The sequence below is a fragment of the Geopseudomonas sagittaria genome, from assembly GCF_900115715.1.
In the GTDB taxonomy this organism is placed as follows: domain Bacteria; phylum Pseudomonadota; class Gammaproteobacteria; order Pseudomonadales; family Pseudomonadaceae; genus Geopseudomonas; species Geopseudomonas sagittaria.
The window spans coordinates 1-113470 of the sequence record NZ_FOXM01000011.1 but is presented as its reverse complement, the minus strand read 5'-3'; the positions used below and the strand labels follow the sequence as shown (position 1 = coordinate 113470).

General features: G+C 68.3%; 104 protein-coding genes, 8 tRNA genes and 2 pseudogenes (1 of these 114 cut by a window edge). 30 read left to right on the top strand and 84 right to left on the bottom strand.

From position 1 onward, the window contains the following. The 11 genes from BM297_RS14325 to BM297_RS14275 form a co-directional block, all read right to left on the bottom strand. Nucleotides 1-1059: the 5' portion of a heme lyase CcmF/NrfE family subunit gene (locus tag BM297_RS14325; protein WP_092432659.1), read on the bottom strand. Its footprint begins 915 nt before the window's first position; only the first 1059 of its 1974 coding nucleotides appear in the window; its start codon is at nt 1057-1059; the stop codon falls past the left edge of the window. Continuing rightward, the gene (gene ccmE / locus BM297_RS14320; protein WP_092432657.1) at nt 1056-1532 is read right to left on the bottom strand and encodes a cytochrome c maturation protein CcmE; all 477 of its coding nucleotides are present in this window, start codon (nt 1530-1532) and stop codon (nt 1056-1058) included. Before ccmE ends, BM297_RS14325 begins: the two co-directional genes overlap by 4 nt. Continuing rightward, nucleotides 1529-1705, bottom strand: coding sequence for a heme exporter protein CcmD (gene ccmD / locus BM297_RS14315; protein WP_090310120.1), 177 nt, complete (start codon nt 1703-1705; stop codon nt 1529-1531). The genes ccmE and ccmD overlap by 4 nt, the downstream gene beginning before the upstream one ends. Next, entirely contained in the window at nt 1702-2445 is a 744-nt protein-coding gene (locus tag BM297_RS14310; RefSeq protein WP_092432655.1) for a heme ABC transporter permease, read from the bottom strand. Before BM297_RS14310 ends, ccmD begins: the two co-directional genes overlap by 4 nt. Nucleotides 2446-2476: 31 nt before the next feature. Continuing rightward, on the bottom strand, nt 2477-3148 hold the full coding sequence (ccmB, locus tag BM297_RS14305; RefSeq protein ID WP_092432653.1) for a heme exporter protein CcmB: 672 nt from the start codon (nt 3146-3148) through the stop codon (nt 2477-2479). Beyond that, nucleotides 3141-3836, bottom strand: a complete 696-nt coding sequence (ccmA, locus tag BM297_RS14300; RefSeq protein ID WP_092432650.1) for a cytochrome c biogenesis heme-transporting ATPase CcmA — start codon at nt 3834-3836, stop codon at nt 3141-3143. The genes ccmB and ccmA overlap by 8 nt, the downstream gene beginning before the upstream one ends. 127 nt (nt 3837-3963) lie before the next feature. Continuing rightward, nucleotides 3964-4806: a P-loop NTPase gene (locus BM297_RS14295; protein ID WP_245768262.1), complete on the bottom strand. Its 843-nt coding sequence runs from the start codon at nt 4804-4806 to the stop codon at nt 3964-3966. 32 nt (nt 4807-4838) lie between these two features. Then, nucleotides 4839-6311, bottom strand: a complete 1473-nt coding sequence (locus BM297_RS14290; RefSeq protein WP_092432648.1) for a sigma-54-dependent transcriptional regulator — start codon at nt 6309-6311, stop codon at nt 4839-4841. 152 nt (nt 6312-6463) lie between these two features. After that, a complete protein-coding gene (locus BM297_RS14285) occupies nt 6464-7864 on the bottom strand; it encodes an MFS transporter (protein ID WP_092432646.1) in 1401 nt (466 codons plus the stop codon). A gap of 124 nt (nt 7865-7988) precedes the next feature. Further along, a complete protein-coding gene (locus tag BM297_RS14280) occupies nt 7989-9332 on the bottom strand; it encodes a glutamine synthetase family protein (RefSeq protein ID WP_092432644.1) in 1344 nt (447 codons plus the stop codon). 210 nt (nt 9333-9542) lie between these two features. Continuing rightward, a complete protein-coding gene (locus BM297_RS14275) occupies nt 9543-14408 on the bottom strand; it encodes an NAD-glutamate dehydrogenase (RefSeq protein ID WP_092432642.1) in 4866 nt (1621 codons plus the stop codon). A gap of 179 nt (nt 14409-14587) precedes the next feature. Here BM297_RS14275 and BM297_RS14270 point away from each other — a divergent pair, with 179 nt between their 5' ends. The 14 genes from BM297_RS14270 (at nt 14588) to BM297_RS14205 (ending at nt 31153) form a co-directional block, all read left to right on the top strand. Next, nucleotides 14588-15553: an AAA family ATPase gene (locus tag BM297_RS14270; RefSeq protein WP_092432638.1), complete on the top strand. Its 966-nt coding sequence runs from the start codon at nt 14588-14590 to the stop codon at nt 15551-15553. 7 nt (nt 15554-15560) lie between these two features. Then, nucleotides 15561-16508, top strand: coding sequence for a DUF58 domain-containing protein (locus tag BM297_RS14265; RefSeq protein ID WP_092432636.1), 948 nt, complete (start codon nt 15561-15563; stop codon nt 16506-16508). After that, nucleotides 16505-17011: a DUF4381 domain-containing protein gene (locus BM297_RS14260; RefSeq protein ID WP_092432634.1), complete on the top strand. Its 507-nt coding sequence runs from the start codon at nt 16505-16507 to the stop codon at nt 17009-17011. Before BM297_RS14265 ends, BM297_RS14260 begins: the two co-directional genes overlap by 4 nt. Beyond that, nucleotides 17004-18014: a vWA domain-containing protein gene (locus BM297_RS14255; protein ID WP_092432632.1), complete on the top strand. Its 1011-nt coding sequence runs from the start codon at nt 17004-17006 to the stop codon at nt 18012-18014. The genes BM297_RS14260 and BM297_RS14255 overlap by 8 nt, the downstream gene beginning before the upstream one ends. Beyond that, complete coding sequence (locus BM297_RS14250) at nt 18011-19789, top strand: VWA domain-containing protein (protein ID WP_092432630.1); 1779 nt, start codon at nt 18011-18013, stop codon at nt 19787-19789. Before BM297_RS14255 ends, BM297_RS14250 begins: the two co-directional genes overlap by 4 nt. Nucleotides 19790-19836: 47 nt before the next feature. Then, on the top strand, nt 19837-21474 hold the full coding sequence (locus BM297_RS14245) for a BatD family protein (protein ID WP_394328019.1): 1638 nt from the start codon (nt 19837-19839) through the stop codon (nt 21472-21474). Nucleotides 21475-21728: 254 nt separating this feature from the next. Beyond that, the gene (locus tag BM297_RS14240; protein WP_092432626.1) at nt 21729-22208 is read left to right on the top strand and encodes a VOC family protein; all 480 of its coding nucleotides are present in this window, start codon (nt 21729-21731) and stop codon (nt 22206-22208) included. 303 nt (nt 22209-22511) lie between these two features. Beyond that, nucleotides 22512-23849 (top strand): purine-cytosine permease family protein, encoded by a 1338-nt coding sequence (locus BM297_RS14235; protein ID WP_092432624.1) that lies wholly within the window; start codon nt 22512-22514, stop codon nt 23847-23849. Nucleotides 23850-23980: 131 nt separating this feature from the next. Then, entirely contained in the window at nt 23981-25171 is a 1191-nt protein-coding gene (locus BM297_RS14230) for a hypothetical protein (protein ID WP_092432623.1), read from the top strand. Between the two features lie 207 nt (nt 25172-25378). Beyond that, entirely contained in the window at nt 25379-27124 is a 1746-nt protein-coding gene (gene capB / locus BM297_RS14225) for a caprolactamase subunit beta (protein WP_092432621.1), read from the top strand. Nucleotides 27125-27145: 21 nt separating this feature from the next. Continuing rightward, nucleotides 27146-29230, top strand: a complete 2085-nt coding sequence (capA, locus tag BM297_RS14220; protein WP_092432619.1) for a caprolactamase subunit alpha — start codon at nt 27146-27148, stop codon at nt 29228-29230. Between the two features lie 98 nt (nt 29231-29328). Continuing rightward, nucleotides 29329-30294: an AraC-like ligand-binding domain-containing protein gene (locus tag BM297_RS14215; protein WP_092432618.1), complete on the top strand. Its 966-nt coding sequence runs from the start codon at nt 29329-29331 to the stop codon at nt 30292-30294. A gap of 158 nt (nt 30295-30452) precedes the next feature. Beyond that, nucleotides 30453-30749, top strand: coding sequence for a type II toxin-antitoxin system MqsR family toxin (locus tag BM297_RS14210; RefSeq protein WP_092432616.1), 297 nt, complete (start codon nt 30453-30455; stop codon nt 30747-30749). A 2-nt stretch (nt 30750-30751) separates the two neighbouring features. Beyond that, on the top strand, nt 30752-31153 hold the full coding sequence (locus tag BM297_RS14205; RefSeq protein ID WP_092432614.1) for a type II toxin-antitoxin system MqsA family antitoxin: 402 nt from the start codon (nt 30752-30754) through the stop codon (nt 31151-31153). Nucleotides 31154-31254: 101 nt separating this feature from the next. Here BM297_RS14205 and BM297_RS14200 read toward each other — a convergent pair whose 3' ends face one another. From BM297_RS14200 to glaH, 4 genes are all read right to left on the bottom strand, one after another. Then, entirely contained in the window at nt 31255-31698 is a 444-nt protein-coding gene (locus tag BM297_RS14200) for a GNAT family N-acetyltransferase (RefSeq protein WP_217648267.1), read from the bottom strand. A gap of 230 nt (nt 31699-31928) precedes the next feature. After that, nucleotides 31929-33287 carry an aspartate aminotransferase family protein gene (locus BM297_RS14195; RefSeq protein ID WP_092432612.1) on the bottom strand — a complete coding sequence of 453 codons (1359 nt, stop codon included), beginning with the start codon at nt 33285-33287 and terminating at the stop codon, nt 31929-31931. Between the two features lie 40 nt (nt 33288-33327). Beyond that, the gene (lhgO, locus tag BM297_RS14190) at nt 33328-34557 is read right to left on the bottom strand and encodes an L-2-hydroxyglutarate oxidase (protein WP_092432610.1); all 1230 of its coding nucleotides are present in this window, start codon (nt 34555-34557) and stop codon (nt 33328-33330) included. Between the two features lie 86 nt (nt 34558-34643). Continuing rightward, nucleotides 34644-35618, bottom strand: a complete 975-nt coding sequence (gene glaH / locus BM297_RS14185; protein ID WP_092432609.1) for a glutarate dioxygenase GlaH — start codon at nt 35616-35618, stop codon at nt 34644-34646. Nucleotides 35619-35796: 178 nt separating this feature from the next. Between glaH and csiR the strand changes: the two genes are divergently transcribed. The 5 genes from csiR to BM297_RS14160 all read left to right on the top strand — a co-directional run bounded on the left by csiR (nt 35797) and on the right by BM297_RS14160 (nt 40885). Further along, nucleotides 35797-36504, top strand: coding sequence for a DNA-binding transcriptional regulator CsiR (gene csiR / locus BM297_RS14180; RefSeq protein ID WP_092432607.1), 708 nt, complete (start codon nt 35797-35799; stop codon nt 36502-36504). A gap of 151 nt (nt 36505-36655) precedes the next feature. Continuing rightward, on the top strand, nt 36656-38212 hold the full coding sequence (locus BM297_RS14175) for a diguanylate cyclase domain-containing protein (protein ID WP_092432606.1): 1557 nt from the start codon (nt 36656-36658) through the stop codon (nt 38210-38212). A 42-nt stretch (nt 38213-38254) separates the two neighbouring features. Beyond that, nucleotides 38255-38575 (top strand): hypothetical protein, encoded by a 321-nt coding sequence (locus BM297_RS14170; protein ID WP_092432605.1) that lies wholly within the window; start codon nt 38255-38257, stop codon nt 38573-38575. Nucleotides 38576-38755: 180 nt separating this feature from the next. Beyond that, a complete protein-coding gene (locus BM297_RS14165; RefSeq protein WP_092432602.1) occupies nt 38756-40399 on the top strand; it encodes a tetratricopeptide repeat protein in 1644 nt (547 codons plus the stop codon). A 39-nt stretch (nt 40400-40438) separates the two neighbouring features. Next, on the top strand, nt 40439-40885 hold the full coding sequence (locus BM297_RS14160; RefSeq protein WP_092432599.1) for an SRPBCC family protein: 447 nt from the start codon (nt 40439-40441) through the stop codon (nt 40883-40885). A gap of 56 nt (nt 40886-40941) precedes the next feature. Here the strand turns inward: BM297_RS14160 and BM297_RS14155 are convergent, their stop codons facing one another. The 6 genes from BM297_RS14155 to BM297_RS14130 all read right to left on the bottom strand — a co-directional run bounded on the left by BM297_RS14155 (nt 40942) and on the right by BM297_RS14130 (nt 47459). Beyond that, complete coding sequence (locus BM297_RS14155; protein WP_092432596.1) at nt 40942-41658, bottom strand: ABC transporter ATP-binding protein; 717 nt, start codon at nt 41656-41658, stop codon at nt 40942-40944. Further along, nucleotides 41655-42530, bottom strand: a complete 876-nt coding sequence (locus tag BM297_RS14150) for an ABC transporter ATP-binding protein (RefSeq protein WP_092432594.1) — start codon at nt 42528-42530, stop codon at nt 41655-41657. Before BM297_RS14150 ends, BM297_RS14155 begins: the two co-directional genes overlap by 4 nt. Next, entirely contained in the window at nt 42527-43804 is a 1278-nt protein-coding gene (gene livM / locus BM297_RS14145) for a high-affinity branched-chain amino acid ABC transporter permease LivM (protein ID WP_092432593.1), read from the bottom strand. The genes BM297_RS14150 and livM overlap by 4 nt, the downstream gene beginning before the upstream one ends. A gap of 2 nt (nt 43805-43806) precedes the next feature. Beyond that, on the bottom strand, nt 43807-44721 hold the full coding sequence (locus BM297_RS14140; RefSeq protein ID WP_092432591.1) for an ABC transporter permease subunit: 915 nt from the start codon (nt 44719-44721) through the stop codon (nt 43807-43809). A gap of 180 nt (nt 44722-44901) precedes the next feature. Further along, nucleotides 44902-46026 (bottom strand): branched-chain amino acid ABC transporter substrate-binding protein, encoded by a 1125-nt coding sequence (locus BM297_RS14135; protein ID WP_092432763.1) that lies wholly within the window; start codon nt 46024-46026, stop codon nt 44902-44904. A 209-nt stretch (nt 46027-46235) separates the two neighbouring features. Continuing rightward, nucleotides 46236-47459 (bottom strand): benzoate/H(+) symporter BenE family transporter, encoded by a 1224-nt coding sequence (locus BM297_RS14130; RefSeq protein ID WP_092432589.1) that lies wholly within the window; start codon nt 47457-47459, stop codon nt 46236-46238. A gap of 134 nt (nt 47460-47593) precedes the next feature. On the opposite strand from BM297_RS14130, the gene BM297_RS14125 reads away from it, so the two are divergent. After that, entirely contained in the window at nt 47594-48484 is an 891-nt protein-coding gene (locus BM297_RS14125) for a LysR family transcriptional regulator (protein ID WP_092432588.1), read from the top strand. An 87-nt stretch (nt 48485-48571) separates the two neighbouring features. Here the strand turns inward: BM297_RS14125 and pepN are convergent, their stop codons facing one another. The 6 genes from pepN to BM297_RS14095 are packed head-to-tail and all read right to left on the bottom strand — an operon-like array spanning nt 48572 to nt 55091. Further along, nucleotides 48572-51229: an aminopeptidase N gene (gene pepN / locus BM297_RS14120; RefSeq protein WP_092432587.1), complete on the bottom strand. Its 2658-nt coding sequence runs from the start codon at nt 51227-51229 to the stop codon at nt 48572-48574. A gap of 11 nt (nt 51230-51240) precedes the next feature. Next, a complete protein-coding gene (locus tag BM297_RS14115; protein WP_092432585.1) occupies nt 51241-52071 on the bottom strand; it encodes a DUF2797 domain-containing protein in 831 nt (276 codons plus the stop codon). Further along, a complete protein-coding gene (locus BM297_RS14110; RefSeq protein WP_092432584.1) occupies nt 52071-52334 on the bottom strand; it encodes a YeaC family protein in 264 nt (87 codons plus the stop codon). The genes BM297_RS14115 and BM297_RS14110 overlap by 1 nt, the downstream gene beginning before the upstream one ends. 29 nt (nt 52335-52363) lie before the next feature. Continuing rightward, the gene (locus tag BM297_RS14105; RefSeq protein WP_092432582.1) at nt 52364-53233 is read right to left on the bottom strand and encodes a rhomboid family intramembrane serine protease; all 870 of its coding nucleotides are present in this window, start codon (nt 53231-53233) and stop codon (nt 52364-52366) included. Further along, nucleotides 53230-54201, bottom strand: a complete 972-nt coding sequence (locus BM297_RS14100) for a metallophosphoesterase (RefSeq protein ID WP_092432761.1) — start codon at nt 54199-54201, stop codon at nt 53230-53232. The genes BM297_RS14105 and BM297_RS14100 overlap by 4 nt, the downstream gene beginning before the upstream one ends. A gap of 2 nt (nt 54202-54203) precedes the next feature. Beyond that, nucleotides 54204-55091, bottom strand: coding sequence for an NAD(+) kinase (locus BM297_RS14095; protein ID WP_092432580.1), 888 nt, complete (start codon nt 55089-55091; stop codon nt 54204-54206). Between the two features lie 104 nt (nt 55092-55195). On the opposite strand from BM297_RS14095, the gene BM297_RS14090 reads away from it, so the two are divergent. Then, nucleotides 55196-56155 carry a DUF1853 family protein gene (locus BM297_RS14090; RefSeq protein WP_092432758.1) on the top strand — a complete coding sequence of 320 codons (960 nt, stop codon included), beginning with the start codon at nt 55196-55198 and terminating at the stop codon, nt 56153-56155. 2 nt (nt 56156-56157) lie between these two features. Here BM297_RS14090 and BM297_RS14085 read toward each other — a convergent pair whose 3' ends face one another. From BM297_RS14085 to BM297_RS14045, 9 genes and pseudogenes are all read right to left on the bottom strand, one after another. Next, a complete protein-coding gene (locus tag BM297_RS14085; protein ID WP_092432578.1) occupies nt 56158-57102 on the bottom strand; it encodes a 1-aminocyclopropane-1-carboxylate deaminase/D-cysteine desulfhydrase in 945 nt (314 codons plus the stop codon). After that, nucleotides 57102-58487: a chromosome partitioning protein ParA gene (locus BM297_RS14080; protein ID WP_092432576.1), complete on the bottom strand. Its 1386-nt coding sequence runs from the start codon at nt 58485-58487 to the stop codon at nt 57102-57104. Before BM297_RS14080 ends, BM297_RS14085 begins: the two co-directional genes overlap by 1 nt. Nucleotides 58488-59122: 635 nt before the next feature. Continuing rightward, nucleotides 59123-59199, bottom strand: a tRNA-Asp gene (locus BM297_RS14075). A 103-nt stretch (nt 59200-59302) separates the two neighbouring features. Then, nucleotides 59303-59379 (bottom strand) — tRNA-Asp (locus tag BM297_RS14070). 45 nt (nt 59380-59424) lie between these two features. Beyond that, nucleotides 59425-59500: transfer RNA gene (locus BM297_RS14065), tRNA-Val, on the bottom strand. Nucleotides 59501-59596: 96 nt separating this feature from the next. Continuing rightward, nucleotides 59597-59760 (bottom strand): annotated as a pseudogene (locus BM297_RS22125) (SDR family oxidoreductase); the annotation flags it as partial. Between the two features lie 73 nt (nt 59761-59833). Continuing rightward, the gene (locus tag BM297_RS14055) at nt 59834-61045 is read right to left on the bottom strand and encodes an O-succinylhomoserine sulfhydrylase (RefSeq protein ID WP_092432574.1); all 1212 of its coding nucleotides are present in this window, start codon (nt 61043-61045) and stop codon (nt 59834-59836) included. 124 nt (nt 61046-61169) lie between these two features. After that, the gene (gene purF, locus BM297_RS14050) at nt 61170-62675 is read right to left on the bottom strand and encodes an amidophosphoribosyltransferase (protein ID WP_092432571.1); all 1506 of its coding nucleotides are present in this window, start codon (nt 62673-62675) and stop codon (nt 61170-61172) included. Between the two features lie 25 nt (nt 62676-62700). Next, entirely contained in the window at nt 62701-63228 is a 528-nt protein-coding gene (locus BM297_RS14045; protein ID WP_092432756.1) for a CvpA family protein, read from the bottom strand. Nucleotides 63229-63582: 354 nt separating this feature from the next. Here BM297_RS14045 and BM297_RS14040 point away from each other — a divergent pair, with 354 nt between their 5' ends. Next, nucleotides 63583-65466 carry a multicopper oxidase family protein gene (locus BM297_RS14040; protein ID WP_092432568.1) on the top strand — a complete coding sequence of 628 codons (1884 nt, stop codon included), beginning with the start codon at nt 63583-63585 and terminating at the stop codon, nt 65464-65466. Nucleotides 65467-65522: 56 nt separating this feature from the next. Next, nucleotides 65523-66173, top strand: a complete 651-nt coding sequence (locus tag BM297_RS14035; protein WP_092432566.1) for an SCO family protein — start codon at nt 65523-65525, stop codon at nt 66171-66173. A gap of 31 nt (nt 66174-66204) precedes the next feature. Here BM297_RS14035 and BM297_RS14030 read toward each other — a convergent pair whose 3' ends face one another. From BM297_RS14030 to leuC, 11 genes are all read right to left on the bottom strand, one after another. Then, a complete protein-coding gene (locus BM297_RS14030) occupies nt 66205-66819 on the bottom strand; it encodes an SPOR domain-containing protein (protein WP_092432565.1) in 615 nt (204 codons plus the stop codon). Nucleotides 66820-66849: 30 nt separating this feature from the next. Further along, nucleotides 66850-68142, bottom strand: coding sequence for a bifunctional tetrahydrofolate synthase/dihydrofolate synthase (gene folC / locus BM297_RS14025; RefSeq protein ID WP_092432563.1), 1293 nt, complete (start codon nt 68140-68142; stop codon nt 66850-66852). Continuing rightward, nucleotides 68139-69035 (bottom strand): acetyl-CoA carboxylase, carboxyltransferase subunit beta, encoded by an 897-nt coding sequence (gene accD, locus BM297_RS14020; RefSeq protein WP_092432561.1) that lies wholly within the window; start codon nt 69033-69035, stop codon nt 68139-68141. The genes folC and accD overlap by 4 nt, the downstream gene beginning before the upstream one ends. 264 nt (nt 69036-69299) lie before the next feature. Continuing rightward, the gene (locus BM297_RS14015) at nt 69300-69920 is read right to left on the bottom strand and encodes a phosphoribosylanthranilate isomerase (protein WP_092432558.1); all 621 of its coding nucleotides are present in this window, start codon (nt 69918-69920) and stop codon (nt 69300-69302) included. A 75-nt stretch (nt 69921-69995) separates the two neighbouring features. Continuing rightward, nucleotides 69996-70844, bottom strand: coding sequence for a tRNA pseudouridine(38-40) synthase TruA (gene truA, locus BM297_RS14010; protein ID WP_092432755.1), 849 nt, complete (start codon nt 70842-70844; stop codon nt 69996-69998). Nucleotides 70845-70849: 5 nt separating this feature from the next. Further along, nucleotides 70850-74020 (bottom strand): motility hub landmark protein FimV, encoded by a 3171-nt coding sequence (locus BM297_RS14005; RefSeq protein ID WP_092432556.1) that lies wholly within the window; start codon nt 74018-74020, stop codon nt 70850-70852. A gap of 136 nt (nt 74021-74156) precedes the next feature. Then, a complete protein-coding gene (locus BM297_RS14000) occupies nt 74157-75152 on the bottom strand; it encodes an aspartate-semialdehyde dehydrogenase (protein ID WP_092432554.1) in 996 nt (331 codons plus the stop codon). Nucleotides 75153-75335: 183 nt separating this feature from the next. Next, the gene (asd, locus tag BM297_RS13995) at nt 75336-76448 is read right to left on the bottom strand and encodes an aspartate-semialdehyde dehydrogenase (protein WP_092432550.1); all 1113 of its coding nucleotides are present in this window, start codon (nt 76446-76448) and stop codon (nt 75336-75338) included. Nucleotides 76449-76508: 60 nt separating this feature from the next. Further along, the gene (gene leuB / locus BM297_RS13990; protein ID WP_092432548.1) at nt 76509-77591 is read right to left on the bottom strand and encodes a 3-isopropylmalate dehydrogenase; all 1083 of its coding nucleotides are present in this window, start codon (nt 77589-77591) and stop codon (nt 76509-76511) included. Between the two features lie 60 nt (nt 77592-77651). Continuing rightward, nucleotides 77652-78299, bottom strand: a complete 648-nt coding sequence (gene leuD / locus BM297_RS13985; RefSeq protein ID WP_092432546.1) for a 3-isopropylmalate dehydratase small subunit — start codon at nt 78297-78299, stop codon at nt 77652-77654. 11 nt (nt 78300-78310) lie between these two features. Continuing rightward, the gene (leuC, locus tag BM297_RS13980; RefSeq protein WP_092432544.1) at nt 78311-79735 is read right to left on the bottom strand and encodes a 3-isopropylmalate dehydratase large subunit; all 1425 of its coding nucleotides are present in this window, start codon (nt 79733-79735) and stop codon (nt 78311-78313) included. 123 nt (nt 79736-79858) lie between these two features. On the opposite strand from leuC, the gene BM297_RS13975 reads away from it, so the two are divergent. Continuing rightward, nucleotides 79859-80746 (top strand): LysR family transcriptional regulator, encoded by an 888-nt coding sequence (locus tag BM297_RS13975; RefSeq protein WP_092432542.1) that lies wholly within the window; start codon nt 79859-79861, stop codon nt 80744-80746. Between the two features lie 105 nt (nt 80747-80851). On the opposite strand, the gene BM297_RS13970 is transcribed toward BM297_RS13975, so the two are convergent. The 14 genes from BM297_RS13970 to moaB form a co-directional block, all read right to left on the bottom strand. Next, on the bottom strand, nt 80852-81841 hold the full coding sequence (locus BM297_RS13970) for a tRNA dihydrouridine synthase (RefSeq protein WP_092432541.1): 990 nt from the start codon (nt 81839-81841) through the stop codon (nt 80852-80854). 95 nt (nt 81842-81936) lie between these two features. After that, nucleotides 81937-82377 (bottom strand): acyl-CoA thioesterase, encoded by a 441-nt coding sequence (locus BM297_RS13965; protein WP_092432539.1) that lies wholly within the window; start codon nt 82375-82377, stop codon nt 81937-81939. Further along, nucleotides 82374-83024 (bottom strand): bifunctional 4-hydroxy-2-oxoglutarate aldolase/2-dehydro-3-deoxy-phosphogluconate aldolase, encoded by a 651-nt coding sequence (locus tag BM297_RS13960; RefSeq protein ID WP_092432538.1) that lies wholly within the window; start codon nt 83022-83024, stop codon nt 82374-82376. The genes BM297_RS13965 and BM297_RS13960 overlap by 4 nt, the downstream gene beginning before the upstream one ends. A gap of 2 nt (nt 83025-83026) precedes the next feature. After that, entirely contained in the window at nt 83027-84838 is a 1812-nt protein-coding gene (gene edd / locus BM297_RS13955) for a phosphogluconate dehydratase (RefSeq protein WP_217648268.1), read from the bottom strand. A gap of 127 nt (nt 84839-84965) precedes the next feature. Then, nucleotides 84966-85649, bottom strand: coding sequence for a 6-phosphogluconolactonase (pgl, locus tag BM297_RS13950; protein WP_175526658.1), 684 nt, complete (start codon nt 85647-85649; stop codon nt 84966-84968). Nucleotides 85650-85719: 70 nt separating this feature from the next. Next, nucleotides 85720-86127, bottom strand: a complete 408-nt coding sequence (locus BM297_RS13945) for a bacteriohemerythrin (RefSeq protein ID WP_092432531.1) — start codon at nt 86125-86127, stop codon at nt 85720-85722. Between the two features lie 236 nt (nt 86128-86363). Next, nucleotides 86364-86439 (bottom strand) — tRNA-Glu (locus BM297_RS13940). A gap of 39 nt (nt 86440-86478) precedes the next feature. Beyond that, nucleotides 86479-86554 (bottom strand) — tRNA-Ala (locus BM297_RS13935). Nucleotides 86555-86598: 44 nt separating this feature from the next. Further along, nucleotides 86599-86674: transfer RNA gene (locus BM297_RS13930), tRNA-Glu, on the bottom strand. 48 nt (nt 86675-86722) lie between these two features. Beyond that, nucleotides 86723-86798: transfer RNA gene (locus tag BM297_RS13925), tRNA-Ala, on the bottom strand. 177 nt (nt 86799-86975) lie between these two features. After that, complete coding sequence (gene gltX, locus BM297_RS13920) at nt 86976-88457, bottom strand: glutamate--tRNA ligase (RefSeq protein WP_092432529.1); 1482 nt, start codon at nt 88455-88457, stop codon at nt 86976-86978. 147 nt (nt 88458-88604) lie between these two features. Beyond that, entirely contained in the window at nt 88605-89681 is a 1077-nt protein-coding gene (locus tag BM297_RS13915; RefSeq protein WP_092432527.1) for an NAD(P)-dependent alcohol dehydrogenase, read from the bottom strand. Between the two features lie 104 nt (nt 89682-89785). Beyond that, nucleotides 89786-90982, bottom strand: a complete 1197-nt coding sequence (locus tag BM297_RS13910; RefSeq protein ID WP_092432526.1) for a molybdopterin molybdotransferase MoeA — start codon at nt 90980-90982, stop codon at nt 89786-89788. Beyond that, nucleotides 90979-91518, bottom strand: a complete 540-nt coding sequence (gene moaB, locus BM297_RS13905; RefSeq protein ID WP_092432524.1) for a molybdenum cofactor biosynthesis protein B — start codon at nt 91516-91518, stop codon at nt 90979-90981. Before moaB ends, BM297_RS13910 begins: the two co-directional genes overlap by 4 nt. Nucleotides 91519-91705: 187 nt before the next feature. Between moaB and BM297_RS13900 the strand changes: the two genes are divergently transcribed. Next, a tRNA-Pro gene (locus BM297_RS13900) sits at nt 91706-91782 on the top strand. A gap of 163 nt (nt 91783-91945) precedes the next feature. Here BM297_RS13900 and BM297_RS13895 read toward each other — a convergent pair. The 11 genes from BM297_RS13895 to BM297_RS13845 form a co-directional block, all read right to left on the bottom strand. Beyond that, nucleotides 91946-92488: a flavodoxin gene (locus tag BM297_RS13895; RefSeq protein ID WP_092432522.1), complete on the bottom strand. Its 543-nt coding sequence runs from the start codon at nt 92486-92488 to the stop codon at nt 91946-91948. A gap of 227 nt (nt 92489-92715) precedes the next feature. Next, the gene (clpX, locus tag BM297_RS13890; RefSeq protein ID WP_092432519.1) at nt 92716-94047 is read right to left on the bottom strand and encodes an ATP-dependent Clp protease ATP-binding subunit ClpX; all 1332 of its coding nucleotides are present in this window, start codon (nt 94045-94047) and stop codon (nt 92716-92718) included. Then, complete coding sequence (gene nifM / locus BM297_RS13885; protein ID WP_092432516.1) at nt 94040-94909, bottom strand: nitrogen fixation protein NifM; 870 nt, start codon at nt 94907-94909, stop codon at nt 94040-94042. Before nifM ends, clpX begins: the two co-directional genes overlap by 8 nt. Further along, complete coding sequence (locus tag BM297_RS13880) at nt 94899-95369, bottom strand: nitrogen fixation protein NifZ (RefSeq protein ID WP_092432515.1); 471 nt, start codon at nt 95367-95369, stop codon at nt 94899-94901. The genes nifM and BM297_RS13880 overlap by 11 nt, the downstream gene beginning before the upstream one ends. A gap of 19 nt (nt 95370-95388) precedes the next feature. Further along, entirely contained in the window at nt 95389-95736 is a 348-nt protein-coding gene (gene nifW, locus BM297_RS13875) for a nitrogenase-stabilizing/protective protein NifW (RefSeq protein ID WP_092432513.1), read from the bottom strand. Beyond that, a complete protein-coding gene (locus BM297_RS13870) occupies nt 95733-96272 on the bottom strand; it encodes a tetratricopeptide repeat protein (protein ID WP_092432510.1) in 540 nt (179 codons plus the stop codon). The genes nifW and BM297_RS13870 overlap by 4 nt, the downstream gene beginning before the upstream one ends. Before the next feature lie 11 nt (nt 96273-96283). Further along, the gene (gene cysE / locus BM297_RS13865) at nt 96284-97069 is read right to left on the bottom strand and encodes a serine O-acetyltransferase (RefSeq protein ID WP_092432508.1); all 786 of its coding nucleotides are present in this window, start codon (nt 97067-97069) and stop codon (nt 96284-96286) included. Next, a complete protein-coding gene (gene nifV, locus BM297_RS13860; RefSeq protein WP_092432506.1) occupies nt 97066-98220 on the bottom strand; it encodes a homocitrate synthase in 1155 nt (384 codons plus the stop codon). The genes cysE and nifV overlap by 4 nt, the downstream gene beginning before the upstream one ends. A 52-nt stretch (nt 98221-98272) precedes the next feature. Continuing rightward, a complete protein-coding gene (gene nifS / locus BM297_RS13855; protein ID WP_092432504.1) occupies nt 98273-99481 on the bottom strand; it encodes a cysteine desulfurase NifS in 1209 nt (402 codons plus the stop codon). A 1-nt stretch (nt 99482) separates the two neighbouring features. Beyond that, nucleotides 99483-100454 (bottom strand): Fe-S cluster assembly protein NifU, encoded by a 972-nt coding sequence (gene nifU, locus BM297_RS13850; protein WP_092432502.1) that lies wholly within the window; start codon nt 100452-100454, stop codon nt 99483-99485. 57 nt (nt 100455-100511) lie between these two features. Next, a complete protein-coding gene (locus BM297_RS13845) occupies nt 100512-100835 on the bottom strand; it encodes a HesB/IscA family protein (protein WP_092432501.1) in 324 nt (107 codons plus the stop codon). Nucleotides 100836-101253: 418 nt separating this feature from the next. On the opposite strand from BM297_RS13845, the gene BM297_RS13840 reads away from it, so the two are divergent. The 5 genes from BM297_RS13840 to BM297_RS13820 all read left to right on the top strand — a co-directional run bounded on the left by BM297_RS13840 (nt 101254) and on the right by BM297_RS13820 (nt 105113). After that, entirely contained in the window at nt 101254-102066 is an 813-nt protein-coding gene (locus BM297_RS13840) for a TOBE domain-containing protein (protein ID WP_092432499.1), read from the top strand. 14 nt (nt 102067-102080) lie between these two features. After that, complete coding sequence (modA, locus tag BM297_RS13835; RefSeq protein WP_092432497.1) at nt 102081-102842, top strand: molybdate ABC transporter substrate-binding protein; 762 nt, start codon at nt 102081-102083, stop codon at nt 102840-102842. 19 nt (nt 102843-102861) lie between these two features. After that, nucleotides 102862-103545 (top strand): molybdate ABC transporter permease subunit, encoded by a 684-nt coding sequence (gene modB / locus BM297_RS13830; RefSeq protein WP_092432495.1) that lies wholly within the window; start codon nt 102862-102864, stop codon nt 103543-103545. Between the two features lie 41 nt (nt 103546-103586). Further along, a complete protein-coding gene (gene modC / locus BM297_RS13825) occupies nt 103587-104714 on the top strand; it encodes a molybdenum ABC transporter ATP-binding protein (RefSeq protein WP_217648266.1) in 1128 nt (375 codons plus the stop codon). Nucleotides 104715-104894: 180 nt separating this feature from the next. Continuing rightward, complete coding sequence (locus BM297_RS13820) at nt 104895-105113, top strand: Nif11-like leader peptide family natural product precursor (protein WP_092432491.1); 219 nt, start codon at nt 104895-104897, stop codon at nt 105111-105113. 137 nt (nt 105114-105250) lie between these two features. Here the strand turns inward: BM297_RS13820 and BM297_RS13815 are convergent, their stop codons facing one another. The 12 genes and pseudogenes from BM297_RS13815 to BM297_RS21875 all read right to left on the bottom strand — a co-directional run. Continuing rightward, nucleotides 105251-106000, bottom strand: a complete 750-nt coding sequence (locus BM297_RS13815) for a DUF364 domain-containing protein (RefSeq protein ID WP_175526657.1) — start codon at nt 105998-106000, stop codon at nt 105251-105253. Further along, complete coding sequence (locus BM297_RS13810; RefSeq protein WP_092432489.1) at nt 105997-106374, bottom strand: hypothetical protein; 378 nt, start codon at nt 106372-106374, stop codon at nt 105997-105999. Before BM297_RS13810 ends, BM297_RS13815 begins: the two co-directional genes overlap by 4 nt. Then, the gene (locus BM297_RS13805) at nt 106371-106871 is read right to left on the bottom strand and encodes a hypothetical protein (RefSeq protein WP_092432487.1); all 501 of its coding nucleotides are present in this window, start codon (nt 106869-106871) and stop codon (nt 106371-106373) included. The genes BM297_RS13810 and BM297_RS13805 overlap by 4 nt, the downstream gene beginning before the upstream one ends. A 5-nt stretch (nt 106872-106876) precedes the next feature. Then, nucleotides 106877-107200 carry a 2Fe-2S ferredoxin gene (locus tag BM297_RS13800; RefSeq protein ID WP_092432485.1) on the bottom strand — a complete coding sequence of 108 codons (324 nt, stop codon included), beginning with the start codon at nt 107198-107200 and terminating at the stop codon, nt 106877-106879. An 11-nt stretch (nt 107201-107211) separates the two neighbouring features. Next, entirely contained in the window at nt 107212-107508 is a 297-nt protein-coding gene (gene fdxB / locus BM297_RS13795; RefSeq protein WP_090313053.1) for a ferredoxin III, nif-specific, read from the bottom strand. 418 nt (nt 107509-107926) lie between these two features. Then, nucleotides 107927-108136 (bottom strand): CCE_0567 family metalloprotein, encoded by a 210-nt coding sequence (locus tag BM297_RS13790; RefSeq protein ID WP_092432482.1) that lies wholly within the window; start codon nt 108134-108136, stop codon nt 107927-107929. Nucleotides 108137-108151: 15 nt separating this feature from the next. After that, complete coding sequence (locus tag BM297_RS13785; protein WP_092432479.1) at nt 108152-108634, bottom strand: NifX-associated nitrogen fixation protein; 483 nt, start codon at nt 108632-108634, stop codon at nt 108152-108154. A gap of 28 nt (nt 108635-108662) precedes the next feature. After that, nucleotides 108663-109139 (bottom strand): NifB/NifX family molybdenum-iron cluster-binding protein, encoded by a 477-nt coding sequence (locus BM297_RS13780; protein WP_092432477.1) that lies wholly within the window; start codon nt 109137-109139, stop codon nt 108663-108665. A gap of 3 nt (nt 109140-109142) precedes the next feature. Beyond that, nucleotides 109143-110519, bottom strand: a complete 1377-nt coding sequence (nifN, locus tag BM297_RS13775; RefSeq protein ID WP_092432474.1) for a nitrogenase iron-molybdenum cofactor biosynthesis protein NifN — start codon at nt 110517-110519, stop codon at nt 109143-109145. Between the two features lie 11 nt (nt 110520-110530). Continuing rightward, nucleotides 110531-111925 carry a nitrogenase iron-molybdenum cofactor biosynthesis protein NifE gene (gene nifE / locus BM297_RS13770; protein ID WP_092432472.1) on the bottom strand — a complete coding sequence of 465 codons (1395 nt, stop codon included), beginning with the start codon at nt 111923-111925 and terminating at the stop codon, nt 110531-110533. A gap of 301 nt (nt 111926-112226) precedes the next feature. After that, a complete protein-coding gene (locus BM297_RS13765; protein WP_092432751.1) occupies nt 112227-112880 on the bottom strand; it encodes a peroxiredoxin in 654 nt (217 codons plus the stop codon). Nucleotides 112881-113154: 274 nt separating this feature from the next. Continuing rightward, nucleotides 113155-113470, bottom strand: a pseudogene (locus BM297_RS21875) (IS4 family transposase); the annotation flags it as partial.

Here is a 113470-nt window from a genome sequence, read left to right as displayed (position 1 = left end):
CAGCAGCAGGGTCTCCCGCGACCACAGACCGAAGCCCACGGTGCTCTTGACCACCGGTGCGCGCAGGGCGAACAGGGTCAAGGAGCTGCCGACCACGAACAGCAGGAAGATCAGGATGAAGGTGCCGCGCTCGGGGTCGGCGGCGAAGGCGTGCACCGAGGTCAGCACCCCGGAGCGCACCAGGAAGGTACCGAGCAGGCTCAGCGAGAAGGCGGCGATGGCCAGCAGCACCGTCCAGCTCTTGAACACGCCACGCTTCTCGGTCACCGCCAGCGAGTGGATCAGCGCGGTGCCGACCAGCCAGGGCATGAACGAGGCGTTCTCCACCGGGTCCCAGAACCACCAGCCGCCCCAGCCCAGTTCGTAGTAGGCCCACCAGGAGCCGAGCACGATGCCGATGCCGAGGAAGGCCCAGGCGACGATGGTCCACGGCCGCGACCAGCGCGCCCAGGCGGCGTCGAGGCGACCGCCGAGCAGCGCCGCGATGGCGAAGGCGAAGGCCACCGAGAAGCCGACGTAGCCCATGTAGAGCATCGGCGGGTGGACGATCAGGCCGAAGTCCTGCAGCAGCGGGTTGAGGTCGCGACCATCCGCCGGTGCGTTGGGCAGCAGGCGCGCGAAGGGGTTGGAGGTGACGATCAAAAACAGCAGGAAGCCGACGCTGATCATGCCCATCACGCCGAGCACGCGGGCCAGCATGACTTCCGGCAACTGGCGGGAGAACACCGCCACCGCGAAGGTCCAGCCGGCGAGGATCAGCGCCCACAGCAGCAGCGAGCCCTCGTGGGCGCCCCACACCGCGCTGAACTTGTAGTACCAGGGCAGCGCGCTGTTGGAGTTGCTGGCCACGTAGGCCACCGAGAAGTCGTCGACCAGGAAGGCGTTGGTCAGGCAGGCGAAGGAGAACAGCAGGAACAGGAACTGCCCCCAGGCCGCCGGCTGGGCCAGGCCCATCCACAGGCGGTCGCCGCGCCAGGCGCCGACCATCGGCAGGGTCGCCTGCACCACGGCCAGGCACAGGGCGAGGATCATGGCCAGATGGCCGAGTTCGGGGATCATTGCGCTGCCTCCGTCTGGCCGGCCGCGGCAGGCATGCCGCCCGGCAACTTGCCGCTCTTCTCCAGGGCCTGGGTGACTTCCGGCGGCATGTAGTTCTCGTCGTGCTTGGCCAGCACCTCGTCGGCCACCAGCACGCCGTCCGCGTTGAGGCGGCCGAGCGCGACGATGCCCTGCCCTTCGCGGAACAGGTCGGGGAGGATGCCGCGGTAGCGGATGGTGACGTCGGCGGCGTAGTCGGTGACCACGAAGTCGACGTCCAGCGAGTCGTTGGAGCGCACCACCGAGCCTTCCTTGACCATGCCGCCGGCACGGATGCGGGCATCCAGTGGGGCCTCGCCGGCGGCGATCTGCGTCGGGTTGTAGAACAGGTTGATGTTCTGCTGCAGGGCGCTGAGCGCCAGGCCCACCGCCACACCGACGCCGACCAGCAGGCCGAGGATGATGAACAGGCGTTTCTTGCGTTGCGGATTCATGGCTTGCTCTCCCGGCGCAGACGGCGCGCCTCGTCTTGCAGGTAACGCCGGCGCGCCAGGATCGGCAGCGCCACGTTCAGGGCCAGGACCGCCAGGCTGATGCCGTAGGAGGTCCAGACGTACAGGCCATGCTTGCCCATGGCGAGGAAATCGGCGAAGGACTCGAAACTCACAGGCTGCGCTCCACTTCGGCTTTGACCCAGCTGGCCCGCGATTCGCGCTTGAGCACCTCGAGGCGCATGCGCAGCAGCAGGCTGACGGCGAAGAAGCAGTAGAAACCGAGCACCATGATCAGCAGCGGAATCCACATCTCCGGCGGCATCGCCGGCTTCTCGGTGATCTTGAAGGTCGCCGGCTGGTGCAGGGTGTTCCACCAGTCCACCGAGTACTTGATGATCGGGATGTTGATCACCCCGACGATGGCCAGCACGGCGCAGGCCTTGGCGGCGCTGTCGCGGTTGCTGATCGACTGGCCGAGGGCGATCACCCCGAAGTACAGGAACAGCAGGATCAGCATCGCGGTCAGCCGCGCATCCCACACCCACCAGGCGCCCCAGGTCGGCTTGCCCCACACCGCGCCGGTGAGCAGGGCGACGAAGGTCATCCAGGCGCCGATCGGCGCGGCGCACTGCAGGGCGACGTCGGCCAGCTTCATCTTCCACACCAGGCCGACCACCCCGGCCACCGCCAGCATGATGTAGCAGGACTGGGCGAGGATCGCCGCCGGCACGTGGATGTAGATGATCCGGAAGCTGTTGCCCTGCTGGTAGTCCGGCGGCGCGAAGGCCAGCCCCCACACCGTGCCGACGCCGAGCAGCAGCGCCGCCGCCACGCTCAGCCAGGGCAGCCAGCGGCCGCTGATCTCGTAGAACCATTTGGGCGAGCCCAGCTTGTGAAACCACGTCCAATTCATAGCAACCGCCTCGAAACTGCTGCGCGTTCTTTCATTCGCCGACACTGATTTTCAGGCCGGCGGCGATGGCAAAGGGAGTCAGGGTTACCGCCAGGGCGGTGAGGCTGGCCAGCCACAACAGCTGGCCGGCCGCCGGCAATCCTTGCAGGGCCGCCTGCAACGCCCCGCTGCCGAGAATCAGCACCGGGATGTACAGCGGCAGGATCAGCAGCGCCAGCAGCAGGCCGCCGCGCTTGAGACCGACGGTCAGCGCCGCGCCGACCGCGCCGAGCAGGCTGAGGATCGGCGTGCCGAGCAGCAAGGAGAGCAGCAGCACCGGCAGGCAGCGCGCCGGCAGGCCGAGCATCAGCGCCAGCAGGGGCGCCAGCAGGACCAGCGCCAGACCGGAAAACAGCCAGTGTGCCAGCACCTTGGCCAGCACCAGAAGGGGCAGCGGGTGCGGCGAAAGGACCCACTGTTCCAGCGAGCCGTCCTCGAAATCGCTGCGGAACAGGCCGTCCAGCGACAACAGCACGGCGAGCAGCGCGGCGACCCACACCAGCCCCGGCGACAGGGTTTCCAGCAGCTTGCTCTCCGGCCCCACGGCCAGCGGGAACAGCGCCACCACGATGGCGAAGAACACCAGCGGATTGAGCAGCTCGGCCGGGCGACGGCACAGCAGGCGCGCCTCGCGGGTCAGCAGCTGGGTGAACACGTTACTCATCGGCGGTGCTCCCGGCCTGGGCCAGGTCCAGCTCGCGGTAGCCGGCCGGCTTGCGGGTCAGCGTGTGGTGGGTAGTCAGCACCACCATGCCGCCCTGCTCGCAGTGGCGGGCCAGGTGCTCCTCGAGCTGGGCCACGCCGTGCTTGTCGAGGGCGGTGAAGGGTTCGTCGAGGACCCACAGCGGCGGCGCATCCAGGTACAGGCGCGCCAGCGCCACGCGGCGCTGCTGGCCGGCGGACAGGGTATGGCAGGGCACGTCCTCGAAGCCGCGCAGGCCGACCGCGGCCAGCGCCTGCCAGATCGCCTCGCGGCTTTCGGCGGTATGCAGGGCGCACAGCCAGGCGAGGTTCTCCTCGGGACTGAGCAGGCCCTTGATGCCGGCGGCATGGCCGACCCACAGCAGGTTGCGGGTCAGCTCGTCTCGCTGCTCGGCCAGCGGCTTGCCGGCCAGGCGGATCTCGCCTTCGGTGGGCTGCATCAGCCCGGCCAGCAGGCGCAGCAGACTGGTCTTGCCGCTGCCGTTGGGGCCGGCGATCTGCAGCATCTCGCCGGCGTGCAGGGCGAAGTCGAGCCGCTCGAACAGCATGCGCAGGTCCCGCTCGCAGGCGAGCGCAACAGCTTCGAGAAAGGGACTGGTCACTGCATGGCTACCCGTCGGCGGAGCAATCGAAAGCGGCGACCGGGGCATGCCCCAGCCAGGTCGGGGCGCATTATACATGGCGTCCCAGAGGGCCGGAGATCGTATTTTCGACAGCTTGTGACGGTCCTGAGGAGGAGCTGCGACCGACTGTCGCAGCTCCTCCTCGAGGCTGAAATCAGCCGCCGAGCCGCGGCATCGCCTGTGCGGCGATCATCTGCTCGACGAAGAACTCCAGGTGGCCGCGCGGGTTGGCCGGCAGCGGCCAGCCGTCGACCTTCTCGGCCAGGGCCGCGAAGGCCAGGGCGGCGCGGCTGCGCGGCAACACCTCGAGCAGCGGACGCTGGCGCTGCACCGCGCGGCGCAGGGCGTCGTCGAAGGGGATCGCGCCGACATAGTCCAGCACCACCCCGGCCAGCGGCTCGGTGAGACGCAGCAGGCGCTCGTGCAGCGCCCGGCCTTCCTGCTGGGCGAAGGTCATGCTGACCAGCAGGCGGAAACGGGTCATGCCGTATTGCTCGTTCAGGCGCCGCAGCAGGACCAGTGCATCGGCCTGGGCAGCCGGCTCGTCGTTGACCACCAGCAGCGCCTCGCTGGCCGCCTGCAGCATGCTCGACACGCCGAGACCGATGCCCGGCGCGGTGTCGATCAGCAGCACATCCGGCAGCTCCGCCAGCTCGCTGAAGGCGCGGATCAGGCCAGCCAGTTGCCGCGCGCTCGGCTCGGCCACCGCGCCGGGCGCGGTCGAACCGGCGATCACCTGCACGCCGCCCGGCCCGTTCAGCAGCGTATCGGCCAGGCGGCAGCGCCCGGCCAGGACGTCCTGCAGCGTGTAGCGCGGGGTCAGGCCGAGCGCGGTATCGACGTTGGGCAGGGCAAAGCTGGCATCCAGCAGCATCACCCGCCGCCCGCGCGCCGCCAGCGCCCCGGCGAGGTTGATCGCCGCCTGGGTCTTGCCGACGCCGCCCTTGCCGCTGGCGATGGCGATCACCTGCACGGGCTTGGGCAGCGCCTTGGCCAGACCCACACGCGCTCCCACAGACTGGCAGCCCACTAGAGTTCCCCTTCCTCGTCGTCGCGCCGGCCCATGCCGTACTTGCGCATCTTCTCCACCAGCGTGGTACGTCGCACCCGCAGGTGTTCGGCGGCGCGCGCCACCACGCCACCGGCATCGTCCAGCGCCTGCTGGATCAGCGAGCGCTCGAGGCTGTTCAGGTAGTCCTTGAGATCCAGGCCACCGACCGGCAGCAGCGCCGGCACATCCAGCCCCGGCAGGGTGCCTTCCGCCAGCCCCCGTGACTCGGCGACCGCGCCATAGGCGCCGTCGCTCTGCTGCGCGGTCTCGTCGTCGATATGGCGAAACTTCTTCGGCAGCTCGGCGACGCCGATCACGCCGTAGGGGTGCATGATCGCCAGGCGCTCGATCAGATTGGCCAGCTCGCGCACGTTGCCGCGCCAGTCGTGGCGGCACAACGACATCAGGGCCGCCGAGCTGAAGCGGATCGAGCCGCGCTTCTCATGCTCCAGGCGGGCGATCAGCTCGTTGATCAGCAGCGGGATATCCTCGATCCGCTCGCGCAGTGGCGGCAGCTCGATGGAGAACTGGTTGAGGCTGTAGTAGAGATCGTCGCGCAGACTGCCCTCGGCCACGCGCTGGTCCAGGTCGTGCCGGCTGGCCGCGATCACCCGCACGTCGATCGGATGCTCTTCCTCGCTGCCCAGGCGCTTGAAGCGTCCCTCCTGCAGCACACGCAGCAGGCGCACCTGCAGCTCCGCCGGCAGGTCGGCCACCTCGTCGATGTACAGCGTGCCCCCCGCCGCCAGCTCGAGGCGCCCCTTGTGGGTGGAGATGGCGCCGACGAAGGCGCCGGGCTCGTAGCCGAACAGCTCGCTCTCCACCAGCTCGGGGGCGATCGCCGTGCAACTGAACGGCACGAACGGGAACTCGCGGCGACTGGAGTGGTAATGCAGGTTGCGCGCCACCACCTCCTTGCCGGTGCCGGGCTCGCCGAGCAGCAACACGCCCGCCTCGGTGCCGGCCACCTGCTGCATCTGCTGACGCACCTGGAGGATCACCCGGCTGGTACCGACCAGACTGCGGAACAGGTTGGACTCGCGCTGCAGCCCCCGCTCGCGGGCGACGTCGAACACCTGCTGGTAGACCTGGGCGCGATGCAGCGAGTCGAGCAGCTGGTTGTAGCTCGGCGGCATGTCGAGGCGCGCCAGCACGCGGCGGCGCAACGCCTCCGGCCAGTCGGCCGTGGCCTGCTCGCCAAGCAGCAGCAGCGGCAGATTCTCCGTCTGCGTGCCCAGCTGCTTGAGCAGGCGCGGGGCGCCGCCCTTGCTGTCGACCTGGCCGAGCAGCACGCAGGACAGCTGGCGGGACTCCAGCGCTTCCAGCACGGCGGCGCAGTCGCCGCTGCCGCAACTGCTGCAGGGCTCGCCGAGAAAGTCGAAGATGACCGCCAGGTCGTGGCGACGTTGCAGGTTGTCGTCGATCAGCAGAATTCGGGATTCACGCCACATGATTGCTCGATTCGAGGCAGAAGGGGGTGCACGAAGCACCCCGTTGGCGGCATGCCCAGTGGCACGCGCACTTGAAAGGTGCACGCAGTAAAGCCAAATTCCGGAGGCGTGTCAATTTAATGACGTAGATTAAGCACCCCGCGCCAGCCGCTCTATTCTGTACCTCGCAAGCCGTCCGCAGGCAATGGTCCGGGCTGCTCGGCATCGCCGTCGGCAGCGTCCACCGCATCCGCCGCGGTGGGCTCGGCATCGGCATCGGCGTCAGGCTGCCCTCCTGCGCCGTCCGTAAACGCCTCGCCCTGCATCTGCTCCTGCACCACCGCCTCGTCGACGCGCGGGTCGAGGGCCACCGACAGCGGCGAGCCGGCCATCGCCACCGGCACGGCGACGTGCCCGAGCGGCGCCTCGTCGACCCGGTGCAGGCCGCGCACGTCCTGCGGGCGCACCCGCCAGACCAGCACCAGCGCGCAGCCACCGATGAACAGGTACAGCAAGCGGGGCACGCCGCGGCTCATCAGCTCGCCGGCCAGTAGCGGGCCGAGGCAGGCGCCGACGCCGAACACCACCAGCAGCATCGCCGACAGGGCGACGCGGCGCTCCTGCTCGACGTGGTCGTTGGACAGCGCCACCGCCAGCGGATAGAGGGCGAACAGCAGCAGGCTGACGACGAAGCCCACGACCAGCATCACCGGCAGCGGCGGCCGGGGCAGCAGCCCCAGCGGCAGCACGCTGAGCACCAGGGCCACTGCGATCAGGCGGATCAGCAGGCTGCGATCGAAGCGGTCTGACAGACGGCCGAGCGGCGCCTGCACCACCAGTCCGGCGAACACGCAGACGGTCATGAACAGACCGACCTCGCGGGTATCCAGCCCCTGGGCCTGGGCGTAGATCGGCCCCAGACCGTAGAAGGCGCCGATCGCCAGGCCGGCCATGGCCACCGTGGTCAGCGACTGCGGCACCCGGCGCAGGAAGAAGCGCGGCTCCAGCGGCGCCGGATGGAGCGGCGCGGGGTGGATACTACGGGTGGTGGCCACCGGCACCAGACACAGCGCGAAGCACAGCGCCACCATCAGCAGGGGCTGCACGTCGAGGCCGGGGCGCAGCACCAGCACCAGCTGACCGAGCGCAAGGCCCAGGTAGCTGGCCGTCATGTACATCGAGAACACCCGACCGCGCTTGCGCGGCTCGGCCCGCTCGTTGAGCCAGCTCTCCACCACCATGAACTGGCACATCATGCTCAGGCCGATCAGAAAGCGCAGCGGCAGCCAGGCGCCGATCCATTCGAGCAGGCCATGGGCGATCACCGCGGCGGTCACCACGCCGCCGGCGGCGACGTAGGCGCGCACGTGACCGACCTGGGCGATCAGCCGATGACCGAACTTGCCGCCCAGCACCAGCCCGGCGTAGTGGGCCGCCATCAGCCAGCCGGCCTGGCTGGCCGCACCCTCGGCGGCCAGGCGCAGGGCCAGGTAGGTGGTGAGCAGGCCGGAGCCGAGCAGCATCAGCAGGGTCGCGGTGTACAGCGAGGGAAAGGCGAACATCGAACGGGGCATGCATCCTCCATGGGGCAGCCGGCCAGCGCCGGCGCTTCGGCCCGCGGGCCGGTGATCCGTGACTCCCCCGCAGGCCTCGCGCGACAGTCCGGGTTGGGTTCCGACCGGCGTCAGACGCGGCGGTTCACAATTGCGGCGCCAGCACGCGCCGCTCCCAGGGGCTGACTTCCTCGAGGAAGTTGTCCAGCTCCAGGGACTTGGTCGCCAGATAGCCGTCGATGAACTCCTCGCCGAACAGCTCGCGTGCCAGCGTGCTGCGCTGCAGGCGCTGCACGGCCTCGCTCATGCTGGCGGGCAGGCGCAGGGCGTCGGGCACCTGGAACTCGCCGCGTGCCGGCGGCGCCGGCTGCAGGCCCTGCACCAGGCCGTAGAGCCCGGCGCCGAGGCTGGCGGCCAGGGCCAGGTAGGGGTTGGCGTCGGCGCCGGGCAGGCGGTTCTCTACCCGCCGCGCCTCCGGGCCGCTGGCCGGGATGCGCAGGCCGGCGGCGCGGTTGTCGTAGGACCAGCAGGCATTGTTCGGTGACGCGTAGGGGTGTGCCAGGCGGTGGAACGAGTTGACGTTGGGCGCCAGCAGCAGGGTGAAGTCGGCCAGCGCCGCCTGTTGGCCGGCGATGAAGTGGGCAAAGGCCGGCGTCGGCTCGCCCTCGGCGTCACTGAACACGTTGCGGCCGTCCGCATCGACCAGGCTCTGGTGGATGTGCATCGAACTGCCCGGCACGTTGCCCAGCGGCTTGGCCATGCACACCACGATCAGCCCGTGCTTGAGCGCCACCTCGCGCAGCAGGTGCTTGAACAAGAAGGTCTGGTCGGCCAACTGCAGGGCGTCGCCATGCAGCAGGTTGATCTCGTACTGGCTGGGTCCCATCTCGTGCATGAAGGTGTCGCGTGGCAGGCCGAGGGCGGCCATGCACTGGTAGACCTCGGCGAAGAACGGGCGCAGGCCGTGATTGGAGGCGACGGTGAAGGCCGAGGCGCCCACCTCGCGCCGCCCGTCCAGGCCCAGCGGCGGCTGGAACGGCTCGCGCGGATCGGGGTTGGGGGCGAAGACGAAGAACTCCAGCTCGGTGGCCACCACCGGCGTCAGGCCCAGCTCCGCGTAGTCCTCCAGCACCCGGCGCAGCAGGCCGCGGGTGGACAGCGCACAGGGACTGCCGTCGATTTCCAGCGCATCGCAGATGGCCAGCGCGCGCGGCGGCTCGCTCCACGGCAGGATGTGCACCTGCCGCGGATCGGCGCGCAGGGCCAGGTCGCCGTCATCGCTGCCGTAGAAGCGCGTCGGCGGATAGCCGCCCATCAGGCACTGCAGCAGCACGCCGCGCGCCAGCTGCAGACGGCGGCCTGAGAGGAAAGCCTCGACGGTCATCGTCTTGCCGCGTGGGATACCGTTGAGATCCGGCGTCACGCACTCGATCTCCTCGACCGCCGTCAAGCGCTCGGCGAACTGCAACAACTCTTCCGGGCTTTTCATCGTTTCCCTCCCTGACGCCTCGACACCGATACATGACGAACCCGTAGGGTGGGTTAGCCGCGCGGCGTAACCCGCCACGGATGCCACCAGGCATCCCCTTGCCGGCCTGGCGGCCGGTCGGTGGGTTACGGCCGGCAGCCTAACCCACCCTACGCCCCTCGATCGTGCAGAATCTCTCACCAGCCGTGCACAATTTCAACCACTCTCGCCCTACGGGATTCCCGCCCCCGCCTGCGTACTCTGCGCCAGATCCTGCAGTTCGCGGTTGGCCACCGCGTACACCGCGTAGTCGCTGGCACTGGCGGCGCGCAGCTCGGCGAGCAGGTTGCGCCAGCGCGCCACCAGCGGCTGGTTCTGGGCCAGCCACAGGGTCAGGCGGTTGTCGATTTCCAGCGGCCCGTCGGCCATCTGCAGGACCGCGATGGTGATCGCCCGCTGCTGCCAGTCGAGGTCGTCACGCAGCGACTCGCGGGCCAGCGCCTGCCAGTTGTTCTCCACCGGCAGGGCGTTGAGCTGCTGCAGGTACCAGCCCAGTTCCAGCTCGGCGCCGACGCCGAAGTAGCAGGCGGCCACGCGCATCGGCGGCTGCCCGGTGACATCGGCCGCCTCGATGATCGGCAGCAGGGTGTACAGGTGACTGCAGCCGGCCAGCCGCCGGGCCAGCTCGGCCGGCACGCCGGCTTGCGCCAGCTCCTCGCGGCGCAGCTGACAGGCCTCGCGGGCCGGGCCCTCGAGCAGCTCCTCGAGGTTCGCGGTCAGCTCCCTGACGCAGGGCGCAAAGTGCGCGACGTCGCGCGCCAGGTCCAGCTCGCTGCGACGGTTGCGCAGCAACCAGCGGGTGGCGCGCCGCCCCAGGCGCATCAGCTCCTCCATCAGCCCCAGCTGCAGCTCGGCGTCGACCCGGTAGTCGAGCGCCTCGATCTGCTGCCAGTAGTACGGCAGGTCGAAAAGGTCGCGCACCACCACCCAGCCGCCGGCGATGTGCGCCGCCGACAGCCCGGTGGACTCGTTGAGGCGCTGCACGAAGGTCACCCCCATGTGATCGACCAGGTCGTTGGCGATCCGTGTGCTGACGATCTCGCGGCGCAGGCGGTGGTGCTCCAGGGCCGTGACGAAACGCTGCACCAGCGGCGGCGGGAAGGCCTCGTGCAGCTCCTCGCACAGGTAGGCGTCGTCCACCAGCAGCGAATGCAGCAACGACTCCTTGAGGTCGAACTTGCTGTAGGACAGCAGCAGCGCCAGCTCCGGGCGGGTCAGCGCCTGGCCCTGCGCGGCCCGCGCGTTCAGCTCGTCGTCGGCGGGGAGGAACTCCAGGGCGCGATCGAGACGACCGCGGCTTTCCAGATCAAGCATCAGCCGGCGGAACTCGCCGATCCGGCCGCGGGCATGCCGCTGCGCCAGCGACAGGGCCTGGGCCTGCCGGTAGCTGGTGGTCAGCACCAGCGTCGCCACCGCCTCGGTCATCTCGCGCAGCAGCGTGTTGCGCTGCTGCAGGGTCAGCTCGCCGGCGCGCACCACCTCGCCGAGGAGGATCTTGATGTTGACCTCGTGGTCGGAGCAGGTCACCCCGCCGGCATTGTCGATGAAGTCGGTGTTGCAGGCGCCGCCGTGCAGGCAGTATTCGACCCGCCCGAGCGGGGTCAGGCCGAGGTTGCCGCCCTCGCCCACCACCTTGCAGCGCAGCTCGCGACCGTCCACGCGCAGGGCGTCGTTGGCCTTGTCGCCGACCTCCATGTGGCTCTCGCGGCTGGACTTGACGTAGGTGCCGATGCCGCCGTTCCACAGCAGGTCCACCGGCGCGCGCAGCAGGGCGCTGATCAGCTCGTTGGGCGCCAGCCGCTCGGCGTCGATGGCCAGCCGCGCGCGCACTTCGGGACTGATCTCGATGCTCTTGGCGCTGCGCGCAAACACCCCGCCGCCGGGCGAGATCAGCGCGGCGTCGTAGTCCGTCCAGCTCGAACGCGGCAGCGCGAACAGGCGCTGGCGCTCGGCGAAGCTGGTCGCCGGGTCGGGATCGGGATCGAGGAAGATGTGCTGGTGGTTGAAGGCGCCGATCAGTTGCAGCTGCTCCGAGCGCAGCAGGCCGTTGCCGAACACGTCGCCGGCCATGTCGCCGATGCCGACCACGCTGATGCGCTCGCGCTGCACGTCGATGCCGCGCTCGCGGAAATGCCGCTGCACGCCGACCCAGGCGCCGCGCGCGGTGATGCCCATGCCCTTGTGGTCGTAGCCGGCCGAGCCACCGGAGGCGAAGGCATCGCCGAGCCAGAAGCCGTAGTCGGCGGCCAGCGCGTTGGCGATGTCGGAGAAGCTGGCGGTACCCTTGTCCGCCGCCACCACCAGGTAGGGGTCGTCGTCGTCGTGGCGCACCACCTGCGGCGGCGGCACCACCAGGCCGTCCTTGAGGTTGTCGGTGAGGTCGAGCAGGCCGCTGATGAACAGCCGGTAGCAGGCGATCGCCTCGGCCTGGATCTCGTCGCGCGTGCCGCCCGCCGGCAGGCGCCGCGGCACGAAGCCGCCCTTGGCGCCGACCGGCACGATCACCGCATTCTTCACCTGCTGGGCCTTGACCAGGCCGAGCACCTCGGTGCGGTAGTCCTCCTCGCGGTCCGACCAGCGCAGGCCGCCGCGCGCCACCTTGCCGCCGCGCAGATGCACGCCCTCGACCCGGGGCGAGTAGACGAAGATCTCGTAGCGCGGCACCGGCCGCGGCATCTCGGCGATCTGCTGCGGGTCGAGCTTGAAGCTGAAGTAGTCCTTGGCGCCGCCGTCGGCCGCGCTCTGGTAGAAGTTGCTGCGCAGGGTGGCGCGGATCAGTTCCAGGTAGCGGCGCAGGATGCGGTCCTCGTTGAGCACCTGGACCTGCTCCAGGGCACCGAGGATGGCCTGCTCCAGACGCTGCTGCTTGTCGACCAGCGCCTCGGCGGACAGCTTGCGCGCCAGGTAGAAGCGGGTCTTGAACAGGCGCACCAGTTCGCGGGCGATGTCGGCGTGATTGTTCAGGGTCGCCGCGATGTAGCCGAGATCGAAGCCCAGGCGGATCTGCTTGAGATAGCGCCCGTAGGCGCGCAGCAGCGCCGCCTCGCGCCAGGGCAGGCCGGCGTTGAGCACCAGGCGATTGAAGCCGTCATTCTCCGCCGCGCCGCGGACGATATGGATGAAGGCGTCCTGCAGGGTGTCGTTGAGCTGCTGCAGATCGACGCTGAGCCCCTCGGCGTAGGTGAAGCTGTAGTCGTGGATCCAGAACTCGCGGCCGTCCTGACGGCACAGGCGGAAGGGATACTCGCCGTACACCCGCAGGCCGAGGTTCTCGAGGATCGGCAGCAGGTCCGACAGCGGCAGCGGCGCGCCGGCATGGTAGATCTTGCAGTGCAGCAGCGCATCGTGCTGCAGCGACGGCTGGTAGAAACTCATCACCAGCGGCCGCTCGGCCGACAGACTGAGCAGATGGCGCAGGTCGACCACCGCCAGATGCGGTTCGAAGCGCTCGCGGTAGCCGGCCGGAAAACCGCCGGCGAAGCTGGCCAGCAGGTCGGTGCCCTGGGCCTCGCCGAAGCTTTCCACCACCAGGCTGGCGCACTCGTCCTGCCAGCTGCGACAGGCCTGGATCACCTCCTGCTCGAGGCGGTGCAGGTCGACGCTCGCCGGCTGATGCGGATCGACGCGCAGGATGAACTGCACGCGCGCCAGCACCGACTCGGAGAACCAGGTCCAGAACTCGCAGTCGCTGGCGGCCAGGCGCTGGCGCAGCACCCGTTCGATCTTCAGGCGGGTTTCGGTGGAATAGATCTCGCGCGGCACGTAGACCAGGCAGTAGCAGAAATGCCCGTAGGGGTCGCGGCGCAGGAACAAGCGCAGGCGGTTGCGCTCCTGGATCTGCACGATGGCCACCGCGGTGGTGCACAGCTCCTCGACCGGGGTCTGGAACAGATCGTCGCGCGGCAGCACCTCGAGCACCCGGTGCAGGCTGCGCCCCAGGTGGGTGAGCGGATCGAAGCCGGAACGGCGGATCACCTCGGCCACCTTGTCGCGCACGCTGGGAATGCGCCGCGCACTCTCGCTGTACACCGTGGAGGTATACAGGCCCATGAAGCGACACTCGCGCAGCAGCTGGCCGTCGGCGGCGAACTGGCGCAGCGACACGTAGTCCGGGTAGGCGGCGCGATGCACCCGCCCCGGCTGGTCGGCCTTGGCGAACGACAGCAGGCAGGGCGCGCGTAGCCAGGCCAGGGCCTGTGGCGACACCCAGCGCTGCGCCGCCGGCAGTTCGTGGCGCAGGCGCCGCGACAGGCCGAGCAGCGAGTCCTCGTCGTAGACGATCAGCCCGCTGCAATCGGCCTGCGCCTCGACGTGGAACTCCTCGTAGCCGAGGAAGGTGAAGTGCTCGTCCAGCAGCCAGTCGAGGAAGGCGCGCACTTCGGCGCAGTCCTGCGCCGCTACCGCCGCGCAGGCCGGCTCCAGGCTTGCCCGCAGCGCCTCCACCCGCGCGCGCATCGGCGCAAAGTCGCTCACCGCCAGGCGCACCTCGGCGAGCACCTCGTGCAGCGCCTTGACCAGCATGTGCTGTTCGCCGGCACTGGCGCAGCGGTCGATTTCCAGGCTGATCAACGCCTCGCGGCCGGCGCCGGTGTCCGGCGCGCCCGGCGCGAGCAGCTCGAGCAGCCCGCCCTGGGCGTCGCGGCGCAGGCCGAGCACGCAGCTCTGCAGGCTGTGGATGGTGTGTCCGCGGCGGCGCAGCTCCAGCTGCAGCGAGTCGACCAGGAACGGCATGTCGGCATGCAGCACCTGCAGCACGCTGTGCGGCGACTGCCAGCCGTCGCGCTCGTAGTCGGGACTGAACAGGTGCACCTGGGCGGCCGCCGGATCGAAGCGACCGAGCAGCCGCCAGGCCGACAGGCAGCAACCGGCCAGATCGGCCAGGCGCCGCTCGCCCAGCTCGTCGAGCGCCACGCTGGCGAAGAACTGCCGGGCGAACAGCGCCACCTGCGCCAAACCGGCTTCGCCGACCTGGCGCTCGAGCAAGACCTGCAGCTGGCGATGGAAGTCGTCCCGGTCCGCTGCGCTGAAAAAGCCCATGACCACGCTCCGATGCTCCGATGCTCCGATGACTGTGCCGATACGGCTGCGCGCGGCACGCAACAATTCACGCTGCCGACACAACCCCTCAACACAAGTTAGTCGAGCCGGGGGCAGATGCATTAAAGTTGATCCCCCGTCCGGCCCGAAAAGCCGGCCATTGCCTGCCGAGCCCCGACATGCCCCATCGTGACGCGCTGATCGCCCTGCGCCAGTACCTCTCCAGCCAGATCCTCGGCCAGGAAAAGCTGGTCGAACGCCTGCTGATCGCCCTGCTCGCCGACGGCCACCTGCTGGTCGAGGGCGCCCCGGGGCTGGCCAAGACCAAGGCGATCAAGGACCTGGCCGCCGGCCTGGAAGCCGAGTTCCACCGCATCCAGTTCACCCCCGACCTGCTGCCGGCGGACATCACCGGCACCGAGATCTACCGCCCGGAAACCGCCAGCTTCGTGTTCCAACAGGGACCGATCTTCCACCACCTGGTGCTGGCCGACGAGATCAACCGCGCCCCGGCCAAGGTGCAGTCGGCGCTGCTCGAGGCGATGGCCGAGCGCCAGGTGAGCATCGGCCGCAGCACCTACAACCTGCCGCCGCTGTTCCTGGTGATGGCCACGCAGAACCCGATCGAGCAGGAAGGCACCTATCCGCTGCCCGAGGCGCAGCTCGACCGCTTCCTGATGCACGTGAAGATCGGCTTTCCGGACGCCGCGGTGGAGCGCAAGATTCTCCACCAGGCGCGCGGCGAGGCAGTCAGCGGCGAGACCCAGCCGGAGCCCGAGCAGCGGGTCAGCCAGGAAGCGATCTTCGCCGCGCGCAAGGAAATCCTCGGCCTGTACATGGCCGACGCGGTGGAGGAGTACCTGATCCAGCTGATCATGGCCACCCGCACGCCGGCGCGCTTCGACGCCGAGTTGGCCGAGTGGATCTCCTGGGGCGCCAGCCCGCGCGGCTCGATCGCCCTCGACCGCTGCGCGCGCGCCCACGCCTGGCTGGCCGGGCGCGACTTCGTCAGCCCCGAGGACATCCAGGCGGTGCTGTTCGACGTGCTGCGCCACCGCATCATCCTGTCGTTCGAGGCGGAGGCCGCCGGCATCGACCAGGATCGCGTGATCCAGCGCATCCTCGACCTGGTCGCGGTCGCCTGAGCCCGCCATGCATACCGACACGCTGCTGCCGGGGGTGATGGTCAGCCTCGCCGAACTGCTGGAGATGCGCCACCGTCTCAACGAGGTGCAACTGTTCTCCACCGGTCTGCGGCGCAGCCCGCTGATCGGCCTGCACCACTCGAAGCTGCGCGGCCGCGGCGTCGACTTCGACCAGGTGCGCGTCTACCAGGCCGGCGACGACGTGCGCAACATCGACTGGCGGGTCACCGCGCGCACCCAGGAGCCGCACACCAAGCTGTTCCACGAGGAACGCGAGCGTCCGGTGTTCCTGCTCATAGAGCAGAGCCCGCGGCTGTTCTTCGGCAGCGGCCTGTGCTTCAAGTCGGTGCTCGCCGCGCGGATCGCCGCGCTGTTCGGCTGGGCCGCGCTGGCGCACAACGACCGCATCGGCGGCGTGGTGTTCGACGACAGCCATTGCACCGAAGTGCGCCCGCGACGCAGCAAGCAGAGCCTGCTGCAGCTGCTCGGCCGCCTGGTCAAGGCCAACCAGGCGCTGGCCACGCCCGGCGCGGCCGAAGCGAGCGGCGACGGCCTCGGCCTGGCCCTGCGTCGCGCCCGCGAGGTGCTGCGCCCGGGCAGCCTGGTGCTGGTGATCTGCGACGAACGGACCCTGGTCGAGAGCAGCGAGCAGCAGTGCGCCCTGCTCGCCCGCCACTGCGACCTGATCCTGCTGCCGCTGTCCGACCCGCTCGACCTCGCCCTGCCGGCCGCCGGCCTACTGCGCTTTGCCGATGCCCATGCGCGCCTCGAACTGGACACCGGCGATGCCGCGCTGCGCCAGACCTGGCGCGTGCGCGGCGAACAGCGCCAGCAACGCTGGCAGCGCATGGCGAAGAAGCTCGGCGTGCTGCTGCTGCCGCTGAGCACCCAGCGCGACCTGATCGAGCAACTGCGCGAGCACATGCTGCCGCAGCATGAGGGGCAACAGGCATGAACCCGCTGGAACAGCTGGCCGCGCCGATTGCGCCGCCGCCGCCCGGCTTCTGGCCGCCGGCGCCCGGCTGGTGGCTGCTGGCCGCCGTGCTGCTGGCCGCGCTGGTGCTGCTCTGGCTACAGCGCCGCCGTCTGCGCGCCTGGTGGCAGCAGCGCGAGGCCGCGCCGCCGGCCAGCGACGTGCTCGACCCGCAGCGCCAGGCCGCACTCGACGAACTGCAGCGCCTGCCGCGTCCCTACGACCGTGCCCCGGCCGGCCCCTGGCTGCAGGCGATCAATGCCCTGCTCAAGCGCCTGTGCCGCGTCCACTATCCCGACAGCCACAGCCATACCCTCAGCGGGCGGGCCTGGCTGGCGTTTCTCGACAACCGCTGCCCGGCCGCCGGCCTGACCCGCTGGATGATCCTGGTGGAAGGCACCTACCGCGCCGACTGCCGGCTCGACGACAAGGCGATCAACGGCCTGCAGCAGGCCGTGGAAACCTGGATCCGCAAGCATGCTTGAACTCGCCTGGCCCTGGGTCTTCCTGCTCCTGCCGCTGCCCTGGCTGCTGCGCCTGCTGCTGCCGCCGGCCGACAGCGGCGAGGCGGCGCTCAAGGTGAGCTTTCTCGACGAGCTGGAAAGCCTCGCCGGACGCCGTGCCCGCCCGCGCCTGCCGGGCTGGCGGCGCCAGGCGCCGTTCACCCTGCTCTGGCTGCTGCTGCTGCTCGCCGCGGCGCGTCCGCAGTGGCTGGGCGAACCGCTGCCGCTGCCCTCGAGCGGGCGCGACCTGCTGCTGGCGGTGGATGTCTCCGGCTCCATGGACTATCGCGACATGCAGTGGCAGGGCGAACTGGTCAGCCGCCTGACCCTGGTGCAGCGGCTGCTCGGCGAGTTCATCGAGGGCCGCACCGGGGACCGCATCGGCCTGATCCTGTTCGGCAGCCAGGCCTACCTGCAGACGCCGCTGACCTTCGACCGCCACAGCGTGCGCAGCTGGCTGGACGAGGCAGTGGTCGGCATCGCCGGCAAGAACACCGCGATCGGCGACGCCATCGGTCTGGCGATCAAGCGCCTGCGCCTGCGCCCGGCCGACAGCCGGGTGCTGATCCTGATCACCGACGGCGCCAACACTGGCGGCGAGGTGGCACCGCTGACCGCCGCGCGCCTGGCCGCCGGCGAGCGGGTGCGCATCCACACCATCGGCATCGGCGCCGATGCCGACCAGGCCGGCGCGATGGGCCTCTACGGCCTCAACCCCGGCCTCGACCTCGACGAGCCGCTGCTGCGCGAGCTGGCCGCGCTCACCGGCGGCGAATACTTCCGCGCCCGCTCGCAGGACGAGCTGCGCAGCATCGCCGCCACCCTCGATCGCCTGGAGCCGGCGGCCCAGGCGCCCACCACGGTCTACCAGGTCAGCCCGCTGTACGCCTGGCCGCTGGCCGCGGCCGTGCTGCTCAGCCTGCTGCTGGTCGCCCACGAACTGTGGCCACAGTCGCCGCTGCGCCTGCGCCGGAGGCAGCCATGAGCGAGCTGCTGCCTCATCTGGCCCGCCCCGCCTGGCTGTTGCTGCTGCCGCTGTGCGGCTGGCTGCTCTGGCGCCTGTGGCACCGCGAGCGCCGCCTCGGCCGCTGGCAGGCGCTGCTGCCGGCGGCGTTCCAGCCCTGGCTGCTGCAGGGCGGCCGCCACCGGCAGAGCCGCCTGGCCTGGCTGCTGCTCGGCCTGGCCTGGTTGCTGGCCCTGCTGGCGCTGATCGGCCCCGGCTGGCAACGCCTCGAACAGCCGGCGCAGCTGCGCAGCGACCCGCTGGTGGCGATCGTCGAACTGACCCCGCAGATGCTCGCCGCCGACCTGGCGCCCAATCGTCTGGAGCACGCCCGGCGCAAGCTGCTCGACCTGCTCGCCGCACGCGGCGCGGCGCAGACCGCCATCGTCGTCTACGCCGGCAGTGCCCATGTGCTGGTGCCGCTGTCCGACGACCTGGCCACCGCGCAGAACCTGCTGAGCGCCCTGACCCCGACGCTGATGCCCGAGCCCGGCCAGCGTGCCGATCTGGCCGTGCAGCGTGCCCTCGCCCTGCTCGACCAGGGCGCCAATGGCCACGGCCGCCTGCTGCTGCTCAGCGGCGCCCTCGACGCCGCCGAGCAGAGCGGCATCCGCGCCGCCCTGGAGGAGCGCGACAACCCGCTGCTGCTGCTCGGCGTCGGCACGCCTGCCGGCGCCCCGGTGCCCCTGGAGGATGGCGGCTTCCTCCGCGATGCCGCCGGCAGCATCGTCCTGCCGCGGCTGCACGGCGAGCAGCTGGCGGCCTTCGCCGCCAGTCTGGGCGGTGGCTACAGTCCCCTGCGCCTCGACGATGGCGACCTGGCCGACCTCGGCCTGCTGGGCAGTCGTGGCGCCCGCCGCGAAGCGGCCGACACCCTGCAGCCGCTGGCCGCCTGGGCCGACCAGGGCCACTGGCTGCTGCTGCCGCTGCTCCTGCTGGCCGCCTGTGCCGGCCGCCGCGGCTGGCTGTTCGCCCTCACAGCCCTGCTGATCAGCCCGCCACCGGCCATGGCCCTGGACTTCGCCGACCTGTGGTGGCGCAGCGACCAGCAAGGCCAGCGCCTGCTCGAGGCCGGGCGCCCGGCCGAGGCCGCGCAGCGCTTCAGCGACCCGCAATGGCGCGGCCTGGCCCTCTACCGGGCCGGCGACTATGCCGCCGCGGCCGAAGCCTTCGCCCAGGGCGCAGACGCCGCCGCCCACTACAACCGCGGCAACGCCCTGGCCCTCGGCGGCGAGCTGGCCGGCGCACTGGATGCCTACGAGCAGGCGTTGCGCGAGGATCCGCAGCTGGAGGCGGCACGCCACAACCGCGAGCTGGTCGCGCAACTGCTGCACAGCCGCGAGCAGGCCGCCGCGCAGGCCGCGGCCGATAGCGCGCGTCAGCAGCCCGGCGACGCCACGGAGTCCGCCGGCGAGCGCGGCTCTCCCAGTCAGAGCCGCAGCCCGAGCCCCGACCAGCACAGTCCGGAGCAGACGCCCAGCGAGCGCGCGCGCGAAGAGCTCGCGGCGGCCCAGGACACCTCCGCGGCCAGCGTGCCGGCCAGTGACGCCACGCCAGCCGGCGGCGAGCAGCAGGCCCCGCCGGCCGACCCCGCCAGCCCGCCGCCCAGCGAGCGCGACGCGGCTCAGCGCGCCCAGCGCGGCGAGCAGCGCCAGGCCCTGGAGCAATGGCTGCGCCAGATCCCCGACGACCCCGCCGAACTGCTGCGCCGCAAGTTCTGGTACGAGCAGCAACAGCGGCAGGAAAACCCCCGATGAGCGCCTCCATGCACACCCCGGCCCCGACCCCGCGCCCCCGCCGCTGGCTGCGCGCCCTGCTCTGCCTGGTGGCGGCATGCACCCTGCCGATCGCCAGCCAGGCCGCCGAACTGCAGGCGCGGGTCGACCGCAACGCGCTGGCGGTGGGCGAAATCGTCGAGCTGACCCTGGAGAGCGACGACCCGATCCTGTTCGGCCGCCCCGACCTGACGCCTCTCGAGGAACAGTTCGAGATCCTCGACACCCGCCTGCTGACCCGCCAGGGTGATGACGACGAGCCGGGCAACCTCAACAGCCGACTGGTCATCGGCCTGCAGCCGCGCGTGGCCGGGCAGCTGCAGATCCCCTCGCTGCAGATCGGCGAGGCGCGCTCGCCGGCCATCGTCCTGCAGGTCAGCGAGGCCAGGCCGGTCGCCGCCGAGCACGCCCTGGCGCCGGTCTTCGTCGACGCCCAGCTCGATCAGGACAGCGTCTACGTGCAGGCCCAGGCCATCCTCACCCTGAGCGTCTACCACTCGCTGGCGCTGTACGACGACAGCCGCCTGAGCCCGCTGGAGATCGCCGAGGCACGCGTGGAGCCGCTGGGTCCGCAGCGTACCTACGAGACCCTGATCGGCGGCGTGCGCCACGGCGTGATCGAAACGCGCTATGCGCTGTTTCCCCAGCGGAGCGGCGAGCTGACGATCCCCGCCCTGCTGTTCAGTGCCACCGCCCTCGATCCGGACGCGGCCAGCCAGCAGCCATTCGGTCCGCGCAGCGGGCGGCCGGTGGAAGTGCGCTCGCCGCCGCTGACCCTGCGGGTCAAGCCCAAGCCGGCCGACTACCCGGCCGGCGCGCCCTGGCTGCCGGCGCGGGTGCTGAACCTGAGCGAGCACTGGAGCCCGGAGCCGGACCAGGTCCAGGTCGGCGAATCGCTGACCCGCAGCCTGCTGATCCGCGCCGAGGGGCTGGCCAGCTCGCAGCTGCCGCTGCTGGAAACCCCGGTGCAGGAGCGCTGGCTGCGCCGCTATCCGGAACAACCACGGCTGAGCAACCGCAACGGCGCCTTCGGCCTGATCGGCAGCCGCGAGGAAAGCAGCGCGCTGGTGCCGACCGTGGCCGGACGCATCGAGCTGCCGGCGCTGGAGGTGGTGTGGTGGAACACCGTCGAGGATCGCCTGATGCACAGCCGGCTGCCGGCCCGCAGCCTCGAGGTGGCGGACAACCCGGCACTGGTGGTGGATGCCACGCCCGTAATGCCCAGCACCCCGGTGGCAGTCGGCGTGCGCCTGTGGCCGTGGCAGCTGGCCACTGCCATCTTCGCCCTGACCACCCTGCTCGGCTTCGGCCTGTGGTGGCGCGCGCGGCGCCTGCCGGCGGTGATCCGCGCCGCGGTCAGCGGCCCCAGCCCGCGCACCCTGCAGGACGACCTGCGCCGCGCCTGCCAGAGCAACGATCCCCACGCCACCCGCCAGGCGCTGGACGCCTGGGCGCGCCAGCAGCCGGAAACCCTCGCCGACATGGCCGCGCGCTACGTGCCGCTGTCCGACGCCCTCGACGGCCTCAACGGCGCGCTGTACAGCGAAACCGGCCACTCCTGGCAGGGCGAGGCGCTGTGGCAGGCCGTCGGCAGCCTGCCACCCGCCCACCACCTCGCCAACGGCGAGCCGCCGTCCGGCTCGCTGCCGCCGCTGTATCCGCGCTGAGCCCTGCGCGGCAGGCGCCGCGCGGCCCCAGTGCACCCCGCGACAAAGCCCGGGCCTGCATCAGCAAGTCCGGGGGCGGCGACTTTCCAACGGTCATGACCTCTCGCTGCTTCCAACAACCAGAGATCTGTCCGCGCAACGCGATCGTCGACCTGCGGCTGTCGCTGGTCACCTACGGGGCGGCCAACGCGCTGATCAGCCCAAACTCGGCTAGCCTTCGTGAGTCAACCACCGCTCACCCGTTGGAGACGAGCATGGCCAGCAAGAACACGATCTGCCTCTGGTACGACGGCACCGCAGCGGACGCAGCGAAGTTCTACGCCGAGACCTTTCCGGACAGCGCCGTGGGAGCCATCATTCGCGCGCCCGGCGACTATCCTGCCGGCAAGCAGGACGATGTCCTGGTGGTCGAGTTCACCGTGCTGGGCATTCCTTGCATGGGCCTCAACGGCGGCCCGGGGATCAAGCACAACGAGGCGTTCTCATTCCAGGTTGCCACCGACGACCAAGCCGAAACCGACCGCCTGTGGCATGCCATCGTTGGCAACGGCGGCCAGGAAAGCGAATGCGGCTGGTGCAAGGACAAGTGGGGGGTTTGGTGGCAGATCACCCCACGCGTCCTCATGGAGGCGCTGGCCGATCCCGATCGTGCGGCGGCCAAGCGCGCATTCGAGGCGATGATGCAGATGGGAAAGATCGACATCGCCACAATCGAAGCGGCTCGGCGCGGCTGACGCGCGGCGGGGGCTGCTTGCGCCTGCCGCGAACGGCCCATCGGGTCGTCGGCCGCCGGCCTTCATATGTCCTGAATTGCTCAGGCCTTGCGACAACGGCTGCCGTCACACACCTCGCCAACGGCGAACCGCCGTCCGGTTCTCTGCCGCCGCTGTATCCGCGCTGAACCCCGCGCGGCAGGCGCCGCGCAGCCCCAGTACACCCATCGACAAAAGCCCGGGCCTGCAACAGCAAGCCCGGGCGCGGCGATTTTCCTACTGTCATGACCTCTCGCTTCTTCCAACAACAACAAGAGATCTGTCATGGCCGGAAAACCTGCAAACCAGCATTCGGGTACCGATAGCGCGGTCCCCCTCGATCAACGCCTCAGCCGCGGCTCGCTGACCATGGCCTGGTGGGGCATCTGCAGCGCGATGTTCTACCTGGTGGTCGGCGCCGCCCTGGCGATGGGCTTCGGCACGCGCAACGCGATCATCGGCCTGCTGCTGTCGGTGGTCTGCTACGGGGCGATCAACGCGCTGATCAGCCGCTACGCCATCGCCAGCGGGCTGTCGGTGGCGCAGTTCTCGCGGCGCCTGTTCGGCCGCGCCGGCGCCGCCCTAGCGACCCTGCTGTTCAGCGCTACCGCCATCTACTACGCCGCCTTCGAGGGCTCGGTGATGGCGGTGGCGTTCAACCACTACGCGAGCGCGATCAGCCTGGAGCAAGCCTTCCTGCTGGTGGTGGTGGTGTACAGCGTGCTGCTGATCTTCGGCCACGCCATGCGCTGGCTGGACAAGCTCAACGGCGTGTTGCTGCCGCTGTACCTGCTCGGCCTGGTCGCGGCGCTGCTGATGGCGGTGGACCAGTACGGCTACTCCTCCGCCTGGCTGGAGCTGGCGCCGGAAGGCGGCGCGCCCGCGTACGGCTGGTGGAACTGCTTCACCTACTTCATGGGCGTCTGGGTGCTGATGATGTACACCTGGGACTACGCCCGCTTCGGCCGCCCCGAGGACAGCGACTACCACGCGCGCGTCAACTTCGGCATGCCGTTCTACGCCGTGGCCTTCCTGCTCAACGGCCTGGCCGGGATCTTCCTCGCCGCCACCATCCCCACCGAGGGCGGTGTCAGCGAGGTGTCGGTGGTGTTGTCGATCGTCCAGCTGATGGGCCTCTGGGGCCTGCTGTTCGTGTGGGTCACCCAGACTCGCATCAACACCGGCAACTTCTTCCTCGGCGCCACCAACCTGCAGGCGCTGGGCGCCAGCCTTGGCCTCGGTCGCGTGCCCTACGTGGTGTGGGCGGCGCTCACCGGCCTCACCGTCTACCTGCTGATGCGCTTCGACGTGTTCAGCTACATCCTCCAGGCGCTGGCCTGGCAGAGCATCTTCATCGTCGCCTGGGTGGCCATCGCCCTGGCGCACATCCTCGCCGCCCGCGGCGTGCCCGTGGCCGACGACGCCAGCCTGCCGGCGTTCGACACCCGCGGCCTGCTCGCCTGGTTCGGCGCCGCCGCCACCGGCATCGTCCTGCTCAAGGCCGGCGACGCCAGCCTGGCGACCTTCTCGGCGCCGGCGACCTTCGTCGTCGCCTTCGCCGGCTACCGGCTGCTCTGCGCCGGCCGCCGGCGCGCCTGGTCGGCCAGCACCGACAGCCTCTGAGCCCGGCGCAGGCGCCCGCCTGCCCGGCTCCCTCCCCGCGTTACGGAACGCCGCCCGACGGAAGCGCGCCGCTGCCTGCGGCGCGCTTCCGGTGTGCCCGCAAAACAACGACAACATCCCGGAGACACCCGATGCGTCACCCACTTCCCCGCCGCACCGCCCTGCTGCTGTGGCCGCTGCTGGCCGCGCCGCTGCTGGCCGCCTTCGCCCTGCCGGCCGCCGCCGTGCAGGTCACCGACAACCTCGACCTCGGCGGCGCGATCCGCGGCCGCCTGGACTACGACCCGGACCGCGACCTGTCCAAACTCGGCTTCGACACCTTCTTCCTCACCGCCACCTACGACTCGGACAGCTGGATCGGCGCCGCCAAGTACCGCTTCTACGGCAAGCACTATCCGTTCGACTACACCGACGAGGTCGGCGACGTCTCCTTCGCCGAATACGCCTGGCTGGGCTACAAGTTCGATGCCGAACGCCAGCTGCAGGCCGGCCTGATCCCGGTGCCGTTCGGCCTGCAGCCTTACTACGGCAGCACCTTCTTCGAGACCCTGGGCAGCGTGATCGGCCTGGAGGACGCCCAGGACATCGGCATCAAGTACCAGCAGAAGAACGCCGACTGGGACCTGCAGGCGGCCTGGTTCGCCATGCCCGCCGAGCAGGGCCACGGCACCAGCCGCGGCGGCACCACCTACGGCACCGGAGTAGCCACGGCCGACGCCTACGTGGTGGACGGCAGCGACAACCACGAGGAGAACATCTTCGTCGCCCGCCTGGCGCGCCACTTCCAGCTGGGCGACTGGGCCTCGGAGGCCGGCGTCTCGGCGCTGACCTCGACGCTGGAGAACCAGGACACCGGCGGCGACGGCGACCGCCGCGCCTTCGCCGTGCACTACCTCGGCCAGAACGGCCCCTGGAGCGTGCAGGTGCTGGCGGCGCGCCAGCAAATGAGCCCGGACAACCCCGGCAGCGACCGCCTGGTGACCTTCGGCAGCTTCGACGGCACCTTCAACGTCGCCGCCAGGGGCAACCTGTACGTCGCCGACCTCAGCTACGCGCTGCCCGGCCAGTACGGCTGGCTGTCCGGGGTCAAGCTGTACGCCAACTACAGCCGCTTCGCCAAGGACGCCAGCGGCTTCGCGGACTCCGAGCGCTTCATCGCCGGCAGCTCGTTCACCCTCGGCCCGCTGTGGATCGCCCTGGAATGGCTGCACGGCAAGCACGACCCGTACATCGGCGGCGGCAGCTACACCCAGAGCCTCGGCGCCGGCGGCAGCGAGCGCTGGGAAAACCAGCTGTACAGCAACATCGGCTACTACTTCTAGCCCGCCACGCCTCCACCTGTTCTGCCCCTTTCAGGCCAGCCTCGCGCTGGCCTTTTTTTGTTCCGCTGCCCCACCAGCCCAGTGCACTTGCGCGCAAAAACCGGTGCACCCCGCGACAAGCCCGCCCGCCGCGCGCCGCGTAGCTTGTAAGCCAAGGCGGCACCTTCCACGGCGCCCCTGTCCGACAACAACAATATGTGGTGACCCATGAGTACAGTAGATCCGATCACCCTAGCGGTCGTGCGCGGCGCGCTGGAAACGGCCCAGCGCGAGATGACCCTGACCCTGGAAAAGACCGGCCGGTCGAGCGTGTTCAACCTGGCCCACGACTATTCCAACGCCCTGTTCGACCACTTTCCGGAAATGATCCTGCAAGGCCAGGACATCCCGATCCACCTGGGTTCGCTGATCCCGGCGATGAAGTGCGTGGCCGAGTTCTTCACCGGCGACATTGCCGAAGGCGACGTGATCTACCACAACGACCCAGCCTACAAAGGCAGCCACATCCTCGACTGCTGCATGTACAAGCCGGTGTTCTACCAGGGCGAGCTGGTGTTCTGGACGGTGTGCAAGGGCCACCTCACCGACATCGGCGGCCCGGTGCCGGCCGGCTACAACCCGGATGCCAAGGAGATCTACGCCGAGGGCCTGCGCATCCCGCCGGTCAAGCTGTGGGCGGGCGGCAAGCGCCGCGAGGACGTGTTCAACCTGCTGCTCACCAACATGCGCGCCCGCCCCTACCAGGAGGGCGACATCAACGCCCAGTACGGCGCCTGCTGCGTGGGCGAACGCCACCTGCTGGAGCTGGTGGCCAAGTACGGCGTCGAGCAGGTGCGCGCCTGCATCGCCGAGCTGAAGAACATGGCCGACCGCCACATGCGCGCCCTGCTGCGCGACGTGCCGGACGGCCACTACAGTGGCACCGCGATCCTTGAGGACTCCGGCCACGGCCTCGGCGAGCTGGCGATCACCGCCCACGTGGAGATCCGCGGCGACGAGGCCCACGTGCGCATCGACAGTCCGCCGCAGGTGCCCTACTTCATCAACTCCTACGAGGGCAACTCGGTGTCCGGCGTCTTCCTCGGCCTGATGATGTTCGCCCAGGTGCCGCCGCCCTACAACGAAGGCCTGTACCGATGCGTCAGCGTCGACCTCGGCCCCAAGGGCACCCTGTGCAACGCCGAGGAGCCGGCTCCGCACGTCAACTGCACCACCACGCCGATGGAGACCCTCGCCGACGCCGTGCGCCTGGCGCTGGAGCAGGCCGCGCCCGAGCGCGTCACCGCCTCCTGGGGCCACGCCAGCGGCATCAACATCGCCGGCCACGACCCGCGCCGCGGCGGCGACGAGTACGTGACCATGGTGCTCGCCTCGATCATCTCCGGCGCCGGCGCCAACAAGGTGATGGACGGCTGGCACGCCTGCGGCCCGCTGTGCTGCTTCGGCGCGCTGATGAGCGGCGACATCGAGCTGCTCGAGTACTCCTACCCGATCGTCATCCACCGCTACAGCCTGATGAGCGACAGCGGCGGCGCCGGCGAATTCCGCGGCGGCTCCGGCACCCGCCTGGAGATCGAACCGCTGCAGCACGAGATGACCGTGGTCGGCTTCGGCGAGGGCCGCCAGCTGGCCACCGCCGGCGCCGCCGGCGCGCGCAACGCGCTGCTCGAGCCCAAGCTCGGCCGCCTGATCCACCGCCGCGCCGACGGCGAGGAAACCCACTACATCCAGAACCCAGTGCTGACCGTGCGCCCCGGCGAGCGGGTGATCAACGTCAACCCCGGTGGCGGTGGCTACGGCGACCCGCTGCGCCGGCCGATCGCCGCGGTCCTCGCCGACCTGCGCAACGGCCTGGTCTCCGCCGAGGGCGCCCGCCTCGAGTACGGGGTGATCGTCGACGCCGACGGCCATCTCGACGAAACCGCCACCCGCGCCGCCCGCGCCCCCCACTGAGCACTGCTGAGGAACATCGACATGCGTAACCAATATCGTCTGGGCATCGACGCCGGCGGCACCTTCACCGACTTCATCCTCGCCGACCGCAACGGCGGCGTGCAGCTGTTCAAGGCGCCGTCCACCCCCTCCGACGGCACCCTGGCCATCCGCGCCGGCCTCGCGCAGATCGCCGACGCCACCGGCCGCACCCCGGCCGAGATCATTGCCGACTGCGACCTGTGCATCAACGGCACCACCGTGGCGCTCAACGCGCTGATCGAGCGCACCGGGGTCAAGGTCGGCCTGCTGTGCACCGAGGGCCACGAGGACAGCCTGGAGATCCGCCTCGGCCACAAGGAAGAGGGCCATCGCTACGACGCCCACTACCCGCCGGCGCACATGCTGGTGCCGCGCCACCTGCGCCGCCCGGTCGGCGGGCGCATCCTCAGCGACGGCCGCGAGTACAGCCGGCTGGACGAGGACGCGGTGCGCGAGGCCATCGACTACTTCCGCGCCGAGGGCGTGCAGGCGGTGGCGATCTCCTTCGTCTGGTCGGTGCGCAACCCGGCCCACGAGCAGCGCGCCGCCGAACTGGTGCGCGCCGCCCTGCCCGGGGTGTTCGTCTGCACCGGCGTCGAGGTGTTCCCGCAGATCCGCGAGTACACCCGCACCTCCACCACCGTGGTCAACGCCTACCTGAGCCCGGTGATGGCGCGCTACGTCGAGCGCATCGACGCGCTGTTCGAGGAACTCGGCGCCCAGCAGCCGGTGCGCTACTTCCAGTCCAACGGCGGCCTGGCGCCCGGTGCGATGATGCGCGAACGCGCGGTCAACGCGATCAACTCCGGCCCGGCCTCGGCGCCGCAGGCCGGCCTGTCGGTGGCACGGCCGTTCGACATCGACAACGTGATCACCGTCGACATGGGCGGCACCTCGTTCGACATCACCCTGACCAACGCCGGACGCACCAACTTCAGCAAGGACGTCGACTTCCTGCGCCAGCGCATAGGCGTGCCGATGATCCAGGTGGAGACCCTCGGCGCCGGCGGCGGCTCGATCGCCCACCTCGACGAGTTCGGCATGCTCCAGGTCGGTCCGCGCAGCGCCGGCGCCAAGCCCGGCCCGGTGTGCTACGGCAAGGGCGGTACCGAGCCCACGGTGACCGACGCCAACCTGGTGCTCGGCTACCTGCCCGACGGCGCCCTGCTCGGCGGCAGCATCCGCCTCAACCGCCAGGCGGCACTGGACGCCATCCGCAGCAAGATCGCCGACCCGCTGGGCATCAGCATCGAGCGCGCGGCCTACGGCATCACCACCCTGGTCAACCTGAACATGGTCAACGGCATCCGCCGCGTGTCCATCGAGCGCGGCCACGACCCGCGCGACTTCGCCCTGATCGGCGCCGGCGGCGCGGCCGGCATGCACGTGGTGCGCCTGGCCGAGGAGATCGGCATCCATACCGTGCTGATCCCCAAGGTCGCCTCCGGCCTGTGCGCCTTCGGCCAGATCCTCTCCGACATGCGCTACGACCAGCTGACCACCCTGCCGATGCGCCTGGACGCCGGTCACGCCGACCTCGCCCTGCTCAACCGGGCGCTCGCCGAACTGCGCGGCAAGGGCCTCGACAACCTGCGCGACGACGGCTTCGGCGCCGACGCCATCGAGTGCCACTACACCCTGGAGATGCGCTACCTCGGGCAGATCCACGAGTGCAGCGTGGAACTGGCCAGCAGCCAGCTGGACGAGCAGAGCCTGACCGCGCTGTGCGACGCCTTCCACCAGCGCCACCAGGCGCTGTACTCCTACAGCGAGCCGGGCAGCCCGGTGGAGCTGGTCAACCTGGAGTGCTCGGTGATCGGCCGCCTGCCACGTCCGCCGCTGCCCGAGCTTCCGGTGCCCGCCGAAGCCGCTGCCCCGGTTCCGGCCAGCCTGCGCAAGATGCTGTTCAGCGCCGACGGCGAGTGGCAGCCGACCGCGGTGTACGACGGCAACCACCTGCAGCCCGGGCAGACCGTGCAGGGCCCGTGCGTGATCGAGGAAAGCACCACCAACATCGTCATCCCACCGGGCTGGCAGGCGAGCCTGACCCCGTCCGCTACCTACCGGGTGACGCCACGGACTTGACCACCCGGTCACCCAGGCCAATGATGGCGAATTAACGGCGCGGCAGGGATTTCCCTGCCGCGCTGTCCTCAAAACAACGATAATCGTGAGGACAGGCCATGGCTCATCAGCTCTCCACCCGATACTGGCCGCAACAGGAACGCCAGCTCCGCTGGGCAGAAGCGATCGGCAACACCTACTTCCCCCTCAGCCTCGAATTCGATGCGGGCGCCAGCTTCCAGGGCAGCCTGCACGTCTGGGACACTCCGAGCACCCCGCTCACCCTCTCCCGCCTGCGCTCCAGCCAGCTCGCCTATTCGCGCAGCAAGGCCCAGGTCAGCCAGGACCCGGAGGCCTGCTACCTGGTCACCGTGCCGCGGCAGACCGAAGTCCTCTTCGAGCAGGACGGCCGCGCCCTGCGCTGTCAGCCGGGCGGCTTCATCGTCGAACGCGGCGATGCGCCCTACCGCTTCCACTACGCCGCCGACAACGATCTCTGGGTGTTCAAGCTGCCCGAGCGCGCTCTGGTCGGCCAGCTGCGCGGCGCGGAACGCTACACCCGCTTCTGCTTCGACGCCCGTCGCGGCCTCGGGCGGATCTTCGTCGAGCAGCTCGGCCTGTGCGCGGCGCGCTTCGACGAGTGCGACGCCGCCGCCCGCCACCTGCTGCTCGAACAGGCGATGGCGACCCTGCTGATGGCCCTGCGCCAGGACGAGCGGGTGCTCAACAGCGAAACCTCGACCCTCGCCGCCGTGCACCTGCAGCGCGTCGAGCAGTACGTCGAGCGCCACCTGGCCAACCCGGAGCTGGCCCCGGCGCAGATCGCCGAGGCCTGCGGCCTGTCGCTGCGCTACCTGCACAAGCTGTTCGCCGCCACCCCATACACCCTAGGCGAGTGGGTCCGCCTGCAGCGCCTGGAGGCCGTGCACCGCCAGCTGCGCGACCCGCACTGCCACCTGTCGATCGGCGAACTGGCGTTCCGCTGGGGATTCAACGACCAGGCCCAGTTCACCCGCGCCTTCCGCCAGCAGTACGGCTGTACCGCGCGGGAGGTGCGTGGAGGGTTGCAGAGGCGGGGGGAGTGAGGGCCTGCCCCAGAACCACGGCCATGACGGGTCGTGGTTTTTCCTGCTTGCCGCCTCCGCATCCAGGCTTGACCAGCCTGCCGAGGAAGGCGGCGCAGCAGAATCGCCCCAGAATTAACCTACTTGCCAAACGAGGACTGTCAGGCTAATTTCGGCCCATGGAAAAGCGAACGCCGCACTGCAAGCTGCCCGCCGTCAAAGCCCTGGTCGAAGCCGGCAAGGTGCGCTCGACCATGTCCGCGCTGGCGGGAGCGGCGGCGTTGGGGCTCGACTTCGAAGGGATGCTCGGCGTGGTCATGGCGCTGGTCACGGCAGACTTCTACAAGAGCATGACCACACATGCGGACCATACGGTCTGGCAGGACGTGTACCGGCATCGCACGGCTGCCGGAGAGGTCTACCTGAAACTGACGGTCATCGATGACGTGCTCATCGTGTCCTTCAAGGAGCTGTGAACATGAAATGCCCATCCTGCGGAGCGGCGGAACTGGTGCATGACACCCGCGATCTGCCTTACACCTACAAGGGCGAAGCAACGGCGATTCCGGCCGTGGTCGGCGACTTCTGTTCCGACTGCGGTGAAGCCGTGCTGGATGCCGGTGAATCGAGCCGCGTCAGCGCGGCGATGCTGGCGTTCAACAAGCAGGTGAACGCCTCGATCGTCGACCCGGGCTATATCGCCTACGTGCGCAAGAAGCTAGCGCTGGATCAGCGCGAGGCGGCCGAGATCTTCGGCGGTGGCGTGAATGCCTTCTCGCGCTACGAGAACGGCAAGACCAGGCCGCCCCTGGCACTGGTCAAGTTGCTCAAGGTGCTGGATCGCCACCCCGAACTGTTGAGCGAAGTCCGCGCGGGCTGATCGCTTCACCGAGCGGTGGGCGTACAGCGTTTTCCTCCTGCAGGTCGAAACCTCGAAAGGCGAAGCACCAACCTTCCTGCACGGCTGGCGCCTCCTTCAGGCTACCCCCCAAGCCTCTTGACGAAGTGGTGGCAGCCAATCTGGTAGTGATGGCGCATGTACAGGCGATGCGCCGCCGCCCGCTCCCGGCCGACGCCGGAGTCAAGGTGCACGGCGCTGCAGCCCAGGCGGGCAGCCTCGGCTTCGGCCCACGCCATCAGGCGGTCGCCAAATCCGCGCCCGCGCCATTCGGGCAGGGTGGCGATGTCGACGATGTACAGCGACTGGCCCAGCCACAGCGAGTGCTGGATGCGGTAACCGAGCACGGCGGCGGCTGCGGGCGAGCCGTCGGCAAAGATGCCGACCAGCTGGTAGCCGTTGGGCCGCAGCTGCTGGTCGATCACCCGCACCATCTCTTCCGCCGCGTAGTGCGGCCAGAGTTCGCGCAAGGCGTCGATTGCGCTGGCGGTGTTGTCTGCCGTGATCGGCACGACCGGGATGTTCAAGGGGACCTCCTTTTCGGGTTGCGTTCCGTGGTTCGGACAGGCCTGCCGCTCAGCTGCGTCGGCTGACGCGAAAAGGCCGGCTTGCGCCGGCCCGGGCTATCGCGTGCCAACAGATCCGTAGGGGCGAATTCATTCGCCAAAGTCCCCGCCAGGGCGAATGAATTCGCCCCTACAGGGGATGGACCGACGCCACGCATGCGCTTGCTCCATGGCGCCGGCCTCTTCTCAGCTCACTTCGCCCACTGCGCCGTGTCGTCCAGCGCGCGTTCGAAGCGTTCGAGCAGCAGGTCCATCTCCTGCTCGTCGATGATCAGCGGCGGACAGAAGGCGATGGCGTCGCCCATGGCGCGGGTGATCAGGCCGTGCTGCTGGGCGCGACCGGCCAGGTAGCGGCCGAGGGTGCCGGTGGTCTGGTACGGCGCCTTGCTGTCCTTGTCGCCGACCAACTCGACCGCGGCGATCAGGCCGCAGCCGCGCACCTCGCCAACCAGCGGGTGGTCGGTGAAGCGACGCAGCGCGGCGTGCATGCGCTCGCCCATGGCGGCGGCGTGAGCGACCAGGTTGTCCTCCTCGATGATCTTCAGGTTCTCCAGCGACACCGCAGCCGCCACCGGATGGCCGCTGGCGGTGAAGCCGTGGCCGAGGGTGCCGAGGCTGCCGCTCTGCGCCTCGATCGGCTGGTACACCGCATCGTTGATCAGTACCGCGGCGATCGGCTGGTAGGACGAGGACAGCTGCTTGGACACCACCATGATGTCCGGCTGGATGCCGAAGGTCTGGCTGCCGAACATCTGGCCGGTGCGGCCGAATCCGCAGATCACCTCGTCGGCGATCACCAGGATGTCGTACTTGCGGCAGACTTGCTGGACCTTCGCCCAGTAGGTGCGCGGCGGCACGATCACGCCGCCGGCGCCCATCAGCGGCTCGCCGATGAAGGCGGCGATGGTTTCCGGACCCTCGGCGAGGATGGTCTGCTCCAGTTCGGCGGCCAGGCGGTCGGCGAACTGTTCCTCGCTCTCCCCCGGCAGGGCGTAGCGGTAGTGGTGCGGGCAGCCGACGTGCAGGAAGCCCGGCAGCGGCAGGCCGAAGCCGCGGTGGTTGGCCGGCAGGCCGGTGAGGCTGGCGCTGGCCACGGTGATGCCGTGGTAGGCGTTGGTGCGGGCGATGAACTTGTTCTTTTCCGGCTTGCCGAGGGCGTGGTTGCGGAACCACACCAGCTTGACCACGGTGTCGTTGGCCTCGGAGCCGGAGTTGGTGAAGAACACCTTGCTCATCGGCACCGGCGCCATCTGGATCAGCTTCTCGGCCAGCTCGATGCTCGGCCGGTGCGCCTTGTGGCTGAACAGGTGGTAGAACGGCAGGGTCTCGAGCTGCTGCTGCGCGGCGCGGATCAGGCGCTGGTTGCTGAAGCCCAGCGCGGCGCTCCACAGCCCCGACATGCCTTCGATGTAGTCCTTGCCCTGGTCGTCGTAGACGTACACGCCTTCGCCGCGCTCGATGATCAGCGGGCCCTGCTCCTGGTGCAGGCGGGCGTTGGTGTAAGGGTGCAGCTGGTAGTGGATGTCCTTTTCTTGCAGCGATTGGCTCATGACGCGCGCTCCATGGGGATTGGGCAAGGCATTTAAGGCTTCAGGCGGTCTGGCGCTGCCTGTTGAACCCGGGCAGGTCGGCGAGCTGGGCGTCGATCTGCTCGATGATGTAGGCACCGATCGGGATGGCCGAGGTGGCCGCCGGCGACGGCGCGTTGCACACGTTGACGCTGCGCCGGGTGTTGCGGAACAGGAAGTCCTCGATCAGCTTGCCCTCGCGCGATACCGCCTGGGCGCGCACGCCCGCCGGGTAGGGCTTGAGGTCCTTGAGCTCGATGCTCGGGCAGTACTTGCGCACTTCCTGCAGGTAGCCGCGCTTGAACAGCGAGTTGCGCATCTCCACCAGGCCGGGGCGCAGGTTGTTCTTCAGCACCTTGAGGATGCCGGGGTCGGTGAGCATGGCGAAGGTGTCGGACAGCGAGATGTCGCGCTTGCGGTAGCCCTCGCGCTTGAGCGCCAGCACCGCGTTGGGGCCGACGGTGACGGTGCCGTCGATCATCCGCGTCAGGTGCACGCCGAGGAACGGCATCGACGGGTCGGGGATCGGGTAGATCAGGTGGTTGACGATGCTGTTGTGCTCGGCCGGCAGCAGGTAGTACTCGCCGCGGAACGGGCAGATGGTGAAGCCGGGATCGAGGCCGAGCATGCGCACCACGCGGTCGGCCATCAGCCCCGAGCAGGAGACCATGAAGCGGCTGGTGAACTCGCCGACCGAGGTCTTCACCAGCATTTCGGTGGGGCGCTCGTCGAGGCCGATCACCTCGGCCCCGTAGCGAATCTCGCCGCCGCGCATCTGGAACTCGCGGGCCATGGCCGCGGTGACCTCGGCGTAGCTGACGATGCCGCTGGAGGGCACGAAGATGCCGCCGATGCCGGTGATGTTCGGCTCGCGTTCGCGCAGCTCGCCGGCGGACAGCCACTCGCGCTGCAGGCCGTTGGCGGCGGTGCGCTCCCACAGCGCCTGCATGCGCTGCATTTCCAGCTCGTTGGTGGCGACCAGCAGCTTGCCGCACTCATCGAAGCGAATGCCGTGTTCGGTACAGAACGCCTTGGTGGCCCGGTTGCCGGCCAGGCAGAACTTGGCCTTGAGGCTGCCGGGGGTGTAGTAGACGCCGGCGTGGATCACGCCGCTGTTGTGGCCGGTCTGGTGGCGCGCGGGCGCGGATTCCTTTTCCAGCAGCAGCATCCGGCTGTCGGGATAGGCGCGGAGCAGTTGCATGGCAGTGGACATGCCGAGGATGCCGCCGCCGATGATGATGAAGTCGTACACCTTGTCTGCCCTTCTTGACTGATGGTTATGGGGCACGCGAGGACGGCGCACGCGGATCTCCGTCCTCGCGAATGGCGAGCAGAACCTTACTGACGCGGCTGGCGCAACACCTTCTTATGGGTGAAATAGCCGCGCTGGCGCATCAGCTCGCGGCGCAGCCCCGGATGGGCGATGAAGCGGTCGCGGCCGTGCAGCCAGCTGTGGTTATTGATCAGCAGGAAGCTGCCCACCGGCACGCGTACCGACAGCTTGTGCGCGCTGCCTTCGATGGAGTCGCACAGGTCGGCCAGCCAGTTGCCTTCCTCGAAGTTCTTCGGCTGCACGAACTGGTCGATGTAGCTGATGATCGGCCGGCCGGCGACGTCGGTATCGAACACCGCGTGATGGATGTCCTTGGCGACGTTCTTGCTCGGCGGTGCGCTCCAGCGCATTTCGCGGCGCGCCAGCGGGTGGGTGTAGAAGCGCTCGAGGTCTTCCCAGTCGTCCAGGTGCAGCAGCAGCGAGTTGCCGCCTTCCATGTTCTGCTCGTCGATCTTCAGCATCAGCACGTAGTCGGTGTCCTGCTCGACGAAGGTGCCGTCGGTGTGCAGCTCCATCACCCGATGCGCCTGGCGCAGGTAGCTGTCGGAGTTGTCCTCGTTCTGCACCACGAAGCGCGCGTAGTACTGGCCGCTCATCGCGTCGTAGTTGGAGCGGCCGAACAGGTGCGCCACGGCGGTGGTGACCTTGACCATGTCCTCGGCCTGGGTCACCGAATCCAGCCCTTCCGGGGTGATCAACAGGGCGCCGGTGTCGCGATCGGCCAGGGTGTCGATCAGCAACGGCTGCAGGGTGTGGCCGCACAGCTCGTCGAGCAGGCGCGCGCAGCGGAAGCGCAGGAACGACTTGTACTCCAGCGCCTGCACCGGATAGTCGGCGACCGCGGCGAGGAAGGCCTCGACGGTGCTCTGCGGGAAGGTCAGCTGCAGCAGGCGCGGCGAGATCGCCGACGGCGCCAGGCTGTAGCCCTGCGGCTCGATCGGCTGGACGGCGGACGGCTTGAGTTGGACGACGGTGGTCATGGCGGGCGCTCCTGGACTAGGCGACAAATGAGTGAGACGTTTTTTGTTAATGTCGGCGTAAATTAAAAATATCGACATTTTTTACTGCTGTCAAAAATTTTCAACACAGCCTGACGAAGCGAGCGCCATGCCCGCGATTGGGTATGATGTCCGGGCACCACGAGGAAGGACGGCGACCATGGAAACCCTTGTTTCCCAAGAGAATCTGGCGATCCGCGGGCACCAGCTGCTCAAGCGCGACATCATTCGCGGCGTGTTCAAGCCCGACGAGAAGCTGCTGATGAGCGGCCTCAAGCAGCGTTACGGGCTGGGCATCGGCCCGCTGCGCGAGGCGCTGTCGCAGCTGGTGGCGGAGCGCCTGGTGGTCGCGATCAGCCAGCGCGGCTACCGGGTGGCGCCGATGTCGCTGGGCGAGCTGTTCGATATTTACGACGCCCGCGCCAACCTGGAGGCGATGCTGCTCGGCCTGGCCATCGAGCGCGGTGACGATGCCTGGGAGGCGGAGATCCTCGCTCGCGCCCACACCCTGACCAAGGTGGTGGAGGTGCGCAACGCCGAGGAACAGCTGAGCGTGTGGGACGCCCGGCACAAGGCGTTCCACACCGCCATCGTCGCCGGCTGCGGCTCGCCACAGCTGTTGCAGGTGCGTACCTACCTGTTCGACCAGGCCGAGCGCTACCGTCACCTGTGGCTGCAGCACACGGTGTTCTCCGAGCAGGCGCTGGAGGCCAAGCGCCACGAGCACGCCGCGCTGGTCGAGGCGATCCTCGCCCGCGACAGCGACCGCGCCTGCCGGCTGATGCGCGAGCACCTGATGGGTCCGGTGCCGATCATCACCGAGCTGATGAAGACCGAGGGCAGCGAAGCGCACCGCCCCCCCGCCTAGGCGGCGGCCAGCCGCCGTGGCATAGTGCCACGAACCACCAAAGGTGATCGGCGTCACAAAATCGCGCCGGAACAACAACCTGCCGGGCAGGTCGGGATTAGTGATGATGGGGCTCAGAGGCAGGCAATCTGAGGGAGGCTACTGGTGGCGCATGGCGCTGACCGGCAGCCTCGGGATCGTCATCGCCCTGGTTTCCTACCTGTACGGCGCGGCTCTCGAGCGTGACCTCGAGACCCGCGAGTTCCAGCGCCTCGCCCAGGTGCAGTACCAGAACACCCAGGAACTGCTGCGCCGCTCGACCCAGGTGCTGCTCGCCTTCCGCGGCTTCTTCGCCGCCTCGCTGCAGGTCGAGCGTGACGAGTACGCGCGCTTCGCCGGCGGAATCCTCGCCCACTACCCGGAAATCTACGCCATCCACTGGGCGCCGAAGGTCGTCCCGGCGCAACGGGCAGCCCTGGAGGCCGAGATCCGCGCCCTGCAGTCCGTGCCGCTGGGCATCTTCGACACCGACGCCCGGGGCAAGCGCCTCGCCCAGGCCCCCGCGCGCGAGCTGTACTTCCCGGTCCAGTACGCCGAACCGTACGCCGCCAACCGCAAGGTGGTCGGCCTCGACACCCTGGGGCGCTCGACCAACCAGACCGCCATCCGCGCCGCGACGGCCAGCGGCGAACAACAGCTGACCCCGGTGTTCCCGCTGATCCAGGATCCCGACGGCCCGCTGGCGACCGCACTCTATCAGCCGGTGTTCGCAAGCGGCCAGCCGACCGCCAGCGCCGAGCAGCGCCAGCAGGCGCTGCAGGGCTTCCTGATCCTCCTGCTGCGGCCCAGCCTGCTGGTCGAAGGACTGCCCTTCGGCGAGCGCAAGGTCGCCGTTCGACTGTACGACCGGCAGGACGCGCAGCTGGTGGCCATCCATCCGCGCGGCGCCAGCCTGCAGGCGCCGGCGGAGAACGTGGTGCACCGCGAGCTACAGGTGCCCGGCCGCACCTGGGTCATGGAGTTCGTGGCCAGCGAAGGCTTCGGCGAGGGTCTGCACATCCAGCCCGTGCTGCTGATGCTGTCCCTGCTGTTGCTGACCGGGGCCAGCCTGGTGTTCCTCGACCGCTCCCACCGCAGCTCGCAGGCCCTGCAGACGACCAATGCCGAACTCCTGCGCCGCCAGCAGGAGCTGAACGACCTGGCCCATTACGATCCACTGACCGGCCTGCCCAACCGCCTGCTGCTCTACGACCGCATCGCCATGGCGCTCGCCGCCCAGCGCCGCCAGGGCGGCTGCCTGGCGGTGTGCGTGCTGGACCTGGACGGCTTCAAGACGATCAACGACCGCTTCGGTCACCCGGCGGGCGACAGGGTCCTGCGCGAGGTGGCGCGGCGGATCCTGGCGGCGGTACGCGCCAGCGACACCGCCGCTCGTCTGGGTGGCGACGAGTTCGTCGTGGTGCTGCCCGGGATGAAGGCGAGCGCGGCACTGCATCAACTCATGCAGCGCCTGATCGAGCAGGTGGGGCGGCCCATTGCTCTGGACGACGGCGAGCCGCAAGTGGCGGTATCGCTCAGTATCGGCATTGCCTTTGCCAGCAGGCACGGCGATGTGGACGCGCTGATCCGCGAGGCCGATGTCGCCATGTATATGGCCAAGAGCGCCGGCAAGAGCTGCTACCGAATTTTCGGCGCAACCGATGTCTCATGTGGACAGGCCACGGTTTGAGACAACGACTGGGCCTGCCCTCTCGACTCGCCGGAATGACTGATGAACAAACTGCGACTGACACTGCTCGGCCTGGGCGCCCTCGTCCTCCACACTGCGGCCTACGCCGACCACACCCGCTACGACGACCGCCGCTGGTGGCGCGACTGCTGGGAGGGCGAGCGCAAGGAAGAATTCCGCGATGGTCCCTGCCGGGTGAAGCTCGAATCCAAGCACGACGAGTTCAAGCGCGAGATCAAGTGCAAGGACGGTCGCGGCGCCTGGTGGCGCGGCGAGTGGAAGGACGAGTTCCGCGACGGCCGCTGCCGGGTGAAGCAGGACGTCAAGCACGACGAGTTCAAGGAAGAAGTGAAGTGCGACTGAGCGCGGGGCCTGCACGGACAGAATAACCCGGGCCGTTCAAATCCCTACACGATCCATCGCCTCACCGGTCAACTGCTAGCCTGATCAGTTGCATTGGGTGCTATCCCCTCCCAAGCCGAGATCGTCCGGAGCACCCTCTCGTCCACTCTTCGCTCAACCTGCCGCCAGTGGAGGTGACGAATGAAAACCGCACGACTGATGGCGCTCACTTTTTCTCTGGCAGTTGCCACGGCGAGTCCGGCATGGCTGTACGGCGCGGACACCCCGCTGAATGCGACCGCCGAGAAGCTCGGCGAGGTGAACTTCCCGGTCTCCTGCAGCGCCGACGCGCAAAAGGAGTTCAACCGGGCGATGGCGCTGTTCCATTCGTTCTGGTTCGACCCGGCGAAGGTCGCCTTTGCCAAGGTGCTGGAGCACGACCCCGGGTGTGGCATGGCGCACTGGGGCATCGCCTTCATGTCGATGGGCAACCCCTACACCTGGGCGGCCAACCCCAACGCTGCCGCGGCAGGCGCGCCAGCCGCAGCGGAGGCCCAGCGCGTTGGCGCCAAGAGCGAACGGGAAAACGCCTACATCGGCGCCCTCGCCCTGCTCCTCAAGGACTGGCAGACCAGCGAATTCCGCCCGCGGGCGCTGGCCTACGAAAAAGCCATGGAGGGGGTGACCCGCCAATATCCGGAGGATGATGAGGCGCGGATTCTCTACGCCCTCGCGCTCAACATCACGGCATCGCCCACCGACAAGAGCTTCACCAACCAGCTCAAGGCGGCGGCCATTCTCGAGCCGCTGTTCAAGAAATACCCCAACCACCCCGGCGTGGCGCACTACCTGATCCACACCTACGACTATGCCGAACTGGCCGAGAAAGGCCTGCCCTATGCGCGTGCCTACGCCGCCATTGCCCCCTCGGTGCCGCATGCGCTGCACATGCCTTCGCACATTTTCTCGCGCGTCGGTCTGTGGCCGGAGATGGTCGAAGGCGACCGCGCCTCGTACCTAGCGGCCAAGGCCGAACTCAAGGAATCGACGCTCGGCATCGGCGCCTACGACGCCCTGCATGCGATGGACTACATGGTGTTCGGCCATCTCCAGCAGGCGCAGGACAATGCCGCCAAGGCGCTGCTGGATGAGGCGGCGGCGATCAGCAAGGTGAACGTGGAGAACTTTGTCGCCGCCTACGCATTCGCCGCGATTCCGTCCCGCTTCGCCCTCGAACGCGGCGACTGGAAGCAGGCGGCCCAGCTCAAGCTCACCCCCGGCGATCTCGCCTGGCACAAGTTCCCGCAGTCGGAGGCCATCCTGGTGTTCGCCCGTGGCCTGGGCGCGGCGCGCAGCGGCGACGTCGCCGCGGCGCGCGAGGATGTCAGCCGTCTGGAAGCGCTCAAGGCCGCGCTGACGGCGGCCAACAACAGCTACTGGGCGGGCCAGACGGATGTGCAAGTGCAGACCGTGAATGCCTGGATCGCCCTGGCAGACGGGCGCAACGACGAGGCGCTGCGCTTGATGCGCGCCGCTGCAGAGGCCGAGGAGGCCAGCGACAAGCACCCGGTCACTCCGGGAAACGTGGTGCCCTCGCGCGAGCTGCTGGGCGAGGTGCTGCTCATCACCAACCAGCCGACCCAGGCGCTGGCGGAGTTCGAGCGCTCGCTCAAGCGCGATCCGCAACGCCTGCGCGGCATTTACGGCGCGGCCCGCGCGGCGGAGGCCAGCGGCAACCGCCAGGCGGCTGCGGACTACTACCGCAAGTTGCTGGAGATCACCGCCAAGCGCGACACCGAGCGTAGCGAACTGGTGCAGGCAAAGGCGTTCATCGAGAGCCAGTGACCCGCCTGCAGGCCATAGCCAACGACAGGAAAAATCCCTATGCCGACCCACACCGTCCGCCTGCACCGCGTACTGCGGGCGCCGCCCGAGCGAATCTATCGCGCCTACCTGGACGCCGAGGCCCTGGTCAAGTGGCTGCCTCCCCACGGCTTCACCGCCAAGGTGCATCAGCTGGATGCCCGGGTCGGCGGAACCTACCGGATGTCGTTCACCAACTTCAGCACCGGCCAGAGCCAATCCTTCGGCGGCGAATACCTCGAGCTGGTACCCAACGAGCTCATCCGCAACAGCGACCGCTTCGACGATCCGAACCTGCCCGGCACCATGCAGACGACGGTCACCCTGAAGGGGGTGTCCTGCGGGACCGAGCTGAGCATCGTGCAGGAGGGGATACCCGAGGCGATCCCGGCGGAATCCTGCTATCTCGGCTGGCAGGAGTCGCTCCTGCTGCTGGCGCAGCTGGTCGAAGCGGAGATTGCCGACTAGCAGGCTGCTTTTGACCCAGCATCGGCGACGCAGGTAGTTTTTCAACCGCCTGCGAGTCAGTGCCCGCCCAGATAGGCGCTGCGCACCTCGGGATTGCCCAGCAGCTCCGCGCCCGTGCCGGAAAGGCGAATCTCGCCGTTGACCAGCACGTAGCCGCGGTCGGAGAGCTTGAGCGCATGGTTGGCGTTCTGCTCGACGAGGAACAGGGTCATGCCGCCGGCGGCCAGTTCGCGGAGGATCTGGAAGATCTGCTTGACCACGATGGGCGCCAGGCCCAGCGAGGGTTCGTCGAGCAGCAGCAGCTTGGGCCGGCTCATCAACGCACGGGCGATGGCGAGCATCTGCTGCTCGCCGCCGGAGAGGGTCATGGCGCGCTGGTTGCGCCGCTCGAGCAAGCGCGGGAACAGCTCGAACATGCGCCGCAGGTCCTCGTCGGCATGCCGGTCGCCGATGGTGATGGTGCCCATCAGCAGGTTCTCCTCCACGCTCATGTCCGGGAACACCCGCCGGCCCTCCGGGGACTGGGCCACGCCGCTGGCGGCGACGTGGTGGGCGGATCTGCCGGTGATGTCCTCGCCGCGCAGGAGGATCTGCCCGGCGCTGGCGCGCGGCTGGCCGAAGATCGACATCAACAGGCTCGACTTGCCGGCGCCGTTGGCGCCGATCAGGCAGACCGTCTCGCCCTCGTCGACGTGCAGGCAGACCCGGCGCAGGGCCTGCACCGGCCCGTAGTACAGGTCGACGTCGCGCAGCTCCAGCAGCGGCACGCTCATGCCGGCTCCTCCTCGTCGGCGCCCAGGTAGGCGGCGATCACCTTGGGGTCGCTGCGGATCGCCGCCGGCGCGCCCGCGGCGATCACCTCGCCGTGGTCGAGCACCACGATGTGGTCGGAAATGCCCATCACCATGCCCATGTCGTGCTCGATCAGCAGCACGCTGAGCTGGTGCGTGTCGCGCAGGGTACGGATGATCGCACCGAGCGCCGCGGTCTCGGCCGGGTTGAGGCCGGCGGCCGGCTCGTCCAGACACAGCAGCTGCGGCCGCGTGCACATGGCGCGGGCGATCTCCAGGCGGCGCTGCTGGCCGTAGGACAGTTCGCCGGCCAGGCGGTTGGCGCAGTCGACCAGATCGACCAGCTCCAGCCAGTAGAAGGCATGCGCCAACGCCTGTTCCTCGGCGCGGCGAAAGCCCGGGGTGTTGAGCACCCCGGCCAGCAGGCTGCGGTTCAGCCACAGGTGCTGGGCCACCAGCAGGTTCTCCAGCACCGACATCTCGCGGAACAGGCGGATGTTCTGGAAGGTACGCGCCAGGCCGGCGCGGTTGACCCGGTGGGTGCCGCCGAACAGCTTGTACCACAGGCGGCTGGCGAACTGCCGCGGGCGCACGAAGTCGCCCAGCTGGAACGGTTCGCCGAGCACCTGCAGCACGTCGGTGGCCATACCGCGGGTATACAGGCGGATGCTGCCGCCGCTGGCGCGGTAGAAGCCGGTCAGGCAGTTGAACAGGGTGGTCTTGCCGGCGCCGTTGGGGCCGATCAGCGCGGTGATCGAGCCACGCTGCACGCCGAGGCTGACGTCGTGCAGGGCGCGGATGCCGCCGAACTGCATGGACAGGTGGGCGACGCTGAGCACGTGCTCCCCGGTCATGGCGCCACTCCCGGCCGCGGGGCGAAGCCGCGGCGGCTGATGCGGATCAGCCCGCGCGGACGCCAGATCATCATCAGCACCATGAGCATGCCGAACAGCAGCACCCGGTAGTCGGCGAAGGTGCGCAGCAGCTCCGGCGCCACGGTCAGCACGAAGGCGGCGAGCACCACGCCGAGGGTCGAGCCCATGCCGCCGAGCACGACGATGGCGAGGATCAGCGCCGACTCGAAGAAGGTGAACGAGCTCGGGTTGACGAAGCCCTGGTAGCTGGCGAAGAACACTCCGGCCAGCCCGGCGGTGGAGGCGCCGAGCATGAACGCCGACAGCTTGACCAGCACGTGGTTGAGGCCCAGCGCGCGGCAGGCGATCTCGTCCTCGCGCAGCGCCTCCCAGGCGCGGCCGATCGGCATGCGCGTCAGGCGGCCCTTGACGTGCAGCACCAGCAGCACGGTGAGCAGCAGCACCGCGTAGATGAACACGAACTTGAGGTTGGGATCGTAGGGAATGCCGAGGAACTCGTGGATCGGCACGCCGCCCTCCTTCGCCCGCCTGCCGAACTCCAGGCCGAGCAGGGTCGGCGCCGGCACCGGCATGCCGTTCGGTCCGCCGGTGAACGACAGCCAGTTGTTCAGCACCAGGCGGATGATCTCGCCGAAGCCGAGGGTGACGATGGCCAGGTAGTCGCCGTGCATGCGCAGCACCGGGAAGCCGAGCAGTGCCCCGGCCAGCGCGGCGAGCAGTGCAGCCAGCGGTAGCACGCTCCAGAAGCCGAGGCCGAGGTACTCGTAGCCCAGCGCCAGGCCGTAGGCGCCGATGGCGTAGAAGGCCACGTAGCCCAGATCGAGCAGCCCGGCGAGGCCGACCACGATGTTGAGGCCGAGGCCGAGCAGCACGTAGATCAGGCCGAGGATGACCACGGTAAGCAGGTACTTGCTGGCGAAGAACGGGAAGACCAGCGCCGCCAGCAACACCAGCGGGACGATCCAGCGCAGCCGCGAGCGGTGCTCCGGCGCCAGCACGTGGACGCCCGCGCCGCTGCCCTCGAAGCGCTGCATCCAGATCCGAGCTGGCGCCGTCTGCAGGAGCAGGCTGAGCAGCAGGCGACCGCACATCACCGTACCGACGATCCAGGCGACGCGCACCGGCTGCAGGTTGAAACGGTAGCCATCGAGCACCACGCCGACGATGGGGCCGAACACCACCAGGGCGATCAGCCCGGCGAACAGGCTGTCCAGCAGGGCATGGCGCAGGTTCAGGGAGGAAGCGGCCGGCATGCTCACACCTTCGCCACCTGGGGCCTACCCAGGAGTCCTTGCGGGCGGAAGATCAGGATCAGCACCAGCAGCGAGAAGCTGAACACGTCCTTGTAGTCGGTGTTGACCAGCCCGGAGAACTGCGCCTCGGCGACGCCGAGGATCAGCCCGCCGAGCATCGCCCCGGGCAGCGAGCCGATGCCGCCGAGCACCGCGGCGGTGAACGCCTTGATGCCGATGACGAAGCCGGCGTAGAAATCGAAGGTGCCGTAGTTCATGGTGATCAGCACGCCGGCCAGCGCGGCCATGGCGGCGCCGATGACGAACACGGCGGAAATCACCCGGTCGGTGTCGATGCCGAGGATCTGCGCCATCTTGCGGTCCTGCTGGGTGGCCCGGCACATGCGGCCGAGCTTGGTGTAGCGAATCACCCAGGTCAGCGCGGCCATGCCGGCGAAGGCGGCGATCAGGATGAACACCTTGGTGTAGCTGATCTGCAGGAAACCCTCGCCGATGGCGACGCGGAAGGCGCCATCGAGCAGGGTCGGCACGCCCTGCTGGCGCGCGCCCTGGCTGATCTGCACGTAGTTCTGCAGGATCAGCGAGATGCCGATGGCGCTGATCAGCGGCGCCAGGCGGGTGGAGTTGCGCAGCGGCTTGTAGGCGATGCGCTCGATCACCCAGCCGTACAGGCCGGTGACGCAGACGGTGAACAGCAGGGTGCCGAAGATCAGCAGCGGAAAGGATTCCAGGCCGAAGAAGCTCAGCAGCGCCAGACCGATGGCCGACAGATAGGCGCTGATCATGTACACCTCGCCGTGGGCGAAATTGATCATGCCGATGATGCCGTAGACCATGGTATAGCCGATGGCGATCAGCCCGTAGACCGCGCCGAGGGTCAGCCCGTTGATCAGCTGCTGCAGGAAGATGCCGTCCATGCGTGTCGCCTCAGTGGGGAGCTGTGGGAGGCGCGCCCTTGCCGTGGTGCGGCCCCAAGGCCCGCCACCCGCGCAAGAGCGTCGCCACGAGGTCGGGCCGGCAGCACCGCAGGGTGGAAAAACCGCTGCACGGGTTTTCCACCCTGCGGATCGGAGATGCCCGCCTTTAGCGGACTCGCCTCACGGCAGCTGGTGATACTTGCCCTGGTCGTCCCACTGGTAGAGCACGTAGTCGCTGACCTTGAGGTCGCCCTTGCGATCCCAGGCCTTGCTGCCCATCACGGTCGGCACCGAATGGCTCTTCAGCCAGGCGCTGGCCTCCTCGGCGTCTGCCGAGCCGACGCCGTTGAAGGCCGCCGCCATCGCCTGCAGCGAGGCATAGGCGTACAGAGTGTAGCCCTCCGGCTCGTAGCCGCCGGCGCGCAGCTTCTCGACCACCGCCTGGCCCTCGGGAATCTTGCGCGGGTCGGCACCGAAGGTCATGTAGGCACCCTTGACGTACTGCGGGCCGCCGGCGGTGGTGACCAGCTCGTCGGTGACCACACCATCGCCGGAGACGAAGTGGGCGTTCAGGCCCTGCTCGCGCATCTGCCGCAGCAGCGGGCCGGCCTCCGGATGCAGGCCGCCGAAGTAGACCACGTCGACGTTGGCGCCACGCAGCTTGGTGACCAGCGCGTTGAAGTCCTTCTCGCCACGGGTCAGGCCCTCGTAGAGCACCTCGGTGACACCGCGCTTGTTGAGCTGGGCCTTGGCGGCATTGGCGATGCCCTGACCGTAGGTGTCCTTGTCATGGATGATCGCCACCCGCGCGCCCTTCAGGGTGTCGACGATGAAGTCGGCGGCGACCTGGCCCTGCTGGTCGTCGCGGCCGCACATGCGGAACACCACGTTGAGGCGCCGGTCGGTGACCACCGGGTTGGTCGAGCCGGGGGTGATCATCAGCACGGCCGCCTCGTCGTACACCGCGGAGGCCGGGATGGTGGAGGAAGAGCAGAAGTGGCCGATCACCCCGGCGACCTTGTCCTGGTCGACCAGGCGGTTGGCCACCGCCACCGCCTGTTTCGGCTCGCAGGCGTCGTCGCCCTTGACCAGCTTGATCGGCTCGCCGTTGATGCCGCCGGCGGCATTGATGTCGGCCGCCGCCTGGCTCGCCCCACGCCAGTACTGCTCGCCGATCGCGGCGCTGGGGCCGGTGTGGGGGCCAGCCACGCCGATCAGTATCTCGGCCTGAACCACCGAAGACAGGCCCAGCGCGGCGGCTACCGCGAGGGCGAGAAAGCCATTTCCTGCAATCTTCTGCGACATGGAGGTGCTCCTGGGGATGAGGATGGTCGCTTCCGGCGAGCGCCAGGCGTCCGAGGGGCGTGCCACGCCGTCCTTCTGCGCAATCGGCATAACGCGCTCCACCTCATATCCTTTTAGCCTATGGCGGGCCATGTCGCCGGTGCCATCAGCCAATTTCGCCAAACCTGCCCATCGCAAAGCGTGCACGCCCCTCGTCACCCTGCGCCGGCTCAGTCCTTGCTTGGCACCACCAGCCCGGCCGCCGGGGCTTTGCGCGGCAGCCAGCCCGACTTGTGCAGGATCAGGTAGGCCAGCGAGCCGAGCACCACGCCCCAGAAGGCCGAGCCCAGGCCGAAGAAACTCATCCCGGAGGCCGTGGCCAGGAAGGTGATCATCGACGCCTCACGGTGCTCCGCCTCGTGTACCGCGCCCATCACGTTGCTGGTGATGGCGCCGATCAGCGCCAGCCCGGCCAGCACGGCGACGAAGGCCTTGGGCATGGAGGTGAACAGCAGGATGATGGTGCCGGCGAAGCAGCCGCCGAGCAGGTAGAACACGCCGTTGGCGATCCCGGCGACGTAGCGCTTGTCGGGATTCTCGTGGGCATCCTTGCCGGTGCACAGGGCCGCGGTGATCGCGGCGATGACGATGGTGATGCCGCCGAAGCAGGCGACCGCCAGCGAGGCCAGGCCGGTGACGGCGATCAGCGGCTTGGCCGGGGTGTGGTAGCCCGAGCTACGCAGGATGGCCATGCCGGGCAGGAACTGCCCGGTCAGGCTGACCAGCACCAGCGGGATGGCCAGGCTCAGGGTGGCGCTCCAGGTCCACTCCGGCGCGATGAACACCGGGATGGCCAGGCTCAGCTCGATGCCCTGCAGGTTGGCGCCCTCCAGGCCGACGGACAGGGCCACGCCGACGATCAGCAGCAGCACCAGGCAATAGCGGGGAAACAGGCGCTTGAGCAGCAGGTAGGCGCCGATCATGCCGAGCGCCAGGGCCGGCATGCCTTCCACCGCCTGGAACGCGCCCACACCGAATTGGAACAGGATGCCGGCCATCATCGCGCAGGCGATGCCCTTGGGGATGGCCTGGACGATCCGGTCGAAGTAGCCGCTAACGCCGATCAGGAAAATCGCCACCGCCGCGGTGATGTAGGCGCCCACCGCCTGATTGAGGCTGAGCTCGGGGAACAGGGTGACCAGCAGCGCCGTACCGGGAGCGGACCAGGCGGTGACCACCGGCACCTTGAGCCACCAGCTGAGCAGGATGCCGGACAGCGCCGCGCCGATGGAGATAGCCCAGACCCAGGAGGTCATCAGCGCCGTGGAGACCTCGGCGCTCTGCGCGGCCTGGAAGAAGATGATCAACGGACCTGAATAGGAGATCAGTACGGCGAGAAAGCCGGCCGTGACGGCCGAAATCGAAAAATCCTGCTGGATAGTGCTGCGCTTCATTCTGGGTGCTCCAACCAAGCATGCCAGCCAGCTCATGGGGCCGGCGATGCTGCAACCTTATTGTCAGCCCGCGAATTGATAAAGCCGGCCAAACTGGCAACACTATTCGGACCTAAAGAACAATCGGATCAACCATGGACCGTTTGCAGGCCATGCAGCTGTTTGTGCGCATCGTCGAACTCGGCAGCTTCAGCAAGGCGGCCGAGCAGCTGGCGATGTCGCGCGCCTCGGCGACCGCGCTGATCAAGCAGCTGGAAAGCCATCTGGGCGCCCGCCTGCTGCAGCGCACCACCCGCCAGGTCAGCGCCACCCTCGACGGGCGCTCCTACTACCAGCACTGCCTGAATATCCTCGGCGAGATCGAGGAAGCGGAAAGCGTGTTCTCACGCAGTGCGCAGCACCCGCGCGGCCGTCTGAAGATCGACCTGCCCGCCTCGCTCGGCCGACTGGTGGTGATCCCGGCCCTGCCGGACTTCTACGCACGCTACCCGGAGATCGTCCTGGAAATCGGCATCGGCGACCGGATGATCGACCTGGTGCGCGAAGGCGTCGACTGCGTGGTGCGTATCGGCGAGCTGAACGATTCCACCCTGGTCGCCCGCGCCCTGCCGCCGCTGCGCCAGCTGACCTGCGCCAGCGCCGGCTACCTGTCCCGCCACGGCCTGCCGACCAGCCTCGAGCAGCTCGACGGGCACCAGTGCGTCGACTACCTGTCGGCCACCAGCGGCCGCCTGCAACCGCTGGAGTTCAGCGTCGCTGGCCGGCTGGTGCCCTACACCCTGCCGGCCTGCCTGGCGGTCAACAACGGCGAGTCCTACGTGGCAGCCTGCGAGGCCGGGCTGGGCATCGTCCAGGTGCCGCACTACCACGTGCAGCGCCAGCTCGCCGCCGGCAGCCTGGTCGAGCTGCTGCCCCAGCACCGCCCGCCGCCGCTGCCGATGACCGTGCTCTACCCCCACCACCGCCACCTGACCCCGCGCCTGCGGGTGTTCATCGACTGGCTGGTGGAGCTGTTCGGCGGCTGAGCCCACTCTCTAGAAACGCCAAGGCAGAAACGCCAAGGCCGCGCCGACACAGCAGTGCCGACGCGGCCTTGGCCTGCCCTGGACCGATCAGACCAGGCTCTTGCTCACCACCTCGAACACGTCGCTGGACAGCTCGCCGCTGGCCAGGATGCGCTCCAGTTCGCCGCGCATCAGCGCCTGGCGGGCGCTGTCGAACTTGCGCCAGCGGGTCAGCGGGGTCAGCAGGCGGGAAGCGATCTGCGGGTTGAGGGCGTTGAGGGCGATCACCTGGTCGGCGAGGAAGCGGTAGCCGGCGCCGTCGAGGCGATGGAAGTTGACGTGGTTCTGGTTGGCGAAGGCGCCGATCAGCGCGCGCACCTTGTTGGGGTTCTTCAGGGTGAAGGCCGGGTGGTGCATCAGCGCCTCGACCCGCTCCAGACCGCCGGGCAGCGGGCTGCCGGCCTGCACGCTGAACCACTGGTCCATGACCAGCGCGTCGTCCTTGAAGTAGTCGGCGAACTTGGCCAGCGCCGTAGCCTTCTCCGACTCGAACGGCGAGTTGACCAGCACGGCCATGGCGGCCAGGCGCTCGGTCATGTTGTCGGCATGCTCGAACTGCTCCTCGCAGACGTCGACCACCTCGTCGCTGCCGGCCAGCGCCAGGTAGGACAGGGCGATGTTCTGCAGGCTGCGCCGGGCGATCTGCGCGGCGTCGGCGGCGTACGGCGTGCTGCGCGACTGCTCGCGGCAGGCCTGGTAGCGCGCCCACAGCAGGTCGAACAGCTCGGCGCAGATCTGTGCACGGGCGAATTCGCGGGCGGCGTGGATGGCGTCGACGTCGGCCACCTCGCTCAGCTCGGCGAGGTAGGCCTCGGCCGGCAGCGAGAGCATCTCGGCGACCATCGCCGCATCCAGGCTTTCATCGGCCAGCACGCTGCGCAGCGCCGCGATCAGGCGCGGATCGAGGCTCAGCGCCTCGTCGCGCTGCTGCTGGTCGACCAGCTCCTGCAGCACCTGCACGCTGAGCTGCTGGCCCGCCTCCCAGCGGTTGAAGCCGTCGGAGTCGTGCTGCATGAGGAACATCAGCTGGTCGCGGCTGTAGGGGAAGCTCAGCTTGACCGGCGCGGAGAAGCCGCGCAGCAGCGAGGGCAGCGGCTTGTGGGCGACATCGACGAAGGTGAAGTGCTGCTCGGCCTCGGTCACCGCCAGCACGCGCGAAGTGCCGTCCGCCACCGCCTCGCCGGCCAGGCGCAGCGGCAGTTCGTGGCCGTGGGCGTCGAGCAGGCCCATGGCCACCGGGATAACGAAGGGCTGCTTGTGCTCCTGGCCCGGGGTCGGCGGGCAGCTCTGCCGGAAGGTCAGGCTGTAGGTATGGGCGACCGGGTCGTAGGCCTCCTCCACCACCAGGCGCGGGGTGCCCGACTGGGTGTACCAGCGCTTGAACTGGCCGAGGTCGACGCCGCTGGCGTCCTCCATGGCCTGGATGAAGTCATCGCAGGTCACCGCCTGGCCGTCGTGGCGGTCGAAGTACAGATCCGAGCCCTGGCGGAACGCCTCGGCGCCGAGCAGGGTGTGGATCATGCGCAGCACTTCCGCGCCCTTCTCGTAGATGGTCAGGGTGTAGAAGTTGGAGATCTCCATGTAGGCGTCCGGGCGTACCGGATGGGCCATCGGACCGGCGTCCTCGGCGAACTGCTGGGTGCGCAGGAAGGCGACGTCCTCGATGCGCTTGACCGTGCGCGAGTTCATGTCGGCCGAGAACTCGGCGTCGCGGAACACGGTGAAGCCTTCCTTCAGCGACAGCTGGAACCAGTCGCGGCAGGTGACGCGGTTGCCCGACCAGTTGTGGAAGTATTCGTGGGCGACCACCGCCTCGACACGCTGGTGGGCGGCGTCGGTGGCGGTTTCCGGGTGGGCCAGCACGCAGCTGGAGTTGAAGATGTTGAGGCCCTTGTTCTCCATGGCGCCCATGTTGAAGTCGTTGACCGCGACGATCATGAAGATGTCCAGGTCGTATTCGCGGCCGTAGACCTCCTCGTCCCACTTCATCGACTTCTTCAGGCTGTCCATGCCGTGCTGCAGCTTGCCGATGTTCTCCGGCTCGACGTAGATGCGCAGGGCGACGTCGCGGCCGCTCATGGTCCGGAAGCTGTCCTCGATGCACCACAGGTCGCCGGCGACCAGGGCGAACAGGTAGGCCGGCTTCCTGAACGGGTCCTGCCAGGTGGCCCAGTGGCGGCCGTCCTCTTCGTGGCCGCTGGCGATCGGGTTGCCGTTGGACAGCAGCACCGGATAATCCCTCTGCGCCGCGCTCACCGTGGTGGTGAACTTGCTCATCACGTCCGGGCGGTCGAGGTAGAAGGTGATCTTGCGGAAACCCTCGGCCTCGCACTGGGTGCAGAACATGCCGCCGGACTTGTACAGGCCTTCCAGCGCGGTGTTGCTTTCCGGGTGGATGCGCACGCTGCTGTCGATGACGAACTCGCTGCGGGTCGGCTGCAGGGTCAGGTGGCTGTCGTCCTGCTGGTAGTCGCCCTCGCCCAGCGGCACGTCGTCCACCGCCAGCGACAGCAGTTCGAGCTGCTGGCCGTCGAGCACCAGCGGCGGCAGGCCGCTGCCGGCTTGCGGGTTGCGGCGCATGACCAGTTGCGCATGGACCAGGGTGTGGTCCTCGAACAGCTCGAAGGTCAGGTGGGTCTCGTCGATCAGGTAGTCGGGGGCCCGATAATCCTTGAGATAGACAGTCTTCGGTTGTTCGCTGCGCATGTCTGGCTTCCTTAGAGTTGCTGCACGGCCAGCTGGTAGGCCGTGTACTTGCGAATGTTGATCACGCCGGTATCGAAGATCAGGTACTGGCCCTTGATGCCCTGCAGTGTGCCCTCGACCAGCGGGTTCTTGTCCAGATCGAAGCTGGTGATCTTGGCCGGATAGGCCGCGACCGGATAGCGCATCTCCAGCACCCCGGCATCCGCCAGCGGCTGGATCGCCTGCAGGCCGAAGCGCTGCTGCAGGGCCTCGAGGCCGGCCTGGCAAGTATCGAACAGTTGCTCGCGCACCGCCGGCAGATCGACCGGCGCGGCGTCGCCCTTGAGCAGCGCGCGCCAGTTGGTGCGGTCGGCCACCTGGCTGCGCAGCAGGTCTTCGACCAGGCCGGACTGCAGGCGGGTGGCCACGCGCAGGATCGGCAGCGCCTGGCTGGCGCCCTGGTCGAGCCAGCGGGTCGGCAGCTGGGTGGCGCGGGTGATGCCGACCTTCACGCCGGAGGAGTTGGCCAGGTAGACCACATGGTCGGCCATGCAGAACTGCTCGCCCCAGCTCGGCTCGCGGCAGGTGCCGGCCTCGTAGTGGCACTTCTCCGGGCTGACGATGCAGCTGTCGCACTGCGCCAGCTTCTTGAAGCACGGGTAGCAGTAGCCCTGGCTGAAGCTCTTGTTGGTCTTGCGCCCGCAGTGGGTGCAGTGGATGGCGCCGAGGTACTCCAGGCGCAGGGTCTTGCCGATCAGCGGGTTGACCGCCACCTCGGCGTCACCCAGGCGCAGGCTGTACTGCACCGGGGCGTCCAGGCGCACCGCCATCTTGGTCAGCGCGCCGCGTCCGAGCTCAGTCATCAGTGCAGGGTATCCGAGGACTTGAACAGGATGTTCGGCACTTCGAAGGACTTGGAGGTGCACTCCTGCGGGCCCATGTAGCCGGTGCGCTCCTCCTCGGGCAGGTTCTGCATCTCCCAGGCGATCATCGCCTGCAGGGTCAGCTCCTTCTGCTCCTGGGTGAGCTTGCGGCCGTCCGGCCACTTGCCGATCTCCACGGCGAGCTTGAGGCTCTGGTAGATCTCGGGGGTGATGTTCTCGATCATTTCGGCAAAGGACGCCATCGCGTGTCTCCCAGGAAGAAAGTTTGATTTTAGCGCTGTCGGCGCGCCAGCAGGCCGCCCAGCACGCCGGTCACGCAGCCGACCAGCAGACCGCCGACATGGGCGGCGTTGGCGATCTCGCCGAAGCCCAGCGCACCGATCAGCCCGCTCAGGCAGACCAGCAGCCAGATCAGCATCATGCCGACCACGCCGGGCGGCAGGCGGAAATGTGGATTGGGCGCCAGACGCTGGAACAGCCAGCAGTGGCCGAGCAGACCGTAGAGCACACCGGACAGACCGCCGAAGATCGCCGGCCCGCCGAAGACGTACTGCGCCACGTTGGATACCAGGCTGTACAGCAGGGTCAAGCCGAGCAGCATCAGGCTGCCCTGGCGCCACTCGATGCGTCGCCCCAGCTCCCAGAACCACAGGCTGTTCATCGCCAGGTGCAGCACGCCGAAGTGCACCAGCATCGGACTGAACGGCCGCCACCACTGACCGGCGGCCAGGCTGTCGGCCAGCGGCAGGAAGTAGGCGTAGTCGCCCGCGACGCGGAAATCGGTGAAGGTCAGCCAGCTGACCAGTTGCAGGTTGTCGCCGAACCAGCTGGCCAGCGCCACGGCGAAGGTCGCCAGCAGCACCAGCGCGGTCACCGGCAGGCTGAGTAGCCTGGCCAGCACGGCGGACCCGGCCGAGCCGGCAGGATCTGCCAGCTGCAGTCGTTCGCTGCCGACGATGCCGGCCGGGTATTCGGCATACAGCTCGCGCACGCGCAGGGCCAGCGTCTCGTCCGGCACCCAGAGCACCTGCTCGCCGGACTCCTCGCTGACCCGGTGCGGCACGCCGAGGCGCTGCAGCAGGGCGACGAAGGCGCCCAGATCCTCGGCCAGAGGCAGGCGCAGGGCGGCCACCGGACTCATGTGTCGGCCTCCAGGCGCTTGACCTCGACCCAGAAGAACTTGTTGGGGTCCAGGCGGGTTTCCTGATCCAGGCGGTAGGCCACCAGTTTGCCACGGCGCACCGCGCTGTAGTCTAGACAGGCCAGGTTGGGGCGCAGCGGCGCCGGAGTGCCGTTGCACCAGTAGTGGCCGACGAACAGCATCGGCTCGTCCTCACCGTAACGCAGCAGCGCGGCCTTCTGCGCATTGCTCAGCGGCAGGTTGGCCACCTCGTCGGGCAGCGCATCGGGCTGGAACACGATGTCGCCGTAGGTCTGCGGATCGCTCTCCCAGAACTTGGTGCGGAACACCGAGCGGGTGAAGCCGTCGCTGCTGGTCAGGGTCAGGCCACGCGGCAGCGGCATGTCGATGCCGCGCAGCAGGCGCTGGAAACAGTGGGCAGCGAAACTGCGCGGATCGCCGGCCTGCTGCACGAAGGCGCGGTCGATGCGCCCGTCGGGATGCTGCTCGCGCAGGCGCGCGATCAGCTCGGCATCCCAGCAGGCATGCACCAGGCGAAAGCGTCCGCCATCGAGAAACAGCGGCAACTCGTACATCCAGTCGAGAAAGTCGTGCCAGTCGCGCGGGTAATCCTCGAACTGCGCGAGGGTCTCGCGGATCAGCCGCTCATTGCGCGAACTGTGCTCGCGGGCAAACTCGCGACCACTCCCCGGCAGTCCCGGCGTGGTCCAGCCGAGGGCATACCACTCGTGGTTGCCGAGCAGGCACAGCGCCTGACCATTGACCACCATGTCGTGGACCAGGTGCATCGCCTCGCGAATGTGCGGGCCACGGTCGAGGATGTCGCCGAGAAACAGCACCATGCGCTGCGGATGACGCCAGACGCCGCCCTGACGACGATAGCCGAGGCCGGACAACAGCCGCTCGAGAGCGCGCGCGCAGCCATGCACATCGCCAATCAGGTCGTAGCTGCGCGTCGGGTCCAGCAGCACTAGTCGTGCCCTCCGAGACGACTGCCCCAACCCAGCTTGGTCCGACAGACTTCGTAGTAGTTGTGGTCGAGCGGGTGGATCAGCTTCAGCTTCTGCGCCTTCTTGCGGATGGTCAGGGTATCGCCGGGTGCGCAGGTGAAGTGGTTCTGCCCATCGCAGGACACCAGCGGATAGATCTGCATGTCCGAGGCCACCACCACCTTCAGCTCGCTGTTGCCGTCGACCACGATCGGTCGACTGGACAGGGTATGCGGATACATCGGCACGATGACGATGGCATCCAGTTTGGGATGCATGATCGGCCCACCCGCCGACAGCGAATAGGCGGTGGAACCGGTGGGGGTGGCGACGATCAGGCCGTCGGCCTTCTGGCTGCAGACGAACTGGCCGTCGATGAACAGTTCGAACTCGATCATCCGCGTCGACTTGCCCGGGTGCAGCACCACGTCGTTGAGCGCATCGCTCTGGCCGATGGACTCCTCGCCGCGGCGCACCAGCGCCTCGAGCAGGAAGCGGCTCTCCAGCAGGTAGCGGCCTTCCAGCACCTCGCTGACCTTGGTCTCCAGCTCGTCGGGGCGGATGTCGGTGAGAAAGCCGAGACTGCCGCGGTTGATGCCCAGCACCGGGGTGCCGTGGCGGGCCATGGCGCGGGCGGCGCCGAGCAGGCTGCCGTCGCCGCCGACCACGATGACCAGATCGCAGATCTCGCCGAGCAGCTTGCGCGTGCAGGTCTGCATGCCGTGGCCGGGCAGCACTTCGGCGATGCTCTCGTCGAGAATCACATGCAGGTGCCGCTCCACCAGGAAGCGCTTCAGGCGACGAATGGTGTCCAGCACCTGCGAGCTGCCCAGGCGCCCGATGATGCCGATATTGCGGAAATGCTCCATGGAAACCCTGCCGGCTGCAGACTGCGGAAGGTCGATTATGGGGGAAGCGCCGGCCGCCGGGCAAACCACGACAATCGCGGTGGCCAGCGGCTATGCTGGCCGGCATGACGCTCTTCCCGAACCTCGCCCTGCTGCCCCGCCAGCTGCGCCACCCCGCCGTGCGCGATCTGGCCTGGACCCTGTGCAGCTCGCCGCTGCTGGGCAGCCTGGACGGCGTGCAGCCGCGCCATCCGCTGTGCGCCAGCGCTTGGGCGACACGCCCCGAACAGCTGGTCGACTGGCTGCAGGCCCTCGACCGCGAGCCCCAGCCGCTGCTTGCGCAGCTGCCGGCGGTTTCCGGCAATCGCCTGGGACGCTACTACGAGGAGCTGTGGCAGTTCGCCCTGCGCCAGGCGCCGGACATCCGCCTGCTGGCGGCCAACCTGGCGGTACGCGACCACGGTCGCACCCTGGGCGAGATGGACCTGCTGTTGGAGGACCGCGAAGGCCTGCAGCACATCGAGCTGGCGGTGAAGTTCTACCTCGGCCCGTCCAGCGCGGACGGCCGCGCCGCCCGCGACTGGCTCGGCCCGGGCCGACTCGATCGTCTCGACCTCAAGCTGGAACACCTGCTGCAGCACCAGCTGCCGCTCTCCGCGCGGCCCGAGGCGCGCGCCCTGGTCGAGCCGCTCAGCTCCCGGCCGCTGCGGGCCAGCCTGTGGCTCGCCGGTTACCTGTTCTATCCCTGGCCATCCCCCTGCAGCGCACCGGCCGGCGCCAGCCCGCAGCACCTGCGCGGCCACTGGGTGCAGCGCCGCGACTGGCCCGCCTGGCGGGAGGCCGGCGGCCGTCACTGGCAGCCACTGCCACGCCTGCGCTGGCTGGCCCCCGCCGCCTGCCCTGCCGGGGAGCTGTGGCCCGCACAGCAGCTGGAGGAGTGGCTGGGCGCCCTGCCGGAGGACGCCGCGCCGCGCCTGCTGGTCGGCCTGGAGGAAGAGGCCGACGGTTTCTGGCAGGAGCGGGAGCGGATCTTTCTGGTCAACGACCACTGGCCACTGCCGGCCAGGGGCGGCGCCACGCGCTGAACTCAGGAGTGCCCGGCCAGCTCGAGCAGGCGCGCGTCCAGCGCCCGCCGTCCCTGCAGGCCACCACTGTGCACGGCGACGATGCGGCTGCCGCCGGCGATCTCGCCGCGCTGCAGCGTCTCCTGCAGCGCCAGCAGCAGCTTGCCGGTATACAGCGGCTCGAGCGGCACGCCGGTTTCAGCCTCGAAGTCGAGGACGAAGCGCGCCAGTTCGGCATCCAGGCGGGCGAAGCCGCCACGACTGGCATCCAGCAGGCGGTAGCTGCGCCTCGCCGCGACGCCGGCCTCGTCGAGCAGGCGCTCCACCGCTACCGCCACGCCATGATCGGTCGGCACCGCCAGGGCGCCAACCACCGGCCGGCGACCGCCTTCACCCAGCACCAGCCCGGCCAGGGTGGTGCCGCTGCCGGCGGCGACCCAGAGCTGCTGGTAGTCGTGCCAGCCTAGCGCGGCCAGGCCCTCCCCGATCATCCCCACCAGGCCGGCGCAGGACTGCGCCGCCGCCAGGCTCATGCCGCCTTCGGCCACCGGCAGGTAGTCCGGATAATTCGCCAGCCAGGGGGCCCAGAAGTCGGCCTGGTGCCGGGCACGATAGCCGGCATAACCCAGCCAGTGCAGCTGCATGCCGAAGGCCCGCAGGTCGCGAACGGTGGGGGTGTCCTGCTCGTGGCCGCGCAGCAGACCGACGGTGGCCACACCGAAGCGGGCACCGGCAGCCGCCAGGGCATGCAGATGATTGGAGTGGGCACCGCCCAGGCTGATCACCCCGGACGCCGCGCGACGCCGGACCTCGCCCAGATGCGGCGCAAGCTTGTACCACTTGTTGCCACTGACCAGCGGATCGATCCGATCCAGGCGCAGCAGCGCCAGCTCCACACCGGCACGCTGCAACCAGCCACAGCGCACCGCCTGCAGCGGTGCCGCAGGAGGCCAGTTCGCAGGCAGCATCACTGACCGAGCGTGCGCTGCCGGGCACTGCTGCGATGGCGGGCACAGCAATCAGACTCGCCACCGACAAAGCGGCTGGGCGAGTCGACCCGGTCGATCGGCATGTTGCAGCGATTGCCGCTGGGCAGTTGGGCAACGCAGCTCGGCTGCTGGTAGTGGGCCAGCCACTGACCGTACTGCGCCTCGCTGACGAAGCACTTGGCGGCGGCGTAGGCCTGCGGATTGCGCTGGTAGGCGCCCATGTCCTGCAGCGGAATGGTCAGGTGCCCGGCGCCCGGATGGTAGGCGACGAACACCACCCCCTGCCCGGCCAGACGCTCGAGAATCTGCTCACCGCCTTCGCGCGCCAGGCGGTCGCGCTCTGCGGCCACCTGACTGAGCTCGGCGCGCAATTGCGCTTCCTGCCGGGCCTGACTGGCCAGCTGGGTTTCCTGACTAGCCAGGCGCTCCTGACTTTCGAGCAGCGCCGCGCTGATCCGCGCCTGCGCCTCCTGCTCGAACTGCGCGCGCAGGCCATCGAGTTCGCTGCGCCCGTTATGCGCCAACGCCTGCAATTGGCGATCCATGTTTTCATGGGCCTGCCGAAAACTCTCGGCCTGGGCCGTCAGCCGCGCCTTGAGTGCATCGTTACGCTGGGTCTGCTCGGCCAATGCCCGCTCCACCGTCGCCAGCTGTGCCTGCAGGGCCTGCTCGCGCTGCTCGGCCTGCAGACGCAGACGGGCCAGCTCTTCCTCATGTTGCTGGCTCAGGCTGCTGATGCGCAGGCGCTGCTGCTTGATCATCTGGGCAGCCTTGAGGCGCTGCTCCTGCTCGTTCTTGTCGGCCTTGCGCGCAGCCTCTTCCGAGCGGATCAACTCGAGGTCGTCGGGCTGCATGTACCACTTGTGTTCGGAGGCCATATGCAACTTGGCCGGCTCGACCGCCTGCGCCGTCTCGTCCTCGACCAGCACGCCGAGGTTGTTGCGCTTGGCGGCGTCGCGGATCAGCAACAGGTCGTTCTGTGCCGGCGACAGGCTCGGATCCCACAGGTGCATCTGGTGCCAGGACACCGGGCACTGGCTGCGGCAGGCCAGGCGGATGGGCCCGGAGCCAAGGTCGGGGCCGCTGCCGGAGCGCTCGGCCAGATGGCGCAGGGGGATGTTCCAGCCGCGGTCGGCTTCACCCTTGTCGCCGAAGTCGATGTAGAAGAACACCGCCGCCTTGACCAGCAGGCGCGGGTTGATCAGCACGAAAGCGGCGCGCAGCTGTTGAGCGGCAAACTCGGGCAGGTTGACCACCCCGTCGAGCAGGGCCTCGAACTCGGGGTAGAGCATTTCCTTGCAGATGCCGCGTTCATTGAAGAACATCACGGACTCCACCATCTGTGGCTTTTTCTGCAGGCTCATCGACTTCCCTCGCACAGGCACTCTGGTCCCGCATTGGACGGGAGCGAACAATTCTTCCGTGGCCCGGCGCGTCAATCATGCATGACGCCGACCTTTATTGCCGAAAGTCTAGGAGAAAAGCACCGCCGGGCAATGTGAAGGGGTTGGCAGGCTACCGTCCGACTCGGCAGCCAGACCGCCCGTCGCTCGCGAACTGTGACACGGTAGCCCCATGGGTGAACTCCAGAGCAGGCGGGCCACATTGCGGCAGGATTTCCTGGGCGATGGCGAACGCCGCCGCAAGCTGGCGCAGCTGGGCAATGGCTGATGCGATTGGCCACTATCGTGACGCACGGCTCCGCCAGCACTCGACGACGGCGTGCGAGCGGGCGGCTATCTAGTGGCAGGAGGGTACAGCGGCACAGGGGGTTACAGCTCGGTGGCATCGTCCGCGGGCTCCGGCAGGTCGCGTTCGGCGGCCTGCAGCTCCAGCAGTTCTTCCTGATAATCATCCATAACGGTCTCTCTTCTTGTCTGATCGTGTGCTCGATGGTGCGACTACGAGTATCAGCCTAGAGATCGCGGATGACGAAAAAATGAATGTTGCAGAAAGTAAAAAAGCCCTCTGGCATGACTGCCAGAGGGCTTTTCGTATATGGCGCAGCGGACGGGACTCGAACCCGCGACCCCCGGCGTGACAGGCCGGTATTCTAACCGACTGAACTACCGCTGCGCGTCGGTTGGACTTGCGTCCGGTGAAACCTTACAACCCTTCTGATCGCAGACTGCTGGAGTCTTCGATCTCGCATCCGCCCGAGAAGCGTATGCGGAAAATATGGCGCAGCGGACGGGACTCGAACCCGCGACCCCCGGCGTGACAGGCCGGTATTCTAACCGACTGAACTACCGCTGCGCGTCGGCCGGACTTGCGTCCGATATATCTATGCTTTGCAAGGTTTGGTGGGTGATGACGGGATCGAACCGCCGACCCTCTGCTTGTAAGGCAGATGCTCTCCCAGCTGAGCTAATCACCCTTTTCCCCTTGCAACGGGGGCGAACTTTACGCACGCATCGACGCTAAGTCAACAGCCCGTAAGGATTTTTTTCATTTTCCGGTTTTCCCGGGCGCCTCAGTCCCGGTAGATCATGCGCCGGGTCAGGCCGCCATCGACACGAATGACTGGCCAGCGACCAATCCGGCCTGCGCCGACAGCAGCCAGGCCACCGGCGCCGCCACATCCGCCACCCTGCCGACCCGCCCCGCCGGCTGCCGTGCGTGATCGGCAGCACTCAGCGACACGGCGCAGCAGGATCGCGGGGCACGCTGACCAACGCCAGCGAACGCAGCCCTGCGACCCGCAGCTCCATCACAGCGCCGCCAGGCCCAGGGCCAGGTCGGCCTTGAGGTCGTCGAACTCCTCAAGACCGACGGCGAGGCGGATCAGGCTGTCGCTGATGCCGGCCTGGGCACGCGCTTCCGGCGACAGGCGTCCGTGGGTGGTGGTCGCCGGATGGGTAATGGTGGTCTTGGTGTCACCGAGATTGGCGGTGATCGAGATCATCCGCGTGGCGTCGATCACTCGCCAGGCCGCCTCCTTGCCGCCCTTGACCTCGAAGCCGAGCACCGCGCCGAAGCCCTTCTGCTGACGCTTGGCCAGCGCGTGCTGCGGATGGCTGGGCAGACCCGCGTAGTAGACGCGCTCGACTCCCGGCTGCTGCTCCAGCCACTCGGCCAGTCCCTGAGCGTTGGCGCAGTGGGCGCGCATGCGCAGGCGCAGGGTTTCCAGCCCCTTGAGGAACACCCAGGCATTGAACGGACTGAGGGTCGGACCGGCGGTGCGCAGGAAGCCGACCACTTCGCTCATCTGCGCGCTGCGCCCGGCCACCACGCCACCCAGGCAACGCCCCTGGCCGTCGATGTACTTGGTCGCCGAGTGGATGACGATGTCGGCGCCCAAGGCCAGCGGCTGCTGCAGTGCCGGGGTGCAGAAGCAGTTGTCCACCGCCAGCAACGCGCCGTTGGCGTGGGCCACGGCGGCCAGCTCGGCGATGTCCACCAGCTCGGCCAGCGGATTGGAGGGCGACTCGATGAAGAACAGCTTGGTGTTGGCCTTGCAGGCGGCCTGCCAGCCAGCCGGATCGGCCAGCGGCACGTAGTCGACCTCAACGCCGAAGCGCTTGAAGTACTTCTCGAACAGGGTCACGGTGGCGCCGAAGACGCTGCGCGAAACCAGGATGTGGTCGCCGGCACTGCACAGGCTCATCACCGTGGCCATGATGGCGGCCATCCCGGAAGCGGTGGCCACCGCCTGCTCGGCGCCTTCCAGCGCGGCGATGCGCTCTTCGAAGGTGCGTACGGTGGGGTTGGTGTAGCGGGAATAGACGTTGCCCGGCACCTCGCCGGCAAAGCGGGCAGCCGCATCGGCCGCACTGCGGAACACGTAGCTGGAGGTCAGGAACAACCCCTCGCCGTGCTCGCCCTCGGGGCTGCGGTGCTGCCCGGCACGCACCGCCAGGGTGTCGAAACCCACACCTTCCAGATCACTGTCGAGCCTTCCGGCCTGCCATTCTTGCGCCATTTTCAGCCTCTCCTCAGCGCAGCAGCGCAGCAGGGATCGGCCTCGGGCTCAGACTGTCTGCAGCTACCGCCGGTTTTGCACGAAGGCAGCGCCCGGCTCGCTGCCGGGTGCTGCCGCGCGTCACTCAGTTGTTGTGCAGATCGATGATGTCGTTGGACACGCCCTGCCCGGCCTTGGCCAGATCGTTGCGCGCCTGCTCGATGCGATCCAGGTAGGCTTCGTTGACGTCGCCGGTGACGTACTGGCCATCGAACACCGCGCTGTCGAACTGGCCGATCTTGATCTTGCCGCCGCCGACCGCTTCCTTGAGATCCTCGAGATCCTGGTAGACCAGCCAGTCGGTGCCGATCAGCTCGGCCACCTCTTCGGTGCTGCGACCATGGGCGATCAGCTCGTGGGCGCTCGGCATGTCGATGCCGTAGACGTTGGGGTAGCGCACCGCCGGCGCCGCGGAGCAGAAGTAGACCTTCTTCGCCCCCGCCTCGCGGGCCATCTGGATGATCTGCTTGCAGGTGGTGCCGCGCACGATGGAGTCGTCCACCAGCATCACGTTCTTGCCGCGGAATTCCAGGTCGATGGCATTGAGCTTCTGGCGTACCGACTTCTTGCGCGCCGCCTGGCCGGGCATGATGAAGGTGCGACCGATGTAGCGGTTCTTGACGAAGCCCTCGCGGAATTTCACGCCCAGCTTGTTGGCCAGTTCCAGCGCCGAGGTGCGGCTGGTGTCGGGAATCGGGATGACCACGTCGATGTCGTGGTCGGGGCGCTCGCGCAGGATCTTCTCGGCCAGCTTCTCGCCCATGCGCAGACGCGCCTTGTACACCGAGACGCCGTCCATGATCGAGTCCGGACGCGCCAGGTAGACGTGTTCGAAGATGCACGGCGACAGCTGCGGGTTGTCCGCGCACTGGCGGGTCTGCAACTGGCCTTCGGGGGTGATGTACACCGCCTCGCCCGGCGCCAGGTCACGGATCAGGGTGAAACCGAGCACGTCCAGCGCCACGCTTTCCGAAGCGATCATGTACTCGACGCCTTCGTCGGTGTGACGCTGGCCGAACACGATCGGGCGGATGCCGTGGGGATCGCGGAAGCCGACGATGCCGTAGCCGGTGACCATCGCCACCACGGCGTAGCCGCCACGGCAGCGCTGATGCACGCCGGAGACGGCGGCGAAGATGTCGTCGGCGGTCGGCTGCAGCTTGCCACGCACGGCCAGCTCGTGGGCGAACACGTTGAGCAGCACTTCCGAGTCGGAGTTGGTGTTGACGTGGCGCAGGTCGGATTCGTAGATCTCGCGCGACAGCTGCTCGACGTTGGTCAGGTTGCCGTTGTGCGCCAGGGTGATGCCGTAGGGCGAGTTGACGTAGAACGGCTGCGCCTCGGCCGAGCTGGAGCTGCCGGCGGTCGGATAGCGCACGTGACCGATGCCGATATTGCCGATCAGGCGTTGCATGTGCCGGGTGTGGAACACGTCGCGGACCAGGCCGTTGTCCTTGCGCAGGAACAGGCGACTGCCGTGGCTGGTCACGATGCCGGCAGCGTCCTGGCCGCGGTGCTGAAGAACCGTAAGGGCGTCGTAGAGCGCCTGGTTGACGTTCGACTTACCCACAATACCAACGATGCCACACATGTGACGCAACCCCTAGAAAGTCAGGCTAAAGCGGAAAGGCCACACGACCCGGAAGGCCGCCGGCATTGGTCGACTGCTGGAAGAACCCGAGAACGACGTTCTTCGACCAGTCGGCAATCATCAGAAAATCGGGCAGCAGCACCGACTGTTGCCACCAGGGATCCTGCTGCACCGGTGCCAGGCTGAGCAGCCCCACGCCGATCACCACCAGCAGCGCACCGCGTGCCAGACCGAAGACCATGCCGAGCAGGCGATCGGTGCCGGTCAGCCCGGTGGCCTGCACCAGCGCGCCCAGCAGGTGGGTCAGCAGCGCGCCGACCATCAGGGTCAGCACGAACAGGATCGCGCAGGCCGCGATCACCCGCGCCGAAGGCAGCTCGATGTAGGGCGCCAGATAACCGGCCAGCGCCCCGCCATACAGCCAGGCCACCGCACCGGCCACGATCCAGACCAGCAGCGACAGGGCCTCCCTGACGAATCCGCGCGTCAGACTGATCAGCCCGGAAACGGCGATCAGCGCAATGATGGACCAGTCGACCCAGGTGAATGCCACAATGCTGCTCACTGGCGAAATGCGGAAAAGAGAGCGCGGATTCTAACAGAGCGCAGGCCTGCGAGTCAGCCGCGATTGCGCGCGGCGGTGCGTGAACGGCAGCCCGCAGCACGAGCGGAGCGGGCCTGCAGCGCGACGCCACCGCCGGCCTCGACCATCCGTCGCCCGATCAGACCAAGGTCCGATGATATTCAGACGAAGGTCCCAAGGCCGACCTACTAGAGTACTTTTCAGGCACGCAGATGCCGGCACAGCGAGAGCGCCAACGATCAGGGAGGATCCAGGCCCGCAGGCAAGCATTGGGAAAGGGGGAAACGACGAATCTTTCCAGCGGGGGAAAACCAGGAGTTTTCCATGAAGCCAAACGACAGAACGCACCGGGCAAGACGTTCGACCACTGCACCCGACGATTCGCGACGCTCATTTCTCAAGCTTTCGGCAACCGCCCTGGCAGCACCGCTCCTGCTGCCCAAGCCGGCCAGCTCCGCCGATGACGACGCCACCAGCTCCCAGCTGCCCCCCAGCCCCGCCACCACGCCGTGGGTGGAGCGCCTGCCCGACGCCATCAGTCCGCTGCCCGGCGTCCCCGCCGCCGCGATGAATCCAAGCCCGACCCGGGAGGCCAATACCGCGGCCGGCGAAGCGGGTCGTCCAGCCCACCAGCACTGGGGCGAGCTTTACCAGAATGCCGAGTACTACGCCCTGCGCGCCGTGGAGCGGCGCAACTGGGTGTTCAACCCCGCGCTGCCGCCCCAGCCGGTGTGGGTCTACGAAGGGGCTACGCCTGACCCCGCCACCTTCGCCCCCACGGTGTTCGCCCGCTACGGACATCCCGTGCTCTGCCGCATCTTCAACGAACTGCCCGCGGAGCACGTCGGCTTCGGCACCCCGGAGATCTCCACCCACCTGCACAACCTGCACTGCGGCTCGGAAAGCGACGGCTTCCCCGGGGACTACTACAGCGCCGACAAGGCCGGGCCGACCCTGACCCAGCCCGGCGCCTTCAAGGACCACTTCTACCCCAACATCTGCGCCGGCTACGAGCAGATGCAGAACGGCTACGGCGACGAGCGCGAGGCGCTGGGGTTCCTGTTCTACCACGACCACACGCTGGACTTCACCGCACCCAATCTCTACCGCGGCCTGATCGGTTTCTACCTGCTGTATGACCATATCGACTCGGGCAACGAGCAAGACCCCAGCAGCAGCGCCCTGCGTCTGCCGAGCCATCCCTACGACTACCCGCTGGTATTTGCCGACCGGCGTTTCTCGGCCGATGGCCTGCTCTATTACGACCAGATCAACCCCGAGGGGGTGCTGGGCGACAAGGTGGCGGTCAACGGCAAGATCGAACCGGTCCTGCATGTCGCCGCACGCAAGTACCGCCTGCGCCTGCTCAACGGCGGACCCAGCCGCTTCTATGCCTTCTTCCTGGTCTCGGCGAGCAACGTGGTGCAGCGGTTCACCTACATCGCCAACGACGGCAACCTGCTGCCCGCCCCGCTGCTGAACCAGACCAGCGTGACTCTCGGCGTGGCCGAGCGCGCCGACATCGTCGTCGACTTCTCCCGCTACCCGATCGGCACCGAACTGTACCTGGTCAACCGCATGATCCAGGAGGACACCCGCGGCCCCAAGGACATCAAGGCCCCCGGTAGCCGGGTGCTCAAGTTCAAGGTCGACCGCTACCCACCGGCGCACGACCTCAGCCGAGTGCCCGCCACCTTGCGGCCGCTGCCGCCACTTGATCCGGCCGAAATCGCCGCCGCCCCGGTACGTCGCTGGGTATTCGAGCGCCGCAACGGCATGTGGGCAATCAACGGAGCATTCGTCGACGTGAACAAGCCGGCCGCCGTGGTCGTCAAGGGCAGCGCGGAAATCTGGGAACTGGTGAGCCCCCAGGACGGCTGGTCCCACCCCATCCACATCCACTTCGAGGAAGGCCGCATCCTCAGCAAGATCGTGAACGGCGTGGAGGTGCCGATTCCACTCCACGAGCGCGGGCGCAAGGACGTCTACACCCTGGGCGCGTTCACCACCCTGCGCGTGCTGCTGCACTTTCGCGACTACGTCGGCAAGTACGTCATGCACTGTCACAACCTGATCCACGAGGACCACGCGATGATGGTGCGCTGGGACATCGTCGATCCCGTGGCGCCAGAGCCAACCGACCCGGATGCCGACGCCCCGCCGACCGACGAGCCAACCCCGCCCAAGCGTGGCAAAGGCCGCGGCTAGGGCGGCAGAGAAACCTGAGCCAGGCGCTCCCCTAGCGGCTGACTGGAGAACCCGAGATGAACACGCGAAGAGATCTGTTACTCGGCCTGGGTGGCGCCGCAACGCTGGGCTGGCTGGCGTGGAGCCAGCTCGCCCCGCAGCCCGGCCCCGGGCGAACCGCCAGGGCGGCCGGCGCGCCCTGGCCCAACACCCGCCTGCTGACCCACGACGGCCGGGAGGTGCGCTTCTACGACGACCTGATCCGCGGCAAGGTGGTCGCCATCAACATGATGTACGTCATGTGCGGCAGGATCTGTCCGGCCATGACCGCCAACCTGCGGCAGGTGCAGAAAATGCTCGGCGCGCGCGCGGGACGCGACGTGTTCCTCTACTCGATCACCCTGCAACCCGAGCTGGATACGCCGCAGATCCTCAAGGAGTACGCCGAGCGCAACCACGTCGGGCCAGGCTGGCTGTTCCTCACCGGCGAGCCGGCAGACATCGAGGAGCTGCGCTACAGCCTCGGCTTCTATGACCGCGACCCGCTGGTGGACGGCAACAAGGCGACCCATACCGGCATGGTGCGCATCGGCAACGACGCCTACCAGCGCTGGACCATGGCCCCCGCCCTGAGCGCCCCCACGCACATCCTGGCGGCGGTCAACCATGTCGACCGCCGCATGGTCCACAGCGCGACCGGGGCCACCCCCGGCCATCCATACAGCTGAACCCCAGGCCTGTGCAGGGACGCGCGGGCCGTCAGCGGCGCTCGGGCTGGAAGCGCACCACTATCGGGCTGAGTTTGTGCTGGCGAGCGATCTGCTCGCGCACCCGCTCGGCATCGGCGCGCTCGAGCAGCGGACCGACGAACACCCGGTTCATCCCCTCCACCGAGCGGATGTAGGCGTCGAAGCCCTGGCTGCGCAGCTTTTGCTGCAGCTCCTCGGCGCGGGCGCGATTGGACAGGCTGGCCAGCTGCACCGTCCAGCTGACCGGCACGCCATCGGCATCCAGGCGACTGGGCGGCTGGGCATCGGCAGGCGCCAGCGCCGCTGCGGGCTCCTGAACGGGAGACGGGACGAGCGGTTCGGCAGGCGCGATCGGCTGGCTTGGCGGCACCGGCTCGACCACAACCGGCGACACCACGACGCCGGTTGCGGCCGGCAGCGCTTCGGCCTGCGGCTCGGGCACGGCGACCGGCTCCGGGGTAGACACCGCGACCTGGGGCATCGGCGGCATCGGCGGCGCCTCGACACGCACCCGGCGCTGCTCGTCCTCGCGATTGAACAGCATCGGCAGGAACACCACCACCAACGCCACCAGCACGGCCGCCCCGACCATCCGCTGCTTGAGTCTTCGATCCAGCAAAGCCATCGACCGCTCCTCCCTTATCCCTGGGCTGGCCTACGAACCACGGGCTGGCTGGTCGTGCTGCTCCAGCCAGTGCAAGGCCTCGGCCACACTGTAAAACGAGCCGAACACCAGAATTTCGTCATCCTCCGCCGCCTGATTCGCCTGCGCATCAAGCGCCGCGGCTATCGACGGCCAGGCACTCGCGCTGGCGCCACGCGCCTGCAGGGCTGCCTGCAACTCCTCGGCACTGCGGCTGCGCGGGGTCGGCAGCGGCGCCACCGCCCACTGCGCCACCACGTCAAGCAACGGCTCGATCACCCCCGGCAGATCCTTGTCGCCCAGCAAGCCGAACACCGCCAGGTGCCGCCCACGGGGCGGACGCTCGGCCAGGCGTCGGGCCAGGTACTGCGCCGCATGCGGGTTGTGACCGACATCCAGGAGCAGATTCAGCGTGCGACCCTGCCAGGATAGCCGACGACGATCCAGCCGCCCGGCGACGCGGGCCTGCTGCAGTGCCGCGGCCAGCGCCGGAGCGTGCCAGGGCAAATCCAGCAGGACGAAGGCCTGCAAGGCCAGCGCCGCGTTCTCCATCGGCAGGTCGAGCAGCGGCAGATCGGCGAGCTCCAGCGGCTGGCCGTCGGCGTCCACGCCGCGCCAGTGCCAGAACTGCTCGCCGAAGGCCAGATCGAAATCGCGCCCGCGCAAGCGCAATGGACAACCCAGCTGGCGCGCGCGCTCCAGTAGCACCGGCGGCGGATCGAGATCGCCGCACAGCACCGGCTTGCCGGCGCGGAAGATCCCGGCCTTTTCCACCGCTACGCTGTCGCGACTGTCGCCCAGCCACTCGACGTGATCGACGCCGATGCTGGTCACCACCGCCAGATCGGCATCCACCAGGTTGACCGCATCGAGACGGCCGCCGAGGCCGACCTCGAGCACCACGGCATCCAGCGCCGCGCGCTCGAACAGCCAGAAGGCCGCCAGGGTGCCCATCTCGAAATAGGTCAGGGAAGTCTCGCCACGCGCCGCCTCGACTGCGGCAAAGGCTTCGCACAGCGCTGCATCGCTGGCCTCGCCTTCCGGCAGCTGCACCCGTTCGTTGTAGCGCAGCAGGTGCGGCGAGCTGTACACGCCGACGCGCAGCCCGCTGGCACGCAGCAGGCTGGCGAGGAAGGCGCAGGTCGAACCCTTGCCGTTGGTGCCGGTGACGGTGATCACCCGCGGCGCCGGCCGGCCGAGATCAAGGCGTTCGAGCACCAGACGGGCACGCTCGAGCCCCATGTCGATGGACACGGGGTGCAGCTGCTCGAGGTAGCTCAGCCAGTCGGCGAGGCTGCGATTCATGCGCTGAGCGGTTCGGCAGCCACAGCGGTGGCCGGCGTCGGCTGATGGGTCAGCTGAGCCAGCAGGCGTGCCAGGCGCGGGCGCAGCTCGGCACGGGGGATGATCATGTCGATGGCGCCGTGTTCGAGAAGAAACTCGCTGCGCTGGAAGCCTTCCGGCAGCTTCTCGCGCACGGTCTGCTCGATCACCCGCGGGCCGGCGAAGCCGATCAGCGCCTTGGGCTCGGCGACGTTGACGTCACCGAGCATGGCCAGACTGGCCGACACGCCGCCATACACCGGGTCGGTCAGCACGGACACGTAGGGAATGCCCTCTTCGCGCAGGCGGGCGATGACCGCGGAGGTCTTGGCCATCTGCATCAGGGAGATCAGCGCTTCCTGCATGCGCGCGCCGCCAGAGGCGGAGAAGCAGATCAGCGGGCAGCGCTTTTCCAGGGCGACGTTGGCCGCACGCACGAAGCGCTCGCCGACGATGGCGCCCATGGAGCCGCCCATGAAGGAGAACTCGAAAGCGCAGGCGACCACCGCCAGCCCCTGCAGGGTGCCGCTCATGGCGACCAGCGCGTCCTTCTCGCCGGTGTCCTTCTGCGCCGCAGTCAGGCGATCCTTGTACTTCTTGCTGTCGCGGAACTTCAGGCGATCCACCGGCTCCAGATCGGCGGCGATTTCCTCGCGACCTTCGGCATCGAGGAAGAAGTCCAGGCGGGTGCGCGCGTTGATGCGCATGTGGTGATCGCACTTGGGGCAGACATCCAGGGTCTTTTCCAGCTCCGGGCGGTACAGCACCGTGTCGCAGGACGGGCACTTGTGCCAGAGCCCCTCGGGCACCGTACTTTTCTTCACCTCGGAACGCATGATCGAGGGGATCAGTTTGTCTACCAGCCAGTTGCTCATGCAGTGTTCTCCGTAGGCCCGGACTGGCGCGCAACAGGTGCGCCGCGCAGCTCCCAGAGCAGATTCACGATTGGGCCGCAGTCCGGTGCGACTCGTCCGGCAGACTTCGCTGCCGACACGACGTGCTCCGCGCCACTCGCGACCATGGTGCGTGCGGTCGCCACAGCGCCGTCACGCGATAAACCTTCACCAGCCAAGCCCGTGCTTGGCGGCAACCTCAGGCTAATGGACGGCGGCGCGGCGGCCACCGTCACATGAGCGGGTTCAGCCGGCGCGCACCGCCTCGACGAAAGCGCGCACCTTGGCGGCATCCTTGACGCCCTTGCTCGCCTCCACCCCGCCGCTGACATCCACGGCCCAGGGACGTACCTGGCGGATCGCCGCAGCGACATTTTCCGCCGTCAGCCCCCCGGCGAGGATGATCGGACAGCCGGGATCCCGCGGAACCAGCGACCAGTCGAAGGTCTCGCCGGTGCCACCCGGCACGCCGGCAACGAAGGTATCCAGCAGGATGCCCGCCGCCTGCGGAAACTCGGCGCAACGCGCCTGGATGTCCTCGCCGGGACGCACACGCAGGGCCTTGATGTACGGCCGGTGATAGCCGACGCAGTCTTCGGCCGTCTCGTCGCCGTGAAATTGCAGCAGATCCAGAGGAACCGCCGCGAGGATCTCGTTCAGCTCGTCGCGCGAAGCATTGACGAACAGGCCGACCGTGGTGACGAAGGGCGGCAGCGCGGCGATGATCGCGCGCGCCTGCTGCACGTCGACCGCGCGCGGACTCCGGGCGTAGAACACCAGACCGATGGCATCGGCCCCGGCCTCGGCAGCCAGCAGGGCATCCTCGATACGGGTAATCCCACAGATCTTGCTGCGAACGACTGGCAACGGACAGCTCCCTTGCGGACAAAGTCACGATGGTAACAAATGCCCGGCGAACCGTCAGCCGGCGCGCACCGCGCCTCAGTCGTCCAGCGCGGACAGGAAATGCGGACCTAGATAGCGCTGTGGCAACGAGAATTCGTCCGGGTATTCGACCTGGATCAGATACAGGCCATAGGGGTGCGCGGTGACCCCGCCACTGCGACGGTCACGTGCAGCCAGAATCTCTGCCACCCACTGCGGCTCGCGCTCGCCGGCGCCAATGGTCATCAGCACGCCAGCGATGTTGCGCACCATGTGATGCAGAAAGGCATTGGCGCGGACATCCAGGACGATGAAGCGCCCCTGCTCGATCACCCGCAGGTGATGCAGGGTCTTGATCGGCGACTTGGCCTGACACTTCAGGGCACGGAACGAGCTGAAGTCATGGGTGCCGACCAGTGTCTGCGCCGCCTCACGCATGCGCGCAGCGTCCAGCGGGCGGTGATTCCAGGTGACTTCCTCGGCCAGATGCGCCGGACGGATCGGGTCGTTGTAGATCACGTAGCGATAGCGCCGCGCCTTGGCGGAAAAACGCGCATGGAAGTGCGCCGGCATCGGCTTGGCCCAGGTCACGCTGATGTCGCCCGGCAGGTTGGCGTTGGCGCCCATCACCCAGGCCTTGAGCGGACGCTCGGCCGTGGTATCGAAATGCACCACCTGGCCACTGGCATGCACGGCGGCATCGGTACGCCCGGCGCAGAGCAGCGACACCGGCTCGGCCGCCACCTCGGACAGAGCCTTTTCGAGCACTTCCTGCACCGTCGGCACGCCCGGCTCCTGACGCTGCCAGCCTCGATAACGGGCACCCTTGTACTCGACGCCAAGGGCGATTCTGGAAACGCCTGCGGCAGCCACTTCGGCTGCCGCAGGCACTGCATGTTCAAGCATCATGTTCAGGCAATGCGACCCATCATCTCGCGCGCTTCCTGTTGCTGACTGGTGCTGCCCTCCTTGAGCACCTCATCGAGGATATCGCGGGCGCCGTCGGCATCCCCCATGTCGATATAGGCACGCGCCAGATCCAGCTTGGTCGCGGTCTCGTCGGTGTCGGCGAGGAAGTTGAAGTCCTCTTCGCCGGTCAATGCCGCAGCCGGCTCGATGACCAGTTCGTCGAGTGCCGGCAGCTCTGCCAGCGCCTGGGCCGCAGGAGCCGCCGCCGGTACGTCGGCAGCACCCGCCACGGGAAGCTCGCTCTGGGCGAGGAACTCGTCGAAGGCGGCATCCAGATCCTGCTCGACCTCCGTCCCGCTCAACGCCTGCAGCTCCAGCTCCAGATCATCCAGCTCCCCCAGCGCAGTCATCTCGGCCTCGCCCCCAGCTGCGGCCAGCGGCGCGGCAACCGGCTCGCTCAGCTCCAGATCGGCCAGCTCCAGGAGGAAGTCATCGGTCTCGTCAGCTGCCTGCGGTGCAGTCGCCAGCGGGGCGTCCAGCACCATCTGATCCAGCTCGGCCATCAGCGCATCGTCGGACTGCGCAGCGCCGGCCCCGGTATCCTGCAGCGGCTCGTCCAGGCTCAGCTGATCCAGCTCGGCGAACAGATCCTCGTCACTCTGCGCGACGTTGCCCGGCGCAGCCGCCTCGTTCGCCAGCGACTCATCCAGCGCAAAGTCAAAATCGTCCTCGCCGGCGAGTTGCGACGCCCCTTGCCCGCTGGCCGGCAGCTCCAGCGCAGCCAGATCCAGATCGAATGCCAGGTCGTCACTCTCGGCGGCCGCCAGCTCTAAGCTGGCGAGATCGCCGCCCGGCTCACCGGCCAACCCATCCAGGGTCAGTTCGTCGAGTTCCAGCGGCTGCTCGAGGGCAGCCCCCGAATTGGCCGCCAACTCGCGCTCGAGTTCGGCTTCCAGATCGTCGAGGCTCAGGTCGAAGCCCTCATTCAGCTCGGTACTCGATGCAGAAGCCTCACCCGGTGCCGCGTCGAGGGACAGATCATCGAGCGACAGGTCATCGAAGGAAAACTCGTCGTCCGGCTGCGGAGAGCGGCTGGCCACTGCGTCCTGCACTTGCTGCCCATCCGTCTCGCCATCCAGGCCATCGACGGCCGCAGCCAGTGCGACGCCGCCGGCAATGGCTGCGCCACTGGCCAGAATCTGCGGATAGCGGGCGCGCAACTGGTCGATCTGCGGCTGAGCACCACCGATCTCGCCGAGCTCGGCCTCCTGACGGACGAAGCCTTCACGGTCGCCCATCTCGGCATAGACCTCCATCAGCTTCAGACGCAGATCGGCGCGCTGCGGCTCCTCGTTCACCGCATTGCGCAGAATCTCGGCAGCCTGGGTGAAGCGACCGTAGGTGCTGTACATCTCAGCTTCGCCCAGCGGGTCGGCGCTCGCCAGCGGCGCGCCTCCCGCAGCAGCCGGGCCTTGCGCCGGCAGTGCGGCTTCGGCCGACTCGGCGACGGCCGAAGTGCCCCCCTTCGCCCCAGGCAGCTCTCCCACTTCCTGGAACAGCTGGGTCTCGTCCTCGGCCTGCTTGCGCGCCTTGCGGCGCGAACCGGCCAGCAGGCCCAGTCCGGCCAGCAGGGCCAGCGCGCCACCACCAGCGGCCAGCAGCAGCGGGTTGGCCAGTACCTCATCGACCAGGCTCGGCTCGTACACCGGAGCCGGGGCTGCCGGCGGGACGGCAGGCTTGGCCGGAGCGGGCTTGGGCGCCGCAGCGACCGGAGCGGCGGGCTTGCTCTCGGCAGCGACCGGAACCGCGGCATCGGCAGCCGGCTCGGCGCCTGGTGCGGGTGCCGCAGCGGCGTCCGCGCTACCCGCGGCGTCGGCCTGCGGCTTGTTCTCGAGCGGGGCTTCGGTTGTGCTTTCGTCAGCCGGCTGCACAGCCACGGCCGCGACCGGTGCCGCCTCGGCCCCGGCGGCCGGAGCGCTGTTGGCGGCAGCAGGCGTCGCCGCATCGGCCGCCAGGCCGCCCTGCAGCTTGGCCAGTTGTTCGTTCTTCAGCTCGATCAGGCGCTGCAGCTTGTCCAGCTGGCTCTGCAGATCGCCCAGACGCTCCTTGAGTTCCTGATTCTCGCGTTGCGAGGTCGCCAGGCTCTCCTGGTTGAGCGCCAGCTTGTCGGCCAGCCCCTGGCTGTCCGCGGCTGCGCCGCTGTCGCTGCCGCTGGTGGACTTGCCGCTGGCCGCCGAGACCAGACGCAGGTTGTCTTCGGCCGGCGCCTGGGCCGGAGCATTGCCGGCTTCGCTGCGACGGGTGGCATCCAGCTGGCGGGCAGCGGCGGCAACCGGCGGCACGGCACGGCCTTCGCGCCAGGCACTGTTCTGCGCCGCGACCTGAGCCAGCGCATCGGCCTGGCTGCGGCTGCGGATCTGCTGTTCGCTGGGCAGACGCAGCACCTGGCCGCTCTTCATGCGATTGATGTTGCCATCGAGGAAGGCGTTCGGATTGAGGTCCTGAATCGCCAGCATGGTCTGGTGGACCGACAGCGCACCGCTCGGGCGCGCCTGCTCGGCGATATCCCAGAGCGTGTCGTCACGGCCGACGCGATACTGGTCGCCCTCCAGACGCGAAGGTGCGCTGCTCGCCACCGGTGCCGCTGCACGTGCCGCAGGCGCCGAGGCGCTCGGCTGCGGACGGCTGACCGGTGCCGGCGCACTGACTCGCGGCGCCAGCGGCGCGGCCTGCGGCAGGCGCGGGGTCGCGGCGACCACGGTCTGCGGCGAGTACAGCGGCGGGTCGAGCAGCACGGTGTACTCGCGCAGCAGACGACCGTTGGGCCACAGCACCTCGATCAGGAAGTTCAGGTAGGGCTCGCGCACCGGCTTGCTGGAGGTGACGCGAATCACGCTCTTGCCGTTGGGCTTGAGCACCGGGGTGAACTTCAGGTCGGTGAGGAAGTAGGGACGGTCGACGCCGACCTTGTTGAACTCTTCGACGGCCGCCAGCGAGGGCAGCACCTCGTTACCACCGAGATCGCGCACCTCGAGCAGCTCGATTTCCGCATCCAGCGGCTGGTTCAGGGCTGACTTCAGCGATATTTCTCCCAACCCCAGCGCATGCGCCATGCCGGAGGTCAGCGCCGAAGCGGCGGCGATTGCTAGCACCAGTTTGCGAACCCGAACCATAGCGTTAATCCTTCGTTTCTTCTGTCTCGGCGAGCGAGTCGGTGGCATGACTGGCATCTGCCGCTGTCATGCAGCAGCCCCCGAAAATGCGCAGCCAGGATGGACAAAGCCGAAAAAAATGTCGGGGCAGTATCTTTTACAGGGTGTGTTTAAGCAACAACTCGGCCAGCTGTACGGCATTGAGTGCCGAACCTTTTCGCACATTATCTGATGCAATCCACAAATTGAGTTCGCGCGGGTCCTGCAGGCCTGCTCGCACCCGGCCCACATACACCAGATCCTGTCCCAGCGCGTCGCCGACGGCGGTGGGATAGTCGCCCTGCTCGACCAGTTCCAGCTCGGCGGCATCCTCCAGGCAGTGGCGAACCACCGGCAGATCGACCGGCTCGTCGCAGAGCAGGCTGACCGCCAGGCTGTCGCCGAAGAATACCGGCGCCTGCACGCAGGTGACGGCCACCGGCAGCTGCGGGGCACCCAGCACCTCGCCCAGCTCGCCGGCCAGGCGGCGCTCGTCACGGGCGTGCCCGTCGGGCATCTCGGCACTGGCCCGCGCCAGCAGGTTGAAGGCGACCTGGCGATCGAACAACTGCGGCTCCACCGGGCGGGCGTTGAGCAGCTGGGCGGTCTGCCGCGCCAGCTCCTCGATGCCATCGCGGCCGCGACTGGACACCGCCAGGCAGGCGGTGACGGTGACCCGCTGCAGACCGAGCACCTGGCGCAGGGTGCCGAGCACACTGGCCAGTGCCACCACCGCCGGCAACGGGCTGCGCAGCCAGCGACCGGCAGCCGCCGCCTGTGAATTGACTCCGGCCACCACGCAGGGCGCCTGCTGCGCCGACAGCGAACCGGTCAGATCGACCAGCGCACAGCCGGCGGCCTCGATGCGCGCCAACTGGGCCGCGGCCAGCGGCTCGAGCAGGAACACCAGGGCAACCGTGGCAAAGTCGAAGGTCTCCACGGCGCGGACCCGCAGGTTGCGCTCGCCGAAGGCTGCCACCTGGCTGCCGGCCTCACCGGCCGACAGCGGGTACAGGTTGCCGACCGGAAACTCGCGCTCGTCGAGGACCATCAGCAGCGTCTCGCCAATCAGCCCGGTGGCACCGATGACGGCGATATCGAAAGTCTTGCTCATGAGGCGGCCTCCTGCGAAATAGGCGCGAACTGTAGCGAGCGGACCGCCACTTGGGTAGCCCGCCGGGCGACGAACGGATCAGTGGATCTGCGGCCAAGCAGCCCCAGGCAGCCCATAAACGAGCAGACCCGCCGTGGCGGGTCTCTCTTTCGGGGTAGGTCAGGCGCAGGGCGCGCCCGCCTCTCAGCGTTCCAGCAGGATGCGCAGCATGCGGCGCAGCGGCTCGGCCGCGCCCCACAGCAGCTGGTCGCCGACGGTGAAGGCACCGAGGTACTGCGAGCCCATGTTGAGCTTGCGCAGACGACCGACCGGCACGCTGAGGGTACCGGTGACGGCAGTCGGGCTCAGCTCGCGCATGCTGATCTCGCGCTGGTTGGGCACCAGCTTGACCCAGGGGTTGTGCTGGCTGATCAGGCCCTCGATGTCGGCCAGCGGCACGTCCTTGTTCAGCTTGATGGTCAGCGCCTGGCTGTGGCAGCGCATGGCGCCGACGCGTACGCAGATGCCGTCCACCGGGATCGGGCTCTTGTTGCGTCCGAGGATCTTGTTGGTCTCGGCCTGGGCCTTCCACTCCTCGCGGCTCTGCCCGTTGGGCAGCTCCTTGTCGATGTAGGGGATCAGGCTGCCGGCCAGCGGCACACCGAAGTGGTCCACCGGGAACTCGGCGCTGCGCTGGGTCTCGGCGACCTTGCGGTCGATGTCGAGGATCGCGCTGGCCGGGTTGGCCAGGTCATCGGCCACCGCGGCGTTGATCACGCCCATCTGCTTGATCAGCTCGCGCATGTTCTGCGCACCGGCGCCGGAGGCGGCCTGGTAGGTCATGGCGCTCATCCACTCGACCAGACCGGCTTCGTAGAGGCCGCCGAGCGCCATCAGCATCAGGCTGACGGTGCAGTTGCCGCCGATGTAGTTCTTGCCGCCGGCATCCAGCGACTGGTCGATGACCTTGCGGTTGACCGGATCGAGGACGATGACCGAGTCATCGGCCATGCGCAGGCTGGAGGCCGCGTCGATCCAGTAGCCCTGCCAGCCGGCTTCGCGCAGCTTGGGGAACACTTCACTGGTGTAGTCGCCACCCTGGCAGGTGAGGATCACGTCGAGGGTCTTCAGCTCGTCGATGCTGTAGGCATCCTTCAGCGGGGCAATGTCCTTGCCGATGGACGGACCCTGGCCGCCGACGTTGGAGGTGGTGAAGAACACCGGCTCGATCAGGTCGAAATCGCGCTCTTCCAGCATCCGCTGCATGAGCACGGAACCCACCATACCGCGCCAACCGACAAGACCTACACGCTTCATCGCAACTACACCTTTCTCGAAAAAGTGGGGCCGCCCGCGACGGGGCGGCTCCCGGACAGCTTACAGATTACGCAGCGCGGCGACTACCGCATCGCCCATCTCGCGGGTGCCGACCTTCTGGCAGCCTTCCGACCAGATGTCGCCGGTGCGCAGGCCCTGGTCCAGCACGTTGCCGACCGCGCGCTCGATGGCGTCGGCGGCTTCGAGCTGGCCGAAGCTGTAGCGCAGCATCATCGACACCGAGAGGATGGTGGCCAGCGGGTTGGCGATGCCCTTGCCGGCGATGTCCGGCGCCGAGCCGTGGCACGGCTCGTACATGCCCTTGTTGTTGGCGTCCAGCGAGGCCGACGGCAGCATGCCGATCGAGCCGGTGAGCATGGAGGCCTCGTCGGAGAGGATGTCGCCGAACATGTTGTCGGTGACCACCACGTCGAACTGCTTGGGCGCCCGCACCAGCTGCATGGCGGCGTTGTCGACGTACATGTGCGACAGCTCGACGTCCGGGTAGTCCTTGGCCACTTCCTCGACCACGGCGCGCCACAGGCGGCTGGACTCCAGCACGTTGGCCTTGTCCACCGAGCACAGCTTCTTGCCGCGCAGGCGGGCCATGTCGAAGCCGACCTTGGCGATGCGACGGATCTCGCTCTCGCTGTAGGGCAGGGTGTCGAGGGCGTAGCGCTCGCCATTCTCCAGGGTGCGCAGCTCGCGCGGGCTGCCGAAGTAGATGCCACCGGTCAGCTCGCGGACGATGAGGATGTCCAGGCCGGCGACGATCTCCGGCTTGAGGCTGGAGGCGCCGGCCAGTTGCGGGTAGAGCAGCGCCGGGCGCAGGTTGCCGAACAGGCCCAGCTGCGAGCGGATCTTCAGCAGGCCCATTTCCGGACGCAGCGGACGGTCGAGGTTGTCCCACTGCGGACCGCCGACGGCGCCGAGCAGGATGGCGTCGGCGGCGCGGGCGCGCTCCAGGGTCTCGTCGGCCAGCGGGGTGCCGTACTTCTCGTAGGCCGCACCGCCCAGCTCGTCGTAGCTCAGCTCGAAGCCCAGGGCGTACTTGTCGTTGGCGACTTCCAGCACCTTGACCGCTTCGGCGACGATTTCCGGACCGATACCATCACCCGGGAAAACCAGAATCTGCTTGCTCATTGCTTGTCCTTGAGTTTGGTGGCCGGGGCGCGGGCATTGCCCGCCCCGGCGGGAAAGGGATTACTTGATCGCGCCGAACAGCCAGGGGCTGGTCTGCTTGTGCTTTTCCTCGAACGCACGGATGGCGTCGGCGTCCTGCAGGGTCAGGCCGATGTCGTCCAGACCGTTGAGCAGGCAGTGCTTGCGGAACGGGTCGATCTCGAAGGACAGCACCTTGCCGTCCGGACGGGTCACGGTCTGCGCGGCCAGGTCGACGGTCAGCTGGTAGCCCTCGGTCGCCTCGCACTGCTGGAACAGCTCGTCCACTTCCGCTTCCGGCAGGATGATCGGCAGCAGGCCGTTCTTGAAGCTGTTGTTGAAGAAGATGTCGGCGTAGCTCGGCGCGATGATGGTGCGGAAGCCGTACTCTTCCAGCGCCCACGGCGCGTGCTCGCGGGAGGAACCGCAGCCGAAGTTCTCGCGGGCCAGCAGCACGCTGGCGCCCTGGTAGCGCGGGAAGTTCAGCACGAAGTCCTGGTTCACCGGGCGGTTCGAGCAGTCCTGGTTCGGTTGGCCGACGTCCAGGTAGCGCCACTCGTCGAACAGGTTCGGACCGAAGCCGGTGCGCTTGATCGACTTGAGGAACTGCTTGGGAATGATCTGGTCGGTGTCGACGTTGGCGCGATCCAGCGGGCAGACCAGACCGGTGTGTTGGGTAAAGGCTTTCATTCAGACGATCCTCAGTTCAGCAGCTCACGCACATCGACGAAGTGGCCGGTCACCGCCGCGGCGGCAGCCATGGCCGGGCTAACCAGGTGGGTACGCCCACCGGCACCCTGACGGCCCTCGAAGTTGCGGTTGGAGGTGGAGGCGCAGTGCTCGCCACTCTCCAGGCGGTCCGGGTTCATCGCCAGGCACATGGAGCAACCCGGCTCGCGCCACTCGAAGCCGGCTTCGATGAAGATCTTGTCCAGCCCCTCGGCCTCGGCCTGCGCCTTGACCAGGCCCGAGCCCGGCACCACCAGCGCCTGCTTGACGGTGGCAGCGACCTTGCGGCCCTTGGCCACCACGGCAGCGGCACGCAGATCCTCGATCCGCGAGTTGGTGCAGGAGCCGATGAACACGCGGTCCAGCTGGATCTCGGTGATCGGCTGGTTGGCGGCCAGGCCCATGTACTTGAGGGCGCGGACGATGGAGTCGCGCTTGACCGGGTCGGCTTCCTGCGCCGGATCCGGCACGTTGGCATCGACCGGCAGCACCATCTCCGGCGAGGTGCCCCAGCTGACCTGCGGCTTGATGTCCTCGGCCTTGAGCTCGACCACGGTGTCGAACACCGCATCGGCGTCGGAAACCAGACCCTGCCACTGCGCGACGGCGGCATCCCAGTCGGCACCCTTGGGCGCGAAGGTACGGCCCTCGACGTAGGCGATGGTCTTGTCGTCGACGGCGACCAGACCGACGCGGGCGCCAGCCTCGATGGCCATGTTGCAGATGGTCATGCGCCCTTCCATCGACAGCTCGCGGATCGCGCTGCCGGCGAATTCCAGGGCATGGCCGTTGCCGCCGGCGGTGCCGATCTTGCCGATGATCGCCAGCACGATGTCCTTGGCGGTGACGCCGGCCGGCAGCTTGCCGTCGACCTTCACCTGCATGTTCTTCATCTTCTTGGCCACCAGGCACTGGGTCGCCAGCACGTGCTCGACCTCGGAGGTGCCGATGCCGTGGGCCAGCGCGCCGAAGGCGCCGTGGGTGGAGGTGTGCGAGTCGCCGCAGACCACGGTCATGCCCGGCAGGGTAGCGCCCTGCTCCGGGCCGACCACGTGGACGATGCCCTGGCGCTGGTCGTTCATCTTGAATTCGAGGATGCCGAAGTCGTCGCAGTTCTCGTCGAGGGTCTGCACCTGCAGGCGCGACACTTCGTCGTGGATCGACTCGAGGCCGCCCTGGCGCTCGGCCTTGGTGGTCGGCACGTTGTGGTCCGGGGTGGCGATGTTGGCATCCACGCGCCACGGCTTGCGCCCGGCCAGACGCAGACCTTCGAAGGCCTGCGGGGAGGTCACTTCGTGCAGGATCTGGCGGTCGATGTAGATCAGCGCCGACCCATCGTCGCGCTGCTTGACCAGGTGCATGTCCCAGAGCTTGTCATAAAGCGTCTTGCCGGCCACGGGGAACTCCTCATCGGTTGTTGCTGTATGCCCACAGGGCTTGTGCGGTCGATGCTAGGGGCTTGCCTTGGATAACACAAATTCATATTTTTCATGCTTTGGATAACCCCAAGGAATCCGAACATGGACCTGGCCAGCCTCGCCACCTTCATCGCCATCGCCGAAACCGGCAGCTTTTCCGCCGCCGGCGAACGCCTGCACCTGTCCCAGCCAGCGGTGAGCAAACGCATCGCCGCGCTGGAGCAGCAGCTGGAGGTGCGGCTGTTCGACCGCATCGGTCGCGAGATCAGCCTGACCGAGGCCGGCCGCGCCCTGCTGCCGCGCGCCTGGCAGATCCTCAACGTGCTGGATGACACGCGGCGGGCGCTGAGCAACCTCAACGGCGACGTCGGCGGCCGCCTGACCCTGGCCACCAGCCACCACATCGGCCTGCACAGGCTCCCTCCCCTGCTGCGCGCCTTCACCCGCGCCCATCCGCAGGTGGCGCTGGACATCCGCTTTCTCGATTCGGAGGTGGCCTACGAGGACGTGCTGCACGGACGCACCGAGCTGGCGGTGATCACCCTCGCCCCGCATACCGCCGCGCCGGTGCGCGCGGTGCCGGTATGGGACGACCCACTGGACTTCGTCGCCGCCCCCGAGCACCCGCTGGCCCACGGCGGGCCGGTGACCCTGGCCGAGGTGGCGCGCCATCCGGCGGTGTTCCCCGGCGAGAACACCTTCACCCACCACATCGTCCACCGCCTGTTCGAGGGCGCCGGGCTGGCGCCGAACGTGAGCATGAGCACCAACTATCTGGAGACCATCAAGATGCTGGTGTCGATCGGCATCGCCTGGAGCGTGCTGCCGCGCACCATGCTCGACGAACAGGTGGCGCGCCTGCCGCTGGAGGACATCCAGCTGAGCCGCCAGCTCGGCTACATCGTGCACACCGAACGCACCCTGTCCAACGCGGCGCGGGCGTTCATGCAGCTGCTGGATCAGGCGGGGGCCGCGGCGAAAATTGAGTAGACACACCGATCCCTGTGGGAGGCCCGCCTTCGGGGCGAAGCTGTTGGCCCGTTGGCGGTCCTGCAGCCCGCATCGCCGCGAGGGCGCGCCTCCTACAGGAACACCCTAAGCGGGGATGAACTCGGCTGCGACAGGCCCGGACAGTTCATCGACGCGCAGCCCGAACAGCACATCCAGCCGCGCGCAGTCATTGTCGCGACGGATGCTGTCGAACAGCGCCTGTGCCTCGGGATAGCTGCGCGTCAGCATCGCCAGCCACTGCTTGAGCCGGCCCGGCGCGTAGCGCGGTGCGAGCTTCTGCCGCGCCTTGCGCCAGAACAGGTGCAGCAGTGGCTGCAGCTCGGCCCAGCTCAGCGGCTCGGGCTCGCGGCCGACGCTGGCGGCGGCGATCTGTAGGGCCAGGTCCGGGCGCGACACCAGCCCGCGGCCGAGCATGATGTTGTCCGCCCCGCTCACTTCGCGGCAGCGCCGCCAGTCGTCGACCGTCCAGATCTCGCCGTTGGCATACACCGGCACCGCTACCGCTTCTTGCACCCGCGCCACCCACTCCCAGTGCGCCGGTGGCTTGTAGCCGTCGAGCTTGGTGCGCGCGTGCACCACCAGCATGGACGCCCCGCCGTCGACCAGGGCGCGCGCGCAGTCCAGCGCGCCGTCGGGGCTGTCGTAGCCCAGACGCATCTTCGCCGTCAGCGGCACCCCGGCCGGCAGCGTGGCGCTGACTTCGCGGGCGATGGCATGCAGCAGCTCCGGCTCCTTGAGCAGCACCGCACCGCCACGCGACTTGTTCACCGTCTTGGCCGGGCAGCCGAAGTTGAGGTCGACCACCGACACGCCGAGGCTGGCGGCGAAGGCGGCGTTGTCGGCCAGGCAGACCGGATCGGAGCCGAGCAGCTGCAGGCGCAGCGGCGTGCCGCTGGCGGTACTCCAGCCGCTGTCCAGCTCCGGCGCCAGCTTGCGGAAGCTGGCCAGCGGCAGCAGGCGGTCGCAGACGCGCACGAACTCGCTGACGCACCAGTCGACGCCGCCGACCTCGGTCAGCAGCTCGCGGAGGATTTCATCGACCAGCCCCTCCATGGGCGCCAGGGCAATCTGCACAGGGGAAGTTCTCGGCGAAAGGCAGGGCCGCGGATTCTAAAGGGATGCGCGGCGTCCGGCGAGCGGCAGGCTCGGCCCGTCGTCGGCAACGCCGTTCACTCCGCCGGTGCCACCAGCGCGCGGCCGTAACGCGCGATGAACTCCGCCGGCATGCGTCGCGGCTTGCCGCTGGACAGCTCGATGCAGGCGAAGCGGGTGCGCGCGCGCAGCAGGGTCGCGCCATCGGCCGGCCGCCACAGCTGGAACTGGCGCTGCATGCTCAGCCGGCCGTCCGAGGCGACGATCCAGGTGCCCAGCTGCAGGCGCTCGCCCTGACGGGCGGCGGCCAGGTAGTCGATCTCGTGGCGCACCACCGCCATCGCCCGGTCGAGGCGGCGGTAGTCGTCGATGGACAGGCCCAGCGACTGCGAGTGCGCCCAGGCGCACTGCTCCAGCCAGCCGACGTACACCGCGTTGTTGGCATGACCGAGGGCGTCGATGTGCTCGGCGCCGACCTCGATCGCCAGCACGAACGGTGCCGGCAGCTCCCAGTTCATGCACCACGCTCCAGGCTGGCCGACAGTGCGCAGGCCTCCTGGGCCAGCTGGGTGATCTGGTCCCAGGCGCGGGCGCGCACCAGGCTGCTCGGCGCCACCCAGGTACCGCCGACGCAGGCGACGTTGGGCAGACGCAGGAAGGTCGACAGGTTGTCCACCGTGATGCCGCCGGTCGGGCAGAAGCGGATGCCGTTGAACGGCTCCTTGAAGCTTTTCAGCATCTTCACGCTGGCCTCGCCGTTGGCCGGAAACAGCTTGAGCGAGCGATAGCCCTTCTCGATGGCGAACAGCACCTCCGAGGGCGTCATCGCCCCCGGCAGGTAGGGCAAGCCGACCGCCTCCGCCGCCGCGGCCAGACGCTCGGTGCAGCCCGGGCTGACGGTGAACTGCGCACCGGCGTCGCGCGCCTCGGCGAACTGCGCGGCATGGATCACCGTGCCGGCGCCAACCAGCAGCTGCGGCAGCTCGTGGCGGATCGCCGCCAGCGCCTCCAGAGCCCGCGGCGTGCGCAGGGTCACCTCCAGCACCTCGATACCGCCGGCATACAGGGCGCGCGCCAGATCGACCGCCAGGCCGGCATCCTCGATCACCAACACCGGCAGGACCGGGCGAGCCCGCTTCAGCACGTCATCCATCGTCAGACTCATCTTCACTCCTCCCAGTCCACAATCGAACCGCCCCGGTCGGCCGGTCCCGCCAGCCGCCGTTGCAGATTGAACAACTCCAGGCCGTAACCGACCGCCTGCGCCAGACTCGGCTCGGCGGACGTACGCGCCGCCCATTCGACGGCATCGACCGCGACCGCCAGCACGCCGCGGACGGCATCCACCTCGACCAGGTCGCCATCGCGCAGCAACGCCAGCGCGCCGCCGGCCGCCGCCTCGGGGGTGACGTGCAACGCCGCCGGCACCTGGCCGGAAGCCCCCGACAGACGCCCGTCGGTGACCAGCGCCACCTGCTGGCCGGCGGCCTGCAGGTTGGCCAGCAGCGGCATCAGCTTGTGCAATTCAGGCATGCCGTTGGCGCGCGGCCCCTGGAAGCGCACCACCAGCACCAGATCGCCGTTCAGCTCGCCGGCCTGATAGGCCACCTGCACCGCCTCCTGACACTCGAAGACGCGCGCCGGCGCACGCACCTGCCAGTGCGCGGGGTCCACCGCGGACGTCTTCAGCTGCGCGCGACCGAGATTGCCTTCGAGCAGCACCAGCCCGCCTTCGGGCGCGAAGGGCTCGGCCAGCGGCCGCACGATGTCGGGCGCCGGACTCTGCGCCGGCAGCTCGCGCCAGGCCAGCCGGTCGTTCTCCAGCCAGGCTTCGCGGGCGTAGTCGGCCAGACCCTCGCCGGCCACGGTCGGCACGTCGCCGTGCATGAGGCCACCACCGAGCAGCTCGCGGATGATCCACGCCGGGCCGCCGGCGGCCTGAAACTGGTTCACGTCGGCCTTGCCGTTGGGATAGACCCGCGCCAGCAGCGGCACCACCCTGGACAGCGCGGCGAAGTCCTCCCAGAGCAGCTCGTAGCCGGCGGCGCGGGCGATGGCCGGCAGGTGCAGGCCGTGGTTGGTCGAGCCACCACTGGCCAGCAGCGCCGCCACGGCATTGACCAGCACCCGGGCGTCGACCTGGCGGCCCAGTGGCAGCCAGCGCTCGCCCTGGCGGCTGTTGCGCGCCACCAGGCGCGCCGCCTCGGCGGTGAGCAGCGGGCGCAACGCCGACTCCGGCGGCGCGAAGGCGCTGCCCGGCACATGCAGGCCCATCGCCTCCATCAGCAACTGGTTGGTGTTGGCGGTGCCGTAGAAGGTGCAGGTGCCCGGCGCGTGGTAGGCCCCCAGTTCGGCCTCGAGCAGCTCCTCGCGGCTGGCCGCGCCGCGCGCATAGCGCTGGCGCACCGCCGCCTTCTCGCTGTTGCTCAGCCCGGACGGCATCGGCCCGGCCGGCACGAACACCGCCGGCAGATGGCCGAAGCGCAGCGCGCCGATCAGCAGGCCCGGCACGATCTTGTCGCACACGCCCAGGTACAGAGCGCCGTCGAAGATCGCATGGGTCAGGCCGATGGCCGCGGCCTGGGCGATCAGGTCGCGCGAGAACAGCGACAACTGCATGCCAGCCATGCCCTGGGTGATGCCGTCGCACATGGCCGGCACCCCGGCGGCGAACTGCGCGCTGGCGCCATGCCTAGCCAGCGCGGCCTTGAGCTGCTCGGGGTAGTCGTGCAGCGGCTGGTGCGCGGAAAGCAGGTCGTTGTAGCTGGAGACGATGGCGATATGCGGCGAGCCGCCGTGGCGCATGATCAGCTGCTCGTCGTGCGGCTGGGCGGCCAGCGCATGGGCCAGGTTGGAGCAGCCGATCTGCCGGCGCGGCTCGCGTGCGGCCGCCTCGTCGACACGCGCCAGGTAGCGCGCGCGGCGCTCGGCGGAGCGCGCGGCGATGCGCGCGGTCACGGCCTCGACAACAGGGTGCAGCATGGCGACTCCTCGACTGAAGGCGTGGGGGCGCGAGCATGCCGCAGCGCAACACAACCCGCCCCATGAGGCCGTCAGTTTACCAGCACCGCGAATACCCGAGTGCGACAGTTGAGCATTGGCCGGATCAGGGTGCCCAGTGGATCTGCAGCCGACTACCGGCCTGCCGCACCAGCGCATGCACCGGCAGCCGACGGGTCTGCGGCCGGTCGGCGAGCACCGCCTCGAGCAGTTCACGCTTGGCGCTGCCGAACACCAGCAGGCCCAGCCAGCCGCTGCGGCGCAGCAGCGCGAGATTGGCGGAGAGGCGCAGCTGCGGCGCGACCGGCGCGGTGCCGACCAAGACCGCCGGCGCGGCGTCCCCGGCCAGGGCCGAGGCAAGTCCCGGCATGCCGGGAAACAATGAGGCTATATGGCCATCCTCGCCCATACCCAGCAGCACCGCGCTCAACGGCAGCCAGCCCGCCAGCCGCTCGCCCCAGGCCTGCGCGGCCTCCTCCGGGGTCTGCCCCTGGCGCGGATCGAGAAGCCGCGCCTGCGGCAGGGCCGTGCGCAGCAGCTGCAGGTTGCTGGCGGCATCGTCCACTGCCACCCAGCGCTCGTCGGTGGGGCTGAGCTCGACCCGCGACCAGTCCAGCGTCTCGCCAGCCAGCCGCTGCAACAGCGGCGCAGGGCTCTGCCCTCCCGCCAGCAGCAGGCGCGCCCGCCCGCCGTCCTGCAGGTCGGCACGCAGACGCCCGGCCAGCACCTGTGCCAGCTCGTTGGCGCAGGCGTCACGGTCGGGATGCAGATACAGGGAGGGAGAGTTCATCAGGCGGCTCCACAGGACGGAATGCCCGCCATGATGGAGCATTCGTCCTGTGGCGCAACAGCCGGCCGGTTCAGTGCACGCCGTTGTCGCGGAAGAAGCTGACGTAGGCCTTGTCGACCTTGAGGATGTGATGGGTCAGCCACTCGGCGAGCAGATCGAGGGTCTCGCTTCCGGAGATTTCGCCCGCGTCGTGGCGCTGCAGCAGGTCCATGATCTGCGCGGTGAACTTGTCGTGCTGGGCCTTGTGCGCCTCGGTCTCCGGGTAACCGAGGCGGTGGAAGATCTCCTCCTCGACGATGAAGTGATTCATGGTGTAGTCCATCAATCCTTCCAGCACCTCGCCAATCTCGGCGGCATCCGGCTCGGCGCTGACCAAGCGATCGAACAGCTCGTTGGTCTTGTCGACCAGCCAGCGATGCTGTTCGTCGATCAGCTTGATGCCGACTTCGAGTTCACTGCTCCATGGCATGAAAGTCATGTCTTCTGTCCGTCCCGTGATTCGTTATCGTTTTTTATATGAATGGCTGCCAGACATTACGGCCGAAGCAGCTTATCCCGTACAAAAAGTGCGGACAACGTATCAGACGCGCTTGACGAGGAAATGACCTGCAGCAAGGCCACACGCCGAAGGAGGCAACGGAAGGAATTCGGGGGAGAAAAACAAAAAGGGCCACTCAATACTGAGTGACCCTCTTGATCCCAGAGCGGGAAAATTGGCGTCCCCTAGGGGACTCGAACCCCTGTTACCGCCGTGAAAGGGCGGTGTCCTAGGCCACTAGACGAAGGGGACGTAAACCTTCGTACGATCCGCAGGCGAATCGCTGGAAATTGGTGGAGCTAGACGGGATCGAACCGTCGACCTCTTGCATGCCATGCAAGCGCTCTCCCAGCTGAGCTATAGCCCCGATACTGCTTCGGCTGCAGCCCTTGTCGGCGCTGCGCTGGAAATTGGCGTCCCCTAGGGGACTCGAACCCCTGTTACCGCCGTGAAAGGGCGGTGTCCTAGGCCACTAGACGAAGGGGACTTTAACCTTCGTACAACCCGCCAGACTTCGGCGTGTTGCTGGATAATTTGGTGGAGCTAGACGGGATCGAACCGTCGACCTCTTGCATGCCATGCAAGCGCTCTCCCAGCTGAGCTATAGCCCCACTTTCGTGAGCGCCTTCACTGCGAACCAGGTTCGTCGTGAAGACGGGGCGCATGTTAATGGCGACCTGAAAACCCGTCAACACTTTTTTCGTTTTTTTCTTAAAAGATTTCGCAGGCAGAACAACCACTTACCTCAAGCGAGAGGATGGCGGGACTGGCCCGCCATCCCTGCCGGCTCACTCGATGGAAGCGAGCAGCTTCTCCCACTCCTTGGTTTCCTTCTTCGACACGCCGCCGAGCAGCTCGACGGCCTGGCGCAGGCGGAAGCGCGACAGGTCCGGACCGAGGATCTCCATGGCATCGAGCACCGACACCGAGCTGGCCTGGCCGCTGATGGCCGGGAAGATCAGCGGCATCAGGTCACGCAGCTTGAGGCCCAGGTGCTCGGCAACCTTCTGGATGATCGCGGTGATGTTGTCCTTGTTCCACTGGCGCAGCGCTTCCAGCTTCCAGAGGATCAGCTGCAGTACCTGGCGCACCTGCTCGGGCGACAGCTTCTTGTGCTCGAACAGCTTGGCGTCCGGGCTCACCCCGCCCATGAAGAAGAAGCCGGCCAGCGGCGCCAGCTGGCTGAAGGTCTCCACGCGGTTCTGCACGTGCGGGGCGATCTGCATCAGGTACTGCGGGTTGAGCGCCCACTTCTGCACTTCGGCGGCGAACAGCTCGACCGGCAGCTCGCGCAGCCACTGGCCGTTGAGCCAGGACAGCTTGTCGACGTCGAAGATCGGCCCGCCGAGCGACACGCGGCTGACATCGAAGTGCTCGATCATCTCGGCCAGCGAGAACTTCTCGCGCTCGTCGGGCATCGACCAGCCCATGCGCCCCAGGTAGTTGAGCATGGCTTCCGGCAGGTAGCCCATGCGCTGGTAGAAGGTCACCGAGGTGGGGTTCTTGCGCTTGGACAGCTTGCTCTTGTCCGGATTGCGCAGCAGCGGCATGTAGCACAGCACCGGCTGCTCCCAGCCGAAGTACTCGTACAGCTTGATCAGCTTGGGCGCCGACGGCAGCCACTCTTCGCCGCGCAGCACGTGGGTGATGCCCATCAGGTGGTCGTCGACCACGTTGGCGAGGAAGTAGGTGGGCAGGCCGTCGGTCTTCATCAGCACCTGCATGTCCATGCGATCCCAGGGGATCTCCACCTCGCCGCGCAGCATGTCCGGCACCACGCAGACGCCCTCGCTCGGCACCTTCATGCGCACCACGTGGGCCTCGCCGGCGGCGATGCGCTGCTGCGCCTGCTGCGGATCGATGTGCATGCAGTGGCCGTCGTAGCGCGGGGTTTCCTTGTTGGCCATCTGCTCGGCGCGCACCGCGTCGAGGCGCTCAGCGCTGCAGAAGCAGGGGAAGGCGTGGCCCTTGGCGACCAGCTCGTCCGAATACTGCTTGTAGATCGCGCCGCGCTCGCTCTGCCGGTACGGGCCGTGCGGGCCGCCGACGTCCGGCCCCTCGTCCCACTCGATGCCCAGCCAGCGCAGGGCGTCGTAGATCTGCTGTTCGGACTCGCGGGTCGAACGCAGCTGGTCGGTATCCTCGATGCGCAGGATGAACTGACCGCCGTGCTGGCGGGCGAAGCATAGGTTGAACAGGGCGATGTAGGCGGTGCCGACGTGCGGGTCGCCGGTGGGCGACGGCGCGATGCGGGTACGAACGGTGGTCATGGCGACTCTCGGACTGAGCGTTGATGCAAAGGCGCGATGTTAGCAGCCACGCGGCCTCCGGCTCCACTCCGGCTCCAGCCGCAGCCGCGTGCGCCACAAACGACGAAGCCCGGACGCGGCCGGGCTTCGTCGACTGCAGGGCAACCCTCAGAACGGCTTGATCGCCACCTTGAGCACCCCGTCGCGCTGGTGGCCGAACAGGTCGTAGGCCTCCACGATCTGCTCCAGCTTGTACTCGTGGGTCACCAGCAGGCCCAGATCGACCCGCCCGGAGGCCACCACATTGAGCAGGCGGCGCATGCGCTCCTTGCCGCCCGGGCACAGCGAGGTGACGATCTTGTTGTCGCCCAGACCGGCATGGAAGGCGCCCAGCGGAATGGTCAGGTCGCTGGAGTACACGCCCAGACTGGACAAGGTGCCGCCCGGCTTGAGCACACGCAGAGCGCTCTCGAAGGTCGACTGCAGGCCGAGCGCCTCGATCGAGGCATCCACACCACGGCCGCCGGTCAGCTTGAGGATTTCGTCGACCACGTCGACTTCGCGGAAGTTGAGGGTGACGTCGGCGCCCAACTGCCTGGCGATCTGCAGGCGCTCGCTCACTCCGTCGATGGCGATGATCATGCTCGCCCCGCGCAGCTTGGCACCGGCGGTGGCGCACAAGCCGATCGGTCCCTGGGCGAACACCGCGACGATGTCGCCGATCTTGATGTTGGCCGCCTCGGCGCCGGCGAAGCCGGTGGACATGATGTCCGGGCACATCAGCACCTGCTCGTCACTGAGGCCATCCGGCACCGGCGCCAGGTTGGCCTGGGCGTCGGGCACCAGCACGTACTCGGCCTGGGTGCCATCGATGGTGTTGCCGAAGCGCCAGCCGCCCATCGGCTTGTAGCCGTGGCAGGTGCAGCCGCCGTCCTGGGAGGACAGACCATCCTGACTGGCGTAGGAGTTGAAGCTCGGGCAGATCGCCCCGGCGATCACCCGCTGACCCTCCTGGTAGCCCTGCACGTTGCTGCCGAGTTTCTCGATGATGCCCACCGGCTCGTGGCCGATGGTCAGCCCCGGCGCCACCTGGTACTCACCCTTGAGGATGTGCACGTCGGTGCCGCAGATGGTGGTGGTGGTGATGCGCACCAGCGCATCGTTCGGCCCCACCGGCGGGATCGGCTTGTCGACCAGCTCGATGCGGCCGGGGGCCACGAATACCGCTGCTTTCATCATCGTCATCGGAACACTCCTTAGTACCAATGGAGCCGGGCAAGCCGGCCTGGACAGGCATTCACTCTAGTCCAGCGCCGATGACAACGACATGCCCGAGGTCATGGCCGCGCTCAGAACAGCTCGCTGAGCGGGATGAAGGTCACCGCATCGCCCTCCAGCAGGGTGCTGCCCTCGCGGACCTCGACCAGGCCGTCGGCCCAGGCGGCGCTGCGCAGCACGCCGGAACTCTGGTTGGGATGCAGCACCGCCCTGCCCTGCTCCAGCCGCCCGCGGAGGAATTCGCGACGCCCGCCGGCCTTCGACCAGACGAAGCCGGCCGGCACGCTGAAGCGCAGCGGTTCGAGACGCGTGGCGCCGAGCCGGCGCAGCAGGTAGGGACGCACCAGCAACCCGGCGGTCACCAGGGTCGCCGCCGGGTTGCCGGGCAGACCGATCAGCGGCGTGCCGCGATAATGTCCGCAGGTCAGCGGCTTGCCCGGCTTGAGCGCCAACTTCCACAGGGTCAGCTCACCCTCCTCGCGCAGCACCTGGCCGAGGAAGTCCGCCTCGCCCACCGACACGCCGCCGGTGGAAAGGATCAGGTCGGCCGCGCCCAGCGCCGCGAGGCGCGCGCGGGTCTGCGCCAGATCGTCGGGAAGGATGCCGGCGTCCAGCACCTCACAGCCCAGCCGGATCAGCCAGGCCGCCAGCAAGGCCCGGTTGCTGTTGTAGATCTGCCCGGCGCCGAGCGGCTGGCCCGGCTCGACCAGTTCGTCGCCGGTGGACAGCAGCGCCACCCGCGGCCGGCGACGCACCTCGACCTGCGCCACGCCGAGCGAAGCGACCAGGCCCAGCTCCACCGGCCCCAGACGACTGCCGGCCTCCAGCAGGACTTCGCCGCTGGTCACCTCCTGGCCACGCGGGCGGACGTTCTGCCCCAGACGCAGCGGCTCACGGAAGCGCACCCGGCCATCGGCCAGCACTTCGACGTTCTCCTGCATCTCCACCGTGTCGGCACCCTCGGGCAGCGGCGCGCCGGTGAAGATGCGCGCGCAGCTGCCCGGCTGCAGCGCAACCGGCGCCTGGCCGGCGAAGATCTGCTGGCTGACCGCCAGCGGCTCGCCGGTCCAGTCGGCCAGGCGCAGGGCGTAGCCGTCCATCGCGCTATTCGGCCAGGGCGGCAGATCGAGCCCGGCAACCAGCGGCGCCGCCAGCACCCGCCCCTCGGCGGCGGCGGCCGGGATGCATTCGGTCTCGACGACCGGCTCGGCCGCGGCCTGCGCCAGCAGGCGCGCCAGCGCCTCTTCCAGCGGCAGCAGCGCACTCATCCGCGCGACTCGCAGGCCGGCGCCTGCTTGAGGTGGGCGACGAAGTTGCACGGCCGATGTCGCACATCCAGCTGACTGGCGAGGATGCCGTCCCAGCCGGTGCGGCATGCATTGGTCGAGCCGGGCAGGCAGCACACCAGGGTGCCGTTGGCCAGCCCGGCCAGGGCGCGCGACTGGATGGTCGAGGTGCCGATGTCGTCGAAGGAGATCTGCCGGAACAGCTCGCCGAAGCCGTCCACCTGCTTGTCGAGCAGGCAGGCCACCGCCTCGGGAGTGCTGTCGCGGCCGGTGAAGCCGGTGCCGCCGGTGATCAGCACCACCTGCACCTCGTCCTCGGCGATCCACTGCGCCACCTGGGCGCGGATTCGGTACAGGTCGTCCTTGAGCAGCACGCGCGCCGCCAGATGGTGGCCGGCACCCTGCAGGCGCTCGACCAGCAGGCCACCGGAGGTATCGGTGTCCAGGCTACGGGTATCGCTGACCGTCAGGACGGCGATGTTCAGGGGAACGAAAACGCTCTCGGCATGCTTGCTCATCAAGGGGGCTCCACGCGTGATTGGGGATGAAAAACGACTGACCGGATTTATAGCACCAACCTAGCACCAACCGGGCCAACTGCACCCGCGGCACTTGCGCGCCATTCCGGGATGCGGAAATTTTGATTTTTTTTCAGCTAACCCCTTGTGCCCCATAAGTTTTTCTGTAGAATGCGCCCCATCAACACGGAGCGTAGCGCAGCTTGGTAGCGCGTCTCGTTCGGGACGAGAAGGTCGCTGGTTCGAATCCAGTCGCTCCGACCATATCCCGATTCACTGATCGGCTCGATCGGTGAATCAAACAGAAAAGCCCGCTTAATGCGGGCTTTTCTGTTTCTGCACGTCCAATCTCCCCCGCCCAAGTGCTCACCTACGGTGCAAGCGGCCCGGTCATGGCCGGTGGGCGCATGACCGGAATCCGTTCGCCTTACAGGGTGAGGTCGAAGTCCGCGGCGATCAGCTGCAGCCAACTGCTAAGGCGCTCTTCGGTGAGGCCGCTCTGGTTGTCCAGATCCAGCGCCAGACCGACGAACTTGCCGTCGACCACCGCCTCGGAATGCTTGAACTCGTAGCCTTCGGTCGGCCAGGCGCCGACCACCTTGGCGCCGCGCTCGGCCACGAACGCGTGGAGAATGCCCATGGCATCGAGGAACTCGTCGGGATAGCCCACCTGGTCGCCCAGACCGTAGATAGCCACGGTCTTGCCGGTGAAGTCGACGTCCTGCAGCTGCGGCAGGAACTCCTCCCAGCTCTCGTTCTCGCAGTCGGCCGACAGGCCCGGCAGCTCGCCGTCGCCCAGGGTCGGCGTACCGATAATCAGGTACTGGTACTGGGCCAGGTCCTCGGCCGTGGCGCGGTTGACGTTGAGCGCGTCCGCCATGGTGTCGTCGTCGAAGCGCTTTTTGATCATTTTGGCCACCTTGCGGGTCTTGCCCGTGTTGGTGCCGAAGAAGAGTCCAATCCTGGCCATAACTCACCTCTGACTGCTTGCATGAGATCCGTATTCGGGGCTGCCTGCCTCGGCGCGGGCCAGGCTGGCCCTTACCTATCAGCAGGATTCAGGCCACCCCCAATGCATTCGTGTAAAACCATAACAACTTGATTCAACTAGACTTTTTCAAAAGTCCCAGGCTGCCTTGTCGCAAATCCGACGCGCTGCGGGGGCCGCTGCGGGCCGGTCTGTCGGCTTTGCCACACTCACTGGTCGGCCGCCAGGCGCGCCGGTTGGGCGCTGGTTGCGACCAGCGGAGCGCTGTCCGCCGGGGCCTCGGCGACATCCGCCTCGGCCAGGGTTTCCAGCACCTTGAGGCGGGCATCGCCCTCCTCCTCGACCAGATCCAGGGTGCAGACCCGCAGCAGCGGCTGCGACGGCATGTCGAACATGGTCTGCTGCAGGGCCACCTCGAGCACCGCGCGCAGGCCGCGGGCGCCGGTCTTGCGCTGCAGGGCCTGGTCGGCGATGTGGTCGAGGGCCGCCGCGGTGATCTCCAGGGTCACGCCCTGGTAGGCGAACAGCTGCTTGTACTGCTTGACCAGGGCATTGCGCGGTTCGGTGAGGATGCGCAGCAGGGTGGCGTGATCCAGCTCCTGGAGAAAGGTGATGATCGGGAAGCGGCCGATGAACTCGGGGATCAGGCCGAACTCGTGCAGGTCGTCCGGCAACAGCGAGGCCAGCAACTCGTTGATCGACGGCTGCGCCTGGCGCGGCGGCTCGGCATGGAAGCCGATGCCGCCGGTCTTCGGCTGGATGCGGCTGCACACCAGCGCCTCCAGGCCGGGAAAGGCGCCGCCGGCGATGAACAGGATGTTGCGGGTGTCGACCACCTGCTCCTCGCCGTGCTCGCTGCGCCGGCCGGACTTGGAGATGCGCACCTCGGTGCCCTCGACCATCTTCAGCAGGGCCTGTTGCACGCCCTCGCCGGAGATGTCGCGCACCGCCGTGCCGCCGCCGCTGCGTCGCGCCAGCTTGTCCACCTCGTCGATGTAGACGATGCCCCACTGCGCCTGCTGCACGTCGCCGTTGGCCGCCTCCAGCAGGCGGGTGATGATGCTGTCGACGTCGTCGCCGACGTAGCCGGCCTGGGTCAGGGTGGTGGCATCGGCCGAGGCGAACGGCACGCCGAGGATGCGCGCCAGGGTGCGCACCAGCAGGGTCTTGCCGGTGCCCGAGGGACCGGCCATGAGGATGTTGGATTTCTCCAGCTCGACCTCCTCGCCGAGCTGGCAGATCGGCTCGCGGTCGCAGTTGAGCAGACGCAGGTAATGGTTGAAGACCGCGACGGACAGGGTTTCCTTGGCCGCCTCCTGGCCGATCACCGACTCGTCGAGGTGCTGCTTGTAGGCGGCCGGGGTGCGCAGCTGGGGCGCCAGCTGCTGCAGCTTGCGGCGCTGCCCCCAGCTGCTCACCACCTGATGGGCCAGGTTGACGCAGGCTTCGCAGATGCAGCCTTCGTTGCCGGCGATCAGCGGCACCGTCGGGCTTTTTTCCGCGCCGCAGAAGGAACAGCAGGGTTTCTCGCTATCAGCCATGGGCCTTCTCCTCGGGGGCGGATTGTTGCAACAGACGCTCCAGCCATTGCCGCTGGAACGCCTTGCGCTGGCGGTCATGCAGGCGGTCGCGCAGGCGCGGCAGGGCTTCCTCGAGGGTCACCCGGGCGGCCGGGACCACCGCTTCGCAACGCAGCAGGTGCAGGCCCAGCGGCGACTCGAGCAGCGGACTCAGCTCGCCCGCGGCCAGCGAGAACAGGCTGGCCTCCAGCTGCGGATACAACTTGCCGGGGGTAACGTGGCCGAGCAGGCCGCCCTGCAGCGCGGTGGGACACTCCGAATGCTTGAGGGCCTGATCGGCAAAGCGCTCCGGCTTGCTGCGCACGCGCTTGGCAATCGCCTCCAGCCGCGCCCGCGCCGCTTGCCGGGTGTTTTCCGGGTAGTCTGGATTGATGGTGATCAGGATATGCCGCGCCTCGCGCGACTCCGGGCGCTGGAACTGCTCCGGGTGGTTGAAGTAGTAGAGGCTCAGATCGGTGTCGCTGATTTGCGGCAGGCCGGCGCAGATGCGCTCGAGCACGGCCTCGACCTTCAGCGTCCTGGACAGCGCCGCACGCAGTGCGCCGTCGTCCAGGCCATGGCTGGCCAGGGCTTCGCGCAGGGCCTGGTCGTCGGCATAGCGGCCGGCGATCTGCGCGCGGGCCTCCTCGACCTGCGCGGCGGGAATCACCACGCCGCTCGCTTCGCCACTGCGCAGCACGGCATCCTCGATCCGCCGCTGGCGGGCGACGATGCGCCCGGCCTGCCGGAGCTGCTCGGCATCGAGCTTGTCCGGCTCGCAGCCGAACTGCTCGCGGGCCACCTGCAGCAGGTAGTAGCGGTCGTCAGCGTCGTTATGGTCCATCGGTCACCTCCGCCGGCGCATCGACTGCGCCCAGGCTCTGCTCGGGAACCTGCAGCACCAGGCCGTCGCCGAAATGCACGTGGTACTGGACGCCCTGCGGCAGGTCGCGCAGCACCTTCATCACGCTGCCCTGGCGGCCCATTTCCACCACCACCTCGCCGCGCAGGGCCAGGCTGCGGGTGGCCACTACGTTGTCGCGGAACTCGAACAGGCTGGGCACCCAGGGCTCCGCCGCGGCGATCAGCTCCTCCTCGCGACAGCCGACGGTGCGGCCGGACTCGAGAAAGTGCACGCGGTAGATCAGCTGGTCCTGCAGGTAGGTGCCGACGTCGTACACGCAGCCCACCGCGCCGCGGCGGATCAGCAGCGTGCCGGTGTCCATGCCCGGATAGGTGCCGTCGTTGCGCACATTGCGCACCACGCGCACTTCATCGCCGTACTCGAATAGCGGCAGGCTCATGACTCTGTCCTCCCCTGGCTCAGCTCAGCAGCTGGTCGATGGAGACGAAGGTGGTCTGCGGCTCGTGCATGCGAAACACCTTGAACACCTTCTCGGTCTGCGCGTCGGAGTCGACGAAGTCCTGGTAGGCGCGGCTGAGCAGCTGGCGATAGACCGCCTGGCGCACGCTGTCGTCGTGCCCGTCCAGATCGCCGCTCTTGCTCAGGTAGTCGTGGTAGCGCTGCATGATGTGCAGACGATTGATGTGCACGACCGTCTGGTCGAAGGGCACGCCGAAGAAGTCGAGGAAGTCTTCGGCAGACACCAGGTCTTCCATGGCCTCGTCCAGCGTCAGGTCGGAATCCGGGGAAAAGCCTTGTACGGTCATGGTCGTATCTCCGCGGTGGCCGCAGTGGGGAAAGTGACGATCTCGGCGTTGTTCGCTGCCAGCACATCCAGCAGCAGCCTGGCGCCCAGGCGGTTGTCCGCATCCAGCTCGACGACCTTGACCAGCATGGCCTTGCCCTGCTCGAAACGGCCCAGGCGCAGGCTGAGGTAGCCGGCGCCCTTGAGCGCCAGCAGATGAAAGCGCAGCAGGCCGATGCCGCGCTCGGCAGCCACCAGCAGCGCGTCCTGGTCGATGTGGCGCCAGTCGGCAGGCAGCTGCAGACGCGGGCCGACCACCGCCATCACCTGCTCGGCGATCTGCAGCGCATCCTGATAGCGGTGCTGGTAGTAGTAGAAGCGGTACAGGCCGACCAGCACGCTGAGGTTGTCCGGGGCCAGCGCCTGCGCCGCCAGCAGCGGCGGCTCAGCACCGCCCTCGGCGTACTGCTCGGCGGCGGCGGCGAGCAGGCTGTCGACCGCCGCCGACTGCGGTTCGTCGAAGTACAGGCCGTCGCCGTTGAAGTCCTGCAGATCCATGCTCGCCTCCGTCACTCGCCGCCCGGCAGGCGCCGCCGCGGCGCACGCAGCGCCTGGGCCAGGGCACCGCCGGCGCAATCGCTCTCGCAGATGCTGTTGTCCGGGTCGCAGCTCTGGTAGTGCTGCTGCTGGCTGCCGGCAGCGAGCAGGCCGCCCGCCTCGACCTGTTTCTCCAGGCTGTCCAGGCGCTCGAGCAGGCAGGCGATGGCCTTGCCGACCGGGTCGGGGATCAGGTGATGGTCGAGGTCGATGCCGTAGGGGTTGGGCTGGCCGGCCTCGCGCAGCCTGACCACCTTGCCAGGGATGCCGACCACCGTGCAGCCGTCCGGTACGTCCTGGACCACCACCGAGTTGGCACCGACCCGGGCGCCGGCGCCCACGGTGATCGGCCCGAGCACCTTCGCTCCGGCGCCGACCAGCACGCCGTCGCCCAGGGTCGGGTGACGCTTGCCCTTGCGCCAGCTGGTGCCGCCGAGGGTGACGCCATGGTAGAGGGTCACGTCCGCGCCGATCTCGGCGGTCTCGCCGATCACCACGCCGGCACCATGGTCGATGAAGAAGCGCGGGCCGATGACCGCGCCGGGATGGATGTCGACGTTGCTGACCAGCCGGGCGAGGAACGACAGCAGCCGCGCCGCATAGCGCCACTCGGCCCGCCACAGGCGATGCGCGAGGCGATAGAGCATGATCGCGTGCACCCCCGGATAGGTGGTGAGCACCTCGAAACTGGTGCGCGCAGCCGGGTCGCGCTGGAACACGCAGCGGATGTCGCCCTGCCACTCGCGCCACAGGCTCATGCCAGACCTCCTGCGACCAGGATGGGCGCGCCCTGCTCGCCCAGCTGACGGTAGAACTCCTCCAGCTCGACGGCCTGCGGGCTGCGCTTGGTGCGCGTGGAAAAGGCGCGGATGCGCCCGAGCAGCGCCTGGCTCTGCCAGTCGTCCAGCTCGATACCCAGTTCGCGGTAGCTGTTGCGCACCATGTGCGCCCCGGAGTGCTTGCCCAGCACCAGACTGTGACTGCGCCCCAGCTCGTCGGGATTCAGCCCCTCGTAGTTGCGCCGGTGCTTGAGCAGGCCATCGACATGGATACCGGCCTCGTGGGTGAACACCCCGGCGCCGACCACGCTCTTCTGCCAGGCCACCCGGCGGCCGGAAGCCTGCTCGACCAGCGCCGAGATCGACGGGATGCCGCGGGTGTCGATGCCGGTATCGATGCCGTGCAGATGCTTGAGGGCCAGCGCGCACTCCTCCAGCGCCGCATTGCCGGCGCGCTCGCCGAGACCGTTGACCGTGGTATTGATGTGGCTGGCGCCGCCCAGCACCGCCGCCAGGGTGTTGGCGGTGGCCAGGCCGAAGTCGTCGTGGGCGTGCACCTCCAGCTCGAGATCGAGGCGCGCACGCAGGAAGCGGAAGCGCTCGAGCATGCCGAACGGCTCCATCACCCCCACGGTATCGGCGAAGCGCAGGCGCCGCGCGCCGGCCGCCTGGGCCACGTGGGCGACGCGCACGACGAACTCCATGTCGGCCCGCGAGGCATCCTCGCAGCCCAGGCACACCTCGAAGCCGGCCAGGCGCGCTTCGCCGACCAGCCGCGCCACTTCGCCCAGGGCCCAGTCGCGGTCGCGGCCCAACTTGTGCTGGAGCATCAGGTCGGACACCGGCAGCGACAGATCGACCATGCCCACCCCGCTGTCGCGTGCCGCGGCGAGATCGCCGTCGCACAGCCGGCACCAGGCCAGCAGCTGCGCCGGCAGCTTGAGACCGGCGATGGCGCGCATGCCCTCGCGCTCCTCCTCGCCCATGCTGGGAATGCCGATCTCCAACTCCGGCACGCCCAGCGCGGCGAGGGCGCGGGCGATGGCGATCTTCTCCTCGACACTGAAGGCCACCCCGGCGCTCTGCTCGCCGTCGCGCAGGGTGGTGTCGTCGATGATCACGCTGGCCATGGCTTCCTCCAACAACAACTGCGGATGGGGCGGTCTCCCGCGGGGCGACGACTCAGGCGTAGACCGGCGCGAACGCCTTGCCGGGGTCTTCCACCGGACCGTCGCCGTTCCAGTACGGCGACAGCTTGCGCAGCTGGGCGACGATCGCCGGCACCTCGCGGATCACGTGGTCGATCTCCGCCTCCGTGGTGTAGCGCGACAGCGAGAAGCGCACGGTGCCGTGGGCGGCGGTGTAGGGAATGTCCATCGCGCGCATCACGTGCGAGGGCTCCAGCGAACCCGAGGTGCAGGCCGAGCCGCTGGAGGCGGCGATGCCGACCTTGTTCAGCAGCAGCAGGATGGCCTCGCCCTCGATGTACTCGAAGGCGATGTTGGCGGTGTTAGGCAAACGGTTGCCCGGATCGCCGGTGACGAAGGCGTAGGGCACCGCGGCGAGGATGCCGGCTTCCAGCTTGTCGCGCAGGCGCCTGACCTCGGTGTTCTCGTGGGCCATGAACTGCAGCGCGCGCTCGGCGGCCACGCCCAGGCCGACGATGGAGGCCGCGTTCTCGGTGCCGGCGCGGCGGCCGCGCTCCTGGTGGCCACCGCGCAGCAGCGGGCGGAAGCGCGTGCCGCGGCGCAGGTAGAGCACGCCGATGCCCTTGGGCGCGTGCAGCTTGTGGCCGGACAGCGAGAGCATGTGGATCGACGAGTTCTGCAGGTCGATCGGCACCTTGCCTACCGCCTGCACCGCGTCGGTGTGGAACATCACCCCGTACTCGTCGGCCATGCGCGCCATTTCCTCGACCGGGAACAGGGTGCCGGTCTCGTTGTTGGCCCACATCACCGACACCACCGCCACGTCGTCGCCCAGCAGCGCGGCGTACTCGTCGAGGTTGAGCCGGCCGCGCTTGTCCACCGCCAGCTTGTGCACGGTGTAGCCCTCGGTGACCAGGTAGTCGCAGAGGGTCAGCACCGCCGGGTGCTCGACCGTGGTGGTGATGATGGTCTTGCGCTCGGGCTGGGCCTTGAGCGCCGAGAGGATCGCGGTGGAGTCGGCCTCGGTGCCGCAGGAGGTGAAGATGATTTCCGAGTCGTGCTCGGCGCCGAGCAGCTTCTGCACGCTCTGCCGGGCCTTCTTCAGTGCCATGCCGACCTGGTTGCCGAAGCTGTGCAGCGACGAGGGGTTGCCGAACTGCTCGGTGAAGAACGGCAGCATGGCCTGCACCACTTCGTCGTCGACGCGGGTGGTGGCGTTGTTGTCGAGATAGACGGCGGTCATGTCACACCTCCAGCTGGGCGTGGGCGGCCGCGGCGCCGGCGGCGCTGACCGGGATCACCTTGACGAATTCGCCGAGTTCCTCGATCAGTCGCTGCTGGATGCCGCTGAGGGTCATGCTGGCCATCTGGCAGCCGGTGCAGGCGCCGGTCAGCTTGACGTAGACGTTCTTGCCGTCGACTTCGAGCAGCTCGACGTCGCCGTGGTCGCGCTGCAGGGTCGGACGGATCGACTCCAGCACGGTCTCGATGCGGCGGATGCGCTGCAGGTTGGTCATCTTCGGCGCGGCGGGCGCGGGGGCGGCCGCCGCCGCGGGAGCCGGTTCGGCCGCCGGGATCGGCGCCTGCAGGTTGACCAGCCCCGACTTCGACTTGGCCTTGGTCGGCGCGGCGACGAACACCTCGCCGCGGGCGGCCAGCTCCTCGCTGAGCAGGCGCTCGAGGCCTTCATGACAGGCCGAGCAGCCGCCGCCGGCCTTGGTGTAGTTGGTGACGTCCTCGACGCTGGACAGGTTGTTGGCGCGGATCGTCTCGCGCACCATCACCTCGTCGACGGCGAAGCACTTGCAGACCAGCGCGCCTTCCTCGTGGTCGTCCTCGAGTTCCTCGCCGCGGTAGTTGGCGACCGCCGCCTGCAGCGCCTCGCGGCCCATCACCGAGCAGTGCATCTTCTCCGGCGGCAGGCCGTCGAGGAAGTCGGCGATGTCCTGGTTGCTGATCTTCAGCGCCTGGTCGACGGTGAGGCCCTTGATCATCTCGGTCAGCGCCGAGCTTGAGGCGATCGCCGAACCGCAGCCGAAGGTCTGGAAGCCGGCGTCGAGGATCACGTCGGTGTCCGGATCGACCTTGAGGGTCAGGCGCAGGGCGTCGCCGCAGCTCAGCGAGCCGACGTCGCCGACGGCGTTGGCCTCGACCACCGCTCCGGCGTTCTTCGGGTTGTAGAAGTGTTCTTTGACCTTTTCCGAGTAATCCCACATGACGGCTGATCTCCAGTAAGACGGGGCCGCCGGTGCTGCCGGCAACCTGGGGGTTGCCTAGCAGGCGAAGGATTTGCCGCAGCTGCAGCTGTTGCTGGCGTTCGGATTGACGAAGGTGAAGCCGCTGCCCTCCATGCTTTCCACGAAGTCCATGGTCACGCCGGCGAGCAGTGGCGCGCTGGTGTCGTCGATCAGCAGGGTGATGCCGCCGCAGTCGAGCTGCTGGTCGCCCTCGGCACCGCTTTCTTCCAGTTTCAGGCTGTACTTGAGCCCGGAGCAGCCGCCGCCCTCGACGCGGATACGCAAGCCGGCGACCGGCTTGTCCGTGCTGCTGATGAAGCGGGTAACGGCACTCTTCGCGCTGTCGGTCATGGTAATCATCGGCGTGTCTCCTCGGCTCTGCGGTGGCTTGAGCCAACCGGCAGGACAGCCGTTGCAACCGCCATGCCACGCCGATGGAGCAGAAAATTCCCTTTGATATCAATGGATTGGCGATCAACGCCGACACCCGCGGCTGTCGCGAAAAGGACGTGCAGCGGCCAATGTCGGGTTTGCGACAAGCGCGACGCCGACACCCGCAGTACCGCGCAACGACCGCGAGCGGCGCTGTGCGTGTAGCGCTATATACAAAACGACATAGCGCCGGCATAACTGTCGCATCCCGGACAAACCACAGGCCCTGTCGACAGGCCTGCAAAAGCACGCAAGCCATTGATTGCAAAGGCGAACACCTGGCGTACCGGAAACTGGTCGCCTTTTTGCAATCGTCATCGTCACCAACCGCACGCAAGGAGCTGCCATGAGCGACCCACAGACACCCGGCCCACTGCGCGTGGATGGCCAGCTCTGGTTCAACCGCGGCGAAAAGGGCTACCTGGGCGGCAAGCGCATCGAGCTGCTGGAACAGATCGAGGCCACCGGCTCGATCAGCCGCGCCGCCAAGCAGATCAAGCTCAGCTACAAGGCCGCCTGGGATGCGGTGGACGCCATGAACAACCTGTCCGAGCGGCCGCTGGTGGTCTGCTCGGCCGGCGGCGCGCAGGGCGGCGGTACCCGGCTGACCGACTTCGGCCGGGAGATGCTCCACGTCTGGCGGCGCATGCAGGGCGAGTACGAGCGCTTTCTAGCCCAGGTGGCCCAGGGCATCGAACAGTTCGACGACATCGACCGCCTGCTGAGGGCCATCGCCATGAAGACCAGCGCACGCAACCAGTTCCGCGGCCGCATCAGCCAGGTCGAGAAAGGCGCCGTCAACGGCATCCTGACCCTCGATCTCGGCGATGGCCTGAACATCGTCGCCACCCTGACCAACGACAGCATCGACGAGCTGCAGCTGGCCCCGGGCAAGACCGCCATGGCGCTGATCAAGGCCAGCTTCGTGCTGCTCTCGCCCGATCCGCAGGTGAAGATCAGCGCGCGCAATCGCCTGACCGGCACCATCTGCGCGCTGATTCCCGGCGCGGTGAACTGCGAGGTGAAACTGCTGCTGCCGGGCGGGCGCACCCTCAGCGCGGTGGTCACCCTCGACAGCGTCAGCGAGCTGGGCCTGGCCACCGGCCAGCCCTGCACCGCGCTGATCAAGGCATCCCACGTCATCATCGCCATCGACTGAGCGAGGTCGTCACCATGAGCAACGGATTGTTCCGCCGCTGCGCCGCCCTGCTGCTCGGCCTGCTGCCGCTGGCGGCCACCCAGGCCGGCGAGGTCCGGGTGGCGGTGGCCGCCAACTTCACCGCGCCGATGCAGGCCATCGCCGCCGAGTTCGCCAGGGACACCGGGCACCGGGCCCTGCTCGCCTTCGGCGCCACCGGCAAGTTCTACGCGCAGATCCACCACGGCGCGCCCTTCGAGGTCTTGCTCGCCGCCGACGACACCACCCCGGCCAAGCTGGAGGCCGAGGGAGCCGGCGTGCCGGGCAGCCGCTTCACCTATGCCATTGGCAAGCTGGTGCTGTGGTCGCCCCGCGAAGGCTACGTCGACGACCAGGGCGCGGTGTTGAAACAGGACCAGTTCAGGCACCTGGCGCTGGCCAACCCGAAGACCGCTCCCTACGGCGTGGCGGCGCTGGCCACCCTGGCCAGGCTCGGCATCGCCGCGGAGACCCTGCAGGGCCGCCTGGTGCTGGGCGAGAACATCACCCAGGCGCACCAGTTCGTCGCCAGCGGCAACGCCGAGCTGGGCTTCATCGCCCTGTCGCAGGTGTACCGGGACGGCAAGGTCGCCAGCGGCTCGGCCTGGATCGTGCCTGCCGACTACCATGCGCCAATCCGCCAGGATGCGCTGATCCTCGCCAAGGGCCAGGACAACCCGGCCGCGGCGGCGCTGCTCGACTACCTCAAGGGGCCGAAGGCGACCGCGCTGATCCGCGCCTACGGCTACGACCTCTGACTGAACAAGGAGCCGCGGCATGGTCCCGCTCGACAGTGTCGACCTCGCAGCGATCTGGCTGACCCTCAAGCTGGCCACGCTGACCACCGTGCTGCTGCTGCTGATCGGCACGCCGATCGGCTGGTGGCTGGCGCGCACCCGCTCGAAGTGGAAGGGTCCCATCGGTGCGGTGGTCGCCCTGCCGCTGGTGCTGCCGCCCACCGTGCTCGGCTTCTACCTGCTGGTGGCGATGGGCCCGCACGGCTTCATCGGCCAGCTGACCCTGAGCCTGGGGCTGGGCACCCTGCCCTTCACCTTCGCCGGACTGGTGGTGGCCTCGGTGTTCTACTCGCTGCCGTTCGTCGTGCAGCCCCTGCAGAACGCCTTCGAGGCGATCGGCGAGCGCCCGCTGGAGGTGGCGGCGACCCTGCGCGCCAGCCCCGCGGACACCTTCTTCACGGTCGTGCTGCCGCTGGCCAAACCCGGCTTCGTCACCGCCGCGATCCTCGGCTTCGCCCACACCGTCGGCGAGTTCGGCGTGGTGCTGATGATCGGCGGCAACATCCCGGAGCAGACCCGCGTGGTGTCGGTACAGATCTACGATCACGTCGAAGCCATGGAGTACGCCCAGGCCCACTGGCTGGCTGGCGGCATGCTGGCGTTCTCCTTCCTGGTGCTGCTGGCGCTGTACAGCAGCCGGCTGAAACAGGGCTGGCGCGGCTGAGCCGCACTGCATGAAGGCGTCACATGAATGAAGGAATCCCCATGCACACGCTGAGCGAAGCCACTGCCACCAGCCCCGCCGCACGCGCCGACGCCGGCATCCAGGCGCGCTTTCGCCTCGCCTATGCCGACTTCAGCCTGGATGTCGACCTGAGCCTGCCCGGGCGCGGCGTCACCGCGCTGTTCGGCCACTCCGGCTCGGGCAAGACCACCTGCCTGCGCTGCATCGCCGGCCTGGAGCGCGCGCCGCAGGGCCGCCTGGCGGTCAACGGCGAGCTGTGGCAGGACAGCGCCAGCGGCCTGTTCGTGCCGCCGCACAAGCGCGCGCTCGGCTACGTGTTCCAGGAGGCCAGCCTGTTCCCGCACCTGAGCGTGCGGCGCAACCTCGAGTTCGGCATGTGCCGCATCGACCCGGCCAGCCGGCGGGTGTCCTGGGAACACGTCCTCGAACTGCTCGGCATCGGCCACTTGCTCGAACGCATGCCCGAGCGCCTGTCCGGCGGCGAGCGCCAGCGCGTCGGCATCGCCCGCGCGCTGCTGACCAGTCCGCGCCTGCTGCTGATGGACGAGCCGCTGGCGGCGCTCGACCTCAAGCGCAAGAACGAGATCCTCCCCTACCTCGAACGCCTGCACGACGAGCTGGACATCCCGGTGCTCTACGTCAGCCATGCGCCGGACGAGGTGGCGCGCCTGGCCGACCACGTGGTGCTGCTCGACCAGGGCCGGGTGGTGGCCCAGGGCGGCCTGCAGGAAACCCTCGCCCGCCTCGACCTGCCCACCGCCTTCAGCGAGGACGCCGGGGTGGTCATCGAAGCGCGGGTCGCCGACCACGACGAGGCCTACCACCTCACCCGCCTGGTGTTCCCCGGCGGCGAGGTGCTGGTCGCCCGCCGTCCCGAGGCGCTCGGCCAGCGCCTGCGCTTTCGCGTGCATGCCCGCGACGTCAGCCTGGCGCTGGCGCGCGCCGAAGGCAGCAGCATCACCAACCTGCTGCCGGCCACCGTGCAGGCACTGGCCGCCGCCGACACCCCGGCGCACGTGCTGGTGCGTCTGGACGCCGACGGCACCCCGCTGCTGGCGCGCATCACCCGGCGCTCGGCCGACCAGCTCGGCATCGCACCGGGGCAGCGGCTGTGGGCGCAGATCAAGGCGGTGGCGCTGCTCGGCTGAGCGCGCTTGTGCGGATTGCTGCAACGCCCGGCTGTGCGATTGTCGCCAACGCGACAAGTCATGTTTACGCAAGCCATTGATTTCAAAGGAATCGATCAGGGCATCAATGTTGCATTGAAGGACGCGGGCAAGTGCTGGTCGAGACTTGCCATCCGTCAACCGCGACAGAGAGAGAGCAGCATGTCCATCAAGGAAATCAAGGCCTTCTCGGACCAGGCCAAAGTCGATCCGGCCCTGGGCGAGAAGTTGAAAGCCTGCGAGAAGGTCCGCGAAGTGATCGCCCTCGGCAAGGAGCACGGCTTCAGCTTCATCGAGGACGTCCTCTATCCGCCGAACGAGCCGCAATTCACCGAGGAGCAGCTTTCGCCGAAGATGGCCAAGGCGCTGTTGCGCGCCTGAGCCGGACCCGCAGGCCGACGGGGCATCGCGCCAGGAATCGCGGCGCCCCACCCTGCCGGCCTGCGGGGACGACTCGCGCTGGCTGCTCAGTTTGCGGCTGTCGCTCCCTTTCCGCGCAGCTGAGCGTCAACAGGCGCTCAGCGCTCCAGCGCCAGCAGCGCGTACTCCACCGGCCCGGCGAACAGGCGGGTACCGCCGCCCTCGGCGACCACCTGGCGCGCGGCCGGCGCATCCAGCACCCGCACCCCGGCCAGGTAGTCCACGCCGAACTGTCGCCAGCCCTCCAGCCACGGCAAGCTCGGTCCCATCAGCACCACGCGGGCCTGGCGGGACAGTTCGAGCAGGCGCGGCAGGGTCTTGTTGGCCAGGCTGCTGGCGGTGACGAACACCCAGTCGGCGTGCGGCAGGAGGAATTCGGCGGCGCTGTCCGGCAGGTCGCCGTCCTGCGGGTTGCGCTCCAGGCACTGGTAGGGGAAGTCGTCCCAGAGCCGCTCGAGCCCCGGATAGTGGCCGACCACCACCACCCGCTGCCCGGCCAGCTGCGGGCGAAAATGGGCGAACACGCGCAGATGGCCGGGCGCCTCGCCGCGCAGCGGCTGGGCTTCGCGCAGGCAGGACGACGCGCCATTGAGCGAGGCATTCAGCACGGCCAAACCGACCGCCGCTTCGGCGCTGTCCCACGACAGCAGCCAGGGACGCAGACGGTCGCTCGGCTGACCGCCCAGGGTGCCCGCCCAGCTCAGGGTGCGCGCCACCTGGCGCGGACTGAAGGCGAAGCCGAGGCGGCCATCCATTTCGGCCAGGGTCCAGTTCAGCCCCAACTGCAGGCGCTCGACCGGCTCGGCTCCGGCCGCACTGGCGAGCAGCCAGTCGTACAGCGCGCTCATGCGCCGAGCGCCGGCAGCAGACGCAGTTCGCTCTTCACCGCACCGCTGCGCCCCCAGGCGGTGACCGCCTCGATCACCCAGTTCGGCTTGCGCGGATGCGCCAGCAGCACGTCGAATTCGGCGAAGGCCAGGCCGTCGCCGTGCACCAGGATGCTGCCCTGGTAGGCGCCGCGCGCAGAACGCCACTCGGCATACAGGCTGTGGCTGCGCGCGTAGGAGTCTTCGCGCAGCTCGGCACGGCTATGCGGCGTACCCGCCATCGCCACGCCCTGTTCGATACCGGCCGCCTGCAGGCTGGCCGCCAGCGTCTGCCAGACCTCCGCAAACAGTGGCTCGGCCGCCTGCAGGCGCTGTTCAAGGGACAGGATCGTCATTCGTCATCCTCGCTGAAGGAGCGGGCAATCTGCAGGAAGGCGCCGCCGCCGATCTCGTCGACCGGGTCGAGCTCCAGGAGCTTTTCCAGCACGCAACGGGCCATCGCCACCCGGGCCCGGCGCAGGCGGATCACCCCCAGCGCCTTGAGGCTGAACAGGTACAGGCGCTCGCCGCCCTGGCGCTGCGACCAGTCGGCACTGCCGGGATGCAGGCGCCGGTAGTTGCGGTCGAAGCCGGCGACGGCGGCCGCAGCGCGCAGCGCGGCCCAGACCGCCGCTTCCGCGTCCTGGTAGCGGGCCCGCACGAAGTAGAACTTGTACAGGCCGATGTGCGCGTCCGGCTCCTCCGGCCAGCGCCGCCGCGCTTCGAGCAGCAGCGCCTCGACGCCATCGGGAGTCGCTGCACAGAGTGCGTGGTTGAGCAGGTAGCGCAGCTTGAGCGGCGTGCGCTCGGAAAAGAATGCCCGCTCGCTGGCGAACAGCAGCACCTCGGCCATGGCCGTCACCAGATTTCTGCCGGGGTGAGCTTGTCGGCGTACGGCTCGCCACCGAGCAGGTGCTGCTCGACGATGCGCGCCGCGTCCTCCGGCTCGACCCAGCTGTACATGATCGAGCCCGGGTAGATCAGCACGTTGGCACCGGCCTGGCACGGCCCGATGCAACCGGTGGTGGTCAGCGCGATGCGGTTGTGCAGGTTGTGCTTGATCAGCACCTGGGCAAAGGCGTTGTACAGCGCCTCGCTGCCCTTGGCGCCGCAACTGCCGCGCGGATGGCCCTCGGGACGCCGCTGGCCGCAGAGGAAGATGTGGAATTCGGGTCTGGCCATGTTGGTTCGCCTCAGGCCGCAGCCGCTTCGTGGGTGTGACACTGCTTGGGACAGACCGCCGCGCAGGCCTTGCAGCCGATGCAGTCGAGGCCGTTCTGGACGGTCATCACCATCATTTCGTCGTCGTCATCGAAGTCGTCGGCGTCCTCGACCATCTCGGAACGCTCGACCAGCGTGAACACGTCGCGCGGGCAGACCTTGTAGCAGCGCCCGCAACCGATGCACTTCTGCGCATCCAGCGCGGTGACGAACTCAGGAACCCATTCGGCGCCGCCGCGGGTACGTCCGGTAATCATTGCCTCAGCCATGTTCAATCTCCTGCCCGCCACCTCGCGTGGCGCAGATCAACGGTTGTCGGCAGGGCTGGCCTGCCTGTCGTTATAGGCCCGACCGCAGGGTCGGGGGCCGCGCGGCCTTGTGGGCCGGACGCGGCGGGGTGCGCTGCCGCCGGAGCGGCGAGGCACGCAGTGGGGCTGCCAGGCAGGCCCCGGATAGAACGGCGCAGGCCTTGTGGGCCAGTGCCGGATCGCCTCAGGGCAATCGCATGAAGCCAATTTCCTGGTCCGTAGGGGCGAATTCATTCGCCTTGGCGGGCTACTTTGGCGAATAAATTCGCCCCTACAGCGGACGGAGGCTATTCATGCGATTGCCCTGCGGGGCCCCCGAAAGGGACGCCTGTGCTTCGCAACGGCTACCGATAGGCAGCCGCCAGCGGTAACTCGCCCATCAGCCGGCGCTGGCCTGATCCAGCCGCGCCTTGGCCGCGGCCCAGTCCAGGCAGGCCTGATGGGTGCGCTCGGCCAGTTCCGGCAGGCTGGCGTAGTCGATCAGCAGGCGATCCTCGACCAGGTCGTGGATCTGCGATGCCCATTCGGTGGCAATCCGCTTCTTCTGGCTGACGTCCTTCTGCAGGGCCTTGAGGTCGTCGTCGCTCATGCTCGTCTCCCGGGTTCAGAGTTCCGCAACCGCACGGTTCTCGGCGACCAGTGCGGCAGCCTTGACCAGCTGCTTTTGCGCCTCGGCGACCAGCGCATCCAGCGAGTCGAAGCCGAAGCGGTGGACGTCGCGCAGGGTCTTGTCCAGCGCCACCAGCTTGCCGACTAGGATCAGCGCGCGGCCGAAGCCCTCGTGGCTGATGTTGATCATCGGCACGGCGAGCAGCCCGGTCTCGCGTTCGATCATCTGCGCCAGGGCGTTGTAGTAGGCCTTGACCCGCGACAGGGTGGTTTCGTCCGGGTCGCCGACCACCGGGATGGCCCGGCGACGCTCCTTGGTCAGCACCAGCGGATCGAGCACGCGGGCGTCGCTCCAGGTGTCGTAGGTGCCGTAGCTGTCCATGGAGCGCAGCTGCACCACCATCTGCCGGATGATCGGCTGTTGCAGGGCCGGATCGCCCTCCAGGACTACCGCTTGTTGCTCATCTGCTTCGTACATGTGCGCTTCCTCGTGAAAATGCTCTGTGCTACTCGTCCCAGGCTTCGGCCGCCATGGCGTCGAAGCGCCGGCTGTCGCCGCCCTGGGTGCGCTGGATGGCCTTGGCCAGCCAGGTCGAGGGTCCGTCGCGCAATTCGGCCTGCAGGCTCTCGATCAGCTCGGCGATGCGCGCCGCCTCGGCGACCTTGACCGGCTGCACGCCCACCGCCAGCAGTTGGCGTACCGCCGAGGCGCCGCAGGCGCGGCAGTAGACGGCGATGCAGCCGTCGAGCAGCGCGAGCTTGCTTTGCAGCTTGTCCTCGTTGCCGTCCTGCTCCAGTTCGCCGAACTCGGCCACCGAGAGCAGCCGGGCCTGTTCCGGATTGACCCCGTAGATGACGAAGGAGCGCGACGAGCCGAAATGCTGGTCCACCGTCTCGCGATCGGAGGACGCAAAGGCCACCTTGAGCAGGGTGCCGTCGTCCTCGCCATCCAGTACCTGCAGTTGTCGGGTCGGGCTGGCCATGGCTCAGTGCCTCCTGGACGGTTGTTCGCTGGCGGGTTTCTGCGCGTAGATCGAGTGGTAGGGGGCGATCCCCTGGTGGTGTTCGACCAGCAGGTTGGCGAGGTCGAACAACGCCTGCGTGGTACCGCGGTAGCCGGCCCAGCAGCGCTGGAAGCCGCCGAGCAGGTCGTACTGCGGAAAGCCCATGCGCAGCAGCGGCACGCCGAGGCGCTGGGCCGGCGCCAGGGCATGGCTGTTGCCGAGCAGCAGCTGGGCGCCCCCGGCGCTGGCGGCGTGCTCGAGATCCTCGAGGTCGCCGACCTGGATGCACGCCAGCGGCGAGGCGGCCAGTGACGGCGCGCGGGCCGGCACCACCGCCGCCACGGTGCGCGTGCCCATGCCGCGCAGCAGGCTGTCGAAGCCAAGCAACAAGTCCGGGTCGGCGGCAATCGCCACCCGCGCGTCGCCGAGCATGAAGTGGGTGTCGAGCATGGCGTCCTGCAGCTGGCGGCGCTGGCGCTGCCAGCGCTCGGGTACCGGGTTGCCGCTGAGTTCGGCCAGCGTCATCAGCCAGGCGTCCACCGCCTCCAGGCCGAGCAGCAGGCCGAAGCGGTGTTCCGGCACGCCGGTGCGCGCCGCCAGGGCATCGGCGGCGGCGGTCAGGCTCTGCCCGACCACCAGGGTGGCGATGCTCTGCCCGGCGCTGGCCAGCTCGTCCACCGCCAGACCGCCGGTGGTCAGCGGATTGAAGGCCGCGTCGTCGAGATGGCCGTCCAGCGAGCCGGACAGGTCGGGGATCAGCAGCGGGCGCAGGCCGAAGCTCTCGATGCTCTCGGCGATGAACTCGAGATCGCCCGGGGTCAGGTTGGCCGAGCACAGCACGTTGACCTGGCGCAGCCGCTGGCCGACCTGGTCGCGGCGCTCCGGCACCAGGGTCTCGATGAGCGCCTTGACCGTGGCGGCGAAGCCGCTCTCGAAGCTGCCGGCGAAGTCCGGGGTGTTCACCGGGATCACCGCCACATGCTGGAACTCGGGATATTCGCTGCGGAACTGGTGCAGGGCGCTGTGCAGATCGCAGCCCTGGGTTTCCGCCAGCGCCGTGGTCAGCAGGCCGATCACCGCCGGCTTCTGCTTCTCGCAGATCACCCGCAGCGCCTCGATGATGTTCTCGTCGGCGCCCATCACCGAGCTGACCTGATCCATCGCCGTGGTCTGCAGCGGCACCGGCTCGCGGAAGTGACGGACGAAGAACACCTTGGCGAACGCGGTGCAGCCCGCCGAGCCGTGCAGCAGCGGCATGCTGCGCGCCATGCCGAGGATGGCCAGGGCGCCGCCCATGGTCTGGCTGGCCTTCAGCGGGCTGACGGCCAGGGCTTTGTTGCGATTGACGATCTCGGCCATGGCGATGCTCCTCAGCCGTTGGCGACAGTGGCGGCGGCCCAGGGCGCCGGGCGGCGCACCGCCTCCCACACCGGGCTCTCGATGGTCAGGCACAGCTGGCGCACCAGCTCGAGCATGCCGTCGTAGCCGGCGTAGCCGAATTCGCGCTCCTGGTTGATGTCGAGGAACGGGATGCGCCCCTTGAGCGCGGTGTACATGTTGCGACCGCCGGCGATGAGGATGTCGGCGCGGTACTCCTCGACGGTCTTGAGCAGCGCGCGCGGGTTGCCCTCGTCGAGCATCTTCACGTCGTCGCCCATCAGCTCGCGGATGCGCGCCTTGTCCTCCTCGGTGGACTTCTTGGTGCCGGTGGCGACCACCTTCATGCCCAGGTCCTGCAGCGCCGAGATCACCGACCAGGACTTCACCCCGCCGGTGTAGAGCAGCACGCGCTTGCCGGCCAGGCGTTCGCGCCAGGGCTCCAGCGCGGCACGGATCTTCGCCTCCTCGCGCGCGATCAGTGCCTCGGTGCGCGCACTCAGATCGGCGTCGCCGATCAGCCGGGCGAAGTCGCGCAGCGCCTGCGAGGTGTCGGTGATGCCGTAGAAGCTGCCCTCGAACCACGGCGTGCCGTAGCGCTCCTGCAGCTTGCGCGCAACGTTGAGCATGGCCTTGGAGCAGACCATCATGTTCACCTCGGCGGCGTGCATGGTCTGCACCTCGCGAAAGCGCGCGTCGCCGGACAGCGTGCACAGCACGCGGATGCCCAGCTCGTCGAGCAGCGGCAGCACATGCCAGAACTCGCCGGCGATGTTGTACTCGCCGACCAGGTTGACGTCGTGGACGCGGATGCCGGGGCGTTCGCTGCCGGCCGGCAGGGGATCAGGCTGGCGAGTGCCGATCACGTACTTGAGCATGGCCTCGCCGGCAATGCGGTTGCCGAGGTTCTTGGTGCCGTAGAAACCGGCCGAATCGACCGGCACCACCGGGGTATGGAAGTGCTCGCTGGCGGCCTTGCAGATGGCGTCGATGTCGTCGCCGATCAGCGCCGGCACGCAGGTGTTGTAGACGAACACCGCCGGCGGCGCGTGGGTCTCCACCGCCTGGCGGATGGCATGGAACAGGCGCTTCTCGGCGCGCCCCATGATCACATCCTGCTCGGTGAGGTCGGTGGTCATGCCGATGCGGTACAGATCCGGACCGCTGGAGCGGGTGCCGCGGTTGTCCCAGGAGCTGCCGGCGCAGGCAATCGGGCCGTGGACGATGTGCGCCACGTCGGCGATCGGCAGCAGGGCGATCTGCGCACCGTCGAAGGCACAGCCACCATCGGTGGCGCCCGGCTTGGGCTTGGCGCAGCCGGACTTTTCCTTCTTGTTGTGCTCGCAGGAAGGCTCGTCGAGCAGCTCGGCAATGTCCTTGGCTTTCATCGCTTACCCCTCTGGATGCATCGGTGCGGCATACGCGAGGGGTGTTGCAAGGGCGGTGCCAGAAGGCAAATCGTTGATTTACAAGGGCTTTGCGTGGGGCAGCGTTGTCGCAAAGATGCCGGGGTGTCGGGTTTGCGACAACCTGGTGGCGGGGGCGGTGTAGAGATTATTCAGCCGGGCCAGTGTCTGCGTCTTCGCAAGTCATGCAGGCGCATGACTTCCCTCCGCCAACCGGCCCGGCGTCTGCGACGGATAAAAACGCCTGCGGCTGAACGGATAGCCCAGGCGTTTTTCTGCTGCCTTACTTCGGCGCGTGGGTTGTGCGCAGGTAGGGCAGCTTGATGTCGATGCTGCCGTACTTCTCGCGGGCCTGCTCGTCGTTGAGCGAGAGTGCGACGATGACGTCCTGGCCCACTGTCCAGTTGGCGGGGGTGGCCAATGGCACGTTGTAGGTCAGCTGCAGGGCGTCCAGGGCACGCAGCACTTCGGCAAAGTTGCGCCCCACCGACATCGGATAGGTCATGGACAGCTTGAGCCTTTTGTCCGGGCCGATGATGAACACGGCGCGTACTGTGGCTGTTTCGGCGGCGGTACGGCCATCGGGCAGGTAGGCCTCGGCAGGCAGCATGTCGAACGCCTTGGAGACGGCCAACCCTTCGTCCGCAATGATCGGGAAGGCCGCCTTGGTGCCGCAGAAGCCTTCGATATCGCTCTTCCACTTCTTGTGCTCTTCCACACCATCCACCGACACGCCAATCACCTTGGTGCCACGCTTCGCCCACTCATCGGCCAGTTGCGCGACAGCGCCGAACTCGGTGGTGCACACCGGAGTGAAGTCCTTCGGGTGGGAAAAAAGGATGGCCCAGTCGGAACCGATCCAGTCGTGGAAGGTGATGGGGCCCAGGTCGGTATCGGCCGTGAAGTTGGGAACGAGGTCGTTGATGCGCAATGACATGAAAAATTCCTCCTCGAGCTTGATGAACGGCAAGCATGGAAGAGCCTAGACGGGATTCAACACACCGGGGGCCGTTCAACAGCAGCGAGCCAAGGCAACCGTTGGCCCTGCCCCGACCACCGCCCACGTCGCGACAACGTCTTGCCGGGATGCGGGAAAATAAATCTGTCCCCCTTTCATCGTACGGGAACCGTGGCTGAGCGGACTACGTGGAGCAGGCCTGCGGTCGCGGCAGTCCGGAAAATAAATCTGTCCCTGAGGAATCCCCACAAATCTACCCCAGCACCTGTGCCTGCTGATGCACTTCGTCACGCAGTCGGTACTCGATAGCGGCGAGCACATGCCGGGGTAGCGCCCCGGCGTGCCGCCTCAGGTATTCGAGGCCGACTCGCCACAGTGACAGGACATGCTTTGTCTTGACGCTGTTAGACTGATAGCGGCGCGCCTCTCCGGATTGCCGGGCATACAGGCCGGCCAGGTAGAGGGCATAACAGGCCAGCGCCGCGATCAGCAGCAGAATCTCGATGCGGCGCGGGCAGCGCGTGCGGTGCAGGTCCAAGGCGAAGCCGAAACGCAGGCTCTTCACGTCG

Coding starts and splice junctions, on each gene's coding strand:
- nifU (WP_092432502.1), bottom strand. CDS start 100,454: ATGTGGGATTACTCGGAAAAGGTCAAAGAACACTTCTACAACCCGAAG.
- BM297_RS13910 (WP_092432526.1), bottom strand. CDS start 90,982: ATGAGTGCGCTGCTGCCGCTGGAAGAGGCGCTGGCGCGCCTGCTGGCG.
- BM297_RS13870 (WP_092432510.1), bottom strand. CDS start 96,272: ATGGATCTGCAGGACTTCAACGGCGACGGCCTGTACTTCGACGAACCG.
- nifE (WP_092432472.1), bottom strand. CDS start 111,925: ATGAAAGCCAAGGACATTGCCGAGCTGCTCGACGAGCCTTCCTGCGAG.
- BM297_RS14285 (WP_092432646.1), bottom strand. CDS start 7,864: ATGCCCCGTTCGATGTTCGCCTTTCCCTCGCTGTACACCGCGACCCTG.
- modA (WP_092432497.1), top strand. CDS start 102,081: ATGAGCAACGGATTGTTCCGCCGCTGCGCCGCCCTGCTGCTCGGCCTG.
- BM297_RS14105 (WP_092432582.1), bottom strand. CDS start 53,233: ATGAGTCCGGTGGCCGCCCTGCGCCTGCCTCTGGCCGAGGATCTGGGC.
- BM297_RS13785 (WP_092432479.1), bottom strand. CDS start 108,634: ATGTACGAAGCAGATGAGCAACAAGCGGTAGTCCTGGAGGGCGATCCG.
- ccmA (WP_092432650.1), bottom strand. CDS start 3,836: ATGCCCCGGTCGCCGCTTTCGATTGCTCCGCCGACGGGTAGCCATGCA.
- BM297_RS13805 (WP_092432487.1), bottom strand. CDS start 106,871: ATGGCCGAGGTGCTGCTGTTCGCCAGCGAGCGGGCATTCTTTTCCGAG.
- folC (WP_092432563.1), bottom strand. CDS start 68,142: ATGAATCGCAGCCTCGCCGACTGGCTGAGCTACCTCGAGCAGCTGCAC.
- BM297_RS14150 (WP_092432594.1), bottom strand. CDS start 42,530: ATGACCGGGGAGCACGTGCTCAGCGTCGCCCACCTGTCCATGCAGTTC.
- BM297_RS14210 (WP_092432616.1), top strand. CDS start 30,453: ATGGAAAAGCGAACGCCGCACTGCAAGCTGCCCGCCGTCAAAGCCCTG.
- modB (WP_092432495.1), top strand. CDS start 102,862: ATGGTCCCGCTCGACAGTGTCGACCTCGCAGCGATCTGGCTGACCCTC.
- BM297_RS14080 (WP_092432576.1), bottom strand. CDS start 58,487: ATGAGCCTGCAGAAAAAGCCACAGATGGTGGAGTCCGTGATGTTCTTC.
- BM297_RS14095 (WP_092432580.1), bottom strand. CDS start 55,091: ATGGAGCATTTCCGCAATATCGGCATCATCGGGCGCCTGGGCAGCTCG.
- BM297_RS14240 (WP_092432626.1), top strand. CDS start 21,729: ATGGCCAGCAAGAACACGATCTGCCTCTGGTACGACGGCACCGCAGCG.
- nifN (WP_092432474.1), bottom strand. CDS start 110,519: ATGGCCGAGATCGTCAATCGCAACAAAGCCCTGGCCGTCAGCCCGCTG.
- ccmE (WP_092432657.1), bottom strand. CDS start 1,532: ATGAATCCGCAACGCAAGAAACGCCTGTTCATCATCCTCGGCCTGCTG.
- asd (WP_092432550.1), bottom strand. CDS start 76,448: ATGAAGCGTGTAGGTCTTGTCGGTTGGCGCGGTATGGTGGGTTCCGTG.
- BM297_RS14165 (WP_092432602.1), top strand. CDS start 38,756: ATGAAAACCGCACGACTGATGGCGCTCACTTTTTCTCTGGCAGTTGCC.
- BM297_RS13765 (WP_092432751.1), bottom strand. CDS start 112,880: ATGTCATTGCGCATCAACGACCTCGTTCCCAACTTCACGGCCGATACC.
- cysE (WP_092432508.1), bottom strand. CDS start 97,069: ATGAGCCTGTGGCGCGAGTGGCAGGGCGACATCCGCTGCGTGTTCCAG.
- BM297_RS14255 (WP_092432632.1), top strand. CDS start 17,004: ATGCTTGAACTCGCCTGGCCCTGGGTCTTCCTGCTCCTGCCGCTGCCC.
- BM297_RS14230 (WP_092432623.1), top strand. CDS start 23,981: ATGCGTCACCCACTTCCCCGCCGCACCGCCCTGCTGCTGTGGCCGCTG.
- BM297_RS14090 (WP_092432758.1), top strand. CDS start 55,196: ATGACGCTCTTCCCGAACCTCGCCCTGCTGCCCCGCCAGCTGCGCCAC.
- BM297_RS13960 (WP_092432538.1), bottom strand. CDS start 83,024: ATGAGTCTGACGATGGATGACGTGCTGAAGCGGGCTCGCCCGGTCCTG.
- BM297_RS13915 (WP_092432527.1), bottom strand. CDS start 89,681: ATGACGATGATGAAAGCAGCGGTATTCGTGGCCCCCGGCCGCATCGAG.
- BM297_RS13815 (WP_175526657.1), bottom strand. CDS start 106,000: ATGAGCGCGCTGTACGACTGGCTGCTCGCCAGTGCGGCCGGAGCCGAG.
- nifV (WP_092432506.1), bottom strand. CDS start 98,220: ATGGCCAGCGTGATCATCGACGACACCACCCTGCGCGACGGCGAGCAG.
- BM297_RS14310 (WP_092432655.1), bottom strand. CDS start 2,445: ATGAATTGGACGTGGTTTCACAAGCTGGGCTCGCCCAAATGGTTCTAC.
- BM297_RS14290 (WP_092432648.1), bottom strand. CDS start 6,311: ATGTGGCGTGAATCCCGAATTCTGCTGATCGACGACAACCTGCAACGT.
- BM297_RS13895 (WP_092432522.1), bottom strand. CDS start 92,488: ATGGCCAGGATTGGACTCTTCTTCGGCACCAACACGGGCAAGACCCGC.
- BM297_RS14110 (WP_092432584.1), bottom strand. CDS start 52,334: ATGGCGTCCTTTGCCGAAATGATCGAGAACATCACCCCCGAGATCTAC.
- BM297_RS14175 (WP_092432606.1), top strand. CDS start 36,656: ATGGCGCTGACCGGCAGCCTCGGGATCGTCATCGCCCTGGTTTCCTAC.
- BM297_RS14030 (WP_092432565.1), bottom strand. CDS start 66,819: ATGGCTTTGCTGGATCGAAGACTCAAGCAGCGGATGGTCGGGGCGGCC.
- BM297_RS14195 (WP_092432612.1), bottom strand. CDS start 33,287: ATGAGCCAATCGCTGCAAGAAAAGGACATCCACTACCAGCTGCACCCT.
- BM297_RS14055 (WP_092432574.1), bottom strand. CDS start 61,045: ATGGCGCAAGAATGGCAGGCCGGAAGGCTCGACAGTGATCTGGAAGGT.
- BM297_RS13845 (WP_092432501.1), bottom strand. CDS start 100,835: ATGATTACCATGACCGACAGCGCGAAGAGTGCCGTTACCCGCTTCATC.
- moaB (WP_092432524.1), bottom strand. CDS start 91,518: ATGAGCAAGCATGCCGAGAGCGTTTTCGTTCCCCTGAACATCGCCGTC.
- nifW (WP_092432513.1), bottom strand. CDS start 95,736: ATGACCGTACAAGGCTTTTCCCCGGATTCCGACCTGACGCTGGACGAG.
- ccmB (WP_092432653.1), bottom strand. CDS start 3,148: ATGAGTAACGTGTTCACCCAGCTGCTGACCCGCGAGGCGCGCCTGCTG.
- BM297_RS14280 (WP_092432644.1), bottom strand. CDS start 9,332: ATGAAAAGCCCGGAAGAGTTGTTGCAGTTCGCCGAGCGCTTGACGGCG.
- BM297_RS14205 (WP_092432614.1), top strand. CDS start 30,752: ATGAAATGCCCATCCTGCGGAGCGGCGGAACTGGTGCATGACACCCGC.
- BM297_RS14005 (WP_092432556.1), bottom strand. CDS start 74,020: ATGGTTCGGGTTCGCAAACTGGTGCTAGCAATCGCCGCCGCTTCGGCG.
- accD (WP_092432561.1), bottom strand. CDS start 69,035: ATGAGCAACTGGCTGGTAGACAAACTGATCCCCTCGATCATGCGTTCC.
- purF (WP_092432571.1), bottom strand. CDS start 62,675: ATGTGTGGCATCGTTGGTATTGTGGGTAAGTCGAACGTCAACCAGGCG.
- csiR (WP_092432607.1), top strand. CDS start 35,797: ATGGAAACCCTTGTTTCCCAAGAGAATCTGGCGATCCGCGGGCACCAG.
- BM297_RS13800 (WP_092432485.1), bottom strand. CDS start 107,200: ATGGCCAGACCCGAATTCCACATCTTCCTCTGCGGCCAGCGGCGTCCC.
- nifS (WP_092432504.1), bottom strand. CDS start 99,481: ATGACCGCCGTCTATCTCGACAACAACGCCACCACCCGCGTCGACGAC.
- BM297_RS14215 (WP_092432618.1), top strand. CDS start 29,329: ATGGCTCATCAGCTCTCCACCCGATACTGGCCGCAACAGGAACGCCAG.
- leuD (WP_092432546.1), bottom strand. CDS start 78,299: ATGAAAGCCTTTACCCAACACACCGGTCTGGTCTGCCCGCTGGATCGC.
- BM297_RS13975 (WP_092432542.1), top strand. CDS start 79,859: ATGGACCTGGCCAGCCTCGCCACCTTCATCGCCATCGCCGAAACCGGC.
- truA (WP_092432755.1), bottom strand. CDS start 70,844: ATGCTTGAACATGCAGTGCCTGCGGCAGCCGAAGTGGCTGCCGCAGGC.
- BM297_RS14260 (WP_092432634.1), top strand. CDS start 16,505: ATGAACCCGCTGGAACAGCTGGCCGCGCCGATTGCGCCGCCGCCGCCC.
- BM297_RS14140 (WP_092432591.1), bottom strand. CDS start 44,721: ATGGACGGCATCTTCCTGCAGCAGCTGATCAACGGGCTGACCCTCGGC.
- fdxB (WP_090313053.1), bottom strand. CDS start 107,508: ATGGCTGAGGCAATGATTACCGGACGTACCCGCGGCGGCGCCGAATGG.
- clpX (WP_092432519.1), bottom strand. CDS start 94,047: ATGGCTGATAGCGAGAAACCCTGCTGTTCCTTCTGCGGCGCGGAAAAA.
- BM297_RS14170 (WP_092432605.1), top strand. CDS start 38,255: ATGAACAAACTGCGACTGACACTGCTCGGCCTGGGCGCCCTCGTCCTC.
- capB (WP_092432621.1), top strand. CDS start 25,379: ATGAGTACAGTAGATCCGATCACCCTAGCGGTCGTGCGCGGCGCGCTG.
- BM297_RS13810 (WP_092432489.1), bottom strand. CDS start 106,374: ATGACGATCCTGTCCCTTGAACAGCGCCTGCAGGCGGCCGAGCCACTG.
- nifM (WP_092432516.1), bottom strand. CDS start 94,909: ATGGACCATAACGACGCTGACGACCGCTACTACCTGCTGCAGGTGGCC.
- BM297_RS13965 (WP_092432539.1), bottom strand. CDS start 82,377: ATGAACTGGGAGCTGCCGGCACCGTTCGTGCTGGCGATCGAGGTCGGC.
- modC (WP_217648266.1), top strand. CDS start 103,587: ATGCACACGCTGAGCGAAGCCACTGCCACCAGCCCCGCCGCACGCGCC.
- pgl (WP_175526658.1), bottom strand. CDS start 85,649: ATGAACTCTCCCTCCCTGTATCTGCATCCCGACCGTGACGCCTGCGCC.
- BM297_RS14130 (WP_092432589.1), bottom strand. CDS start 47,459: ATGAAGCGCAGCACTATCCAGCAGGATTTTTCGATTTCGGCCGTCACG.
- BM297_RS13780 (WP_092432477.1), bottom strand. CDS start 109,139: ATGGCCAGCCCGACCCGACAACTGCAGGTACTGGATGGCGAGGACGAC.
- BM297_RS13945 (WP_092432531.1), bottom strand. CDS start 86,127: ATGACTTTCATGCCATGGAGCAGTGAACTCGAAGTCGGCATCAAGCTG.
- BM297_RS14250 (WP_092432630.1), top strand. CDS start 18,011: ATGAGCGAGCTGCTGCCTCATCTGGCCCGCCCCGCCTGGCTGTTGCTG.
- BM297_RS14125 (WP_092432588.1), top strand. CDS start 47,594: ATGGACCGTTTGCAGGCCATGCAGCTGTTTGTGCGCATCGTCGAACTC.
- BM297_RS14270 (WP_092432638.1), top strand. CDS start 14,588: ATGCCCCATCGTGACGCGCTGATCGCCCTGCGCCAGTACCTCTCCAGC.
- BM297_RS14040 (WP_092432568.1), top strand. CDS start 63,583: ATGAAGCCAAACGACAGAACGCACCGGGCAAGACGTTCGACCACTGCA.
- BM297_RS14085 (WP_092432578.1), bottom strand. CDS start 57,102: ATGCTGCCTGCGAACTGGCCTCCTGCGGCACCGCTGCAGGCGGTGCGC.
- BM297_RS14135 (WP_092432763.1), bottom strand. CDS start 46,026: ATGTCGCAGAAGATTGCAGGAAATGGCTTTCTCGCCCTCGCGGTAGCC.
- leuB (WP_092432548.1), bottom strand. CDS start 77,591: ATGAGCAAGCAGATTCTGGTTTTCCCGGGTGATGGTATCGGTCCGGAA.
- BM297_RS14160 (WP_092432599.1), top strand. CDS start 40,439: ATGCCGACCCACACCGTCCGCCTGCACCGCGTACTGCGGGCGCCGCCC.
- gltX (WP_092432529.1), bottom strand. CDS start 88,457: ATGACCACCGTTCGTACCCGCATCGCGCCGTCGCCCACCGGCGACCCG.
- BM297_RS14275 (WP_092432642.1), bottom strand. CDS start 14,408: ATGGGCTTTTTCAGCGCAGCGGACCGGGACGACTTCCATCGCCAGCTG.
- BM297_RS14235 (WP_092432624.1), top strand. CDS start 22,512: ATGGCCGGAAAACCTGCAAACCAGCATTCGGGTACCGATAGCGCGGTC.
- BM297_RS14265 (WP_092432636.1), top strand. CDS start 15,561: ATGCATACCGACACGCTGCTGCCGGGGGTGATGGTCAGCCTCGCCGAA.
- glaH (WP_092432609.1), bottom strand. CDS start 35,618: ATGACCACCGTCGTCCAACTCAAGCCGTCCGCCGTCCAGCCGATCGAG.
- BM297_RS13880 (WP_092432515.1), bottom strand. CDS start 95,369: ATGAGCCTGCCGCTATTCGAGTACGGCGATGAAGTGCGCGTGGTGCGC.
- BM297_RS13790 (WP_092432482.1), bottom strand. CDS start 108,136: ATGAGCGACGACGACCTCAAGGCCCTGCAGAAGGACGTCAGCCAGAAG.
- BM297_RS14115 (WP_092432585.1), bottom strand. CDS start 52,071: ATGACTGAGCTCGGACGCGGCGCGCTGACCAAGATGGCGGTGCGCCTG.
- BM297_RS14155 (WP_092432596.1), bottom strand. CDS start 41,658: ATGAGCGTGCCGCTGCTGGAGCTGCGCGACGTCGACCTGTACTACGGG.
- BM297_RS14035 (WP_092432566.1), top strand. CDS start 65,523: ATGAACACGCGAAGAGATCTGTTACTCGGCCTGGGTGGCGCCGCAACG.
- livM (WP_092432593.1), bottom strand. CDS start 43,804: ATGCCGGCCGCTTCCTCCCTGAACCTGCGCCATGCCCTGCTGGACAGC.
- pepN (WP_092432587.1), bottom strand. CDS start 51,229: ATGCGCAGCGAACAACCGAAGACTGTCTATCTCAAGGATTATCGGGCC.
- BM297_RS13840 (WP_092432499.1), top strand. CDS start 101,254: ATGAGCGACCCACAGACACCCGGCCCACTGCGCGTGGATGGCCAGCTC.
- BM297_RS13820 (WP_092432491.1), top strand. CDS start 104,895: ATGTCCATCAAGGAAATCAAGGCCTTCTCGGACCAGGCCAAAGTCGAT.
- BM297_RS14000 (WP_092432554.1), bottom strand. CDS start 75,152: ATGAGCAAGACTTTCGATATCGCCGTCATCGGTGCCACCGGGCTGATT.
- capA (WP_092432619.1), top strand. CDS start 27,146: ATGCGTAACCAATATCGTCTGGGCATCGACGCCGGCGGCACCTTCACC.